Origin of the sequence: Bradyrhizobium sp. 2TAF24 (genome assembly GCF_052115025.1) — a bacterium.
Classification (GTDB): Bacteria; Pseudomonadota; Alphaproteobacteria; order Rhizobiales; family Xanthobacteraceae; genus Bradyrhizobium_A.
Genome location: NZ_JBFRFW010000014.1, coordinates 56,728 through 170,867, shown reverse-complemented (window position 1 = coordinate 170,867; position 114,140 = coordinate 56,728). Strand labels below are relative to the sequence as shown.

The following is a 114,140-nucleotide window of genomic DNA, read 5'->3' as shown; positions in this document are numbered from 1 at the left end:
GATGGCGTCGTGCTGGTTGGCCTCGGCGGCGCCGAGCAGGTCGGGCGACACCTTCATGCTGGCGCCGGCGGCGATCAGGGTGATCTCCGCGATGGTGTCGGGATGGCGCGAGGCGGCCTCCAGGGAAATCAGCGATCCCATGGAGTGGCCGACAAGCCGTGCACGTGTCGCCCCGGCCGCATGGATCAGCCGCACTGTCCAGTCGGCGAGCCCTTCGATGCTCGCGATCGGCTTGCCGGCGGAGCGGCCGTGGCCGGGCAGGTCCGGCGCCAGCACCGCATGGCCGTGATGCGCGAACCAGCGCGCGGGCAGGGCCCAGATCGAATGATCGAAGCCGGCGCCGTGCAGGAACACCACCAGCGGCAGCGACGGATCGAACGGCTTGCCGCCGGTGGCGGCGAAGATCTCTACGTCATCGACGGTCAATCGCATGGTCAGGCCTTCTGGGATGCGCGCAGCGCCTGCGCAAAGTCATCGATGATATCGCTGGCCGCTTCGAGGCCGATCGACAGGCGCACCAGCTCCTCGCCGACGCCGGCCTCGGCGAGCTGGGCCGCATCCATCTGCTGATGGGTGGTGCTGGCGGGGTGGATCACCAGGGTCTTGGCGTCGCCGACATTGGCGAGATGGCTGGCGAGCCGCAGCGCCTCGATGAACTTGCGGCCTGCGGCGCGGCCGCCCTTGATGCCGAAGCTGACGATCGAACCGGCGCCGCGCGGCAGCAGCGTCTTCGCCAGCGCATGGTCGGGATGGTTCTCCAGCGAGGGATGGATCACCCAGTCGACGGCCTTGTTGGTGGTCAGAAAGGCGAGCACCGCCGCGGTGTTCTCGACATGGCGCTGCATGCGCAGCGGCAGCGTCTCGACGCCCTGCAGCAGGTGGAAGGCGTTGGTCGGCGACAGGCAGGCGCCGAAGTCGCGCAGCCCTTCGGCGCGGGCGCGCATGATGAACGCGGCGGGGCCGAATTCCTCGCTGAAGACGATGCCGTGGTAGCCGGCATAGGGCGTCGTCAGGGTCGGAAACTTGCCGGACTTTTCCCAGTCGAAACGGCCGACGTCGATGATCGCGCCACCGATCGCAATGCCGTGGCCGCCGATCCACTTGGTGGTCGAGTGCATCACGATGTCGGCGCCGAGCGCGCCGGGCTGGCTGAGATAGGGCGTGGCGAAGGTGTTGTCGATCAGCAGCGGAATCTGTGCTGCATGCGCGATCTCGGCGACCGCGGGAATGTCCAGCACCTCGAGGCCGGGATTGCCGATGGTCTCGCCGATCACGAGCCGCGTGCGTGGCGTGATCGCTTTGCGCAGGCCGTCGAGGTCGCGCGGCTTCACGAAGGTGGTGGTGATGCCGAAGCGCGGCAGCGTATGCGTCAGCAGGTTGATGGTGCCGCCATAGAGCGAGGCCGAGGCGACGATGTGATCGCCGGCGCCGAGCAGGGTGGCGATCGCCAGATGCATCGCGGCCATGCCGCTCGCGGTGCAGACCGCGCCGACGCCGCCTTCCAATGCGGCGAGCCGCTCCTCCAGCACCGCGATGGTGGGGTTGGAGATGCGGGTGTAGATGTGGCCGGCGCGCTCCAGGTTGAACAGCGCGGCGGCATGGTCGGCGTCCTGAAAGACGAACGACGTGGTCTGGTGGATCGGCACGGCCCGCGATCCGGTCACCGGATCGGGGTGTTGGCCGGCATGAAGGCTGAGGGTCTCGAAGGCAGGCGGGCGGGGAGCGGGCATCGGCAATCTCTTGGACAGGTCTGGCCCATTGTTCATGAGCCGCCACCGATTGCAAATGCGTGGGAGGCGGTTCCGGTCAGCAACCGGCCGCGATCAGAAGCGGAAGCCGGCCTCGAGGGAGCCGAACCAGTCGCTCTTGGGCTGGGTCTTGTATTCCGGCGAGCGCAGCGTCACCGAGGCGCCGAGCTTGTAGCCGCTCTGGGTGAAGACCTCGGCGCCGGCGATCAGGTCGGTGACGAACGGCTTCTTGGTCACGCTCGGGCTCGACGCGAAGGTGCTGCCATCGAGGAAGATGTTGCGGGCGACACCGCGCACCGCTCCGCCGGCAAAGATATCCCAGCCCCACCACGGATCATCCGGACTGGTCGACATGAAGTATGCCCCGGACTGCGAGGGGCGGATTCGGGTCGGTCCCCAGGTGGTGCCGAGCGATTGGCCGATGCGCACCAGGCCACTGATCTCGCCATAGGTAAAGACGTTGCCGGCGGCGACGCCGACCGCGGGGATGACGTCCATGCCGAAGCCGTTGCCGAACTCGGTGCCGAATTTCCAGCGCCGATCCCAGGCCAGCAGGATGCCGGGCTCATTGGCGAGCTGATAGTTGCCGATCTGCGGTATCGACGAGCCGATGATGGTGTGAAAGCTGCTCTGCACCCAGGGCGCCAGCGAAGCCGAGCCACCGACGGCGCCGACCTCGATCTCGAAGGTGTCGAGCTGGCGGCGGCCGCTTTCGCGCGCCAAGGTCACGCCAGTGTAGAGCCAGCCGCCGAACGGACGGTCGCCGGGCTGGCGCACCGGGCTTTCGATGCGCTGCGGCGTGTAGATGCTCTGGCCGAAGATCCAGCTCAGCTCGGACTGGCGCTGCCCGGCCGGCGCGCCGAAGGTGATCATGCCGCCCTGCAACGCGTCATAGACCTTGCCCGCTGCCGGCACCGCCTTGAAGTCGTCGAACACGACCGCGGCGTAGAAACCCTGGGTGTAGTCGTAGTCGTGGACGGCGTCGAAGCCTTTGACCGGATCGTAGCTCTTGGCGATGACGTCGTTCTCTTCGACCACGATCACGCGCTGCGCCAGCGCTCCTGTCACGGACAGGGCGGTCAGCACGCATCCAAGCAGCAATGGCCGAAGTGGCGACATCAAATGGGAACCCGCTCGATGCGACTATATGGCGCGATTTCATGAACATGAACAAGCGTAAAGTTCCCGCAGGCGAGTCAAATAGTCCTTTTAAAACAATGGGCTCTTGGGAATTTCAGGGGCTGTTGCCGCAAATCCTCACCCAGAGGTTAATGGCCAATGGCGCTCGCCAACGGAAGCGAACCGTTGTGGGCGGCGCAACCAAGCGGAGAACCCGCAGTTTCAGCGAGATACCGTGCGATAGCGGTGTAACCGCCAAATATCCGCGTCTCTTCAATCGAGTAAGACTGGGCGAAACGGTGGGAGCCAAGGCCCCTTGCGGGCCGCGTCGATCAGCAGCCATCCAGGACGCCAAAATCCACGACCTGCAAGTTGCTAGACTGCCCGCATCAACCGGAGGGACTGGTGGAAGCTCCGGCGCTGGTCTTGTCGCTATTTTCGAGTCGCCGTTATCGCGAAGTGGCTGCGGCAGATTGGGGTGGAAGGCTATGGCCCCGGTCGGTCGCCAACTACGCGCCGCCACGGGCGGCCTGCCGCAGCTCATCTGCTGCCACGCGCAGCACTTCAAAGATCATGCCATGCAAATGGCCACTCGCGGATGGTTTGAAGCCAAAAGGCGAGGCGACAAAACCTAGTTCGCGGCGCCGCGCTCGCCGTTTCAAGTGCTGTCATTTATCGAAACGTGCAAGCGTCGGCCTGCAGCGCGAATATCAGAATACCGTGCATTGGCGCTTTCTCTCGCTGCTGTGTAAGCTGCACGCAGCCTTTCGCCAGTATCCTTTGCGACGTTGACAGACCGAGACACGAACTCGGAGTCATCTTCATAATATTCGCCGTGCTCGCCTTCGTAACTTATCGGACCGTCCTTCAACTCGCGTATAGGAAAAACGATTGTCTTGATAGTCCCGTGCAAGCGCTGACGAACGACCCGTTCGTGTCTGGTCAACGTCAGGCGGCCAACGAACTCTTCCCAACGCGGAGAATGCAGATTGTCGAGATAATCAAGGATGGTCTTTGTGCTGGCCTCAGCGACCGAGAATCGATCATCGTACGTCTCGTCATCGGTCAGTTTGTCGTACATGTGGTCGATGTTCCGCAATACTGCGAGAACGTCGCTCAAAAGCGCGAAGTCTCTCTGCGTGGCTTCATGCTCCTGCTCAATCACGGGCAGCATCTGCATCGCCGCCTGGGCGCCCTGAATTCGCACCTGTCGCCAAACTGGCCGCACCGCCAAATAGCCAACGCCGAAAGCCCCAAGAACCCCAATCAGGGTTTGCCATTTCTCGACGACGGCCAGCCATCCTTTGGCGTCTGTTTCCGATATCAGCGGGCCGGCGAAGCCCAGCCACACCACCAGCACAGCGGTGAGCATAATGAGCGAAATTGGAAGAAGCCCGGGAAGCGTCGGTTTCATGCTGCGAGCATGCCGGGCGTCTAGTCCAGTGTCGAGGCGGCGAAGCTGGGAAATCCCCAACGGCGCGGTCATGACGCGGCTCAGCGGAGGAGAGCCGATATCTTATAAGCACGAGACGGTACGGGGCACGCCACCGTACACGCCACAGCAGCTTGCCTCGTGTCTCTGATGGGGCCGCATCATGAACAGTGTCGCTTTCACACGCGTGATCGCTCGCCGGCACGACGGCAAGTAGCGGGTATCGGCACGTTGGCCGACGACGCGGACCTGTTACAAGACACTGTACGCAAGTGGCTGAATGCCGAGGAGGCGAAGAACACTTCGGCTTGCGCTTCTTCCCTCGGTACGCTGCCGCCAGCCTTTTTTCACTCCTCGTCAAGTTTTCCTTGCGGTGCGGAATAGCTCGGGACAATCTGTGTTCCGGATCGATTTATCGGAATCGATCAAGCCGTCCCGGTTTGGACCCGAGACGGCTCGCTCACCCGACGTCGCGACGGCAGATAGGAGGGCCTGAGCCCAACTCCTGCCAACTGGGGAGCGGGGCTGATCACCCGGGAAGGTTCGAATCAGCATCCGCGTCCAGTACGTTTCTTATGGACCGCTCCAGTTCCGCTTCCAACCAACGTTTTGGTTTTGGGGGAAAATGAAACGGTGGGATTCGGGGAGAAGCCGAGTTCAGTTGGTTTCGACTCTCCTCAACCGTGAATTTAGGCTCTGCACGGCAACGTGTTGGGCTTTCTGCGGTGACTTGCGGCGTGATCGGCGGTCCAGCGTGGTGACATTGAGCGCCGTTCGATCCGACCGGCGAGATCATTGAGCACGAGGGCCGCTGGCGCGTCTACGAGTTCGCGCGGCCGGTCGACGCCATGATGTTCCGGGACGCCTTCCTCGGCCGATGGCTACGGCGCGTGACGTTTTCTATCCGGACCGGCCGGCCGACATGCCGACCATGAAGTCGCTGCCGGTGAAGCATCCGTTCGAGAGGCCGAGGTCGGGGAGGTGAGGGCGCTTCACCGTCGCCACCGCTGCGCCAGCTGCCAACATGTGGAAATTGCCAACAGCATAGCGAACGCCATCAGTGACCACTCGTTTTGAACGGCGAGCAGCGCGGAAATCCAGAGCTTCTCGTATTTCATAACTGACCTCGCAATTGTCGAGGTCTTTCAGAAATCTCACACCGTTGTTGTCAGCAACGCACCCGACTTCGGCTGCAGGCGAACGGAGGATGAAGAAAAGTTACAACCTCACAGACAGGTTGCAACTTTTGGGGTTTTTGAAGGCCGCTAAGTCATTGATTTTATGGCGATCCCGACAGGATTCGAACCTGTGACCCACAGCTTAGAAGGCTGTTGCTCTATCCAGCTGAGCTACGGGACCGTTACTTCTTCATAGCAGCAAATTGCTGATGAAATCCGACACAATTTCAGCGCGCGTCCACCGAACCTGAAACGGGGGTGGGGCGACAACTGCAGGGGTACCCCAGTTCGGGGCGCCCGCGCAATCATGCGTGACGAAGCCGTCATGCCGATGGATCATGATCGCGGCACGAGAGGCGACTTTTTCGTCGCCCGATCGTGTAGCCATGACACCGTCACGATTCGCGCATCTCGTCGGGTTCAGGCGGCGTCCGTCCGCCACTTCAGGGAGTTCACCATGATCGGTCTGGTTCGCGCCGCCACGTTGGTCGCAACGCTGGCGTTCGGCCTGGTCTCGGCGCACGCCGCGGACAAGGCATTCAGACGCGACGACCTCGCGGACGCCGCGATCCGGCTCGAAGCCCAGATGAAGAAGGATGCCGGCCCGGTCGCCAAGCCTGCGGCCACGCTCAAGACCGATGCGGACGCGGCGCTGCGCCGCAACGACCTGCGGGCCGGCCTGCAAATTCTCGGCCAGGTCGCCGCGGTCGCGCCGGAGGACGCCGGTAACTGGCTGCGCATCGCCAAGACCATCCTGCAGGTCCGCCCGGTCGACAGCCGCGAGCAGACCTTCCTGCTCGAGCGCGCCTCGACCGCGTCCTACATCGCCTATCAGCGGCTCGGTAATCCGGCAGAGGAGGCCGATGCGCTCGCGGTGCTCGGCAAGTCGCTGGCAGACCGCAAGCTGTGGCGCCCCGCGCTCGACGCGCTGCGGCTGTCGCTGGAGCAGCGCGAGGTCGCCGATGTCCGCGGCGAGTACGAGAAGCTGCGCGACGACCATGGCTTCCGGCTGCTCGACTATACGGTGGACTCGGATTCGGCGTCGCCCCGGGTCTGCTTCCAGTTTTCGGAGAACCTCGCCAAGCGGGTCGACTTCACCCCGTTCGTGACGCTCGGTGGCACCGACCAGCCGGCGCTGACCACCGAGGACCAGCAGCTCTGCGTCGAGGGGCTCAAGCACGGCGAGCGCTACAACCTCAACCTGCGCGCCGGCCTGCCGTCGACGGTCAAGGAGACCCTGCCGAAGTCGGCCGAGTTCAACGTCTATGTCCGCGACCGCAAGCCGTTCGCGCGCTTCACCGGCCGCGCCTATGTGCTGCCGCGCACCGGCCAGCGCGGCATCCCGCTGGTCAGCGTCAACACGCCCGCGGTGACCATCCAGATCTTCCGCATCGGCGACCGCAACCTGATCAACACCGTGCTCGGCAGCGACTTCCAGCGCTCGCTGTCGAGCTATGATCTGTCGAACCTCGGCGAGGAGCGCGGCGTCAAGGTGTGGTCGGGCGAGATGGCGACCGCGACCAAGCTGAATGAGGACGTCACGACGGCGTTCCCGGTCGACCAGGCGGTCGGCGACCTGCAGCCCGGCGTCTATGTCATGACCGCAGCGGCCAAGGGGCCCGGCTCGGCCAATGACGACGATTCCGGCTCGCTCGCGACGCAGTGGTTCATCGTCTCCGATCTCGGCCTGACCGCATTCTCGGGCAATGACGGCATCCATGTCTTCGTCAACTCGCTGGCGTCGACCGCGCCGGTCGGCCGCGCCGAGGTCCGCCTGATCTCCCGCAGCAACGAGATCCTCGCCACCAAGACCACGGACGAGGCCGGGCATGTGCTGTTCGAATCCGGCCTCGCGCGCGGCGAGGGCGGCCTGTCGCCGGCGCTGCTGACAGCGTCCGGAGAGAAAGCCGACTACGCCTTCCTCAGCCTCAAATCCAATGCCTTCGACCTGACCGACCGCGGCGTCGCCGGCCGCGCAGTGCCGGCCGGGCTCGATGCCTTCGTCTATGCCGAACGCGGGGTGTACCGCTCCGGCGAGACCGTCTATCTCACCGCGCTGTTGCGCGACGGGCAGGGCAAGGCCGCGACCGGCAGCCCGCTGACGCTCGTGGTCGAGCGCCCCGATGGCGTCGAATTCCGCCGCGCCGTGCTGCCGGACCAGGGTGCCGGCGGCCGCAGCCTGACGCTGCCGCTCAACTCGGCGGTTCCGACCGGGACCTGGCGGGTGCGGGCGTTCACCGATCCGAAGGCGCCGTCGATCGGCGAGACCACCTTCATGGTCGAAGACTACGTGCCGGATCGGATCGAATTCGATCTGTCGTCCAAGGCGAAGCAGATTTCTGCTGATAATCCGGTCGAACTGCAGGTCGATGGCCGCTTCCTCTATGGCGCGCCCGCCGCAGGCCTGACGATCGAAGGCGACATGCTGGTCGTGCCCGCCGATGGCCGGCCAGGATACGCCGGCTATCAGTTCGGCGTCGCCGACACCGAGACCGCCAGCAACGAGCGCACGCCGCTCGAGGACCTCCCCGAGGCCGACGCCGACGGCAAGGCGACGTTCAAGGCCAGCCTGCCGAAGCCGCCGTCCTCGACCCGGCCGCAGGAGGCGCTGTTCTTCGTCCGCATGGTGGAAACCGGCGGCCGCGCGGTCGAGCGCAAGATGGCCCTGCCGGTCGCCCCCCAGGGCAACATGATCGGCGTCAAGCCGCTGTTCGCCGACAAGAGCGTCGCCGAGGGCGACCCGGCCAAATTCGACGTCGTGTTCGTCGCGCCCGACGGCAAGCCGCTGGCGCGCAGCGGCCTGCGCTACGAGCTGCTGCGGATCGAGTCCCGCTATCAATGGTACCGCCAGGGCTCGTCCTGGGATTACGAGCCGGTGAAGACGACCAAGCGCGTCGCCGACGGGGACCTGACGGTCGCCGCCGATACCCCGGCACACATCCAGCTGGCGCCGCAGCCCGGCCGTTACCGCCTCGACGTCAAGACCACCGACGCCGATGGCCCGCTGACCTCGGTGCAGTTCGACGTCGGCTGGTATTCGGATGGCAGCGCCGACACGCCCGACCTGCTGGAGACCTCGATCGACAAGCCGGAATACCAGTCCGGCGACACCATGACGGTGTCGGTCAACGCCCGCACCGCGGGCCGGCTGACCGTCAACGTGCTCGGCGACCGGCTGCTGACCACGCAGTCCGTCGACGTCAAGGAAGGCATGGCGCAGGTCAAGATTCCCGTCGGCAGCGACTGGGGCACCGGCGCCTATGTGGTGGCGACGCTGCGGCGTCCGCTTGATACCACCGCCCAGCGCATGCCCGGCCGCGCCATCGGCCTGAAGTGGCTCAGCCTCGACAAGAAGGCGCGCACGCTCAGCGTCAGCCTGACGCCGCCGGCACTGATCCGGCCGAGCTCGACACTGAAGCTGCCGGTCAAGATCGAGGGGCTCGCCCCCGGCGAGGATGCCAAGATCGTCGTCGCTGCGGTGGATGTCGGCATCCTCAACCTCACCAACTACAAGCCGCCGACGCCGGACGACTATTATCTCGGCCAGCGCCGCCTGACCGCGGAGATCCGTGATCTCTACGGCCAGCTGATCGACGGCATGCAGGGCACGCGCGGCCAGATCCGCTCGGGCGGCGACGCACCCGCGGCGGAGCTGCAGGGCAGCCCGCCCACCCAGAAGCCGCTGGCGCTGTATTCGGGCATCGTCACCGTCGGCCCGAACGGCACGGCGGAGATCTCCTTCGACATCCCGGAATTCGCCGGCACCGCGCGGGTGATGGCGGTGGCGTGGACCGCCACCAAGCTCGGCCGCGCCAACACCGACGTCACCATCCGTGATCCAGTGGTGCTGACGGCGACGCTGCCGCGCTTCCTGCTCAATGGCGACCACGGCTCGATGACCCTCGACATCGACAATGTCGAAGGCGCCGCCGGCGACTACACCATCGGCATCAACACCACGGGCCCGGTGAAGCTCACCGGCAATCCGTCGACGGTGATGCGGCTCGCCGCCAAGCAGCGCAACAGCGTTTCCGTCGCGCTCGACGCGGGCGGGGCAGGGACGGCCAAGCTCGACGTCGACATCCGCGGACCGAGCGGGCTGACGCTCGCACGGCACTACACGCTCGAGGTCAAGCCGGCGACGCAGATCCTGGCGCGCCGCACCGTGCGCACCCTCGCCAAGGGGGAGAGCCTGACGCTGTCACCCGACATGTTCGCCGACCTCGTGTCGGGGACCGGCGGCGTGTCGGTGTCCGTCAGCACGTCGACGGCGCTCGACGCCGCCACCATCCTGAAGGCACTTGACCGCTATCCGTTCGGCTGCTCCGAACAGATCACCAGCCGCGCCATGCCGTTGCTCTATGTCAACGACCTCGCGGTCGAGGCCCATCTGGCGATGGACACGGCGGTCGACCAGCGCATCAAGGATGCGATCGACCGGCTGCTGGCGCGGCAGGGCTCGAACGGCTCGTTCGGCCTGTGGTCGGCGGGCGGCGACGACGCCTGGCTCGACGCCTATGTCACCGACTTCCTGACCCGCGCGCGGGAGAAGGGATTTGTGGTGCCCGACACGCTGTTCAAGACGGCGCTCGACCGCATCCGCAACACGGTGGTCAACGCGCCGGAGCCGGAGAAGGACGGCGGCCGCAACCTGGCCTACGGCCTCTATGTGCTCGCCAAGAACGGCACCGCGCCGATCGGCGACCTGCGCTACCTCGCCGACACCAAGCTCAACAACCTCGCGACCCCGATCGCCAAGGCCCAGCTCGCTGCGGCGCTGGCCCTCGTCGGCGACCGCGCGCGGGCGGAGCGGGTGTATGCGGCGGCGCTCGACAGCCTCAATCCCAAGCCGGTGCTGGTGTTCGGCCGCACCGACTATGGTTCGTCGCTGCGTGACGCCGCGGCACTGGTGTCGCTTGCCAGCGAAGGCAACGCGACGCGGGCGACGCTGACCTCGGCGGTGCAGCGTGTCGAAGCCGCGCGCGGCCTCACTCCGTACACATCGACGCAGGAGAACGCTTGGCTGGTACTGGCCTCGCGGGCGCTGGCGAAGGAGGCGAACGCCCTGGCGATGGATGTCGACGGCAGCCCGGTGAAGACCGCACTGTACCGCAGCTATACGGCCGCCGACGTCGGCACCAAGCCGGTCAAGATCACCAACACCGGCGATGCGCCGCTACAGGCGGTGGTGGCCGTGACCGGTGCTCCGGTGACGCCGGAGCCAGCGGCCGCCAACGGCTTCAAGATCGAGCGCGCTTACTACACGCTCGATGGCCAGCCGGCCGACGTTGCCAAGGCGAAGCAGAACGACCGCTTCGCAGTGGTGCTGAAGATCACAGAAGCCAAGCCGGAGTACGGCAAGATCATGGTGGCGGATTATCTGCCGGCCGGACTCGAGATCGACAATCCGCATCTCGTGTCCTCCGGCGACACCGGAACGCTGGACTGGATCGAGGACGGCAAGGAGCCGGCGAACACCGAGTTCCGTGACGACCGCTTCAATGCCGCGATCGACCGGACCGGCAGCGACAAGCCGGTGTTCACCGTGGCCTACGTCGTCCGCGCCGTATCGCCGGGCAAGTACGTGCTGCCGCAGGCCTATGTCGAGGACATGTACAATCCCTCGCGCTACGGCCGCACGGCGACCGGCACGGCCGAGGTGCGGCCCGCCAAATGAGCGGCGAGGGGACGATCGCGGCCGGCACGGGCCGACGGAGGCGGCTCAGGGCCGCGGTGCTGACGGCGCTGGTCGCCGTCGGCATCGGTCTTGCCGGCTTCGCCGCCTGGGTCGTGTCGCTCGGTCCTGTACCGCTCGCCGAGGCACACAAGGTCTCGACCATCGTCCTCGACCGCAACGGCAAGCTGCTGCGCGCCTACGCCATGGCCGACGGTCGCTGGCGGCTGCCGGTGACAGGCGGCGTCGATCCCACCTATGTCAACCTGCTGCTCGCCTATGAAGACCAGCGCTTCCACACCCACGTCGGCGTCGATCCGCTGGCGCTCGGCCGCGCCGCGTTGCAGCTCGCGACACGGGGCCACATCGTGTCAGGCGGCTCGACCATCACCATGCAGCTCGCGCGGCTGCTGGAGCCGCGCCGCGAACGCTCGGTGCTGGCGAAGCTCAAGCAGATGGTGCGAGCGATCGACATCGAGCGGCAGCTCGACAAGGACGAGATTCTCGACCTCTACCTGACCATGGCGCCGTTCGGCGGCAACCTCGAAGGTGTCCGTGCCGCTGCGCTCGCCTATTTCGGCAAGGAGCCCAGGCGATTGTCGCTCGCGGAAGCGGCGCTGCTGGTGGCGTTGCCGCAGTCGCCGGAAACGCGACGGCTCGATCGTTATCCCGAAGCGGCGCGGGCCGCCCGCGATCGGGTGCTCGATCGCATGGTGCGTGAGGGCAGGGTGTCCCAGGAGGACGCCGCGACCGCACGCGCCGAGAACGTGCCGCGGCTGCGCAAGCCGATGCCGCTGTTGGCGCCCCATGCCACCGATCAGGTCGTCGGCGCCTTGCCCGACACCCGCGTGATCCGCACCACGCTCGATGCGACGCTGCAGAAAAATCTCGAGGCGCTGGCCCGCGATCGCGCGGCGGCGCAGGGCGCGGACGTCTCGATCGGCATCCTCGTCGTCGACAATGACAGCGGCGACGTGCTCGCCCATGTCGGCTCACCGGACTATTTCGACGTGCGCCGGGCCGGACAGGTCGACATGACCCGCGCGGTGCGCTCGCCCGGATCGACCCTGAAGCCATTCATCTACGGGCTCGCCTTCGAGGACGGCTTCGTGCATCCCGACAGCCTGATCGACGACCGCCCGATCCGCTTTGGCAATTACGCGCCAGAAAACTTCGACATGACCTTCCAGGGCACCGTACCGGTGCGGCGCGCGCTGCAGCTGTCATTGAACGTGCCTGCGATCGCGCTGCTCGATCGCGTCGGCGCAAGCCGGCTGTCGGCGCGGCTGAAGCAGGCCGGTGCGGCGTTGGTGCTGCCGAAGGACGAGGTCCCCGGCCTTGCCATGGGGCTTGGCGGCGTCGGCGTGACGCTGAACGACCTCGTGCGGCTCTATGCCGGGCTTGCCCGGCTCGGCCAGACCGTGGCCTTACGCGAAATCGTTGATGACGCAGATGGGGTGCGCGAGCCGCAGCGCCTGATGGATCAGGCGGCTGCTTGGCAGGTCGGCAACGTGCTGATCGGCACGCCGCCGCCCGAAAACGGCGTGCATGGCCGCATCGCGTTCAAGACCGGCACCAGCTACGGCTATCGCGACGCCTGGTCGGTCGGCTTCGACGGCCGCATGACCATCGGGGTCTGGGTCGGGCGCCCCGACGGGGCGCCGGTGCCGGGCCTGATCGGACGGAGCGCTGCGGCGCCGATCCTGTTCGACGCCTTCGCGCGCACCGGCAAGCTGCCGGCGGCACTGCCGAAGCCGCCGCGCGGGGTCCTGATCGCCAGCAATACCAGGTTGCCGCTTCCGCTGCGCCGCTTCCGTCCGGCAGGCGACCTCATCCGCACCGGCAGCGAGCAGGCGCTGCACATCCAGTTTCCGTTGAACGGCTCGCGGATCGACGCTGCCGCTGACGGCGCGAAATCGTTTGTGCCGCTGCCGGTCAGGGTTGCCGGCGGGGTGCTGCCGCTGACCATGTTGGTTAATGGAATTTCCGTTGGCGACATCGACGGCCGGCGGCAGACACTGGTCGAGCCGCCGGGACCCGGCTTCGTGCGGCTCACCGTGATGGACGCGACGGGCGCCGCGGACACAGTTGTGGTGAGAATTCAATAACAGGGGTTCAAACTGTTGTCGGGGTGGCGGTTTCATCGTATGCGAAACCGATGGCCGAGACCCTTTACCGCCCCCGTTTTGGCGCGCCGCGCGAACCCACCAACCGGGTCGATCCCGGGCGCGGACTTGCACGCGTCATCGACGTGGTGGCAACCAGCCACGCCCGTGCCTCGATCTTCCTGGTCCTGGTGGGTCTGCTGTTCTTCCTGCCTGGCTTCTTCAACATCCCGCCGATCGACCGTGACGAAGCGCGCTTCGCCCAGGCCACCAAGCAGATGGTCGAGACCGGCGATTTCGTCGACATCCGGTTCCAGGACGAGGTCCGCTACAAGAAGCCGGTCGGCATCTACTGGTTGCAGGCGGCGGCGGTGGAGACGGCCGCCAAGCTCGGCCTGCCACGGGCGCAGGTCCGCATCTGGCTGTTCCGCATTCCCTCGCTAATCGGCGCCATCGGCGCCGTGCTGCTGACCTACTGGACCGCGCTCGCCTTCGTCACCCGCCGCGGAGCGCTGCTGGCGGCCTTGATGCTGTGCGGCTGTGTGCTGGTCGGGGTCGAGGCGCGCTTGGCCAAGACCGATGCAGTGCTGCTGTGCGCCTCGGTAGCCGTGATGGGCGCGCTGGCGCGGATCTACGTGCCCTGGCAGCGCGGCGAGGACCGGCCTCATCCGTCCTGGACCTTGCCGGCGGTGTTCTGGACCGCGATCGCGGTCGGCCTGCTGGTCAAGGGCCCGCTGATCCTGATGTTCGCGGCGCTGACCATCGCGGCGCTCTTGATCCTCGACCGCACCGGCGCGTGGCTGTGGCAGTTGCGACCGCTGTGGGGCCTGATGTGGGTCCTGGTGCTGGTGCTGCCGTGGTTCGTGCTGATCGTGCTGAAGTCAGGCGGCAGCTTCTTCGCCGACTCGCTCGGCAGCGACATGTTCAACAAGCTGGCGAGCCCGCAGGAGTCGCATGGCGCACCGCCCGGGCTGTATTTCGTGCTGTTCTGGCTGACCTTCTGGCCGGGCTCGGCGCTGGCCGGGCTTGCCGCGCCGGCGGTGTGGCGGGCGCGGCGCGAGCCGGGTGCCCAGTTCCTGCTGGCATGGCTGGTGCCGTCCTGGATCGTGTTCGAGATCGTCATCACCAAGCTGCCGCACTATGTGCTGCCGCTGTATCCGGCGATCGCCATCCTGATCATCGGCGCCCTCGAGCGGCGTGTGCTGTCGCGCACCCCCTGGGTGGTGCGCGGCGCGTCTTGGTGGTTCGTGGTGCCGGTCTGCATCTCGGTCGCCATGATCGTGCTGTCGATCGCGCTGACGCTGCAGCCGGCGTTCCTGGCCTGGCCGTTTGCCGCCGGCGCCATGATCTTCGGGTTGTTCGCGTGGTGGCTCTACGATGACAACGAGGCGGACCGCTCGCTGCTCAACGCGGTGGCGGCGTCCTGGTTTCTCGGCGTCGTGGTCTATGGCGTGGTGCTGCCGTCGCTGTCGCCGCTGTTTCCGAGCGTCGAACTGGCGCGCGCGCTGCGCAATGTCGAATGCGTCGGCCCGAAGGCGGTCGCCGCCGGCTTCCATGAGCCGAGTCTCGTGTTCATGACCAGCACGTCGACGCTGCTGACCGATGGCTCCGGCGCCGCCGACTTCCTCGGCCAGGGCAGTTGCCGTTTCGCGCTGATCGAGTCACGGCAGGAGCGGGCGTTCGCCGCGCGCGCCGAGGCGATCGGGCTGCGCTACAACGTGGCGACGCGTATCGAGGGCTACAATTACTCACAGGGCCGCCAGGTCTCGATCGCGGTGTTCCGCTCGGAAGGAACGCAGTGAGATGGCCATGGCCGGTCGCGAAGCTTATCCGGTTGCGCTCGCAGGCTTCACGGCCCGCTCCCTGGGGCGGCTTGTCCGTGCGCCCGCACGGCCGCGCGCCAGTCTCGGACGCCGGCGGTTGGCGCGCCAGACCCTGGGAATGATCGCAGGCACGGCGGCGCTGGTCGTGATCCTGATGCTGACATTGGACGTACCGGTCATCAGCGCGATGCCTGTACGCGGCGCCCCGCAGCTGTGGCCGGCCCGCTTCATCACCGATTTCGGCAAATCGGAATACGTGCTGTGGGCCTGCGGCGCGCTGGCGCTGCTGACGGTCATCGTGGCACCGGCGTTGTCGGGCGTGCGACGGGCGCAGTGGGCCGCGCTCGGCGTACGGTTGTCGTTCATTTTCCTTGCCGTAGCGATCCCGAACCTCGTGGGCGAGGTGCTCAAGGGCCTTATCGGCCGCGGCCGTCCATTCGTCGGTGGCGCGGCCAACGCCTTCAACTTCTCACCGCTGACCTGGTCGCCGCAGTTCGCGAGTCTGCCGTCTGCCCATGCCATCACCGCGTTCTCGCTGGCGTTTGCCGTGGCGGCGGTATGGCCGAGGACGCGGTTCGTCATGATGACCTATGCCGTGCTGATCATTCTCAGCCGTATCGTGCTGCTCGCCCACCATCCGAGCGACGTGGTGGCAGGTGGCGTGGTCGGAGTGATTGGCGCCATGGCCGTGCGGCAGTGGTTCGCGGCCCGCCGGCTCGGCTTCGTGATTGCGGCCGATGGCCGGGTCGAGCCGTTGCCTGGACCGTCGATTGCCGCCCTGAGGGGGGTTGCCGTGGGGCCCGCGGCCTCATAAGAAGCGTCCGCGTCCGCGAGCGCTCTTGGCCCTGACGGGCCAAAAGCCTGCAAACTATTGGACGAAAAGAAGTTTCCAGTATACCGGCAGTCGCTTCGCGATCGGCCGCGCAACGGCTGTATCCGGCGGATTGATAGAACGATGAACACCATGTCTCCCGATGCCGTCCGTCCGGTTCCTGCGGTGTCGATTGTCGTGCCGGTCCGCAACGAGCAGGACAACATCGCTCCGCTGGTGACCGAGATCGTAGCCGCGCTGGACGGGCGCTGGGCCTACGAGATCATCTATGTGAACGACGGCTCGACCGATGCCACCGCCGCGCGTCTTGCGGAGCTGATGCGGAGCCGGCCGGAGCTGCGCCAGGTCCGCCACGCCCAATCGGCCGGGCAGTCGTCGGCCGTTCGCACCGGCGTGCGCTTCGCGCGGGGCGGCATCGTCGCGACCCTCGACGGCGACGGGCAGAACAATCCCCAGTTCCTGCGCGACCTCATCGGGCGGCTGGAGGAGGGCGGAGAGCGCCTCGGCCTCGTCGCCGGCCAGCGTGTCGGCCGCAAGGATACCGGCTTCAAGAAATTCCAGTCCCGTGTCGCCAACGCGGTCCGCAAGACCGTGCTGCGTGACGGCACCCGCGACACCGGCTGCGGCCTCAAGGCATTCCGCCGCGACGTATTCCTCTCGCTGCCGTATTTCGATGGCCTGCACCGTTTCCTGCCGGCGCTGGTGCGGCGCGAAGGATTCGAGATCGCCTATGTCGACGTGATCGATCGTCCGCGCCACGCTGGCGTTTCCAACTATGGCTTCTTCGACCGGCTCTGGGTCGGCATCATGGACCTCGCGGGGGTGTGGTGGCTGATCCGGCGCAAGAAATCCACGCCGGTCGCAACCGAGGTGACTTCCCATGTCGGCTGATATCCTGAGCAGGCTCGGCGCCTACCTGCATGATGTGTTCGTCATGAACTTCGACGGCTGGGTGGTGCTCGGCTTCGTCGCGCAGGCGCTGTTCACCATGCGCTTTGTGGTGCAGTGGATCGCTTCCGAGCGCGCGCGCAAGAGCGTGGTGCCGTCCGCGTTCTGGTTCTTCTCGGTCGGCGGCGGCGTCCTGCTGCTGGTCTACGCGCTCTATCGCCGCGACCCTGTGTTCATCGCGGGCCAGGCGCTCGGCCTCGTGGTCTACGCTCGCAATCTCTACTTCATCATGTTCTACGGCCGACAGACGGCGGCCGAGGAGACGACGCCCGCCGCCAAAGGCTAGTGTCCCGAAGCCGCAGCTTGCACGATTTCGCGGCTAGCTCTTTCGCGAACTTCGGATTCGATAAGGACACCAGCTAGATTTTAGTGTCCTGATCGGTTTGCAAGTTCGTACTAAGGTTGCTGCAAATGCAGCGAACTTGCGAACCGGGACACTAGATCGCCGCGTTGAAGGCGGCAAAGCCGCGCTCGAGGTCGGCCTTCAGGTCGTCGGTCTGCTCGAGGCCGATGTGGAAGCGCAGCGTCGGCCCACCCGGCGCCCAGCTGGTCGCGGTGCGGTAGGACGCGCAGTCGAACGGGATCACCAGGCTCTCGAACCCGCCCCACGAAAAGCCCATTCCGAACAGCTCGATCGTGTCGAGCAGGGCGTTGACGGCCGCCTGCGGCGCCGGCTTGAGCACGACGCTGAACAGGCCGCTCGCACCGGTGAAGTCCCGCTTCCAGATCGCGTGCCCCGGATCGCTCTCGAGCCCCGGATGCAGCACGCGCGCGACCTCGGGGCGCTCGGCAAGCCAGCGCGCCATCTCGAGGCCGGCCTGCTGATGATGAGCCAGACGCACCGCCAGCGTCCGCAGCCCGCGCAGCGCCAGGAACACGTCGTCCGGGCCGACGCAGACGCCGAGCAGGCGGATCGCCTCGGTGACCAGCGGCCACGCCGTGGCGTTGGCCGCGATGGTGCCGAACATGATGTCGGAGTGCCCGCCGATATATTTGGTCGCGGCCTGGACGCTGATGTCGACGCCCTGGTCGAGCGAACGATGAAACAGCGCCGTCGCCCAGGTGTTGTCGTCGATCACCAGTGCGCCGCGCGCGTGCGCCAGCGCGGCGATCGCCGGAATATCAGGCATCTCGAACGACTGCGAGCCGGGGGCTTCCACCATCACGGCGCGGGTGTTGGGCCGAAACAGCGTCTCGATCCGCTCGCCGATCAGCGGATCGAAATAGGTGGTCTCGATGCCGTAGCGTGTCAGCAGGCTGTCACAAAAACTGCGGGTCGGGCGATAGATACTGTCGGTGACCAGCAGATGATCACCGGCCTTGAGGACCGCCAGCAGCGCGGTGGAGATTGCCGCCAGTCCCGATGGCGCGAGGCCAACGCCCTTGCACTGTGGCCCCTCGAGCGTCACCAGCGCATCCTGCAGCGCCCGCGTGGTCGGATTGCCATGGCGGCCGTAGGAGAATTCGCTGCGATGATGCAGCAGGTCGTCGGCGGTTGGATAGAGCACGGTCGAACCGCGGACGACCGGCGGATTGACGAAGCCCTTCTGCGCCACGGTGTCACGGCCGGAGGTGATCAGCGCGGTCTCAGGGGCGAGGGGGTGGTCCTTGGAAACGGCCATGGCGACAGACGACTGTAAAATCCGGAGGAAATGAGCTTTCGGGCCCACGCGGCACGAGGCGTGCTGCGCGGCCGAAGCGTTCGCCGGCGATAAGAGGACGGGGGAAGGAGGTCGTCAACCCCTTGACCTGCCGGGGCCGCCGTTCTGTTATGCGCGGCAAAGGTTTATCCCGTCCCGCCGCGCAAATGGAGCATGAATTTGCGCCTGCGGGACGTCGAGTCATGCGCCGTCATTGTGAAAGGTCTTGTCATGAAACGCCTGTCCGTCGTCTCCGCTCTCGTCCTGCTGGCCGGCGCCTCGATCCAGGCTGCCGATGCGCAAACGCTCAAGACCGTGAAGGACCGCGGCGTGCTGTCCTGCGGCGTCAGCCAGGGCCTGCCGGGCTTCTCCGCACCCGACGACAAGGGCAACTGGACTGGCCTCGACGTCGATATCTGCCGCGCCATCGCCGCGGCGGTGTTCGACGATGCAACCAAGGTGAAATTCGTGCCGCTGTCGGCCAAGGACCGCTTCACTGCGTTGCAGTCGGGTGAGATCGACGTGCTGTCGCGCAACTCCACCTGGACGCTGTCGCGCGATACCTCGCTCGGCCTCAACTACACCGGCGTCACCTATTATGATGGACAGGGCTTCCTGGTCCGCAAGTCGCTCAAGGTGAATTCGGCGCTGGAACTCAACAGCGCGTCGCTGTGTGTGCAGACCGGCACCACCAACGAGCAGAACGTCGCCGATTACTTCAAGGCCAACAACATGAAGTACGAGATCATCGCGTTCGGCACCGCCGACGAGACGGTGAAGGCCTATGAGGCAGGGCGCTGCGACGTGTTCACCTCGGACGTCTCGCAGCTCTATGCCGAGCGCCTCAAGCTCGCCAATCCCAGCGACCATGTCGTGCTGCCGGAAGTGATCTCCAAGGAGCCGCTCGGCCCGGTGGTTCGTCATGGCGACGACCAGTGGTTCGACATCGTCAAGTGGACGCTGTTTGCGCTGCTCAACGCCGAAGAGCTCGGCGTCACCCAGAAGAACGTCGACGAGATGGCCAAGTCCGACAAGCCGGAGCTCAAGCGGGTGTTCGGCACCGACGGCAATCTTGGTGAGCAGCTCGGTCTGACCAAGGACTGGTTCTCGCGGATCGTTCGCGCGGTCGGCAACTACGGCGAGACGTTCGACCGCAATGTCGGCGCCGGCTCCAAGTTGCAGATCGCCCGCGGCCTGAACAAGCTGTGGAACCAGGGCGGCATCCAGTACGCGCCGCCGATCCGCTGATCCGGCGCGGGGCCGCGCCATGGCGATCGATGCCCGCCCGCCGCCGTCGCAGCTCCTGCAGAAGCTGCGACGCGCGCTTGGCGGCCGCGCCGGCTGGAGCGGCCTTGCGCTCCAGCTGCTGCTGGTCGCAGCGCTGGCGTGGATCGGCTACGAGATCGTCGCCAACGCCCGTGCCAACCTGCAGGCGCAGCACATCGCATCCGGCTTCGGCTTCCTGTCCAATACCGCAGGCTTCGCCGTCAGCCAGGCGCTGATCCCCTTCACCGAATCCAACACCTACGCCCGGGTGTTCGTGGTCGGCCTGCTGAACACCCTGGTGGTGTCGGTGATCGGGATTTTCTTCGCGACCCTGATCGGCTTCATGGTCGGCCTCGGGCGGCTGTCGCCGAACTGGCTGGTGTCGCGCCTTGCCGGCGGCTATGTCGAGCTAGTGCGCAACCTGCCGCTGCTGTTCCAGATCCTGTTCTGGTATCTCGCGGTACTGGCAGCGCTGCCAAGTCCGCGGCAGAGCCTGTCGTTGTTCGGCAGCATCTTCCTCAACAACCGCGGCTTCGTGGTGCCGCGGCCGGTCCCGCTGGACGGGTTCGGTCCCGTCATGGCCGCGGTCGGCGTTGCCATCATCATTGCCATCGCGTTGCGGGTCTATGCCCGGCGCGAGCTGTTCCAGCGCGGCCGTCGGCTCGTGGTGTGGCCCTATGCCGTCGGGACGCTGGTCGGGCTGCCGCTCGTCGCCGCCCTGGTGTTCGGCGTGCCTCTGAGCTTCGAGACGCCGGCGCTGCGCGGCTTCAACTTCGCCGGCGGCTCGCGCATCATTCCCGAGTTCGTCGCGCTCACCGTCGCGCTGTCGACCTATACCGCCGCCTTCATTGCCGAAATCGTCCGTGCTGGCGTGCTTTCGGTCAACAAGGGCCAGATGGAGGCGGGCGCCTCGCTCGGCCTGTCGCGGGGCGCGACGCTGCGGCTGATCGTGGTGCCGCAGGCGATGCGGGTGATCCTGCCGCCGCTGACCAACCAGTACCTCAATCTGACCAAGAACTCCTCGCTTGCGGTCGCCATCGGCTATCCCGACCTGTTCTCGGTGTTCGCGGGCACGACACTCAGCCAGACCGGCCAGGCCATCGAGATCATCGCCATCACCATGGGCGTCTACCTCTTGATCTCGCTGATCACCAGCGCGCTCATGAGCTTCTACGGCTGGCGCCTCAACCGCAGCCTCGGTGCCACATGACCGATCAGCTCGCGACCTCCTTCGTCCGTCGGGAACTGGTGCCGCAGCGGCCGGCGCCGGTGGTCACGACCGGGTTTGTCGGCTTCCTGCGGACACGGCTGTTCAACTCGCCGATGAACGCGGTGCTGACCATCGTCAGCGCGCTGCTGCTCGGCTTCATCCTGGTGCCGACCGTCCGCTTCATGCTGGTGGACGCCGTCTGGCAGGGCCAGGATCGCAATGCGTGCCTGCCTGAAAACGTCGGCCGCGCGGTCGGCGCCTGCTGGCCGTTCGTCCAGGCCAAACTAACCCAGCTGATCTACGGCTTCTATCCGGAGGCGGAGCGCTGGCGGGTCAACCTGATCTTCCTGCTCGCGGTCGTGCTGCTGATCCCGCTCCTGATCCCGCGCCTGCCGGCCAAGACGCTGAATGCCGGGCTGTTCTTCCTGGCCTTTCCGGTCGTCGCCTATTTCCTGCTGCACGGCGGCGGCATTCGCGGCTTCGGCTTCACCTGGTTCGCGGACGCGGCGCTCGCGGTCGCCAACAGCCTGGTCGACGCCGGACGCAAGCTCGCCGATCTCGGCGAGGGACGGGGTCTGTTCGGCCTGCTGTCGATCGGGATCGGCAAGGCGCTGGTGCTGTTCGGCAGCGCTCTGGCGATCCCGATTGCGCCGTTCACCTGGCTGCGCGACGCCATCCAGACCTCCGGCCAGCCGGTCTGGGCCGATCTTGTGCTGACCGCGATCATCGTCTCGCTGCTGCTGTTTCTGCTCAATGGCGGGTTTCGGACCGGCTGGCGGGCGCTGCTCCTCAGCGGCATCACGTTCATTGGCATCGGTCTCGTGGTCGCGGCCATGGGGCTCGACCACGGCGGGCTGCCGGTGGTCGACAGCCGGCTCTATGGCGGCCTGCTGGTGACGCTGGTGGTGTCGGTGACGGGGATCGTCGCCTCGATGCCGATCGGCATCGCGCTGGCGCTCGGCCGACGCGCCAGCATTCCGCTGATCCGGGTGTTCTCGATCGCCTTCATCGAGTTCTGGCGCGGCGTGCCGCTAATCACCGTGCTGTTCTTCGCCACCTACATGCTGCCGCTGTTCCTGCCGGGCAATTTCACCGTCGACGGGCTGTTGCGGGTGCTGATCGGCATCGCGCTGTTCTCGGGCGCCTACAACGCCGAGGTCATTCGCGGCGGCCTGCAGGCGATCCCGCGCGGGCAGGCGGAGGCGGCGAACGCGCTGGGCTTGTCGTACTGGAAGACGACGGGCCTCGTCGTGCTGCCGCAGGCGCTGCGCCATGTCATTCCCGGCCTCGTCAACAGCTTCATCGCGCTGTTCAAGGACACCACGCTGGTGCTGATCGTGGCGATCTTCGACCTCCTGGGATCGCTGCGCGCCGCGTTCGCCGATCCGGTCTGGGCGACGCCGACCACGCTGTTCACCGGCTTTGCGTTCACCGGCCTGATCTACTTCGTGTTCTGCTTTGGCATGTCGCGCTACTCGCTGTTCGTCGAGCGCCGCCTCAATGCCCATCGCCGCCACTGACGCCGCTGAGAAGGATCATCATGACCGCCGAACCGATCGTGACCGTCGCAGGGCTGAACAAGTGGTACGGCGAGTTTCATGTGCTGCGTGACATCAGCCTCGACGTCGGACGCGGCGAGCGCATCGTGATCTGCGGGCCGTCCGGCTCCGGCAAGTCGACCTTCATCCGCTGCATCAATGCACTGGAGGAATTTCAGGAAGGCCGCATCGTGGTCGACAACATCGAGCTCGGCCCGAACCTGCGCCGGATCGACGAGGTGCGGCGCGACGTCGGCATGGTGTTCCAGAGCTTCAACCTGTTTCCGCACCTGACGGTGCTGGACAACTGCACGCTGGCGCCGATCTGGGTCCGCAACATCCCCAAGAAGGATGCGGAAGCGACCGCGATGAAGTACCTCGAGCGGGTCCGCATCCCCGACAAGGCCGACAAGTATCCGGGCCAGCTGTCCGGCGGCCAGCAGCAGCGCGTGGCGATCGCCCGCGCTCTGACCATGAACCCCAAGGTGATGCTGTTCGACGAGCCGACCTCGGCGCTCGATCCGGAGATGGTCAAGGAGGTCCTCGACACCATGGTCGATCTTGCCCGGGAGGGCATGACCATGCTGGTGGTCACCCATGAGATGGGGTTTGCGCGGGAGGTGGCGAGCCGGGTCGTGTTCATGGACGCCGGCCAGATCATCGAGGCCAACACGCCGCAGGAGTTCTTTGCCAACCCGCAGCATGCGCGGACCCAGCTGTTCCTCAGCCAGATCCTGCGCTAGTGATCCGCTTCCAACATTCGCATCCGATATCGGCGGGCATCATTGCGAATGTTAGAATCATAAGGACCACTGGCAAACATATGTTGCTGGTGGAGCGCTATACCTTCTCGTAGGGCACGCTCAGCGTGCTGCGGCGCTCGAGCCACTCCGGCACCGGCAGGCTCTTGGCCCGCATGAACTCCGGATTGAACAGCTTCGACTGATAGCGCGTGCCATAATCGCACAGCACGGTCACGATGGTGTGGCCCGGGCCGAGCTCCTTGGCGAGGCGAATGGCGCCGGCGACATTGACGCCGGTCGAACCGCCGAGGCAGAGCCCTTCATGCAGTAGCAGGTCGAAAATCAGCGGCACCGCCTCGGTGTCCGGGATCTGATAGGCGGCATCCACCACCGCGCCGTCGAGATTGGCGGTCACTCGCCCCTGGCCAATGCCCTCGGTGATCGAGGATCCCTCGGCCTTCAGCGTGCCGGACGTGTAATAGGAGAACAGCGCCGATCCCAGCGGATCGGCGAGGGCGATGCGGATGTCCTTGTTCTTGGCTTTGAGGCCGATCGAGACGCCCGCGAGCGTGCCGCCCGAGCCGACCGAGGCGACGAAGCCGTCGACCTTGCCGCCGGTCTGCTGCCAGATCTCGGCGGCCGTGGTCTCGATATGGGCCTGGCGGTTGGCGACATTGTCGAACTGGTTGGCCCAGACCGCGCCATTCGGCTCGGTTTTCGCGAGTTGCCCGGCAAGGCGGCCGGACAGCTTCACATAATTGTTGGGGTTGGCGTAGGGGACCGCGGGGACCTCGACCAGCTCGGCGCCGCATAGCCGCAGCATGTCCTTCTTTTCCTGGCTCTGGGTCTCCGGGATCACGATCACGGTGCGGAAACCGAGCGCGTTGGCCACCAGCGCGAGACCGATGCCGGTATTGCCCGCGGTGCCCTCGACAATGACGCCGCCCGGCTTGAGCTGGCCGCTTCGGACCGCATCCTGGATGATGTAGAGCGCGGCGCGGTCCTTGACGGACTGGCCTGGATTCATGAACTCGGCCTTGCCCAGGATGGTGCAGCCGGTCGCTTCCGACGCGTGCTTGAGTTTGATGAGCGGCGTATTGCCGATCGCTTCGACGACACCGTTATGAATGGGCATGATGGAACGCGGGCCTAGCTTCGGGATCGATTCAATTTTCGAGCCTAAAGCATTTTGCGGCCGAGGGGAAACTCGCCGGCCACGGCCTCGGCAGGGACGAGACGCGCGCGGGTGGAGGCGGGTCCGGCGGGTCTTCAGGCCGTCTTGGCAAAGATGACCTGGCGAACGTCAATATTTCCCGACAGGAAGCCAGCCTCGCAATAGGCGAGGTAATACTCCCACAGCCGGCGGAAACGTTCGTCGAACCCCTGTGGGGTCAGGCTTGGCCATGCTGCGCGAAAGTTATCCCGCCAGGTCGCCAGCGTCCGAGCATAATCTTGCCCGAAAATCCGCTCCCGGATGATGGGTATGCCAAAATGCTCGCCGAGCGACTTCAGCACGTTGGGCGACGGCAGCATGCCGCCCGGGAAAACATAGCGCTGGATGAAGTCCACCTCGCGACGGTAGGCGTCGAAGAACCGGTCCTGGATGGTGATGGCCTGGATGCCGGCGAGGCCCCCCGGCAGCAGCCGGTCGCGAAGCTGGGAAAAATAGCGCGGCCAGAACTCCTCGCCGACCGCCTCGATCATCTCGATCGATGCGATACGGTCGTACTGGCTGCGCTCGTCGCGGTAGTCCTGCAGCCGGATCTCGACCTGTTCGTTGAGGCCGGCGTCATGGATGCGCTTACGCGCGAAGTCGAACTGTTCCTGGCTGATGGTCAGTCCGACCACGCGGGCGCCGAAGTTCTTGGCGACATATTCGGCGAACCCGCCCCAGCCGCAGCCAATTTCCAGCAGCCGCTGGCCGGGCTTGAGATCGATGCCTTCGGCGAGCCGCCGGTACTTGTTGTTCTGGGCGGTGGTCAGGTCGTTGGCGCCATCCTCGAACAGCGCCGACGAATAGGTCATGCTGGAATCCAGCCACGACGAATAGAACGCGTTGCCGATGTCGTAATGCGCATGGATGTTGCGCCGCGCCTGGGCGCGGGTGTTGCGATTGAACCAGTGGCGCACGGCCTGCACCACCCGCATCCACGGCTTGTTGCCGAGCATCGCCTGGATCAGGTCGTGGTTGACGCAGAAGATGTAGAGGAATTGCGTCAGATCCGGGGTGTCCCATTCGCGCCGCAGGTAGGCCTCCGCGATGCCGATGTCGCCGCCATTGAGCAGGCGCCATGCAAAGGCATGGTCATGAATGACCATGGCGGCCGCGGGGCCCGGCTCGACGCCCCCGAACCGGACGCATCGGCCGTCCGGCAGCGTCACATCCAGCGTGCCGCGCCGCAGGCGCGAAGCAAAACCGAACGCAAGCCGTGTCAGCCGGGGCAGGTCGGAAAGCGTATCGGCGACGTTGTCCGGGGTGAGAACGATCGGCTCGGGCATTCCAGCATCCAGCGCTTCAATAGGGCTCCGGGTCCGGACGCAGCCTGGTCATGTGCTGCAGGTCATGTGGCCCAGCGCCATCGTCAGCCGGCGTCCGTGGAACCAGCCTCGCCCCTTTGCCCCAAAGACGCAAGGCCTCCCAGTGAATGGCGGCAATGATTTTGATGGTGACCAATGGCAGCGCGATGAACGCCCGCAGCAATGTCCGTGTAACGAGCGGCCGGCGCCGCCCGCTGAAGGTCGCCGCGAGCAGTGGCCCGTCGCGGTCGGTTTCCAGGATCCGCAGCCTGATCGTGTCCGTCGGTGGCGCGACCCGAAAATGGTATCGCGCTGCCATGTCGATGAAGGGAGAGACCCGGAACAGCTTGTCCTGCTGCTGGCGCAAGCCTGCGGCACTCCGCTCTTCCGGCCGAACCGGACGTACATAGGAATGCGCCTCGCCGAAGGTGTTGCGGACCTCGTAGATGATCAGTGCGAGATCGCCGCCTGCATCGTGGCAGAAGTAGACCGAGAGCGGATTGAAGACGTAGCCGAGCAGGCGCGGATAGCACAGCAGCTCGATCCGTCCGCCACTGAGGTCGAGCCCCTGTTCGCGGGCGCGGCGACGGACATAGCGGGCGAGCGACGATCCGTCGCGATCGCCGTGATCTGCCTCGTGGAAGCTGTAGATTGCGGCGCGGTTGACACCGAACATCGCTGAGAGCCGATCGGCATCGTCAAGGCGGTCGAGATCGATCAGCAGGCTCATGACGCGATAACTGAAACGGTGCGCGACCGGCTTCAGCCGCGCGTGCATCACATCGCCGACGTAAAGACTGGCAGCTGCGCGGGGGGCTCGGGCATCGTCGTGATCGGTGCGATGCGCCATCGGACTACTCCGCGGCCTCGGCCAGGACCCTTTCCCGCCCGGGCGACGCCAGGCCAAGAGCCTGCGCAACGGCAAGACCGGAGTGCAGCCCATCCTCATGGAATCCGTAGCCGGTCCAGGCGCCGCAGAACCAGGTGCGCTGCAGGCCCTGAATTTCGTTGAGACGGGCCTGTGCGGCGAAGGCTCTGGCGTCGAACTGGGGATGCTCACAGAAATAATGGCCGAAGGTGAGTGCCGGATCCGGAGCGAATGGCGGGTTCAGGCTGACGAACAGCGGCTTGCCCGGATCGATGCCCTGCAAGCGGTTCATCCAGTAGGTGACGGCGACGTCGTTGAGCGGCGCGTCGTCGCGCGGCCAGCGCAGCAGGTTCCAGGATGCCCAGGCGCGCTTGCGGCGCGGCATCAGCCGTGGATCACGATGCAGATAGACGGTGTTGGGCGCATAACGAATATTGCCGAGGATGTCGCGCTCGGCGGGGGTGGGGGCCACAAGCATGCGAAGCGCCTGATCGCTATGAGCGGCGATCACCACATGATCATAGGCCGTGGAATGACCGCGGCTGTCGTGGACGACGACGCCATGGACATTGCGCTCGATCCCCACGACCGCACAGCCCAGCCGCAGACGGTCATGAAAGGCAGCCGTGAGCCGTTGTACATAGCGGATGCTGCCGCCTTTCACCGTTCGCCATGTCGGACGGTCATGGTGCAGCAGACGATGATTGTTGAAGAAAGCCACGAAGTTCTCGGCCGGAAACTCCAGCATCCGGTTCGCTGGCGCGGACCAGATCGCAGCCCCCATCGGCAGGAGATAGTCCGTCAGCAGGCGGCGCGAGAACCGCCGCCGGTGGCAATAGTCACCGAGCGACAGGCCCTTCAGGCGTCCGGCATGGTAGTCATCGATACTGGTCCGGTTGAAGGTCAAGATGTCACCCAACATCCGCAGGTAGGACGGTGAGAGCAGGTTGCCCGGCTGGGCGAACAGGCCCGTGGCCATCGCCGCGAAGGTGTTGCCGCCGCCTTTCCATTCGAAGCGGCCCATATCGGCCGACACCGAAAAGCTCATGCAGCTTTCGACGGTTTCGACGCCAAGCCGATTGAACAACGCGGTAAGCTCGGGATAGTTTAAGGTATTGTAGACGATGAAGCCGATGTCCACGGCGACCGGCGTGCCGTCATAGTCGATGGTCACGGTATGGCTGTGGCCGCCCGCGCGCCACTCACGTTCGTAGACGGTGACCTGGTTGCCGTGCGACAGCGCCCATGCCGCCGAACTGCCCGCGATTCCCGTTCCGACCACTGCTATTCGCATAGGGTACCCCCGACCTCGATTTGCGATGGAGGTACGGCGGTCCTTCGGTTCCGGTTTCACGGGCGGAAGTCACGTTCCGTGGTATTTGTTTCTGCTAGAAAAGATTTTGAACGCTGGACAAATCCGCCGGCGACTGGGCGAAGCCATGCAGGCGGGCTAGGGTGCGCCCCGCAACCGGGGCGATCTCGTTCAGGAAGCAGCGGGGCCATACCCCGACCCGAATCACCGGTTTCAGGTGTCCTTCAGCGCCCGAAATTCGCTCAGAAGTGGATGTCTGCTAGTTCATCGACCATGTCCGTTGTGTCCGACGATCATGCTTCTCGCCGCCTCCCGCTCTTGCCCCAGCCACGGCTCGATCCGCTGGCCGGACATGCGGGCGCTCTGGCCGTGGTGCGGAAGCAGGGCAGGGCAGGCTGGGGCGTGGTCCGCCGGCTTGGTCTGGTCGCCGCGCTCGCCGTGCCGGCGGCCGGCTGCATCCTCAAGGCCGACCTGCCTGACCCGGCCATCGACATGCCGCAGACCTACAAGTTTGCCGGCCGGGTGCCAGCCGCGGCGACACCGGCGCTCGACTGGTGGCGCGCGTTCCGCTCACCGGAGCTGACGGCGCTGATCGAAGAGGCTCAGACCGTCAATCTCGACATCGCCGCGGCGACCGCGCGGATCGTGCAGGCGGACGCGCAGGCGCGGCTCACGGGAGCTGCGCTGCTGCCGACACTGAGCGGCGCCGCCCAGGACACGCGTTCCAAGTCGTCGGGCGCGAGCTCGAGCGGCCTGACCAACGTCGGACGTCCGACCACCACCTATTCGACATCGCTGAGCGCCAGCTACGAGATCGACTTCTGGGGCAAGAACCGCGATGCCACACTGGCGGCGGAGGAAACCGCCAACGCCAACCGGTTCGATCGTGACGTCGTCGCCCTGACCACCTATGCCGCGGTGGCCAATGCATATTTCCAGGTACTGGCGTCGCAGGATCGCATCCGCATCGCCAGGCAGAACATCGCCAGCGCCCAGCGCATCTATGACGCGATCAAGCAGCGGCTCGACGCCGGCACCATGAGTGATCTCGATCTCGCCAGCAGGCGAGCGTGCTCGCGACCCAGCAGGCAGCGGTGCCGCCGCTGCGACAGACCCTCGAGCAGAACATCAACGCGCTGGCGACACTGGTGGCGCGGCCGCCCGAGAGCCTGCGCGTCAGCGGCGGCTCGATGAACCGCCTCACCGTGCCGCGTGTGACGCCGGGGCTGCCGTCCGAGCTCCTGACCCAGCGGCCCGACATCCGCCGTCAGGAAGCCGACCTCGCGTCCGCCACGGCCAATGTCGGCAATGCGCGCGCGCAATTTTTCCCCAGCATTCAGCTCACCGGCCAGGGCGGCTATCAGAGCGCGGCGCTGGCGGCGCTGTTCACGCCGAACGCGGTATTCTACAGCATGGCCGCCAGTGCGACCCAGCCGATCTTCGACGGCGGGCGCAATCTGGCGAATTTCGACTATCAGAAAGCCAAGCAGGACGAACTGCTGCAGACCTATCGCAAGACCGTGGTGTCCGCGTTTGCCGACGTCGACAACGCCCTGATTGCGATCAAGGAGACGTCCGAGCGGCTGCGCCTGCAGAAGGCGGCAGAGCTGGCGTCGCGCCGCGCGTTCGATCTTTCCGAGCAGCGGCTGCGAGCCGGCACCATCGACATCGTGACGCTCCTCAACACACAATCGACGCTATTCCAGGCCGAGGACACTTTGGCACAGGCTCAACTGGCACGTTTTCAGGCCATCATCAGCCTCTACCAGGCGTTGGGGGGCGGCTGGCTACCGAAAATGGAAGGGCCGGGTGATGCTATTTAAGCCCGACGAGAACAACGCAGCGAACGTCAGCGGGGAGGCCACGCCGAAGCGCCGACGAACGGTCTGGATCGCGGTCGGACTGTTGATCGCCGGCGGGCTCGGATACCTCGGCTGGACCTACCTGCAAGAGACCCGCATGGCTGCGTCACGCAGCCGTCCCGATCTTGCCGTTCCTGTTCTCGCGGCCACGCCGCGCATCCAGGACGTGCCGGTCTACCTGGATGGCGTCGGCACCGTGAAGGCGCTGAACACAGTGACCGTGCGGGCTCAGGTCGACGGCAAACTGCTGTCGGTCAACTTCCGGGAAGGCCAGGACGTCAGGGCTGGCGACGTGCTGGCCGAGATCGACCCGGCGATCTATCAGGCCCAGTACGATCAGGCGGTCGCGAAAAAGGCGCAAGACGAGGCAGTGCTCGCCAATGCCAGGACCGACCTCGTCCGTTACGAACAGCTTGCCGCCTCGAAAGCCGGTACCACCCAGCAGGCCGATACCCAACGCGCCCTGGTCGCCCAATACGAGGCCCAGGTGAAGGCCGATCAGGCCGCCATCGACAATGCCAAGGCGACGCTCGGCTATACCAAGGTGGTGGCGCCCCTCAGCGGCCGTGCCGGCCTGCGTCAGGTCGACCAGGGCAACATCGTGCACGCCTCCGACACCACGGGGCTCGTGGTGATCACCCAGCTGCAACCGATCACGGTCTGGTTCAGCCTGCCGCAGCAGCAGATCGTCCGGGTCAATGCCGCGGCCGCCCGGGGCCAGCTGGCGGTCGATGTGTTCGGCAACGATGGACGCACCGTGGTCGATACAGGAGTGCTGCGGGGCATTGACAACCAGGTCGACCCGACCACAGGCACCGTCAAGCTCAAGGCCGAATTTCCCAACAGTCGTTTCCAGCTCTGGCCGGGCCAGTTCGTCAATGTCCGCCTCCAGGTCGAGACGCTGTCCCAGGTTGTCGTGGTTCCGACGGCCGCGGTGCAGCGCGGTCCGGCCGGCACGTTCAGCTACGTCATTGGCGCGGACAACATCGTCTCCGCATGGCCGGTGACAGTGGTGCAGCAGAACGAAACCGATGCGGTAATCGGTAAGGGACTGACGGTCGACGATCGTGTGGTGACGACAGGCTTTGCCAACCTCGCCGACGGTGCCAAGGTCGAGATCGGTCGGGACGATCCGGCCGTGGCCCCGGATCTCGCGCCCCGGCGCCGCCAGGGCGGCAAGGCAACCGGCGGCGACCGGGCGAGCCCGAAGTCCGGTCAGCGGACGCGGACCGAACAGGGGAGCGGCGCACCGGAAGCGGCAGACAACAAGGGCCCGGAGCAGGCGGGCCAGCCTGGGGGAAGCCCGAAGGCGTCGCAGTAGCGGCAGGCTCGAAAGTGCAGCGCCATGAGCGTCTCTGAACCCTTCATCCGTCGGCCGATCGCCACCTCGCTGCTCGGCATCGCCCTGCTGATCGGCGGTGCGCTCGGCTATTGGGCGCTGCCGGTTTCGGCGCTGCCGCAGGTCGATTTCCCGACCGTCCAGGTCACCACCCAGCTGCCGGGCGCGAGCCCCGACGTTACGGCGTCTCTCATCACCGCACCGCTGGAACGGCAGCTCGGCCAGATTCCGTCGCTGGCATCGATGACATCGACGAGCTCGTTCGGCGTCAGCCAGATCTCCCTGCAGTTCGACCTGAACCGCGATATCGACGGCGCCACCCAGGACGTGCAGGCGGCGATCAACGCCGCCGCAGGCATCCTGCCCAAAAACCTGCCGTATCCGCCGACCTACGCGAAGGTCAATCCAGCCGACGCGCCGGTGGTGACGCTGGCGTTGACCTCGGACACCGTGTCGATCCGCGCCATGAGCGATATTGCCGACACCATGATGGCGCAGCGGCTTGCGCAGATCACCGGTGTCGGCCGGGTCGCGGTGCTCGGCGGGCTGAAGCCGGCGGTTCGCGTCCAGGCCGATCTCGCGCGTCTTGCCGCCTACGGCATCGGCCTCGAGGATCTGCGCACGGCGATCGCCGGCGCCAATGTCTCCGGACCGAAGGGCTCGCTCGACGGCGCCCAGCAGGCCTACACCATCGCCGCCAACGACCAGATCGCCGCGGCCGATGCCTATAAGCCCATCATCATCGCCTACCGCAACAATGCCCCGGTGACGATCGGAGACGTCGCCACCATCGTCGACGGCCTGGAGAACGATCGCACCGGCGGCTGGTATCAGGGCGTGCCCGCGGTCGTCATCAATATCCAGCGCCAGCCCGGCGCCAACGTCATCGATGTTGTCCAGCAGATCCGGGCAGAAATTCCACGGCTGCAGCGCGCGATCCCCGCCGGCGTCAAGCTCACGGTAGTCAGTGACCGCACCGTCACCATCCGCGCCTCGGTGCGCGACGTGCAGTTCACGCTGGTGCTCAGTGTCATCCTGGTGACGCTCGTCGTGCTGCTGTTCCTGCGGTCGCTGCGTGCGACCATCATTGCAGGCGTCGCGCTGCCGCTGTCGCTGGTGACCAGTTTCGGCATCATGTGGTTCGCCGGCTTCAGCCTCGACAACCTGTCCCTGATGGCTCTGACCATCGGCACCGGATTCGTGGTCGACGACGCCATCGTCATGATCGAGAACATCGTCCGCCATATGGAGGACGGTGAAAGCGCCATGGAGGCGTCGCTGCGCGGCGCCCGCGAGATCGGGTTCACGGTGATCTCGCTGACCGTGTCGCTGATCGCGGTGTTCATTCCGCTGCTGTTCATGTCGGGCCTCGTCGGCCGCATGTTCCGGGAATTCGCCCTGACGCTCACCATCGCCGTGGTGACCTCAGCGGTGGTCTCGCTGACGCTGACGCCGATGATGTGCTCGCGGATGCTGAAACGCCACGGCGAGGAGCTGGCGGTGCCTGGACTAGCCACCATCAGCGGCTGGATCGATCGCAGCGTCGCATTCTATCACCACACGCTGCTGTGGGTGCTGCGGCACCAGCGCGCCACGCTGGTTGCGACTTTTGCGACACTGGCGGCAACCCTCGGCCTCTATGCCCTCGCACCGAAAGGATTCCTGCCGCTGCAGGATACCTCGTCGATCACAGCGGTCACCGAAGCCGGACCGGACGTCTCGTTCGCGGAGATGCAGAAGCGGCAGGCCGAGGTCGCGCGCACCATTCAGTCCGATCCCGACGTCGTCGGCGTGGTCTCGGTGATCGGGGCGGGCTCGGTCAATCCGACGACCAACACGGGCAGCATCGTGGTCACGCTGAAGCAGCGCGACGAACGCAAGGCCGACATTGTCGAGGTGACGAGGCGCCTGAAGGAGCGGGTTGCATCGGTGCCCGGCATGATCGTCTACTTCCAACCGGTTCAGGACATCCAGATCAGTACCCGGACCAGCCGCTCCCAGTACCAGTATACGATCACAGCGAGCGACGCGAAGGAGGTCTCGACCTGGTCCGGCCGGCTGGTGCAGGAATTGCGACGCAATGTCATGTTCCGCGATGTCTCATCGGAAGTCCTGGAAGGCGGATTGCGGGCGGCGCTCGACATCGATCGCCAGCGTGCCGGCCAGCTCGGCGTCTCGCTGCAGTCGGTCAACGACACCCTCAACGACGCCTTCAGCCAGCGCCAGGTCTCGACCATCTACGGCCAGGCCAACCAGTACCGCGTGGTGCTCGAGGCGTTGCCGCAGGACCAGCGCGATCCCACGGTGCTCTCACGGCTGTACGTACCGGGAGCGGGCGGAGCGCAGGTCCCGATCTCGGCGATCGCGACGCTGCAGCGGACGACCGCGCCGCTCGCCATCGCCCACCAGGCCCAGTTCCCGGCGGCGACGCTGAGCTTCAACCTCGCGCCCGGCGTTGCGCTCGGTGACGCGGTGGCGGCGGTTGCCGCCACCGAAGCCAATATCGGCATGCCCGCCAACATCACCGGGATCTATTCTGGCGACGCCGCCGAGTTCGCCCGCTCGCTGGCGGGGCAGCCCTGGCTGATCCTTGCTGCGATCGTCACCATCTACATCGTGCTTGGCGTGCTCTATGAGAGCTACATCCATCCGATCACCATCCTGTCGACGCTGCCCTCTGCCGGCGTCGGCGCGATCCTCGCACTGATGCTGTTCGGGCAGGATCTCTCCGTGATCGGGCTGATCGGCATCATTCTCCTGATGGGGATCGTCAAGAAGAACGCGATCATGATGATCGACTTTGCCCTCGAGGCGGAGCGCCATCAGGGCATGTCGTCCTATGACGCCATCGTGCAGGCCTGCCTGCTGCGCTTCCGTCCCATCATGATGACGACGCTCGCCGCGCTGTTCGGCGCGCTGCCGCTGGCGATCGAGCGCGGGACGGGCGCGGAGCTGCGCTTTCCGCTCGGCATTTCCATCATCGGCGGCCTGATCCTGAGCCAGTTGCTGACGCTCTACACCACGCCGGTGATCTATCTCGCCCTCGACCGCATCAACCGCCGGATCGAGAAGGCGGTGCCGCCGGCCCCCGAACCGCCCGCGCCGCCGATCGCCGGAGCCACCGAAGGGGTGCAGTGATGTCGCTCTCCGAGCCGTTCATCCGCCGGCCGGTCGGGACGACGTTGCTGGCGATCGGCCTGTTCCTGGTCGGCCTCGTGGCTTACCAGAACCTGCCGGTCGCGAGCGTTCCCAATGTCGACTTTCCGATGATCCGGGTGTCGGCATCGCGTCCCGGGGCCGATCCGTCGGTCATGGCCGCGACCGTCGCAGCGCCGCTCGAGCGGCGGCTCGGCGAGATCGCAGGCATCGACCAGATCACATCGACGAGTTCGCTGGGCTCGACCAACATCCAGCTTCAGTTCGCGATCGGGCGCAATATCGACAAGGCTGCACGCGACGTCCAGGCGGCGATCAATGCTTCGCTCGCCGACTTGCCGACCGACCTGCCATCGCTGCCGAATTTCCGCAAGGCGAACTCCGCGGCCGCGCCGGTGTTCATCCTGGCGCTGACCTCCGAGACGCTGTCGTCGAGCGCGATCTACGACGTCGCCGACACCGTGATCGCGCAGCGCCTCGCGCAGGTGCCCGGCGTCGGCGAGGTGACGGTCAGCGGCGCCGACCAGCCGGCCGTCCGCATCCAGCTCAACCCGGTGCTGCTGGCCAATGCCGGCATCGCCACCGACGACGTCCGTAACGCCATCATCGGCGCCAACGCACTCGGCCCGGTGGGAACGTTCAATGGCGGCCGCCAGGCCGAAACCATCAGCATCAATCCGCAGATGCGAACCGCCGCCGAATTCAAGAACATCATCATCAAGGCTTCGAACGGCAACTTCGTACGGCTGTCGGACGTCGCCACCATTATCGACGCGACCCGCAGCAGCCGCTCGATCGCCTGGTTCAACAAGCACCCCGCGGTGCTGCTGCAGATCACCAAGCAGGGCGATGCCAACGTCATCGACACCGTCGATCGCATCAAGGCGCTGCTGCCGGAGCTGAAGCAGTGGATTCCCGCCGGCGTCGAGATTTCCGTGCTGACCGACCGCACCGGCACCATCCGCGCCAGTGTGCACGACATGGAATGGACGCTGGGGGCGACCGTCGTGCTGGTCATGGCCGTGGTATTCATCTTCCTGCGCCGCATGACCCCGACCATCGCCGCGGGCGTCTCGGTGCCGTTGGCGCTGGCGGGAACCTGCACCGGGATGTGGCTTGTCGGCTTCTCGATCGACAACCTGTCGCTGATGGCGCTGGCGATCTCGGTCGGCTTCGTGGTCGACGATGCCATCGTGATGATCGAGAACATGGACCGCAACCTGGAGCACGGCATGCGGCCGTATCAGGCCGCGCTCGCCGGTGCCAGGCAGATCGGCTTCACGGTCCTGTCGATCAGCCTGTCCCTGATCGCGGCGTTCACGCCGCTGATCTTCATGGACGGCATCGTCGGGCGGCTGCTCCGCGAATTCTCGCTGACGCTCACCTTCGCCATCATCGTCTCGACTCTGGTCTCGCTGACCATCACGCCGATGATTTGCGCCCATTACGTCAAGGCCACGGCGGTGAGCGACGCGACCTGGTTCGATCGCCTGGTCGAGGGGGCGCTGTCGCGGACGCTGCGCTTCTATGAGCGCACGTTGCATGTCGTGCTGCGCTTTCCGGTCGTCACCGTCCTGGTCTTCGTCTCCACCATCGCCCTGACCGTGATGCTCTATGCCAAGGTGCCGAAAGGGTATTTCCCGACCGACGACAGCGGCTTCATCTTCGGAGCCACCCGGGCGTCCGCCGATATCTCTTTCCAGTCGATGCTCAAGCTGCAGCAGCAGGTCGCCGACGTGGTGATGGCGGATCCCGCAGTCGAAGGCATTGGATCGACCCTGGGAGGCAGCGGGCCGGGGGGAGGCGGGTCGAACCGCGGCAACATGTTCATCAGCCTGAAGCCGATCGATGAGCGGGACGGGGTGTCGACCCAGTTGGTGATCGACCGGCTGCGCCGTGAACTCGGCAAAATTCCCGGCATCCGGCTGTTCATGATCGCCGCGCAGGATATCCGGGCCGGCGGCCGCCAGAGCGATTCCGACTATCAGTACACATTGATCAGCACCGATCTCGATCTGCTGCAGAAATGGGGGCCGATCATCGCCAAGCGGATGGAGACGGTCGAGGGCATCACCGACATCTCCTCCGACAGCGATCCCGGCGGCCTGCAGCTGAACCTCGCGATCGACCGCAGCACCGCGGCAAGTCTCGGCGTCAAGGTGCAGGATATCGACAACGCCCTGAACAACGCGTTTTCGCAGCGTCAGATCTCGATCGTCTACACCCAGCGTAACCAGTACCAGGTGGTGCTGGAGACCGATCCGAAGTTCCAGCAGGATCCCGGCGATCTCGATCACATCTATGTCGCAGGCGCCAACGACGCCCAGGTGCCGTTGTCGGCGCTGGTGCACCGGGAGCGCGGACTGGCACCGCTGTCGGTGCGGCATTCGGCTTCGTTTCCGTCGACGACGGTATCGTTCAACCTGTTGCCGGACGTGCCGTTGGAAACCGCCACTGCCAATATCCAGCGGGCGGTCGCGGAATTACATATGCCCGAGGGCATCCGCGGCAGTTTTGACGGCAACGCCGGCGACAGCCAGAAGACCGCCGGGCGCCAGCCGCTGCTGGTGCTCGGTGCATTGATCGCCGTCTACATCGTGCTCGGCGTGCTCTATGAGAGCCTCGCCCATCCGCTGACCATTATCTCGACATTGCCGCCGGCCGGGCTCGGGGCGCTGCTCGCACTGCAGCTGACCAACACCCAGCTCACGGTGATTGCTTTCATCGGCATCATCCTGCTGATCGGTATCGTCAAGAAGAACGGCATCATGATCGTGGACTTCGCCCTGGAAGGTGAGCGGCATCGTGGACTGTCGTCCCGCGATGCCATCTTCGAGGCGAGCCTCGCCCGGTTCCGCCCGATCATCATGACCACCATGGCGGCGCTGCTGGCGGCGGTGCCGCTGGTGGTGGCGATCGGACCGGGGACCGAGCTGCGCCGGCCGCTCGGCATCACCATCATCGGCGGCCTCGTGGTGTCGCAGATCCTGACCCTCTACACCACGCCGGTGATCTATCTGCTGATCGACCGATTGCGGCGGCGCGACCAGCCGCAGTCGCAGGTAGCTCCGGCGGAATGACGGGCAGGGCGAGCGGGCGCGGTTGCCGCGACAGCCGGCACGGCGTATAGCCGGCCGATGTCCGACACACCCGAACTCGCCCCCGCCGCCGATGCACCGCCCGACTGCCCACGTTGCGGCAAACCGCTGCCGCTGTGCGTCTGCGAGGATGTCACGCCGCTTGCCAGCCGGATCCAGCTACTCATCCTGCAGCATCCGCAGGAACAGGACCGGCTGCTCGGGACAGCGCGCCTCGCCGCGCTGCACTTTTCGGACGCCGTGCTCAAGATCGGCCTGTCTTGGCCAAGCCTGTCCAAGATTCTCGGCCGGTCGGTCGATCCGTCCCGCTGGGCGATTCTCTACCTCGGCTCGGCCAAGGTCGCCGACCTCGATGTCGGCGAGGATGAGGTCGTCGTGCTCGACCGCAAGGGCGAGCCGGACCCCGATCAGCGGGCCATCTTGCGCGACATCGAGGGCGTCATCCTGCTCGACGGCACCTGGAGCCAGGCCAAGGCGCTGTGGTGGCGCAATGCCTGGATGCTGAAATGCCGGCGGGTGATTCTCGGCCCGCCGCGGCCATCTCTCTATGGCAAGCTGCGTCGCGAACCGCGCCGCGATGGCCTGTCGACATTGGAGGCTGCGGCCATGCTGATCAGCCGGCTCGAACGCCGCCCGGAGATCGAGACGACCCTGCTGGAGAGCTTCGGCAAGCTGCTGGCCCGCTACCGCGCGGTGCAGGAAACCATGCCGAGTCTCGTTCCGCCGCCGAAACCGCGGCGAGACTGGCGGCGGCGGCGCGGCTGAGCGGCCGCTGCTCGACTTCAAATCAGCGAATCGACGATCCCGGAACGTTGAGGGAATCGGTCTTGCTTTGTTGAGTGCAGCAAACATCCCGCACGGCTCTCAAACGCCGTCTGCAAGGGACCCAGCAATTTCAGGAGAGTGCTGAACACGCCAACAAAACACATTCAAAGGCGTTTGCAACACCTTGAATACAATCGTGTTTTTCGGGGCAAGATGGAAATTGTGGCTCCTCGGGCCGGATTCGAACCAGCGACCAACCGGTTAACAGCCGGTTGCTCTACCACTGAGCTACCGAGGAACAATGCCGGACAGTGTCAGCAACGGGGCCGCGTATAACAAAGCCGTTGCAGATTGCCTAGCAGGAAATTTGCTGAAATGTGCTCAAACCCCAGCAAATTCATGGAGGCCACGACCAGAATTGAACTGGTGTAAACGGTTTTGCAGACCGCTGCGTAACCACTCCGCCACGTGGCCCCATGAGCGCGACTTGTTACAGGGGCTCAACGGCTTGTGCAATGGGCCCCGCTTCGTTTCGCGCCATTTTCTGATCACGCCCGACCAGCGCGATGGGCCGGTCGGCCAAGATCATTCTGGATCTGAAAAACTCCGCCGCCGACTGTGCGGTGTTCGACGGTTCGGCGGGCGGAGCCTTATCTCGACGTCGAAAACGCGGTCACGCCGACAAAACGATTCGGACTGCTCGATACCTGAACGCGGAAGAAGACAGGACGGTGCGGAGCGCTTGGCCGCCGTTTAAAGGCTGCCGCTACCTACCAGCGCCATTCGCCCGTGTCGGTCCAACGCGAGCGGAAGCCGACCAGCCGGTCCCAGGCCGTCACGATCTGGTCGAAGCCCGCGGCATAGTTGCAGGCGGTGTCGCGCCGCCAGCTCCCCAGCCGGGCCACTTCGCCGACGGAGCTTTCCGTGGCGTAGGGCAGCAATTGCAGGCTTTGTGCTGGATCCGATGCCGCGGCGCGGTTGGCGATCAGTTCGCGCTCGAGCCGTCCGTGAATCACACAGGACGTGCTGGCATAGGTTCTCCGCTCCGTATCGGCAATGACGCGCGCATCGTCCGGCGGCGGCTCGACATGGTACACGAACATCAAAGCGAGCACCGCAATACCGGCGAACAGCACGACAAGGGCCGTCGCAGTTCGTTCGTCGATCCCTTCGATGGTGCCGGCAGGCATGGCGTCGAGCCCTGAAATGGCGCACGTAAGCGAAAGAAGCGTCTAAAATTATCCAAACATATCAAGGCCGAGAGCTGAAGGCGAGGGGCTTTCGCCGACACGGCACGCCACTCGTCCACAGCCGTCGGGCATGTTGCGTTTTGCCGGCCATTGTCTCAAAGATGGCGCCCGATCGGGTGCCCTCGCGTTGTCCTCCATGCCGACACGAGCCTTGCGGCGCCTCCATCACGGAGCTCTTTGATGACGATTTTTGCCAATGCCCGACGCAAGATGGTTGATGGTCAGGTCCGCACCAACGACGTCACCGACCTGCGCATCATCGAGGCCATGCTGGACGTGCCGCGTGAGGCTTTCGTGCCGGATGAGCAGCGCGGGATGGCCTATCTCGATCTCGATCTCGCCGTCAGCGAAGGCGCCGGCGGCAAGCGCTACCTGATCAAGCCGGTGGTCATCGCCAAGATGCTGCAGGCGGCCGAGATCAAGCCGACGGACCGTGTGCTGGTGGTGGGATGTGCGACCGGCTATGCCGCCGCGCTCGCTGCACGCCTCGCCGCCGAGGTGGTTGCGACGGAAGCCGACCAGGCGCTGGCGACCAGGGCGACAGCCATTCTCGCGGGGCTGGGAGTTGGCAATGTCACTGTGATCGCCGCTGCGGCGGCCGCCGGAGCGCCCGCGCGCGCGCCCTATGACGTCGTCGTGCTCGATGGCGCGACCGAGATCGTCCCCGACGGCCTGTACACGCAACTGGCCATGGGGGGGAGGCTGGTAGGGGTTTTCGCCGCGGGACAACCGCCGCGGGTGGAGATCGTCACGCGGTCCCCCGGGGACTTTGGAAATCGTCCACTTTTCGATGCCTATGCCCCGATTCTGCCGGGCCTGGAGCGCCCTGCGGCCTTCGTTTTCTGACGCGAGCCCTTCGATTCCCCGTTGAAAAACAGAAGTGTGGCCCGGATGCCCCAGCGGCAAAGTTTCGGGTGACAGTCGTCGGCGGGGGGATTTCGCCCCCTCGCGCACGCGCCTATGTTGGGCGCCAAGGACTCGGGACAAAAAGACTCAAGACAGAACGAGTTGGGACACTCGGGTTGCCTCATTCCAGCGCGCCGCCGATCTGGCGAGAGGGATGAGTGGGCGTCGGTCATGGATGGAAAATCGCGAATGTTGCGTCTGAACGTTGTCACCGGAGCTGCAGTGACGGCTCTCCTGCTGAATTGCGCGACCACGGCGCCGGCGCTGGCCGACACCATGGAAGCGGCGCTGGTGCGCGCCTATCAGAACAATCCGCAACTCAACGCGCAGCGCGCGTCGGTTCGCTCCACTGACGAGAACGTTCCCCAGGCCCTCTCGGGTTACCGTCCCAAGGTCGCCGTCACGGCAAACGGCGGATACCAGTATACCGACGTGACCAGCAATCAGGGCCCCGGGACTCAAAGCGCGACATTGCGCGGCACGACAGTTCCGCATGGCGTCGGGGCCACGATCACGCAGACGCTCTACAATGGTCAGCAGACAGCGAACCGCACCCGCGCAGCGGAGAGCCAGGTCTCGGCAGCCCGCGAAGGGCTGCGGGTGCTGGAGCAGACCGTGCTGCTGTCGGCCGCGACCATCTACATGGATTATCTGCGCGACTCAGCCATCGTCGAGGTCCAGCGCAGCAACACCCGTGTGCTGGAGCAAACGCTGAAACAGACCCAGGACCGCTTCAACGTCGGCGAGGTCACCCGCACCGACGTCGCGCAGTCCGAAGCCCAGCTCGCGGCCGGCCGCACGGCCCAGCTTGCCGCCGAGGCGACGCTGGTGACGACCCGCGCCAACTTCCGCCAGATCATCGGCAACGATCCGGTGAACCTCGCGGCTGCAAGCCCGGTCGACCGTTTTCTGCCGTCCTCTCTGGTGCAGGCGTTCGAGATGGGCCTGATTGAAAACCCGAACGTCACGGCGGCGATGTATGGCATCGACGTCAGCTTCCTGAACGTCAAGGTCGCCGAAGGCGCGCTGTTCCCGACACTGACGGTCCAGGGCGCAGTGCAGCAGGCCTACGAATCGACTCTGGTGCAGCCGCATGCGTTCAGCGCCAGCGTCACCGGCCAGCTGACCGTGCCGGTCTATCAGGGCGGCTCGGAATATTCGCTGATCCGTCAGTCCAAGGAAACGCTGGCGCAGCAGCGCCTCAACCTCGATCAGGTGCGCAACCAGGCGCGCGCCACCATCGCCCAGGCGTGGGGCCAGCTGCAGGCGACCAAGTCGCAGGTGGTGTCGGCGCAGGCGCAGGTGACCGCATCGGAGACGGCGCTCAACGGCGTGCGCGAGGAAGCCCGCGTCGGCCAGCGCACCACGCTCGACGTGCTCAACGCGCAGCAGGCTCTGGTCAATGCACGGAACTCGCTGGTGACCGCCCAGCACGACCGTGTCGTTGCCTCCTACAGCGTGCTGAGCGCAATCGGTCGCTTGGCGCCACAGGTGCTCAAGCTCAACACCACGGTCTATGATCCGAGCGTGCATTATCAGCAGGTGCGCGACAGCTGGATCGGCGTGCGTACGCCCGACGGCCGCTGAGGCGGACAACAGTCCCACCTTCCGCTTGTGATGAAAGGGCCGCGACAGCGGCCCTTTGCTTGCAATCACTTGTTGGCCTGACATACCTTTTTGGAGGGATACGAAGCGATTCGAGCCGGAATAGGCGTGCGGCCGTCGCGATAGATAGTTGTTCCGCCGGAGTGAACGCCAGCTAGGGCGTGGTGATGTGGGGTCGGCGATGACGCAACCGGCAAAGGCGCAAGAGCCCTCGATGGAGGAAATTCTGGCGTCGATCAGGCGTATCATCGCTGACGACGAGTCGAAGCCGGCCGGCACAGCCGCACCCGAGCCGAGGGCCGAGCCGCCGCGCGCTGCCGCTCCGAAAGCGCCACCGCCGCGTCCGGCAGTCGTCGAGACGCCGCCGCCTCCCAAACCTGCGGCACCGGCGCCCGCAGCCAAGAACAGCCAGGAAGAGATCGATGCGATGCTTGCCGGTCTCGATGCCGAGACCTCGCAGGACGAGATTCGCACCGCGGAACCTGCGAACGATGTGTTCGAGCTGACCGAGCAGATGGCACTGCCGGATCCGACACCGCCTCCGGTGCCGCCAGCTGCGTCGTTCCAGAAGGTCGAGCCGCCGGACGACATCGAGTTCAGCGAGCCGCGACCGGTCGTGCGCGAGTATCAGACGCCGCCGCCGGCCCCGCCGTCGTTCACCGCGAGCGAGCCGGCACCGCGCCTGATGTCGCCCAACACCATGGCGTCGGTGGAGTCGGCCTTCAACGCACTCGCCAACACCGTGCTCAGCAACAACGCCCGCACCCTCGAGGATCTCGTCAAGGAGATGCTGCGGCCGCTGCTGAAATCCTGGCTCGACGACAACCTCCCGAGCCTGGTCGAACGGATCGTCAAGGCCGAGATCGAGCGGGTCTCGCGCGGCCGTTGACCGGCCGGACAGCCTTCGCGCCGCGATTTTGCCATCCCCCAGGCGATCTGCGGCGTTGACTTCCCCTCCACGGGCGGGTTTCTAGTGCACGCAAGACCATGGCTCCGCCGCAGCGGAGCCTCCTAACATTTTGTTTGGCATAGCCTTTCGCAGGCGAAGCCGAAACGATCCGATGGCCAGGCGGAGCGCCGGCCACGATCCACACACCGTGATTGTATGGCCATGATCGAGAAAACCTACCAGCCTGCCGACATCGAAAGCCGCATTGCCAAGGCCTGGGACGAGGAGGGCGCGTTCAAGGCCGGCCGCGCTGACCGTCAGGACGCCGATCCCTTTACCATCGTCATCCCGCCGCCGAACGTCACCGGCTCGCTCCACATGGGCCATGCGCTCAACAACACGCTGCAGGACGTGCTGTGCCGCTTCGAGCGCATGCGCGGCCGCGATGTGCTGTGGCAGCCGGGCACCGACCATGCCGGCATCGCCACCCAGATGGTGGTCGAGCGGCAGCTGATGGAGCGGCAGGAGCCCGGGCGCCGCGCCATGGGCCGGCAGAAGTTTCTTGAGCGGGTGTGGCAGTGGAAGGCCGAATCCGGCGGCACCATCATCAATCAGCTCAAGCGCCTCGGCGCCTCCTGCGACTGGTCGCGCGAGCGCTTCACCATGGACGAGGGGCTGTCGCGCGCCGTCGTCAAGGTGTTCGTCGAACTCTACAATCAGGGCCTGATCTACAAGGACAAGCGGCTGGTCAACTGGGACCCCAAGCTGCTGACGGCGATCTCCGACCTCGAGGTGCAGCAGGTCGAGATCAAGGGCCACCTGTGGTACCTGCGCTATCCGCTGGAGGGCCACGCCTTCAATCCTGAAGACGCCTCGACCTTCATCGTGGTCGCGACCACGCGCCCCGAGACCATGCTCGGCGATACGGCCGTCGCCGTGCATCCCGACGACGAGCGTTACCGTCACCTGATCGGCAAGCATGTCATCCTGCCGCTGGTCGGCCGGCGGATCCCGATCGTCGCCGACACCTACTCCGATCCGGAGAAGGGCAGCGGCGCGGTCAAGGTGACGCCGGCGCACGACTTCAACGACTTCGAGGTCGGCAAGCGGCACAACCTGCCGCAGATCAGCGTACTCGATCAGGAAGCCGCGCTGGCGCTGACCGACAATGAGGATTACCTGCGCGGGCTGCCGGAGGGCGCGGCTGATTTCGCCGCCGAGCTGCATGGCACCGAGCGCTTTGCCGCACGCAAGCTCATCGTCGCACGCCTCGAAGATTTCGGTTTCCTGGAACGGATCGAGCCCAACACCCACATGGTGCCGCACGGCGACCGCTCGGGCGTGGTGATCGAGCCGTTCCTGACCGACCAGTGGTACGTCGACGCCAAGACGCTGGCGCAGCCGGCGATCGCCGCGGTGCGCGACGGCGCCACCGCCTTTGTGCCGAAGAACTGGGAAAAGACCTATTTCGACTGGATGGAGAACATCCAGCCCTGGTGCATCTCGCGCCAGCTGTGGTGGGGACACCAGATCCCGGCCTGGTACGGCCCGGACGGCAAGGTGTTCGTGGCCGAAACCGAAGAAGAGGCCGTCGGCAAGGCGCTCGGCTACTATGCCGAGCAGGAGGTGATCACGCCGGAGCAGGGCCATGACATGGCACTCGATCCGGCGAAGCGCGAAGGCTTCATCACCCGCGACGAAGACGTGCTCGACACCTGGTTCTCCTCGGCGCTGTGGCCGTTCTCGACGCTCGGCTGGCCCGACGACGACACCGACGTCAGGCGCTACTACCCGACCAACGTGCTGGTCACCGGTTTCGACATCATCTTCTTCTGGGTCGCCCGGATGATGATGATGGGCCTGCACTTCATGAAGGACGTGCCGTTCCCGACGGTTTACATCCACGCCCTCGTCCGCGACGAGAAGGGCGCCAAGATGTCGAAGTCGAAGGGCAACGTCATCGATCCGCTCAACCTGATCGATCAATTCGGCGCCGATGCGCTGCGCTTCACGCTGGCGGCGATGGCGGCGCAGGGCCGCGACATCAAGCTCGCCACCCAGCGTGTCGAGGGCTATCGCAATTTCGCGACCAAGCTGTGGAACGCGTCGCGCTTCGCCGAGATGAACGGCTGCGCGCTGCCGCCGGGATTTGATCCGGCGCAGGCCCAGGAGACGCTCAACCGCTGGATTGCCCACGAGACCGCCGCCGCCGCGCGCGAGGTCACCGCGGCGATCGAGGCCTATCGCTTCAACGACGCCGCCGGCGCGATCTATCGCTTCGTCTGGAACGTGTTCTGTGACTGGTATCTCGAGCTTGCCAAGCCGGTGTTGACCGGCCCTGACGGTGCGGCCAAGGACGAGACGCGGGCGATGGTCGCCTGGGCCCGCGACGAGATTCTCAAGCTGCTGCACCCATTCATGCCCTTCATCACCGAAGAGCTGTGGGCGGTGACCGCCCCGCGCGATGTCCTGCTGGCGCTGACGGCCTGGCCGTTGACCCGCAACGAACCCGCGGTGATCGGAGCGGATCTCAGTGGCTTCCCGGATGCCGGCACCCCCGCGCTGGTCTCGACGGGCGATTCGATGGACCGCCTGCGCGACGATGCTGCCGAGGCCGAGATCGGCTGGGTGGTCGATCTCGTGACCGCGATCCGCTCGGTGCGTGCGGAGATGAACATCGCGCCGGCGACTTTGATGCCGTTGACAATGATCCGTTGCCAACCCCAGGCTCGCGAGCGCGCGGAGCGCTGGAGTGACGTGATTAAGCGAATGGCCCGCTTAGGGACAATCGATTTTGACAAACTTGCACCTGATGGGGCGATACAACTTGTTGTTCGCGATGACGTGGCCGCCCTTCCTTTGAAGGGGGTAGTTGACCCTGCAGCAGAAAAAGCTCGCCTCGAGAAGGAAATTGCAAAGGCAGATGCCGACATCAAGCGCGTCGATGCGAAGCTATCCAACGAAAAGTTTGTAGCCAATGCTCGTGAGGAGATCGTTGAAGAAGAGAGAGAGAAGCGGGCTGCTGCTGTGGCACGAAAGGAAAAAAACACTGCATCCTTAGAGTGGTTTATACGTATGGTGCAGTAAGTTCATGCCAACGCTTAATATCGTCCGTTGCCGCGACGACCGGCTGAGCGGCGTGGTGGTGCATGGCTCAAACCACCTCGAAGCGGCGTGCCATGTCGCGCCCAGAGACCTGCGTCAGACGGGCTTGAACGGCTTGCTAAGGTAGCGCGAACCCTTCAAGCCGTAACGCCAGGGGAGCTCAGCTGCCTTGGTGATCCCGATGCGGACGCCGGCGACGATCTCCGGGTTCATCGTACGGGCGTGCAGCGCGATCGGCGGCTGGTCGAGCGGCAGCCCGTTATGGCGGTCGGAAATCGCCAACGCCTCGCACAGTTTGCCGGGACCGGAACACAGAGCACGCTCATCCGGGAGGCCACGGCGACGGCGCATGGCGGCGAGCCCGTGGGTCGGCTCCAGAGCGCGGATCAGCACCGCACTCGCGGAACCCGCTGCTTCGCAAACGAAGTTTACGCACCAGTGGATGCCGTAGGACCGGTAGACGTAAGCAAAGCCGGGCGGGCCGAACATCACCGCATTCCGCGGGGTCGGGCCGTTGTAGGAATGTGCAGCCGGCTCGGTGTGATGATAGGCCTCGACCTCGACAATGGTTCCACCGACCCCGCCGACCAGGAGGGTGGCGCCGATCAACTCGGGCGCGACCTCGTGGACGCTGCGGTTGAAGAAAGCGCGCCTGAGCGGGCGTCCCAGCGCGGGACTGGTGGAGATTCGAGACATTTCAGGGGATTGGCAGGATTGGGGGCCACGGAGAGGGTATGCTAGGGTGGGTTGCAGGATAGCATGCCGCGGGCTGGTTGCAGCAGGTCGTCGCAGGGCCTAGGTAAAGCCCTCGCCAAGACAGGTCTTCCATGGTTGTTCTGATCGATACGGTTTCCGATACGCAGGTTCGCCCGCGCCACCCGGAAAAGGCTCACCGGCCTGATGCAGTGTCCCCGCCGAAACCGGACTGGATCCGGGTCCGCGCGCCGAACACGCGTGGCTATGCCGACACCCGCAAGATCGTCAGGGAAAATGGCCTGGTGACGGTGTGCGAGGAGGCCGGCTGCCCGAACATCGGCGAGTGCTGGGACAAGAAGCACGCCACCTTCATGATCATGGGCGACACCTGCACGCGCGCCTGTGCGTTCTGCAACGTCAAGACCGGTATGCCGGACGGCCTCGATCCGCAGGAACCGGACCATGTCGCGGAAGCGGTGCGCAAGCTCGGCCTAGCCCACGTGGTCATCACCTCGGTCGACCGCGACGATCTCGCCGATGGCGGCGCCGAGCATTTCGCCCGCACCATTCGCGCCATCCGCGCGCAGTGTCCGACCACGACCATCGAGATCCTGACCCCGGACTTCCTTCGCAAGGAGGGGGCGCTCGAGGTGGTCGTGGCCGCGAGGCCCGACGTGTTCAACCACAATCTCGAAACCGTTCCGTCGGGCTACCTCACGGTGCGCCCGGGCGCGCGCTATTTCCATTCCATCCGGCTGCTGCAGCGGGTGAAGGAACTCGATCCGGCCATCTTCACCAAGTCCGGCATCATGGTGGGGCTCGGCGAGGAGCGCCACGAGGTGCTGCAGGTGATGGATGACCTGCGCTCGGCCGATGTCGACTTCCTCACCATTGGCCAATACCTGCAGCCCACCCGCAAACATCATGCGGTGATGCGTTACGTCACCCCGGATGAATTCGCCGGCTACGAGAAGGTGGCCTATACCAAGGGCTTCCTGATGGTCTCGGCGAGCCCGTTGACCCGCTCGTCGCACCATGCCGGCGAAGATTTCGCCCGGCTGAAGGCCGCACGCGAGGCGCGCACGGCACGATAGGGGCTGCTTCGGACCACACATCATGCGACGGGTGCTGGTGCTGGGATCCTCGGGATCCGGAAAATCGACATTTGCCAGACAGCTGTCGCAGGCCACCGGCCTGCCGATGGTTTCGATCGATGCGCTGTACTGGCGGCCCGGCTGGCAGCCATCCGAAACGGCAGGCTTCACGCAGCAGATGATCGAAGCGGCGCAGCAGCCGGCGTGGATCATGGACGGCAACTATTTGAACCACGGGGCAGGCCAGTTGCGGCGGACGCTGGCGGATACGATCTTCTGGTTCGATCTGCCGCGATGGGTCTGCGTGGCCGGCATCCTGTCGCGGATCATCCGCAGCCACGGGCAGGTGCGGCCGGAAATGGCCGAGGGCTGCCCGGAACGGATCGACCTCGCATTCTTCCGCTATGTCTGGACGTATCGCGCGCAGCAGCGCCCAAAACTGCTCGCATTCTTCGAGGGGCTGCGGCCTGACCAGACCTTCGTGCGTTTCGCCAGTCGTGGCGAGGCAAACCATTATCTCGCCGGCCGGTCGCCCGCTGCCGTGACGATCGGAGCCTGACCGTGCCGAAATTCTCCAGCCGACGCCGCGTCCAGCACAACGCCGAGCAGATGTTCGATCTGGTGGCCGACGTCGAGCGCTATCCGGAATTCGTGCCGCTGTGCGAGGCGCTGAAGGTGCGCAGCCGCACGGCCAGGCCGGATGGCAGCGAGGTCGTGGTGGCCGACATGACCGTGTCGTTCAAGCTGGTACGCGAGCGATTCACCAGCCGCGTGACGCTGGAGCGTGCCAACCGCAAGATCCTGGTCGAGTATCTGCAGGGCCCGTTCAGCCATCTGGAGAACCGCTGGACCTTCGAGCCGACGGGCGACACGACCTGCAATGTCAGCTTTTTCATCGCCTACGAATTCAAGAGCCGGATGCTCGCCATGCTCATGGGCGCGATGTTCGACGCCGCGTTCCAGCGCTTTGCCGCGGCTTTCGAGAAGCGTGCCGACGTGATCTATGGGCGGCAGCGCGCGGGCGCTTGACCGTGCTCGACGGACCGCGCGCCAGTTCGGCCAGCAGCTTCAACGCCTCGATCACCGACGACTGGCGCACGACGCTGCGCCCGACGGCGCCGAAACGCTTCTCGCGCGACACGATGCGGCCGTCACGTGCGGCGACCGCAAAATGCACGAGGCCAACCGGCTTGCCCGGCGTCGCGCCGCCAGGGCCGGCGATGCCGGTGATCGACACCGCGAGGTCGACGTCCGCCGTCTCCAGCGCACCCACCGCCATCGAAATCGCGGTCTCCTTGCTGACCGCGCCGAAGGTCTCCAGCGTCGACGCCGACACGCCGAGCATTTCGCGCTTGGCCTCGTTGGAATAGGTCACGAAGCCGCGGTCGATCACGTCAGAGGAGCCGGGAATCTCGGTCAGCGCGCCGGCGACGAGGCCACCGGTGCAGGATTCGGCGGTCGCGATCGTCAGCTTGCGCATCCGGCACAGGTCGAGCAGGGAGCGGGCGAGGGCGCGAGGATCGCGGCTGGTCATGTCAGGCGCTCCGGCTCCATGCGGTCATCCGTCCTCAGTCGGTCCAGGGCAGGCGCACGGTCGCACTCGCCGTGGCGGCAATGCCTTCCTGGCGACCGGTGAAGCCGAGCTTCTCGCTGGTGGTGGCCTTGACCGCGACCCGCGTCACCGGCAGCCCGGTGATCTCTGCGATACGTGCGCGCATGGCGTCGCGCAGCGGACCGATCTTCGGCGTCTCGCAGATCATGGTGACTTCAAGATGCGCGACACGGCCGCCGCGGGCGGCGACCCGCTCCATGGCGTAGGCCAGGAACTTGTCGGACGCGGCGCCCTTCCACTGCGGATCGCTCGGCGGGAAGTGCGAGCCGATATCCCCGTCGGCGAGCGCGCCGAGAATGGCGTCGACGATGGCATGCAGGCCGACGTCGCCGTCGGAATGCGCCAGGAAGCCGCGGCTGTAGGGCACGCGCACGCCACACAGCATCAGGTGATCGCCATCGCCGAAAGCATGCACGTCGTAGCCGGTGCCGACACGGATATCGCCGAGCGCGGCACCGAGGCGGGCCTCCTCGCGGGCGAAGTCTTCGGGAGTGGTCAGCTTCATGTTCGCAACATCGCCTTCAAAGGTCGCAACCGTCAATCCCGCCCACTCGGCGAGCGCGGCATCGTCGGTGAAATCGTCACGGCCCTCGCGCGCGGCACGACGATGCGCCTCGAGAATCACGTCGAAACGAAACGCCTGCGGCGTCTGCGCGATGCGCAGCGTCGCGCGGTCCGGCGTCGCGGCGACCGCGCCCGCGGCGTCGACCTGCTTGATGGTGTCGGTCACGGCCACCACCGGAATCGCTGCACCGGTCTGGCCCGCCGCAGCGATCGCGCGCGTGATCACCGCCTCGGTGACGAAGGCGCGGGCGGCGTCATGGATCAGCACGATGTCCGGCGCGTCGGCCGCGAGCGCCTCGAGACCGGCGCGGACCGAGGCCTGGCGCGTAGCGCCGCCGGCGACGGCCGGACGACAGGTCAGTCCCTGGATCGCTTCGTCGAAAATCGCGGCATCGTCGGCATGGCGCACCGGCTGGACCGCGATGATGCCGGAATGAGCACAGAATGGCGCCATCGCCCGGGCCACCACGGTGCGGCCGGCAATGGAGCGAAATTGCTTCGGCCCGCCAGGGCCGGCACGCAGGCCGCGCCCCGCGGCGACGATGATGGCGGCGGCTTTCGGTCGATTCGTCATGAAATATCTGTCTTTGAAGCGTGTTATGGGAGAGGGAGGCAGCGTGTCGGCCAATTTCGGACCTGCCCATAGCATGCCGGCGAGGAAAACAGCACGATTCCTCCTTTGGTATACCGGCCCCTGCGCGACGGCAGGCCGAATGGACCTTGGGCAGCCCCCGAGGCGCCGACCAAACTCTATGATTTATCGACGGATTCCGACATCGCCCTGCAGCGACAATAGGCAGCTGCGGCAAGCTGCGCGAATTCGGTGCATTTTGTTGCGCTGCACTTGCATACCGATCCGTTTTGGCTAAACTATAGGCAAGTTGTATCAATGCCCAGAAATTGCGCGATACGACAGCCGCAATGTCGCGGCCAGTGGTGAAACGAGAAGAGCTTTGTCAGAGCCATCGCTTCAGGGTCTTGCCCCCTCCGAGCCGGCGCCGCTCGCGATCGGCGACATCGCGATCGCCAATCGCGTTCTGCTGGCACCCATGTCCGGAATTACCGATGCACCATTCCGCCGCCTGGTGGCGGAGCTCGGTGTCGGTCTTGTCGTATCGGAAATGACCGCCAGTGAAGACCTGGCGCAGGGGCTGCCGCGCTCGCAGCTGCGCTGTGAGGCCGCCGGAATCGGCCCGCATGTGGTGCAGCTTGCAGGCTGTGAGGGGCGCTGGATGGCGGAGGGCGCCAAGATCGCCGCTGCGGCCGGCGCCGACGTCATCGATATCAACATGGGTTGTCCGGCGCGGCATGTCACCGGCGGGCAGTCGGGTTCAGCCTTGATGCGCGATCTCGATCACGCCCTGACCCTGATCGAGGCGACCGTCGACGCCGTCGAAGTGCCCGTCACCCTCAAGATGCGGCTCGGCTGGGACGAGCGCTCGCTCAACGCGCCCGAGCTGGCGCGACGCGCAGCAGATGCCGGCGTGCGGATGATCACGGTGCATGGCCGCACCCGCTGCCAGTTCTACAAGGGCCAGGCCGACTGGCGCGCGGTGCGCGCCGTGCGTGAGGCGACGGACCTGCCGCTCGTGGTCAACGGTGACATCACCTCATTCGACCAGGCCATCACCGCGCTCGAGCTCTCTGGGGCCGACGCCGTGATGATAGGGCGGGGAGCGCAGGGACAGCCTTGGCTGCCAGGGCAGATCGGTCGCCGCATCCAGTCGGGCGTCACCGAACAGGCGCCCGAGCTTGCGATCCAGCTCGGCTATATCAGCCGGCTCTATGATGAGGTGCTCGCGCATTATGGCGTGCGGGTCGGGCTGCGCCATGCGCGCAAGCATCTCGGCTGGGCGCTCGATGCCGCCGCCGAGAGCAGCGCCGCGCCGGTCGAGAGCCTGAAGCGCTGGCGCGGCGAGATTCTGACCGCTGAAGAGCCGGCTGCGGTGCAGCGCTCGCTGCGCGCGGCCTTCGATGATTTCGCCTGGAGGTCCGCCGCATGACCATGGCCGCCGAGCATCGCCCCCCACTGCGGCCCGAGAGCGAGGCGATCCTCAACGCCTTGCCGAACCCGGTGATGCTGATCGCACCGGACGGCAAGATCGTCGACGCCAACATGGCCGCCGAGGCGTTCTTCGAAACCTCGATCCAGCTGCTGCAGCGCCAGTCGCTCAAGGACCTCGTGCCGTTCGGCAGCCCGTTGCTGGCGCTGATCGACCAGGTGCGGCAGGGCAATTCGCCAGTCAACGAGTACAAGGTCGATCTGGGAACACCGCGCATGGGCGGCGTCCGTCAGGTCGACCTGCATGTCGCGCCGCTCAACGAGAAGCCGGGCCACATCGTGGTGATGCTGCAGGAGCGCAGCATCGCCGACAAGATGGATCGCCAGCTCACCCATCGCAGTGCCGCGCGCTCGGTGATCGCGCTGGCCGCGATGCTGGCACACGAGATCAAGAACCCGCTGTCGGGCATTCGCGGCGCCGCGCAGCTACTGGAGCAGGCCGCGTCGCCCGAAGACCGCACGCTGACCCGCCTGATCTGCGACGAGGCCGACCGCATCGTCACCCTGGTCGACCGCATGGAGGTGTTCGGCGACGAGCGGCCAGTGACGCGCGGCCCCGTCAACATCCATTCGGTGCTCGACCACGTCAAACGGCTGGCGCAGTCGGGTTTTGCGCGCGACATCCGCTTCGTCGAGGACTACGACCCGTCGTTGCCGCCGGTGCTCGCCAACCAGGACCAGTTGATCCAGGTGTTTCTCAATCTGGTGAAAAACGCCGCCGAAGCGGTGATGGACATGGGCAGCGACGCCGAGATCCAGCTCACCACCGCGTTCCGCCCGGGGGTGCGGCTGTCGATTCCCGGCAAGAAGTCACGCGTGTCATTGCCGCTCGAATTCTGCGTCAAGGACAACGGGCCGGGGGTGCCCGACGACCTGATGCCCAACCTGTTCGATCCCTTCGTCACCACCAAGCCGACCGGCAGTGGCCTCGGTCTTGCATTGGTGGCGAAGATCGTCGGCGATCATGGCGGCATCATCGAATGTGAATCGGTGCCGCGGAAGACCACCTTCCGCGTGCTGCTGCCGATGTTCAACGAAGCCAAGAACGATTCCAGCACCGGCGGCGACGGACCGGGACCGTCGGCGTCCGCCTCACATCGCACAAGATGAGGACTTTCGAAAATGCCCGCAGGTAGCATACTGGTCGCCGACGACGATACCGCGATCCGCACGGTATTAAATCAGGCGCTGTCCCGCGCCGGATACGAGGTGCGGCTGACGGGCAATGCTGCCACGCTGTGGCGCTGGGTCAGCCAGGGCGAGGGCGACCTCGTCATCACCGACGTCGTGATGCCCGACGAGAACGCGTTCGACCTGCTGCCGCGGATCAAGAAGATCCGGCCCAATCTGCCGGTCATCGTGATGAGCGCGCAGAACACCTTCATGACAGCGATCCGCGCGTCGGAGCGCGGTGCTTATGAATACCTGCCGAAACCGTTCGACCTGAAGGAATTGATCGCCATCGTCGGCCGCGCGCTCGCCGAACCGAAGGAGCGGGCGGCTCACCATCCCGAAGACAACGAATTCGACTCGATCCCGCTGGTCGGGCGCTCGCCGGCCATGCAGGAAATCTACCGCGTCCTGGCGCGGCTGATGCAGACCGACCTGACGGTGATGATCTCCGGCGAATCCGGCACCGGCAAGGAGCTGGTGGCGCGCGCGCTGCACGACTACGGCAAACGCCGCAACGGTCCGTTCGTCGCGGTCAACATGGCGGCGATCCCGCGCGACCTCATCGAATCCGAACTGTTCGGCCATGAGCGCGGCGCTTTCACCGGCGCCAACAGCCGTGCCACCGGTCGCTTCGAGCAGGCCGAGGGGGGCACCTTGTTTCTCGACGAGATCGGCGACATGCCGATGGAGGCGCAGACCCGCCTGCTGCGCGTGCTGCAGCAGGGCGAATACACCACGGTCGGCGGCCGCACACCGATCAAGACCGACGTGCGCATCGTCGCCGCCAGCAACAAGGACCTGCGCATCCTGATCCAGCAGGGCCTGTTCCGCGAGGATCTGTTCTTCCGTCTCAACGTCGTGCCGTTGCGGCTGCCGCCGCTGCGCGAGCGCATCGAGGACCTGCCGGATCTGGTGCGCCATTTCTTCGCGCTCGCCGAGAAGGACGGCCTGCCGTCCAAGAAGCTCGATGCCCAGGCGCTGGAGCGGATGAAGCAGCACCGCTGGCCCGGCAACGTCCGCGAGCTGGAGAACCTGGCGCGCCGGCTGGCCGCGCTCTATCCCCAGGACGTCATCACGGCCTCGGTCATCGAGGGCGAACTGGCGCCACCGGCGGTGACTTCGGGCAATGGGGCGCCGCAAAGCGTCGACAACCTCGGCGGGGCCGTCGAGATGTACCTGGCGTCACATTTCGCCGGCTTCCCGAACGGCATGCCGCCGCCGGGCCTCTACCACCGCATCCTGCGGGAGATCGAGGTGCCGCTGCTGACGGCGGCCCTGGCCGTCACCCGCGGCAACCAGATCCGGGCCGCCGACCTGCTCGGTTTGAACCGCAACACCCTGCGGAAGAAGATTCGGGATCTCGACATTCAGGTGTTCCGGACCGGAGGCTGACCGACAGCTCCTTTTGCACAGGTTTGGCGCCCGCAGGACGAGCCGCAAGGCACATCTCGCCGGTTTTCGGGGGATGAGACGCCGCGGAAATGTCGCAATTGAGCAACAATGTTGTATAGTTGCATCAGTTAAGTGCGGCCCGTATCCGCCCAGAGGGGTGGTGGATGTCCTTCCACCATCTGTTAGCTGACCTTGGCAAATCGTATCTTCGGAATGACCAGCGCAGAAACGCCGGCCCAGACGTTTGACCCGTCGTTTGCAGAACCGCGCGCCTGGCCGCTGCAGCGGTGGGTCGTGCCGTTCGCCGTCGGCGTGTCGTTGCTGTCGGCTTTCCTCACCTTCGTGGTGCTGACCGAGCTGACGCCGATCCGGGCGACGGACAAGGTCGTCACCACGTTCCTGGCGATCAACACCGGCACCATCCTGATGCTGGTGGCGATCATCGTCCGCGAGATCTGGAAGGTGGTCCAGGCCCGTCGGCGCGGCCGCGCGGCAGCCCGCCTGCATGTCCAGATCGTGGCGCTGTTCTCGTTCATCGCGGTGTTGCCGGCAGTTCTGGTGTCGATCGTCGCCAACGTCACCATCGATCGCGGCCTCGACCGCCTGTTCTCGGTTCGGACGCGGGGGGTGATCGAAAACTCGCTGATCGTGGCCAAGGCCTACCTGAACGAGCATGCCCAGCTGATCGGCGGCGACGTCATGGGGATGGCCAATGACCTTGCCCGGGCCCGGCCGCTGTACGACCAGGATCGCGTGTCCTTCCGCAACCTGCTGACATCGGACGCAACGACCCGCAACCTTCCCGGCGCGATGCTGATCGACAAGGAAGGGCACGTCCTGGAAAGCGCCCAGACCGGAATCCTGCAGAATTTCATGGCGCCGCGAGCGGACTTCCTCAGCAATGTCGGGGAGGAGCAACCGGAAATCGCCGTCATCACGGAGGGAAATTACGTCGCGGCCGTCATCCGGCTGCGCGCCTTCAGCGACACCTTCCTGTATGTGGCGCGGCTGCTCGATCCGCGCGTGGTCACGCTGGTGCATGAGACCCAGGAAGGGGCTGCGCTCTATGCCGCGCTGGAAACCCGCCGGCTCGGCATTCAGGTCGCGTTCGCGCTGATGTTCACCGTCATCGCGCTGACCGTGCTGATGTCGGCGGTGCTGATCGGCCTCAACTTCGCCAACTGGCTGGTGGCCCCGATCCGGCGACTGATGAGCGCCGCCAACATGGTCTCGACCGGTGACCTGCATGTCCAGGTGCCGGTGGTCAAATCCGAGGGCGACCTCGCCCATCTCGGTGAGACCTTCAACAAGATGACGCAGGAACTGCGCACCCAGCGTGACGAACTGGTGAGCGCCAGCGACCTGATCGACAGCCGCCGGCGCTTCATCGAGGCCGTGCTGTCGTCGGCGAGCGCCGGCATCATCGGTGTCGACGCCTCCGGCAATGTCGGCGTGCTGAACCGTTCCGCGGAAAAGCTGATCGGCCATTCGGAATCCGAGACGCTCGGCCATCCGCTCGCCGAGGTGCTTCCCGAGCTGAACGAGATGATGGCCAATGTCCGCGAAGGCACTCAGCGGCTGGTGCAGGGCCAGGTCACGGTCAGCCGCGACAATCTCGAACGCAACCTGTCGGTGCGCATCAGCGCCGAACAGAACAACCCGGCGCGTGACAGCTACATCATCACTCTCGACGACATCACCGAGCTGGTGACAGCCCAGCGCACCTCGGCCTGGGGCGATGTCGCCCGCCGTATCGCCCATGAGATCAAGAATCCGCTGACCCCGATCCAGTTGTCCGCCGAGCGCATCCGCCGCAAGTTCGGCAAGGTGATCGTCGAGGACAAGCCGATCTTCGAGCAGTGCACCGACACCATCGTGCGCCAGGTCGACGACATTCGCCGCATGGTCGACGAATTCTCGCGCTTCGCCCGAATGCCGAAGCCGGTGATAGAGCTGGAGGATGTCGCCGACACGGTGCGGCAGGTCGTGTTCCTGATGCGGGTCGGGCATCCGGATATCGAGATCGCGGCGGAGATCAAGGAAGACCCGATGCAGGCGCGCTTCGATCGCCGGCTGATCTCCCAGGCGCTGCAGAACATCATCAAGAACGCGGCGGAAGCAATCGGCGCAGTGCCGCCGGACGAGCTCGATCGCGGCCGGATCGATGTCGTCGCCGGCCGCGATGGCGACGATATCGTCATCGATGTCATCGACAACGGCATCGGGCTGCCGAAGGAAAGCCGCTCGCGGCTGCTCGAGCCCTATGTGACCACCCGCGAGAAGGGTACTGGACTTGGTCTTGCCATCGTCGGGCGCGTGCTGGAAGACCACGGCGGACGCATCGAGCTCAATGATGCGTCGAACATACGTCCCGGCGCGCGTGGCGCCTGGATGCGACTGCGGTTTGCGGCTTCGGGACATGCTGTTGGTACCGCGACAACGGAAACAAAAGCCGAAACGGCTCCGAAACAGGCAGGCGTGACTCATGGCTAACGAGATTCTGATCGTCGACGACGAAGCCGATATTCGCGATCTGGTCGCGGGCATCCTGGAGGACGAGGGCTTCAAGACGCGCACCGCACGCGACAGCGACCAGGCGCTGTCGGAAATCTCCAACCGCCGGCCGAGCATGGTGTTTCTCGACATCTGGCTGCAGGGCAGCAAGCTCGATGGCCTGCAACTCCTCGAACAGATCAAGCGCGACCATACCGAGATGCCTGTGGTGATGATCTCCGGCCACGGCAACATCGAGACCGCGGTCGCGGCGATCAAGCGCGGCGCCTATGACTTCATCGAAAAGCCGTTCAAGGCCGATCGCCTGGTGCTGGTGGCGACGCGGGCGCTCGAAAATTCGCGCCTCAAGCGCGAGGTCCGCGAACTGAAGCAGATGGCGCCGGTATCGAGCACGCTGGTCGGGCACTCGCCATGCATGAACCAGCTGCGCCAGACCACCGAGCGCGCGGCAAAGGCCAACAGCCGCATCATGATCGTCGGCCCCTCGGGCAGCGGCAAGGAACTGACGGCGCGGACGCTGCACGCCATGTCGAGCCGGGCGGAAGGGCCGTTCGTGGTGATCAACGCCGCCGCCATCACCCCCGAGCGCATGGAGATCGAGCTGTTCGGCGTGGAGAATCCGGAGGAGGGTGGCCGCAAGACGGGCGCCCTCGAGGAAGCCCACGGTGGCACGCTGTTCATCGACGAAGTCGCCGACATGCCGCGCGAGACGCAGAACAAGATCCTGCGCGTGCTGGTCGACCAGACCTTCCAGCGCGTCGGCGGCACCGCCAGGGTCAATGTCGACGTCCGCATCGTGTCGTCGACCGCGCGCAACCTCGAGAGCGAGATTGCCGAGGGGCGCTTCCGTGAAGATCTCTATCATCGCCTGTCGGTCGTGCCGATCCGTGTCCCACCGCTGTCGGAGCGTCGCGAGGACATTCCCGAGCTGATCACGTATTTCATGGACCATATCTCGACCACGACCGGCCTGCCGAAACGCAAGATCGGCGAGGACGCGATGGCCGTGCTGCAATCCCATGTCTGGCCCGGCAACGTGCGGCAGCTTCGCAACAACGTCGAACGGGTGATGATCTTGGCCGGCGGCGACCCCGACGCAGTGATCTCCGCTGACATGCTGCCGCAGGATGTCGGGTCGATGGTGCCGACCATGCCGACCAGCAACAACGGCGAGCACATCATGGGGCTGCCGCTGCGCGAAGCGCGCGAAGTGTTCGAGCGTGACTATCTGATCGCCCAGATCAGCCGGTTTTCGGGCAATATCTCGCGGACCGCGGAATTTGTCGGCATGGAGCGATCGGCACTGCACCGCAAGCTCAAGGCCCTTGGCGTCGGCTGAAGATCGCGAAGCTTTCTGCCGACGGCGAATCCATTTGTTGCTGAATATCTCAAGCGACAAGATTCATCGCTGTGATCACAGACGTCGTGCCACACGCTGACGTGCCCAGATCAAACCGCCCGCAACTGCCGCGACATATTTCGAGGGTTTTTCGCAGTTTTCTTCGACAATGTGGCTGCTTCGGCACAACTCTTGCGCGAACTGGACTTGCTTAAGCAGGGCGCGTGTTCTCTAATCAGGCAGGCTGTTTCCGGAGGGGGATCTCAGGGAGCAGCCGACGGGTCGTGAGCTCCAGAGGGGGACAGCCGCGGCCGGTCCAACAAGCAAAACCGGTAAACAAAAACCAAACAAAAGCCTGCGAGACAAGAAAATGGCGGCAGACCGCGCACAAAACCTTCAAGACACTTTTCTCAATCACGTCCGCAAGACCAAAACACCGCTGACCATCTTCCTGGTCAATGGCGTCAAGCTGCAGGGAATCGTCACCTGGTTCGACAATTTCTGCCTGCTGCTGCGGCGCGATGGCCACTCGCAGCTTGTCTACAAGCACGCGATCTCGACCATCATGCCGGGAGCGCCGATCCAGCTGTTCGAAGGTGGCGAGGACACCCCAGCGTGAGATCGTTCTGATTGGAACCACGACGCATCGACGCCATCACGGATCGCCCGACTTCGGGCACCAGCCACCCCACTGGACGGGTCATCGTCGTCGGCCCGTATCTGAGGACGCGGCCGGGTGACCCCGACGCCCAGACCGATCGCCACAGCCGTCATGTCGAGGCTCGCCTCGACGAGGCGGCTGGGCTGGCGCGCGCCATCGACCTGGCGGTCGTCGAGGCGATTATCGCCCCGATCGGTCAGATTCGCCCCGCCACCTATCTCGGCAAGGGCAAGGTCGAGGAGATTGTCGGCCTGGTCCGGGCGCATCACGCCGACCTCGTTGTGATGGATTGCGCGCTGTCGCCGATCCAGCAGCGCAATCTCGAGAAGGAATGGAATGCCAAGGTGCTGGACCGCACCGGCCTGATCCTCGAGATCTTCGGCCGCCGCGCCAAGACCAAGGAAGGCGCGCTGCAGGTCGAGCTCGCCCATCTCAACTACCAGCGCAGCCGCCTGGTGCGCTCTTGGACCCACCTCGAACGCCAGCGCGGCGGCTTCGGCTTCCTGGGTGGCCCCGGCGAAACCCAGATCGAAGCCGACCGCCGCATGATCGGCGAGCGCATCACGCGCCTAGAAACCGAACTGAAGAAGGTGCAGGCGACCCGTCGCCTGCACCGCGCCGGGCGGCGGCGCGTGCCGTACCGCGTGGTAGCCCTGGTCGGCTACACCAACGCCGGCAAGTCGACGCTGTTCAACCGCCTGACGCGCGCCGACGTGCAGGCCGCGGACATGCTGTTCGCGACCCTCGATCCGACGCTGCGTGCGCTGCATCTGCCCCATGGCGGCAAGGCGATGCTGTCGGACACGGTTGGCTTCATCTCCGACCTGCCCACCATGCTGGTTGCCGCCTTCCGCGCCACCCTCGAGGAAGTCGTGGAAGCCGATGTCATCCTGCATGTCCGCGACATTTCCCATGAGGATGCCGAGGCCCAGCAGCGCGACGTCGACGCCATCCTGGAGCAGCTCGGCATCGATCCGGACAGCGGCGAGCGCATCATCGAGGTCTGGAACAAGATTGATCGCTTCAGCGACGAGGAGCGCGCCAATCTCGCCAATGTCGCGGCCCGCAGGCCGGCCTCACGGCCGTGCCTGATGGTGTCCGCGGTCACGGGCGAGGGAATCGACACGCTGCTGGGAGCGATCGAGGACCGGCTGGCCGCCACGCGGACCACGCTCGAACTCTCGATTGATGCTGCCGACGGCGCTGGCGTGAGCTGGCTGCATCGCAATGCCGAAGTGCTGGACAAGCAGCTCCATGACGGCCGCTACGACATGACGGTGCGGGTGGACGAAACCCGCCGCGACACCGTGATCCGGCGGTTCGGCGCGGCAGTGCGAACCGACTGACATCTGCCCGGCGGCGCATCGCGGCTGGACAGCGTCCACATGCCCCACGGGCATGTCAGGCGGAAGCAATTTTCGCCGCCCGGAGGCTTGACCGCGGTTCACCGTGGGCTATCTGATGCGCGGCACCAAACCCCAAGGAGAGCGCCGTGACCTATCCCAATGTTCTGCTGCATATCGACGGTAAATGGCGTGGCAGCTCTTCGGGCAACACCATTGCCGTGCTCGATCCCGCGACTGAAGAAACCATTGGCACTGTGGCGCACGCCGACAAGACCGATCTCGACGAGGCGCTGGCTGCCGCCGATCGCGGCTTCAAGCAGTGGCGCGCCGTTTCGTCGTTTGACCGCGCCAAGATCATGCACAAGGCCGCCGGCCTGATGCGCGAGCGCGCCGACACCATCGCTGTGCTGATGGTGCGGGAGCAGGGCAAGACCCTCGCCGAAGCCAAGGCCGAGACACTGTCCGCCGCCGACATCATCGAATGGTTCGCCGAGGAAGGGCGCCGCACCTATGGCCGCGTCATCCCGGCCCGGGCGCCCGGCGTCTACCAGCTCGCCGTGCGGGAGCCGGTCGGTCCGGTCGCAGCGTTCACGCCTTGGAATTTCCCGATCAACCAGGTGGTGCGCAAGCTGTCGGCGGCGCTGGCTGCCGGCTGCTCGATCATCGTCAAGGCGCCGGAAGAAACCCCGGCTTCGCCGGCCGAACTGATCCGCGCCTTCGTCGACGCCGGCGTTCCGGCCGGCGTGGTCAATCTCGTGTACGGCATTCCGTCGGAAATCTCGCAGTACCTGATCCCGCATCCGGTGATCCGCAAGATCTCCTTCACCGGCTCGACCAATGTCGGCAAGCAGCTCGCCGCGCTCGCCGGCCTGCACATGAAGCGCGTCACCATGGAGCTCGGCGGCCACGCGCCGGCGATCGTGTTCGATGACGCCGACGTCGATGCCGCGGCCAAGATCCTGAGCGCCGCGAAATACCGCAACGCGGGCCAGGTCTGCATCTCGCCGACCCGTTTCCTGGTGCAAAAGGGCGTCTACAACAACTTCATCGAGAAGTTCGTCGCCGGCGCCAAGAGCATCAAGGTCGGCAACGGCCTCGACAAGGACAGCCGCATGGGCGCGCTCGCCAATCCGCGCCGCGTCACCGCCATCGAGGAGATGGTGCAGGATGCGGCCGGCAAGGGCGCCAAGATCGCGGCCGGCGGCCATCGCATCGGCAACAAGGGTTACTTCTTCGAGCCGACCGTCGTCACCGACGTGCCGACCGACGCGCGGGCGATGAACGAGGAGCCGTTCGGGCCGCTGGCGCTGATCTCACCGTTCTCGACCTTCGACGAGGTCGCGGGCGAGGCCAACCGCCTGCCGTTCGGCCTGGCATCCTACGCCTTCACCAGCTCGACCAAGACCGCGACCGCGATCGGCGCCGCGATCGAAAGCGGCATGGTGTCGATCAACAGCTTCGGCCTCGCCCTGCCGGAGGTTCCGTTCGGCGGCGTCAAGGATTCCGGCTACGGCTCGGAAGGCGGCACCGAGGCGATGGAAGGCTATCTCAACACCAAATTCATCACCCAGACCGGCGTCTGACGCAGCCGCGACGACGTCCGGAAGCAATCGAGAGGCGGCGGATTATTCCGCCGCCTCTTGTCGTTTGGCCTCGTTCCACAGCGCGTCCATCTCGTCGAGCGACGCGTCGGCAGCCGCAACGCCGCGTGCGGCGAGCGCCTGCTCGATATAGGCGAAGCGCCGCTCGAACTTGGTGTTGGCGCCACGCAGGGCGCTGTCAGGATCGGCGCCGACATGGCGCGCGAGGTTGACCAGCACGAACATCAGATCGCCGACTTCGGCGGCGACCTCGTCGCTCTGGCCGGCGTCGAGCGCCTCCTCGATCTCATCGGTCTCCTCGCGGATCTTGGCCAGCACCGCGCGGGCATCGTTCCAGTCGAAGCCGACGGTGGAGGCCTTGCGCTGCAATTCGAGCGCACGGGCCAGCGTCGGCTGCCCGGCCTTGACGCTGGCGAGCAACGAGGAGGGGGCTGGCTCGTGGGGGTGACGGGCCGCCCGCTCGGCCTTCTCCTCGGCCTTGATGCGGCCCCATGCTTCCTTGACGTCGGCCGGGCTGAGCTTGCCGGCGCGCTCGCCGAACACGTGGGGATGGCGCCGGATCATCTTGCGGGTGATGGCCTCGACCACGTCGCCGAAGGCGAAAGCGTTCTGTTCCTCGGCCATCCGGGCGTGGAACACGACCTGCAGCAGCAGGTCACCAAGCTCGTCCTTGAGGTCTTCCAGATCTTGACGCGTAATGGCGTCGGCGACCTCATAGGCTTCCTCGATGGTATAGGGCGCAATCGTCGCGAAATTCTGCTCCAGGTCCCAGGGGCAGCCCGTCACGGGCGTGCGCAGCTGAGCCATGATCTCGATAAGGCGGTTGATATCGCGGGACGGGGACATGGATACCTCGCGGAAGGACCGGATCTCCTTATGCCGCAATCCGGTGGGCGCAACCACCTCGGGCCGAGGGTTGCCCACCGCTGGCCGGTGGCCAGGCCGGGGACCTGACGATCCCATCCTTGGTGGGGCGGGCTCGAGGTGCTATTGGCACCACCATGACGATCCCCGTTCACGATGCCGCACTGGTGCTGTTTTCCGGCGGTCAGGATTCCGCGACCTGCCTCGCCTGGGCACTGGCGCGCTTTGCCCGCGTCGAGACCGTCGGCTTTTCCTACGGCCAGCGGCATCTGGTGGAGCTCGACTGTCGTGATGCCCTGAGCGCCGGCCTGCGAACCCTGCGTCCGGAGTGGAACGAGCGGCTCGGCGACACCCACACCCTCGACATCCCGACGCTCGCCGCCGTCTCGGAAACCGCGCTGACCCGCGACATGGCGATCGAGATGGGGGCCGACGGCCTGCCGAACACCTTCGTGCCCGGCCGCAACCTGATCTTCCTGACCTTTGCGGCGGCGCTGGCCTACCGCCGCGGCATCCGCCACATCGTCGGCGGCATGTGCGAAACCGACTACTCCGGCTACCCCGACTGCCGCGACGACACCATCAAGGCCCTCAACAAGGCCCTGGATCTCGGTATGGGCCGCCAGGTCGAGCTGCACACCCCGCTGATGTGGCTGGACAAGGCGCAGACGTGGGGGCTCGCCCATGAGCTCGGCGGCGACGACCTGGTCGAGCTGATCCGCGACAGCTCCCACACCTGCTATCTCGGCGAGCGGGGCGCGCACCATGACTGGGGCTATGGCTGCGGCGAATGTCCCGCCTGCCAGCTCCGCGCGAAGGGCTGGGCCGGTTATGTCAATACCCGGTCGCAGGCCGAGGAAACCGACTGATGACCCCTGACCAGCGGCAGCGTGTGGAAGGCGCGATCTTCCTGCTTGCCTATATCGCCTGCATCCCCACGGCCAACTGGCTGATCCAGCATGTCGGCACGGTATGTCCACCCGGCGAACCCTGTCTCATCCCGGTCGCCCCTGGAGGTATCATGGCGCCAAGTGGCGTGCTGATGGTCGGTCTTGCGCTGGTGCTGCGCGACCTGGTGCAGCGGCGCCTCGGTGTCGGCTGGGGCCTCAGCGCCATCGTGATCGGCGCCGCGGTATCGGCCGCGCTGGCACCACCGGCGCTGGTGCTGGCCTCAACGGTTGCCTTCGCGCTGTCCGAGCTCGCCGATTTCGCCGTCTACACACCGCTGCAACGCCGCGGCCTGGTGCTGGCGGTGCTGGCGAGCAGCGCGGTCGGCCTGGTCGCGGATTCCGTGCTGTTCCTGTGGCTCGCGTTCCACAGCCTCGACTTCCTCGCCGGGCAGGTCATCGGGAAGGCGCTGATGGTGCTGCTGACCATCCCGGCGATCCACTGGCTGCGCCGGCGCGATGCACGCCTGAAGCTCGCCTGATCCTTCATCAACGGGATTTTATCCGGCCAACCGGGCAGCGGCGCATTGGCAGCGCCACCGGCTTGTGGTCAAGTGCGGGCTTCAGCGGCTTGCATACGAAATACCATGAGCAACATCAATCCGAACCCGTTCACCACCCGCCCCGAGATCGAGGGCACTTTCGGTGTCGTGACCTCGACCCACTGGATCGCCACTGCGGTCGGCATGGCGACGCTCGAGAAGGGCGGTAATGCCTTCGATGCCGGCGTTGCCACCGCTTTCACGCTGCAGGTCGTGGAGCCGCATCTCAACGGTCCGGGCGGCGACGTGCCCATCATCGTCCACGACGTGCGGCGTGGACGCACGGAGGTGATCTGCGGACAGGGGCCGGCGCCGGCAGGCGCCACCATCGCGCACTACCGCGCCGAGGGCCTCGACATGGTGCCGGGCACCGGCCTGCTGGCCGCCTGCGTGCCCGGCACGTTCGAAGCCTGGATGCTGCTGTTGCGGGATTACGGCACGCTGAGGTTGCGCGACGTGCTCGCTCCGGCGATCGCCTATGCGCGCAGCGGCTATCCGCTGGTCGAGCGGGCGTCGGCGACCATCGCGACCGTCGAGGAGCTGTTCCGCAAGCACTGGCCGACCTCAGCCGCCGTTTACCTGCCGCATGGCCGCGTGCCCGAGCCCGGCACGCTGTTCACCAATGCCACGCTGGCCGACACCTATGCACGCATCCTGCGCGAGGCCGAAAGTGCCGGTGGCGGTCGCGACGCCGAGATCGAACGCGCCCGCAAAGCCTGGTCGCAGGGTTTCGCGGCGGAGGCGATCGACCACTTCTGCCGCACTCAGGAGATCATGGACGTCAGCGGCGCACCGCACCGCGGCGTGCTACGCGCCGACGACATGGCGCGCTGGCAGCCCCATATCGAGGCGCCACTGACCTACGACTACGGGCGCTACACGGTGTGCAAGGCCGGCGTCTGGAGCCAGGGCCCGGTGATGCTGCAGCAACTGGCGCTGCTCAAGGGCTTTGCACTCGATGGGCTCGATCCCGCGGGGCCGGACTTCATCCATCTGCAGATCGAATGCGCGAAACTCGCCTATGCCGACCGCGACACGTTCTATGGCGATCCTGATTTCACCGACGTGCCGATCGGCGTGCTGCTCTCCGATGCCTACAACGACGCACGCCGCCAGCTGATTTCCAAGGAGACGGCGTCGCTCGATTATCGCCCGGGCTCGGTCGAAGGCGCGGGGGCAGTGGTGCAGGTGCGCCGCGCCGAAGAGCAGCGCACCGCTGTCGGCGCCATGGGCGCAGGCGAGCCGACGGTCGGCCGGCTCGGCGAAGTGCGCGGCGACACCGTGCATTTCGACATCATCGACCAGGCCGGCAACATGATCTCGGCGACACCGTCCGGTGGCTGGCTGCAGTCGTCGCCGGTCATTCCGGAGATCGGTTTCTGCCTCGGCAGCCGCGCCCAGATGTTCTGGCTGGAGGAGGGCCATCCGGCCGCGCTCGCCCCCGGACGGCGGCCGCGCACCACGCTCAGCCCGACCATGGCGCTGCGGGACGGCGAGCCCTATCTCGCCTGGGGCTCGCCCGGCGGCGACCAGCAGGACCAGTGGATCACGCAGTTCTTTCTGCGCCATGTCCATGCCGGCTTCAACCTGCAGGAGGCGATCGACGCTCCGGCCTGGCACTCCGAGCATTTCCCGATCTCGTTCTGGCCACGCACCGCGCGCCCGGGCGTCATGGTCGTCGAGAACCGCGTGCCGAAGGCCACGATCGAGGAGCTGAGGCGCCGCGGTCACATCGTCGAAGTCGGACCGGACTGGTCCGAGGGGCGCCTGACGGCGGCATCGCGGGTCGGACCGCGACGACGCGCCGCGGCCAACCCGCGCGGCATGCAGGGCTACGCCGCCGGACGCTGAGGGGAGCACGCCGATGACATGGTCGATCATCGCCAGGGACCATGCCACCGGACAGCTCGCCATCGCGGTGGCAACGCGTTTCTTCGCTGTCGGCGGCCGCGTTCCATTCATCGCCGCCGGCGTCGGTGCCATCGCTACCCAGGCACTGCTCAACCCGTTCTACGGCGTCGATGGCCTCGACCTGCTGCGGCAGGGCATCGCGCCGGCTGACGTCGTCGCGCGCTTGACCGGTGCCGACAACGGCCGCGACCATCGCCAGCTTCACGTCATGGACGCGTCCGGCCGCGTCGCGATCCACACGGGCGCAGCCTGTGTCGGCTGGTGCGGCCATCTTGCCGGGGATGACTTTTCCGTCGCGGGCAACATGCTCGCTGGCGCCGCGGTGCTCGACGCAACGGCGACGGCCTACGCCGCCGGAGCAGCGCTGCCACTGGCACGCCGATTGATCAGGGCGATGCACGCCGGAGAGGCAGCAGGTGGCGACAAGCGCGGCCGACAATCGGCGGCGCTGCTGATCTATGGCGAGGAGCAATGGTCCGACCTCGACCTGCGGGTTGACGATCATCTCGATCCGCTTGGTGAGCTCGATCGGCTCGAACGGGTTAGCCGCGAGCGCTGGGTGCACTTCCGACGCTTTCTTCCCCGCCGCGCCGATTCCGTCGGCGAGACCGACCGTGCTGTCATTGAAGCCGGCATCGCCCGATCCCGGGCCAAGGAGCCGTGATGCGCGTGGCATGGCTCCTGCAAGACCCGCGCGCCGGTACGAACCGGACAGGATAGGAGATCTGCCGTGATCAAGCTGCGTCCCGTCGCCGTCGCCCTTGTCGTGCTCGTGCTCGCCGTGCTGCGGGCAGAAGCGCAGACCACGTTGCGGATCGGGCTGGCGGAAGATCCGGATATCCTCGATCCGACATTGGCCCGCACCTATGTCGGTCGCATCGTGTTCGCCTCGCTCTGCGACAAGCTGTTCGACATCGATGCCAAGCTCAACATCGTGCCCCAGCTCGCGCTGTCGCACGAGACGTCGACGGACGGCAGGGAGGTGGTGATCAGGCTGCGGCCCGGCGTCAAATTTCACGATGGCGAGGTGCTCGACGCCACGGCGGCGAAATTCTCGCTCGATCGTCACCTCACGCTGCCGTTGTCATTCCGCAAACCCGAGCTGGCAGCCGTCGATCATATCGATGTCGTCGATCCACTGACCATCAAGCTGGTGCTCAAGACCCCTTACGCGCCGTTGATCGCCCAGCTCGCGGACAGGGCGGGGATGATGGTGTCGCCGAAAGCCGCAACAGCGTCCGGCGACAGGTTCGGCCTGCACCCGGTGTGCGCCGGCCCCTACAAATTCGTCGAGCGCGTGCCGCAGGACCGCATCGTGTTCGAGAAATTCGGAGATTACTGGAACAAGGACCAGGTCTTCATCGACCGGATCGTCTACCTGCCGATCGTCGACGCGACAGTGCGGCTCGCCAACCTCAAGTCCGGCGGGCTCGATATCATCGAGCGCGTGCTCGCGACCGACGTCAAGGACATTCGCAGCGATCCCAAGCTCAAGCTGACGACCGCGATCGAGCTCGGCTATCGCGGCATCACCCTCAACGTCGGCAATGACAAGGCCAAGGGGCCGCTCAGCCAGTCCGACAAGGTCCGCCAGGCGTTCGATCTGTCGCTCGATCGCGACGCCATCAACCAGGTGGCATTCAACGGCGAATTCATACCCGGCAACCAGTGGATCGGCCCTGAGCATCCATACTACCAGAAAGCCTTTCCCGTCCGCGGCCGCGACATCGCCAAGGCCAAGGCGCTGATCAGGGAGGCTGGAATTACCGGACGTATCGCCATCGATTTCATGGTCCCAAAAGGCGCGGAGAACGAAGCCGTCGCCCAGATGGTGCAGGCCATGGCCGGCGAGGCCGGCTTCGACATGAAGATCCGCGTCACCGAGTTCGCCACATCGCTGAAGCAGGCGGAGGCCGGCGAATACCAGGCCTACTATCTGCAGTGGAGCGGCCGGGTCGATCCCGATGGCAACAGCTACATCTTCCTCAAGAGCAACGCGCCGCAGAACTACAGCTTCTATTCCAGCGCCGAGGCCGACAGGCTGCTGGAAGATGCCCGCGCCGTCGACGATCCCGCGCTGCGCAAGGCGATCTATGAAAAGCTGACAGCACGCATCCTGAACGACGAGCCGATCGTCTACATCTACCACCAGCGCATCCTGATCGCTCATACCGTGAAGCTCGATGGCTACGTGCCGATGCCGGACGGATTGATCCGGGTGGTCGGGCTGAGGCTGAAGTGATCCGGAGGAACGCATGATCGCCCTCGCTCCGCTGTTTTCCGCACAAGGGCGCTGAACATGACCTTCCTCGGTCGACGGCTGCTGCAACTGGTGCCGACGCTGTTCTTTGTCTCGGTGCTGATCTTCTCGCTGCAACAGTTGCTGCCCGGCGATCCGGCACTGGTGATGGCCGGGGAGGAGCGCGATCCCGCGGTGATCGCGGAGATCCGCCAGCAGTACCATCTCGATCAGCCGTTGCCGGTGCAGTACGTCTACTGGGTCAAGGGCGTGCTGAGCGGCGATCTCGGCGAATCGCTGCGCATCAAGGTGCCGGTCCGCACGCTGGTGGTGCAGAAGCTCCCCGTGACGCTGCAGCTCGCAGGCATGGCGATCCTGATCGCGTTCTTCATCGGGATTCCGGCCGGGGTGATCTCCGCGGTCAAGAAGGGCACGGGGTGGGACACCGCCGCCAATCTGGTGGCATTGTGGGGAATCTCGACGCCGAATTTCTGGCTCGGCATGCTGCTGATCTTCCTGTTCTCGATCGAGCTCAACTGGCTGCCCGCCTCTGGCTACGTGCCATTGTTGGAAGACTGGCGGGCGAGTCTCGCCTCGACGATCCTGCCGGCCTTCGTGCTCGGCAACGCCATCGCCGCCGTCCTGATGCGCCACACCCGCAGCGCCATGCTGGAGGTGCTGGAGAGCGACTATATCCGCACCGCGCGCGCCAAGGGCCTCAGCGAGCCGGCGGTCGTCCTGCGCCATGCGTTGCGCAACGCGCTGACGCCAGTCATCACGCTGGGCGCGCTGGAGTTGGGCACGCTGCTGTCAGGCGCGGTGCTGACCGAGCAGATCTTTTCGGTGCCCGGCTTCGGCAAGCTGATCGTCGATGCGGTGTTCAACCGTGACTACGCGGTGGTGCAGGGCGTCGTGCTGGTGACGGCCTCGACGTACATGGTGCTCAATCTGATCGCGGATCTCGCCTACATGCTGGTCAATCCGCGCCTGAGGGACGGCCGATGACCGGGATGGCCAAACCGCTCGATGGCGCCGCCTTCGTCCAGGCGGTCGACAGCCCGGGCAGGGCTGTGGTGCGGCGGCTGGCGCAACGCCCCGGCGCGCTGGTCGGCCTCGCCGTCATCGCCGTCTTCATCCTGCTCGCGGTGCTGGCGCCGCTGATCAGTCCTTATGACCCCACGGCGACCAACTGGGCGACCGTGCGCAAGCCACCCTCGACGCTGCACTGGTTCGGCACCGACGAACTTGGTCGCGACATTCTCAGCCGCGTCATCACCGGCGCGCAGGCTTCGCTGCTCGCGGGTTTGATCTCGGTCACGATCGCGCTCGGCGTTGGCGTGCCGCTCGGACTGCTGGCGGGATATCGCGGCGGATTCGTCGACGCGCTGATCAGCCGTATCACCGACGCCATGCTGGCCTGTCCGTTCCTGATCCTCGCCATCGCGCTGGCGGCGTTTCTCGGACCCAGTCTCGGTAACGTCATGATCGCCATCGGCGTCACCACGACGCCGATCTTCATCCGCCTGACGCGAGGGCAGGTGCTCAACGTCAAGGCCGAGGACTATATCGAAGCGGCGCGGGCGCTCGGCAACTCGCCGCTGCGGATCGCCTGCGTCCATATCCTGCCGAACATCCTGCCGGCGCTGCTGGTGCAGGCGACGCTGTCGATCGCGGCGGCCATCATCGCCGAGGCGGCGCTGTCGTTCCTCGGCCTCGGGCAGCAGCCGCCGGCACCGTCCTGGGGCAGCATGCTGAACGCTGCCCAGCGTTTCCTGGCGAATGCCCCCTGGATGGCGCTCTGGCCCGGGCTTGCCATCTTCCTGATCGTGCTGTCACTCAACCTGGTCGGCGACGGCCTGCGCGACGCACTCGACCCCAACGAGCGTTAGCCACGGTGTCACAGCCAGCCGAAAAAACGCCGTGATTGTTACTCTGTAACGTCGACAGTCCCGGCGTCGCATGCTAGCCGTGCCATCAGCAATCGAGATGGTGCGATGGTCGCCCGATGGTTTCACACAGCATGGATTCGCCGCCCGGCACTGCGCCGGGTGATGGCGGGCTTTTGCGTGCTGGTCTACCTGGTGGCCGGAGCGTTGCATGGCGCCTGTGATCTCGATGTCACAACGCCCGCAGCCGACGGCACGCTGGTGATGTCGGCGACGCCAGACATCGGCGCCGACCTCTCTGACAGGGCGATGGCGGCAGACCATCATTGCCATGGCTGTTTCTCGGTCTCGGTTCCCGCGCCGTCGCAGGCCGGCCTCGTGCAGCGCGATACGGCACGGCCGGTGCGGTTCGCCGCGGAACCGGCGCGCCTTGGCGCAGCGCCGCGGCTCGATACGCCGCCCCCCAAACACCTGACCTGATTTCCGTCACCTGCGGGCGCTCGCGCCCGGCGTTGTCGTTATCGAGGTCGTCATCATGCTCTCTCATCGTGCCGCGGCACGCCTCCTCGGCGCGTCGCTGATTCTCGCCGGCTGCGCTCTGGCCGCGCCGTCGCACGCCCAGTCGCTCACGCTGCAGACCGCGCTGCAGCGGGCGCTCGCGGCCAATCCGCGCCTGACATCCGCGGAACGCGACGTCGGCATCGCCACCGGCCAACGTATCCAGGCCGGCGCGCTGATCAATCCGGAGGTGTCCTACGAGCAGGACAATTCGCTGGGCTCGGGCCCTTATCGCGGCACCCGGTCGGCGGAAAGCACATTGCAGATCAGCCAGCTGTTCGAACTGTTCGGCAAACGCGAGGCGAGGGTGACCGCCGGCGCCGCCGGCGTCGAAGCCGCCGTGTGGCAGCGCCGCGCCGCGCGCCTCGAGGTTCTCTCCGAAACCGCGATCGCCTTTGTCACCGTGCTCGGAACGCAGCGGCGAATCCAGATTCTCGACGAGCAGATCGCGGCGATCGATCGCCTGGCGCCGCTGCTGCAGCGCCGGGTCGAGGCCGGCGCGTCGTCGCCGGCGGAAACCGGCCGGGCCCAGGTCGCCTCTGATCTCGTCAAGGCGGATCGCGAGCGCGCCCGCACCGCGCTCGCCAGCACGCGGCGTGACCTTGCCGTGCTGATGGGCGATACTTCGCTGAAGGCAACCGTCGTGGCCGGACGCTTCGAGGCCATCGGCCGGCCACCCGCCTTCCAGTCGGTCCTGGCAGCGATCGACGCCAACCCGCAACTGATGCGCTGGACCGCCGTATTCGCGCAGCGCAATGCCGAGTTGCTGCTCGCCCGCCTGAAGCCGTACCCTGACGTGCGGCTGAGCGCCGGCTGGCGGCATTTCAACGACACCGGCGACGACGCGGTGCGGCTCGGCGTGTCGGTGCCGATCCCGGTATTCGACCAGAACCAGGGCAACATCCTGTCGGCCCAGGAGAGTCTCGCCAAGGCCAATGCCGAGCGCGCCACCAACAAGGCAACGCTGATCGTGCTGGCGGGCCGGGCCTATGACGCGGCGCAGGGCGCGCTGCGCGAGCTGACGATCCTGCGCGACTCCGCGATCCCGAAGGCGCGGCAGGCCGCCGATGCCATCGAGAACGGTTATGGCCAGGGCCGCTTCACGCTGCTCGAGCTGCTGGATGCCCAGGCGACGCTGGCGCAGGCGCGCCTGCGTGAGCAGGAAGCCTTGCAGAATTTCCATATCGCGGTTGCCACCATCGAAGGACTGGTGGGCAATCCGTTCGTGCTGGCGCGGGAGGGCGCACGATGACAATGTGGTTCAAGCGGCTGCTGGCCGTCGTGGCGGTCGCGGTGATCGCGGGCCTTGCGGTCAAGGCCTACATGCCAGCCTCACCGCCCGAGCCGGCGGCCAAAGCCCCTGAACGCAAGGACAAGGGGCGGGACAACCACGCCGAGCAGGACGAGCACGGCGCCGACCGTGTCGTGATCACCGATGTCAAGCTCGCCGCGGCCGGCGTCGTGCTGCGCGAGGCCGCCAGCGCCGTTCTCAACGATACGCTGCAGCTCAACGGCGTGCTGCGCGCCAACCAGGAAGCGGTGGTGCAGGTGACGCCGCGCTTTCCCGGCATCGTGCGCGACATCCGCCGCCGCATCGGCGACAGCGTCGCCAAGGGCGACCAGCTCGCGGCGGTCGAGAGCAACCAGAGCCTGACCGCCTATGACCTCAAGGCGCCGATCAGCGGCACGGTGATCGACCGCCAGATCTCGCTCGGTGAATACGCGTCCGAGCAGAAGCCGGCCTTCGTGGTCGCTGATCTCTCGACCATCTGGGTCGACCTCTCGGTCTATCGACAGGATCTCAAGCGGGTGCGGATCGGCGACGAGGTGCTGATCGATCCGGACGACGGCAGCGGCGATCTCAAGGGCACCGTCTCCTACATCTCGCCGGTCGGTGCCAGCGACACCCAGACCGCGCTCGCCCGCGTGGTGCTGTCCAATCCGGACGGGCGGCTGCGCCCGGGCCTGTTCGTGACCGCACGCCTGGTGCTGGCCAAGCGCAGCGTGCCGGTCGCCGTGCGCGTCGGTGCGATCCAGACACTGGAGAACAAGACCGTCATCTTCGTGCGCGAGGGCGACAAGATCGAGGCGCGCCCGGTCGAGGTCGGCGAGCAGGATGCGGTGCACGCCGAGATCAAGGCCGGCCTCGACGTCGGCGAGCGCTACGCCGCCGAGAACAGCTTCGTGGTCAAGGCCGAGATGGGCAAGGGGGAGGCCGACCATGATTGAGCGGCCGTCCGACGATACGCGGGGAACGCGCCGATGATCGACGCCATCCTGCACTTCTCCATCCGCCAGCGCTGGCTGGTGCTGCTGGCGGCGCTCGGCATTGCCGCGCTCGGCGCGTGGAATTTCACCCGCCTGCCGATCGACGCGGTGCCCGACATCACCAACGTCCAGGTCCAGATCAACACCCGCGCCCCCGGCTATTCGCCGCTGGAAACCGAGCAGCGCATCACCTTTCCGGTCGAGACCGCGATGGGCGGCCTGCCCAGGCAGCAATACACCCGCTCGGTGTCGCGCTACGGCCTGAGCCAGGTCACCGTGGTGTTCAATGACGGCACCGACATCTATTTCGCCCGTCAGCTCGTCAACGAGCGCATCCAGCAGGTCAAGGACCAGCTGCCACCCGGCGTCGAGACCGCGATGGGGCCGATCTCGACCGGCCTTGGCGAAATCTACATGTACACCGTCGAGGCCAAGCCCGGCGCCCGTGCGCCCGGCGGCGGCGAGTATACGCCGACTGACCTGCGCACGATCCAGGACTGGATCATCAAGCCGCAGCTGCGCAACGTGCCGGGCGTGATCGAGGTCAATTCGATCGGCGGCTTCGAGCGCCAGTTCCACGTGCTGCCCGATCCCGGGCGGCTGATGGCCTACCGGCTCGGCTTCCGCGATGTCATGACCGCGCTCGCCGCCAACAACGCCAATATCGGCGCCGGCTATATCGAGCGTAACGGCGAGCAGTACCTCGTCCGGGCGCCGGGGCAGGTGGCCAATCTCGACGAGATCCGCGACATCGTCATCGGCTCGCGCGGCGGCATTCCGGTGCGTATCCGCGATGTCGCCGAGGTCAGGGAAGGAAGTGACCTGCGCACCGGCGCCGCCACCCTCGACGGCGAAGAGACCGTGCTCGGCACCGCCATGCTGCTGATCGGCGAGAACAGCCGCACCGTTGCCCAGCGCGTCGCTGCCAGGCTCGACGACATCGCCCGCTCGCTGCCGGACGGCGTGATCGCGCGCACGGTCTACGACCGCACGCATCTGGTCGAAGCCACCATCGCCACCGTGCAGAAGAATCTCATCGAAGGCGCGCTGCTGGTGATCGCGGTGCTGTTTCTCATTCTCGGCAACATCCGCGCCGCGCTGGTCACGGCCTGTGTCATTCCACTGGCGATGCTGTTCACCATCACCGGCATGGTCGAAACCCGTGTCAGCGCCAACCTGATGAGCCTCGGCGCCATCGATTTCGGCATCATCATCGACGGTGCGGTGATCATCGTGGAGAATTGCCTGCGGCTCCTGGCCGAGGAGCAGGCGAAGCGCCGGCGGCTGCTGTCGCTGTCCGAGCGGATGGCGACCATCTTCAGCGGCGCGCGCGACGTGGTCAAACCGAGCCTGTTCGGCACCGTCATCATCGCCGTGGTCTACCTGCCGGTGCTGACCCTGACCGGGGTCGAGGGCAAGATGTTCACCCCGATGGCCCTGACCGTGCTGATGGCGCTTGCCGGCGCGGCGTTGTTCTCGGTCACCTTCGTGCCCGCGGCCGTCGCGCTGGTGGTGACGGGCAAGGTCTCCGAGCACGACAACATCGTGATGCGTGCTGCGCGTCAGGCCTATCTGCCGCTGCTGGACGCGGCGATCCGCTACCGCCGCTCGGTGGCGCTCAGTGCCGGCCTGATCGTGGTCGCAAGCTGTGTGGCGGCGACACGGATGGGCGGCGAGTTCATCCCCAGCCTCGACGAGGGCGACGTCGCGGTGGCCGCGATCCGCATCCCCGGCACCAGCCTGACGCAATCGCTCGACATGCAGAAGGCATTGGAGCGGCGGGTCAAGCAGATCCCCGAAGTGAAGGACTTCTTTGCCCGGACCGGCACGGCCGAGGTTGCCACCGACCCGATGCCGCCATCGATGTCCGATGGCTATGTGATGCTGAAGCCGCGAGCCGAATGGCCCGACCCGTCAAAGCCGAAGGCCGACCTGGTCGAGGAAATCGAGCAAGCGGCGCGCGACATTCCCGGCAGCAACTACGAGATCTCGCAGCCGATCCAGCTGCGGGTCAACGAGCTGATTTCCGGCGTGCGCAGCGACGTCGGCATCAAGATCTTCGGCGACGACCTCGACATCCTGCAGCAGGCGGCGCGCCAGGTGCAAACCGCGATCCAGGGGCTGCGCGGCGCGACCGACGTCAAGACCGAGCAGGTGGCCGGCCTGCCGATCCTGACGGTGAAGTTCGACCGCCAGGCGCTGTCCCGCTACGGGCTGAGCGTCGGCGACGTGCAGAACGTCGTCGAGATCGCGATCGGCGGCAAGAGCGTCGGCAAGCTGTTCGAGGGCGATCGCCGGTTCGATATCCAGGTCCGTCTGCCGGAGACCCTGCGCGGCAATCCTGAGACGATCCGAGCGATCCCGATCCCGCTGCCGCCGGCGGAAGAGGCGGGGCAGACCCCGGTCCGGACCGCCTTGACCGGGCCGCCGGCGCCGCAGATGCGCTACGTGCCGCTGTCCGCGATCGCATCCATCGACGTCGCCCCGGGCCCCAACCAGATCAGCCGGGAGAACGGCAAGCGCCGCATCGTGGTCACGGCCAACGTCAGGGAACGCGATCTCGGTTCCTTCGTCACCGAGGCGCAGCAGATGGTCGCCGAGAAGGTCAAGCTGCCGGCCGGCTACTGGCTCGGCTGGGGCGGCCAGTTCGAGCAACTGGTCTCCGCCACCAAGCGGCTGACCATCGTCGTTCCGGTGGCGCTGCTCTTGGTGTTCCTGCTGCTCTATATGAGCCTCGGCTCGGTGGCGGACGCGCTGTTGGTGTTCAGCGGCGTGCCGCTGGCGCTGACCGGCGGCATCGCGGCGCTGCTGCTGCGCGGCATTCCCCTGTCGATCAGTGCCGGCGTCGGCTTTATCGCGTTGTCGGGCGTCGCCGTGCTCAATGGCCTCGTCATCATCGCCTTCATCGAACGGCTGCGCGGCGAGGGCAGGCTATTGCAGGATGCGGTGCGCGAGGGCGCCCTGACGCGGTTGCGTCCGGTGCTGATGACGGCACTCGTCGCCTCGCTCGGCTTCGTGCCGATGGCGATCGCGACCGGCGCCGGCGCCGAGGTGCAGCGGCCGCTGGCCACCGTCGTGATCGGCGGCATTGTCTCCTCGACCATTCTCACCCTGCTCGTTCTGCCGGCGCTGTACGTGCTGTTCCGCCGCGAGGCGCCGCCATCCCACGTCGCGGAGCAGGGAGGCGTTGCCTGATGAGCGCGTGGACGAGACGATCGATCACACCCAGCCTGCTGCTGGCGCTATTGCTGCTGCCGGCCACGCAGCGCGCGGTCGCCCGCGGCGGGCTCGCCGGCGAAAATCCCTGGAGCCCGGAGCACATCGCGCAACTGCCCGTGGAAGTTCGCATCCAGGTCGAGCAGCAGGCACGGGCCTGCGGCGTTTCACCCGCGGCAACGCACTATTTCGCGGTGTCGCTGGGCACCCCGCAGGCGCGCTTCATCGCGCTGCATTTCGAGGACTTCGCCTGTGCCGAACGCGCCGCGATCTGTAACGCGGCGGGATGCCGGCACGATATCTATGTCTCGGCCGGCGGCCCCTACCGCCGGGTGCTGCGTCTGCAGGCGCGGGATGTCACGCTGACCAGCCGTGACGGAAAGGTAGGGCTCGACATCAGCCCGGCGACGGCCGAACCGCCGTCCACACTGGTGTGGGACGGCCACCACTTCGTCGCCCGGTCAGAGCGGTGATCGCTATCCGTCAGCCCAACAGCAGCGGCAGCTGGCGCGGGCCGCGCACCGTCCCTTCGGACCATGTCACCGCGCCGGCAGGATCGAGGCTGAATTCCGGAATCCGCTTCAGCCATTCCTGAAGCGCTACCGTCATCTCCATGCGTGCCAGATTGGAGCCGACACAGCGGTGAATGCCGAGGCCGAAAGCCGCGTGGCGGTTCTCCTTGCGGTCGAGGATCACCTTGTCGGCGTCGGGGAACATGGCCGGGTCGCGGTTGGCAGCTGGAAATGACAGCAGCACCATGTTGCCCGGCTTGATCGGGCAACCGCTGACCACGGTCTCTTTCATCACTTCGCGCGCCATCGTCACCGGCGCATAGGCGCGCAGGAATTCCTCGATCGCGAACGGCATCAATTCGGGCTCGGCCACGAGACGCCGCCGGTCGGCCGGGGTCTTCGCCAGATGCCAGAACGAGGAGCCGATCGCGCTCCAGGTGGTGTCGATGCCGGCGATCAGCAGCAGCCGCAGCGACCCCAGCACATGGGCATCCGAGAACGGCGTGCCGTCCGGCATCCGCGCCCGCATCAGGTCCATGATGAGATCATCCCGCGGCCGCGACTTGCGTTCCTCGATGTGATCGACGAAGTAGGCGCTCATCTCCTTCACCGCCTTCATCAGCACGGTGTCGTCGTGCACGCCAAGCTCCAGGATCTCGTGGATCCAGGTGATGAAGCGCGGGCTGTCGCCCTCGGGAATGCCGAGCATATGGGCGATGGTGCGCACCGGAATGTGCTTGGCATATTGCGCCGCGGCATCGCAGCGGCCATCCCCGATCAGTTGGTCGATCAGCTCGTTGCAGATCGCGCGCACGCGCGGCTCGATCTTCTTCACCGCGTCCGGCGTGAACGGCGGCAGCAGCACTTGCTTGGCGCTCTTGTGGAATGGCGGATCCGAGGTGATCGGCGGCGAGGGGATGACGGGCTCCGGACGCACATGGCGCACCACCACGCGGCGCGACGAGAAGTGCTCGGTGTCGTAGGCGATCTCCTTGACCGCCTCGTAGGTGGTGGGCAGGTAGACGCCGAGGAAACGCTCGCTATGGGCGACCGGGCATTTGGACCGCAGCTCATCCCAGATCGGGAAGGGATCGTTCGTCCAGACGGGATTGGTGTGGTCGAAATCGTTCAGCCAGTCGGTCACAGGCGTAGAGCTCATGGGCGTCATCCCTCGGCGGTTGATGCAAGATCAGGCTCAGACGTGAATCGTAGACGGCCTCCGTTCGCGAACGCGCGCGCAGCAGGCCAGCTGCAGCACGCGGGGGCGCGTCAGTCTTCAATGATTTCGATGGCGAGTTCCGGACAGTTGGACTTGGCGAGGTAGGCCTTGTCGACCAGTTCCTCCGGCACCGAGCCGTCGCCGATTTCATGAGCGTTGCCGTATTCGTCGAGCTCGAACAGCTCGGGCGCCAGCGATTTGCAGCGGCTGTGGCCCTGGCACTTGTCGGGATCGACGCGCAGTCTGATCTTGGCTTGCATCCAAAATCCTCCCTTGAGCATCCGATGGCCGGCGCAAGCTGCGGCGGCGATCGGGAGAGGGGTCTCGTCCGCATCATGCGCGCGGACCGCCCCTTCTGTTGTGCAAGAATATAGTCTCGACTATAATATAGCTGTCAATATGATTTTGGCGAGGCGTGCGTGAGTGAGGCCATCGAGATCACCGGCTGGCCGCTGGTGCAGGATCTGCCCGGTATTCGTCCGACCCGTCAGCGGCGCAGCCAGGAGACCACCGTGGCGCTGCTGGAGACCGGCGCCGCCATGCTGCGCGACTGCTCGTTCGACGCGCTCTCGATCGACGAGCTGTGCGGGCGCCTCGGCGTCACCATCGGGGCGTTCTACGGCCGGTTCGAGAGCAAGGACGCGTTCTTCGCCGCGCTGATGTCACTGGTGACCAGGCGGTGCCTTGTGGCCATCGACGCAGCGCTGACCGACGACGACCGCACCGAGGCCAGTCTCGCGGCGGTCTGCCATGACGTCGTCGCGGTGGTCACTGCCGCAATCCGCGACAACGCCGGCGTGCTGCGGGCGGCGATGCAATACAAGGCGGTGCAGCCGGGACGCTGGCTCACGGTCAGCGAGACCGGCAGCGCCATCGTCGCCCTGGCCATGCCACGGCTGCTGGCCCGGATGGGCCGGGGACGGCGGGCCGCCAAGGAGCGGACGATCGCCTTCGCGTTCCAGATGGTGTTCGGCACTTTGATCAATGCCATCCAGAACAAGCCCAGGACGGTCGGAATCGAAGCCGAGGAAATGATCGACCGTCTGGCACTCGCCATGTTCCTGCAGCTCGACCATGAGGCTCGGCAAGCCGCTGGCGGACGCAAGGCGGGCCGCTGACGGTAGGCCCGTTGGCAGGCCCGAGAGCCTATCGAGGCAATCCGGCACGAAGGGTCGAGGGCTACCGGCACCCTGGCTTCGCCACAGCCTCATTCGCATAAGGTATATTATGGAATATATTTGGATGGAGTTTTCTGCAGACGGCAGAAGCCTTTAGCCGAATGCCCCGGCGTCGGCACGCGCGAACGCTTCGGTCCAGCAATTCGGTCCAACAACGCGGCCGTCACGCGAAAGGAAGCCAGAAAACGGTCGCGTGGGCTGCACCTTCATCCACGCACCCTCACAGCGAAGCAATTGGCTGGCGATCGATGCCAGGCAGCGCTTTCGGCATTGTCGATCACGCAAATTCAATGCGCTTGCATCATTGACCGGCACACGCAGGCTCAGTATAGAAATTTTAGAATCGTTCTAATTTGTGACGCCGGTGATCCGTCATGGCGACCCCAGCTCTTCCATTTTCATCCACCAGCACCGTGCACTGCGGTGCCGCGGCCGGGCTGCTGTGGATCGCCCTGGCCAGTCCAGCTGCGGCCACGGACGAGATCCAGGTCTATAACGCCGGCATTGCGGCAGTCGGCCAGTTTACCGTGCAGCAGCATCTGAATTACGTCGGCCTCGGCCTGAAGCAGCCGCCGTTTCCCGGCGGGATCGTCTCGAACGGCAGCCTCAACGGCACACCCGAATTCGCCTACGGCCTGACCGAATGGTGGGAGATCGGCCTGTACCTGCCGTTCGCCATCCAGGACCGCCAGTTCCTGTCCGACGCATTCAAGCTCCGCACCCTGTTCGTGTCGCCGCAGGCCGAGCAGCGCAACTTCTTCTACGGCGTCAATTTTGAGTTCAGCTACACCACGCCGCGTTTCTCGCAGTCGCGCTACGGCCTCGAGATCCGCCCGATCATCGGCGTGCGCAACGCCGACTACGAATTCATCGTCAACCCGATCGTCGACGTCAGCTTCGGCCGCTATGGCGAGGTCGACTTCGCGCCCGCGGCGCGGCTGGCGCGCAAGCTCGACCAGGACCTGTTCGTCGGCCTCGAATACTACGCCGACTTCGGCGAGTTCGGGCATTTTGGCAAGTTTTCCGAGCAGCAGCACACGCTGTTCGCCGTGACCGATTTCAAGGTCGGAGAGATCGATGTCAATTTCGGCGTCGGTTACGGCATGACGGCCGCATCCGACCGCCTCGTGGTCAAGACCATCCTGGGTTACGCATTCCCGGTACCCGGGAGCCAGTCGCAGGCGACGCGACCGACCTCCGCGAGCCTCGTCAATCCGATGTCGCACGCGGGGCTGCGCACCTCACTGCCATTTCCGCAATAGCTGTCAGGGATAGGCCGGCAGCAGTCCCGCCGCCGTGAAGCCGCCGTCCACCGCCAGCACCTGTCCGGTGACGAAGCTGGATTTGCCGTCGTCCAGCAGAAATGCCGCCGCCCCCGCGATTTCCTCGGGCGCGGCATAGCGGCGCTGCGGCACCACCTTGAGCCAGCCGGCCCGCACCTCGTCGTTGTGCATCGCCTTGACCATCGGCGTCTCGATCGGCCCCGGCGCGATCGCATTGACGCGGATGCCGTCGGGCGCAAGCTCGCTGGCCATGACCTGGGTCAGCGTCACCACGCCGCCCTTGGAGGCGCCATAGGCGGCGCGCCCGATATTGCCACGCAGGCCCGACACCGACGCGATATTGACGATGGCGCCGCCGCCATGGGCTTTCATCAGGCGACCGACCTCGCGGGCGACCACGAAGGTGCCGACCAGATTGACGTCGAGGATCTTGCGAAACAGCTGCACGCTGGTGTCGAAGAACGGCACGTCACGGCCGATGCCGGCGGAGTTGACCAGGCCCCGCACCGGCCCGAAACCGGTCTCGCAGCCCTGAAGCCCGGCGATCACGCTGGCCTCATCGGCAACATCCATCTGCACATATCGGACGCGGTCGGCGCCATGCGGTGCGAGGCGCTCCTGCGCCCCCCGCAGTGCGTCCGACGACAGGTCCGCGACCAGCAGTTTCCAGCCCTCGCCCGCGAGCGCATCCGCGATGGCGAGCCCAATTCCCGATCCACCGCCGGTCACGACCGCAACGCCGCGCTCCGCCGAATGTCGTTCCGTCATGTCTCATCCCCTTCATTATTCTCGGCGATCCCGCCGGTCACGGAGCCCTGCCCCCCGGGAGAACCGCGACCATGCCGATGGCGCGTGACAGCACACGATGGCCGGTTGTCCACCCTCGATCCGGCTTCCGTCAACCTTGTCGCTGGCGAACGACTGTCTTTCCCCCGTCCACGCGCGTATGCTCATGCACGGCTTGCTCGACACCCTGCGATCGCTGCCCCGCAAAGGTGCCATCATGTCCTGTCGTCAGGCGCATGCCCGCCCGCTCTCCGCCCGCCCCGTCGCGGCTTGTCTCGTCGCGGTGATGCAGGCCTGCATGTTCACCGGCTCTGTATCCGCGCAACCCGCCCCACGTGATTTCGACGTGCGGACCGACCCGGCCTTTGCCGCCATGGCGACACCCGTGGCGCGCTATGTCCGCACCAGCGGCCGCGCGCAGCGACACAACAGGATCTGCATTCTCGGAGAGCAGGCGGCAGACGGCAGCCGCAGCGCATGGGTGATCTGGCGCCGCGCCCACCGCATTGTGCTCTGGGAGCCAGGCACCAACGATCTGGCCAGCTCACGTCGCATCCTCGATCTGCGCAAGGACGTCGTCGCTTCCGACCGGGACCTGCGCGGCAGCACCTACCGGGTGACCCGGCCCTGGGTCGAACAGCTGGTGGCGCGCTGCGCACACAGCGGCGCGCATCTCGACATCAGGCTTTCTTCTATCCGGTGATCACGCGTTTCCCGACAACATTGCCGACCAGGACATTGACGATGACCATCACCTTACCGGACCGCAATACGGACGAGGGGGCAGAAACCCGGCTGCTGATGTCGGAGGCCCGCGGACCGTCGTTCGCCAGTTTCAATCTCAGTGATACCACCCGCGCCATGGCGCTGATGGACCTCGTCCTTGTCAATCGCCTCACCAACCGCCCGGGGCGGTTCGGGGCGCCCGGCGCCTCGACGCTGCGCGACATCATCAAGGCCAAAGGGCAATTCGCGGGGTTCGAGACCTACCCCAACTACGACTCACGGATCGTCGGCCGATTGCAGAACATGCTGAGCATCGCCAACAACACCTCGGACCGCCGCTCAGGCGATTTTACGAGCTTCATCCAGGCCGCGATCGATCGCGCCAACGCCCCGAACGCCATCGTCGATCCATCACCCGGACTGCTTTGCGCCTGGCGGACCGCAGGCGCCTCCTCGCCGGGCTCCGCCTTCACACTTCATGTCTCCGTCGCCGGAAACGATTTCTATTACATCTGACTGAATGCCGCCTTGCGAGAAGATAGTTTGCCGGCGGGTGCGACCTGCAGCCGGCTTGCATTGGGCCCGCGCCCATGCCAATGGCCCGCACGGCGGCGATTTCCACCCACAGATGGATTATCACCGCCAACAAGGCTGGTGACCTGCTGAAAGCGGGTCAGTATGATGCCGACCCGTGTCCAACAAGAAACGTCTCGTGGGAGAACGTCTGATGAACTTTTCGCGCCGCACCCTGTTGAAGGCATCCGCCGCCATGACCTTCGTCGGCGGCGTGGCCGCGCCGCATGTGGCGCGCGCGCAGCAGGCGGAATTCACCTTCAAGTTCGCCAACAACCTGCCCGACGTGCACCCGCTCAACGTGCGGGCCAAGGAGATGGCGGCGGCGATCAAGACCGAGACCAACGGCCGCTTCGACCTGCAGATCTTCCCCAACAACCAGCTCGGCTCCGACACCGACATGCTGAGCCAGATCCGCTCGGGCGGCGTCGAGTTCTTCACCCTCTCCGGCCTGATCCTGGCGACGCTGGTGCCGGCGGCCTCGATCAACGGAATCGGCTTCGCCTTCCCGAACTACGAGTCGGTCTGGAAGGCCATGGACGGCGAGCTCGGCGCCTATGTCCGCGGCGAGATCGCCAAGGCCAACCTCGCGGTCATGGACAAGATCTGGGACAACGGCTTCCGCCAGACCACGTCCTCGACCAAGCCGATCAACGGCCCCGATGACTTCAAGGGCTTCAAGATCCGCGTACCGGTGTCCCCGCTGTGGACCTCGATGTTCAAGGCGTTCGACGCCGCGCCAGCCTCGATCAACTTCAGCGAGGTCTATTCGGCGCTGCAGACCAAGGTGGTGGAAGGTCAGGAGAACCCGCTGGCGCTGATCGCGACCGCCAAGCTCTACGAGGTCCAGAAATACTGCTCGCTGACCAACCACATGTGGGACGGCTTCTGGTTCCTGGCCAACCGCCGTGCCTGGGAAAAGCTGCCGGAGGACGTGCGCACCATCGTGGCGAAGAACGTCAACGCCGCAGCGCTCAAGCAGCGCACCGACACCGAGAAGCTCAACGCCACCACCCGTGACGATCTCGCCGCCAAGGGGCTGATCATCAACCAGCCGGAGACCGGCCCGTTCCGCGACAAGCTGCGCCAGGCCGGCTTCTACGCCGAGTGGAAGGGCAAGTACGGCGATCATGCCTGGGACCTGCTCGAGAAGTCCGTCGGCAAGCTGGCCTGACGCCGTGCAGATCGCCGAGACGAGCCCGGCAGGCGCGGGCGAGGAGGCCGTTCCCCTCGCCGCCGGACGGAGCCGGCTCGCGGCGCTGGACCGGCTGTTCGGCGCCCTGGTCGAAATCCCGGCCGCGCTGCTGGTGGCAGCCGAGATCGTCATCCTGTTCGTCGGCGTTGTGGCGCGCTACGGCTTCCACAGACCGCTGATCTGGTCGGACGAGCTCGCCTCCATCCTGTTCCTGTGGCTCGCGATGCTGGGCGCGGCGATCGCGTTCCGGCGCGCCGAACACATGCGGATGACCGCGCTGGTCGCCCGCGCGACGCCCGAGCGGCGCGCCTTTCTCGACCTGATCGGCACCAGCGCCGCGCTCGCCTTCCTGCTGCTGATCGCCTGGCCCGCCTACGACTACGCCTACGAGGAAAGCTTCATCACCACCCCGGCGCTGCAGATCGCCAACAGTTTTCGCGCCGCCGCGCTTCCCGTCGGCATCGCCCTGATGGCCGTGTTCGCGCTGCTGCGGCTCGCCCGGGTCGGACGGCCGCGCGCCGTGCTGGCGGCGATGGCGACGGTCGCGGTGATCATGGCCGTATTCTGGTTCGCCCAGCCCTGGCTGCGTCAGCTCGGCAACCTCAATCTGATCATCTTCTTCGTCGGCGTCGTCGGCGTCTGCGTGTTCGCCGGAATCCCCATCGCCTTCGCCTTCGGCCTGGCGATCTTCGGCTACCTGGTCCTGACCACCCGCACCCCGGTGCTGGTGCTGGTCGGCCGCATGGACGAGGGCATGAGCCATCTCATCCTGCTGTCGGTGCCGCTGTTCGTCTTTCTCGGCTTGCTGATCGAGATGACCGGCATGGCGCGCGCCATGGTCACCTTCCTGGCGAGCCTGCTCGGCCATGTCCGCGGTGGCCTGCATTATGTGCTGCTCGGCGCGATGTACCTGGTATCAGGCATTTCCGGCTCCAAGGCCGCCGACATGGCCGCCGTGGCACCGGTGCTGTTTCCGGAGATGAAGGCCCGCGGCGCCAAGCCCGGCGACCTCGTCGCGCTGCTGTCAGCCACCGGCGCCCAGACCGAAACCATTCCGCCCAGCCTCGTGCTGATCACCATCGGCTCGGTGACCGGCGTCTCGATCGCAGCGCTGTTCACCGGCGGCCTGCTGCCCGGCGTGGTGCTCGCGATCATGCTGTCAGCCCTCGTGTGGTGGCGTTATCGCCACGAGGATCTGCGGCATGTCAAACGGGCGACCTCCGGCGAGATCGGCCGCAGCTTCGTCATTGCCCTGCCCGCGATCGCGCTGCCGTTCGTGATCCGTGCCGCGGTGGTCGAGGGGGTCGCGACCGCGACCGAGGTCTCGACCATCGGCATCGTCTACGCCATGCTGGCAGGCCTCCTGATCTACCGCCGCTTCGACTGGACTCGCCTCAAGCCGATGCTGATCGATACCGCCAGCCTTTCGGGGGCGATCCTGTTGATCATCGGCACGGCGACCGGCATGGCCTGGGGCCTGACCCAGTCCGGCTTCTCGCGTTCGCTGGCCGCCACCATGGCGGCCTTGCCGGGGGGCTCCGTCAGCTTCATCGCGGTCTCGATCGTCGCCTTCATCATCCTCGGCAGCGTGCTCGAGGGCATCCCGGCGATCGTGCTGTTTGGCCCGCTGCTGTTCCCGATCGCGCGGACGGTCGGCGTGCACGAGGTGCACTACGCCATGATCGTGATCCTGGCGATGGGCATCGGCCTGTTCGCGCCGCCCTTCGGGGTCGGCTATTATGCCGCCTGCGCCATCGGCCGGGTCGATCCGGCGGAAGGCATCCGCCCGATCTGGGGCTACATGCTGGCGCTGTTCCTGGGTCTCGTCGTGGTTGCGGCGATCCCGTGGATATCAATTGGATTTCTGTAAGAAAAATCAAAGTATATTCATATAAATAGAAAAGATTTCCAATTTTTATCGGCAAGATTTGATCCAACTCATTGATAGTTGATCAAATTTAAACAACCTGATGAAAACAAAGGAAACTTTGCGGCCACTGAAGTGAGGAGGCGAGCGATGAGCGGTTCCCAGGGACAGTACAGCATTGGGCTCGACAAGACGCCGGCCAACTACGTGCCATTGTCGCCGCTGAGCTTCCTGGCGCGCTCGGCTGCGGTCTATCCCCACCTCACCAGCGCCGTCTATGAGGATCGCCGCTTCACCTGGGCCGAGACCTACGAGCGCTGCCGCCGCGTAGCGTCATTCCTGGCTCGGCGCGGGATCGTCCGCGGCGACACGGTGGCGACCATGCTGCCGAACATCCCGGCGATGAACGAGCTGCACTTCGCGGTTCCCATGGCCGACGCCGTGCTCAACACCCTCAACACCCGCCTCGACGCCGCCGCACTGGCTTTCATGCTCGACCATGGCGGCGCCAAGATCGTGTTCGTCGACCCCGAATTCAGTGGCGTGATCGCCGAGGCGCTGGGCCTGATGAAAGGGCCCAAGCCGCTGGTGGTGGATGTCGACGATGCCGCCTTCGCCGGCGGCCGGCGCATCGGCGAGATCGAGTACGAGGCGGCGGTCGCGTCCGGCGACCCGGACCACGTCTGGGCCCACCCCCAGGACGAATGGGACGCCATCGCGCTCAGCTATACGTCGGGCACCACCGGCGACCCCAAAGGCGTGGTCACCCATCACCGCGGCGCCTACCTGAATGCGGTCAGCAACGTGCTGGCGGCCAATCTCGGCCAGCATCCGGTCTATCTCTGGACGCTGCCGATGTTCCACTGCAACGGCTGGTGCTTCCCCTGGACCATCGCGGCCACCGCGGGCGTCAATGTATGCCTGCGAAGGGTCGATCCGACCAAGATCTTCCAACTGATCCACTGCCACGCCGTCACCCACATGAGCGGCGCCCCGATCGTCTACAACACCCTGATCAACGCCCCCGACGCCCCCAAGGGGACGGCGGCTCATCCAGTGGTCGGCCTGATCGCCGGCGCCGCGCCGCCGGTCGCGGTGCTGGCCGGCGCGGAAAGCATCGGCATCCGCCTGACCCATGTGTACGGCCTCACCGAGGTCTATGGCCCAGCCTCCGTCTGCGCTGAGCAGGCCGGCTGGGACGACCTGTCGATCGAGCAGCGCGCCCAGCTCAAGCGCCGGCAGGGGGTGCCCTACCCGCTGCAGGAGGCGGTCACCGTGCTCGATCCGGAGACTATGCAGGTGGTGCCGCGCGACGGCGAGACCATCGGCGAGGTCATGTTCCGCGGCAACATCGTGATGAAGGGCTACCTCAAGAACGAGAAAGCGACCACAGCCGCATTTGCCGGCGGCTGGTTCCACACCGGCGACCTTGGTGTGCTCGATCAGGACGGCTATGTCATCATCAAGGACCGTTCCAAGGACATCATCATCTCCGGTGGTGAGAACATTTCGTCGGTCGAGGTCGAGGACGTGCTCTACAAGCACCCGGCGGTGCTGTTCGCCGCCGTCGTCGCCAAGCCGGACGGCAAATGGGGCGAAGTGCCCTGCGCCTTTGTCGAGCTGAAGGCCGGCGCGTCGGCGACCGAAGCCGACATCATCGCCTATTGCCGCGAGCACCTGCCCGGCTTCAAGACGCCGAAGGCAGTGGTGTTCGGCGAGCTGCCGAAGACCTCGACCGGCAAGATCCAGAAATTCGTGCTGCGCAACCAGGTGGGATCGGCGGCGGCAATCACGGCGTAGGCTCCGAGCCCACTTCAACATTCTCAGTCATTCCGGGGCGTCGCGCAGCGACGGACCCGGAATCTCACCCATGAACGTTGACATCGAGATTCCGGATCGCCGCGGAGCCTGTCATCGGGCCGCGCTTCGCGCGGACCCGTCGGCGGCGTCCGGAATGACGCGGAGGGTCTATTCCGCGCGATCGAGCGTCAGCTGCATGCCGTCATAGCCCGCGATCACACCATCGGGCAGTTCGCCGCTGACCACGTCGTAGTCGAGATCCGAGTGCATGTTGGTGATCACGGCGCGGCGCGGCTTGAAACGCGCGATCCAGTCGAGCGCATCGTCAAGACTGAAGTGGCTGGGGTGCGGCGCGTAGCGCAGGCCGTCGACGATCCACAGATCGAGGTTTTCCAGCGCGCTCCAGCTCTCGCGCGGGATATCGTTGAGATCCGGCGAATAGGCCGCATTGCCGATGCGGTAGCCCAGCGCCGGGATATTGCCATGCTGGACCAGGAATGCGGTCAGCGCAAGATCGCCGCCCTTCCCTGAAATGATCCGGGTCTCGCCCGCCTCGATCGCATGGTTGGTCAATATCGGCGGGTAATCGCTGCCGGGCGGCGCCACGAAGCAGTAGGAGAACCGCAGCAGGATGTGCTCTGCGGTCGCTTGGTTGAGGTACACCGGAATGCGCGCGCGCTGGTGCAGCACCACGGAGCGAAGATCGTCGATGCCGTGGGTCTGGTCGGCATGCTCATGGGTGAGAAACACGGCATCGAGATGATCGACGCGCGATGCGATGAGCTGCTCGCGCAGGTCGGGCGAGGTGTCGATCAGAACCCGCGTGATGCCGTCACTGCCCTTGCGCTCCGCAAGCAGCGAGCAACGCAGGCGGCGGTTCTTCGGGTTGTCGGGGTTGCAGGCGCCCCAGCCGAGCGCCGGGCGTGGCACCCCGGCCGACGAGCCGCAGCCGAGAATGGTCAGGGTCGTGGTCATGCGGGCCGCGGCACCTTGCTGAACAGGGTGAAGAAGTTATCCGTGGTCTGCCGGGCGATCTCGTCCAGCGTCACGCCACGCGTGTCCGCCAGCACCTTCGCGGTCTCGACCACGAACGATGGCTCGTTGCGCTTGCCGCGGAACTTGCCGGGGGCAAGATACGGCGCGTCGGTCTCGACCATGATGCGATCGGCCGGCAGCTCGGCAGCGAGGTCGCGCAGCGCCTGCGAGTTCCTGAAGGTCAGGATGCCGGTGAAGGAGATCGACAGCCCGAGAGCGATCGCCTTCATGGCGAGCTCGCGGCCGCCGGTGTAGCAGTGCAGCACCGCACGGAACGGCCCCTTGGCCATTTCCTCGTCGAGGATGCGGCCGCAATCATCGTCGGCCTCGCGGGTATGGATCACCAGCGGCAGGCCGGTGGCACGCGCCGCCGCGATATGAGCGCGGAAACCGCGCTCCTGCGCGGCGCGCGAGCCGTGCTCGTAGAAATAGTCGAGCCCGGCCTCGCCCAGCGCCACCACCTTCGGATGCGCGGTCAGCGCGATCAGCTCCTCGGCGGTGATGCCGTCTTCCTCATCGGCCTGGTGGGGATGGGTGCCGACCGAGCAGTAGACGTTAGGAAAACGTGCGGTGATATCGAGCAGCGCCTGCAGGCGCCGCACCCGCGTCGAAATGGTGACGATACGGCCGACACCGGCCGCTTCCGCGCGGCCGACGATGCCGTCGAGATCCTCGGCAAAGTCCGGGAAATCGAGATGGCAGTGACTGTCGACCAGCATCACGCCTTGCCCGCCTCGGTCGGCTCGACATAGCGCGGGAACACCGGCGCGGGCGGCGGCAGCGTCGCCCCCGGCGCGATGCGGCCGCCCGCGCCCAAGGTTGCGAACGCCCGCTTCTCCGGCGCGAGGCCGAGAATGTCGAGCAGCTTCGCGGCAGACGCCGGGATGAACGGCTGTGCCAGGATCGCCACCTGCCGGATCACCTCGGCGGTGACATAGAGCACGGTCGCCTGCCGCGCCGGATCGGTCTTGGCCAGCGCCCACGGCGCCTCGCCCGCGAAATAGCGGTTGGCTTCCGCGACCACGGCCCAGATCGCGTTGAGCGCCTGGTGGATCTGCTGGGTCGCCATCGCGGTGCGCGTGAGCTCGGCCATGCCGTCAGCCTGCGCCAGGATCGCCTTGTCGGTGTCGGTGTAGGCGCCCGGCGCCGGCAGCACGCCACCATATTGCTTGCCCAGCATCGACAGCGAGCGTTGCGCCAGATTGCCGAGATCGTTGGCGAGGTCGGCGTTGGTGCGCGCGACGATCGCCTCGTGGCTGTAGCTGCCGTCCTGGCCGAACGACACCTCGCGCAGCAGGAAGTAGCGCAGCTGATCGACGCCGTAGCGTTCGGCGAGCTCGAACGGATCGACGACGTTGCCGGTCGACTTCGACATCTTCTCGCCGCGGTTCAGCACGAAGCCGTGGGCATAGACGCGCTTCTGCACGGGAATGCCCGCCGACATCAGGAACGCCGGCCAGTACACCGCATGGAAGCGGATGATGTCCTTGCCGATGATATGGACGTCCGCCGGCCAGAACCGCCAGTTCTTGTCACTCTCGTCGGGGAAGCCGACGCCGGTGATGTAGTTGGTCAGCGCGTCGACCCAGACATACATCACGTGCTCGGGATCACCGGGCACCGGCACGCCCCAGTCGAAGGTGGTGCGCGAGACCGACAGGTCCTTGAGGCCGCTCTTGACGAAACTCAGCACCTCGTTGCGGCGCGAGTCCGGGCCGATGAAATCGGGCTGGCTGTCATAGAGCGCCAGCAGCTTGTCCTGGTAGGCGGACAGGCGGAAGAAATAGCTCTTCTCCTCGACCCATTCGACCGGCGTGCCCTGCGGGCCGCGGCGCACATTGTCCTCGCCGACGACGGTTTCGTCCTCGGCGTAATAGGCCTCGTCGCGCACCGAGTACCAGCCTGCATAGCTGTCGAGGTAGATGTCGCCGGCCTTGACCATGCGCTCCCAGATCGCCTGGACGGAGCGGTGATGATCCGGCTCTGAGGTCCGGATGAAGCGATCGTAGGAGATGTTCAGAACCTGATCGAGGTCCCTGAGGCGGCCCGCGTTGCGGGTGGCCAGCTCGAGCGGCGTGATGCCTTCCCGCTGCGCGGTCTGGATCATCTTCAGGCCGTGCTCGTCGGTCCCGGTCAGGAAGAACACCTCCTTGCCGTCGAGCCGCTGGAAGCGCGCCAGCGCATCGGTCGCGATCGCCTCATAGGCATGGCCCATGTGCGGCGCGCCGTTCGGGTACACGATGGCCGTCGTGATGTAGAAGGTGGAACGGGACGAGTGAGCTGCATTCGCCATCGGTCGCGAAAGCCTTTCCTGGGAGGTCTTTAAAGTCGCCTGAATGTTGCGGCCACGGGGCCGGGACCCGTCAGCGCGTCACGTCGGCAAGAAGTCCGAACACCGAAAAAACCAGCGGTTTCCGTTCAAGATTGAAGGATTCGGTTTCACGCGCGGCGCGATTGATCTTTTCCCATACCTCCGCCAGCCGTGCAAGCCGCGGCAAATGCGCGTTGGCGTCCGCAACCCTGAGCCGCTCGCTCATCCAGCGATCGATGGTATCGACGAAGGTCGCGATTGCGGTGCGATCACTGCTGCCCAGCGCATCACCGAGCGCGTGCAATGCGCGGGGATCGACATGCGGCAGCGTCTGAAGCAGCGCCGCCGTGCGCTGGTGCAACCCGAGGGCGTCACCTGCAATCAGCGTCAGCGCGCGCGCCGCGCTGCCTTCGGCGGCCTCCGCCGCTGTCATCAGCGCATGGTCGTCGCGGTCGAGGCCGGTGCTGGCCGCAACCGCATCGGCGACCTGTTCGGCCGACAGCGGCCGCAGCGGCAGGCGGCGGCAGCGCGACTGGATGGTCGGCAGCACCCGCGCCGCCGCATGGCTGAGCAGCAGGAACAGCGCCCGCTCCGGCGGTTCCTCCAGCACCTTGAGCAGCGCGTTGGCGGCATTGGCGTTGAGCTCGTCGACGGTGTCGACGACGCAGACCCGCCAGCCCTCCGCCGCCGCAGTCGAGCCGAAGAAGCCGATGGTCTCTCGCGTCTCGTCCACCGTGATGACCGTGCGCATCACGCCTTTGTCGTTCGCCGAGCGATCGAGCGTCAGCAGCCCGCCATGGCTGCCCCCGGCGATCTGACGCGCCACCGGATGCTCCGCATCGACACGCAGGCTGTCCGCCATCTGCACCACCGCCGCGGACGGATCGGGATTGGCCAGCACGAAGCGCGCCATGCGGTAGGCCAGCGTCGCCTTGCCGATGCCCTGCGCGCCGCCGATCAGCCAGGCATGCGGGATGCGGCCGCTGCGATAGGCCGTGAGCAGCGTGCTCTCGGCCGCGGCGTGACCGAACAATGCGGTGGTTTCCCGCGGCAGTCGGACCTGCAATTGATCGTCGGTTGCCTTTGCGCTCATGACCTGCTCATGCCGAAGCGACCGTTCTCACCAGCGGCTTCAGTTCAGGAAAGCGCTGCTCGACCACCTCGCCGATCCGCGCGGCGACGGTGTCGGCATCCGCGTTGGCATCGATCAGCACGCAGCGCCGCGGATCATCGCCGGCGATCTGACGGTAGGCGTCCCGCAGCTTGTGATGAAAGGCCACACTCTCGCCCTCGAAACGATCGGGTGTGGCGTCGCCACGGCGTGCCGCGGCGCGCTGCAGCCCGATCTCGACGGGCAGGTCGAGCACCAGTGTCAGGTCGGGATGCAGCCCGCCGATGGTGACCCGTTCCAGCGCCTCGATCAGCGCCGGATCGACCTTGCCGAGGCTGCCCTGATAGGCGCGCGTCGAATCCGAGAAGCGGTCGCACAGCACCCAGACACCACGGGCGAGCGAAGGCTCGATCACGAGATGGACATGGTCGTCGCGCGCCGCCGCGAACAGCAGCGTCTCGGCCTCGGGGCCCAGCACCTTGCCGATGCCCGACAGCACGAGATGGCGCATGATCTCCGCGCCCGGCGACCCGCCCGGCTCGCGCGTCACCACCGCACGGACGTTGGCCGCGGCCAGCCGGTCGGCGAGCAGCTTGATCTGGGTCGACTTGCCGGCGCCCTCGCCGCCCTCGAAGGTGATGAAGCGCCCCCGCCCGGTTCCCGTCATTACGTTTGCCGCGGACATGGTCACAGCTTCCTGGTGCCGGAACGTATTAGGCCGATGACGAGCTCGCTGAGCCCGTCGAAGGCGCGCCGCATGGTCGAGCCGACGCCCACCGCCTCGGTGGTATAGAGCGGGGTCTCGACCGCGATGTTGCTGCCACGCCAGACCCGCACCACGCCGACCGGCTGGCCCGGCTCGACCGGTGCCTGCACCGGGCCCTGATAGACGATGCGTGCGATCAGCTTGTCGCCGCCGCTCTTCTGCACCATCAGGCTGACGGGTTCGCGGCTGGCAAGCCCGACACTGCCGCTGGCGCCGCCGAACACCTTGGCGTAGCCGACAAGATTTTGCGGCTCGAACAGCGTGCGCAGCTCGAAGGAGCGAAAGCCCCAGTCGAGCAGTTTCTTCGCTTCCGTCACCCGATCGTCCGGGTCATCGAGCCCATTGACCACGACGATCAGCCGCACGCCATCCTGAACGGCGGAGGTCACGGCACCATAGCCGCCGTCCTTGGTCGATCCGGCGATCAAACCGTCCGACCCCGCCATGGCGTTGAGCAGCGGATTGCGGTTCTGCTGGCGGATCTTGTTCCAGGTGAATTCGCGCTCGCCGTAGAGCTTGTAGTAATCCGGATAGGTCTGGATCACGTGGCGCGCGAGCTTGGCGATGTCGCGCACGCTCATCTTGTTGCCGGGGTCGGCCATCCCGGTGGCGTTGACAAAGCTCGACTGGGTCAGGCCGAGGTCCCGCGCCCGCTTGGTCAGCATAACGCCGAACTCACGCTCGTTGCCGGCGAGCCCTTCGGCCAGCACCATGGCGGAATCGTTGCCATTGTCGACGATCATGCCGCGCAGCAGGTCGTCGATGGCGATGCGGCTGTGGATCGCCGCGAACATGGTCGGCCCGCCCGCCGGCGCGCCGCCGCGGCGCCAGGCATTCTCGCTGACCACGTACTGGTCGGCGGCCTTGATATCTCCCTGGCGCAGTGCGTTGAACACGAACTCCGCCGTCATCAGCTTGAGCATGCTGGAAGGGGCCGTCGGCTGGTCGGCATTCTTCTCGAACAGCACGCTGCCGCTCCTGGCCTCGATCAGGATCGCAGTCGGCGCATCGATATCGAGGGCGAGGTCTTCCTTCTTCGGCGCGCCCTGCACGCTGTTGTTGGCGGCATGGGACAGCCCGGTGGCGGCGACACCGAGCAGCAGCACGACCGCGACCAGGGCCGCAGGCCAAGCCTTGGCAACGGCCACAGGCCAAGTCTTTGAAATGACGTTGAGAAAGCGACGTTGCAAGGTCGACCCGGGCAGCAATGTGATCACTCGCCTTCTATCAGTTGCCCCGCGCCCAAACAACGCCGCCCTGTTCCAATCACACACCTGAACAACAGCCGCGGCCTTGCCTCTCGACAACCAGCCTGATTGAACTTTCAACCGCAACAGAGTGCGCTCGTCAAAGAGGCAGAAAAGCGATGTCCTCATCCCGAACCCTCGCCGTCAACGGCCTCGAGATGTTCATCCGCGAAAACGGCAGCGGGCCGCTGGTGCTGCTCTGCCATGGCTGGCCGGAGCTGTCCTATTCCTGGCGGCATCAGCTGACGGCATTGGCTGACGCCGGCTTCCGTGCGGTGGCGCCGGACATGCGCGGTTTCGGCCGCACGTCGGCACCGGTCGAGATCGAGGCCTACACGATCTTCCACCTGGTCGGTGACATGGTGGCCCTGGTCGCCGCCCTGGGCGAGCGGCAGGCCACCATCATTGGCCATGATTGGGGGGCTCCGGTCGCCTGGCATGCCGCCCTGTTCCGGCCCGACATTTTCACCGCGGTCGGCGGCCTGTCCGTTCCGCCGCCCTGGCGCGGCCGCGGCCGGCCGCTCGAGACGCTGCGGAACGAAGGCATCGAGAATTTCTACTGGCAGTACTTCCAGCCGCCCGGCGTCGCCGAGCGCGAGTTCGAGCGCGACGTGAACTTCACCATGCACGCGGTGTTTTCGAAGGGCTTCTCCAGTGCCACGATGTCCCAGTTCCTGCAGCCCGGCTTCGGCTTCCTGGGGGATCCGGCGCTGCCCCGGCCGCTGCCACCCTGGCTCAGCGAAGCCGACCTCGTTCATTTCGTCGACAGCTACCGTCTCTCGGGCTTCCGGGGCGGCCTGAACTGGTATCGCAACATCGACCGCAACTGGGACCTGACCGCCCCCTGGCAGGGCGCCCAGATCCGTCAGCCGTCCCTGTTCATCGCCGGCGGCAACGACGAGGTGGTCACGGGCCTCATCGGCAGCAAGCGCGTCAAGGACTTGGAGAAGGTGCTGCCCGGCCTGCGCGGCAAGCTGATCATCGACGGTGCCGGACACTGGATCCAGCAGGAGCGCCCTGACGAGGTCAACGCAGCCTTGATCACGTTTCTCAAGGAAACGCGCTAACGCACTCGATCAAATCAATAAAGTCCGCGCCCTGACAGCAGGGTCGCAATGCCGTCCTGGCTGCCATTGGCCGGCGCGTAGGCCGCCACCGGACGGGTCGCCGGGGCCGAAGCGGCCGGCGCAGATGCGGGCTCGTAGGCGACCTCGCGTGGATTGTCGAGCGCGCGCCCCGCCGACCGACGGCTGCGTGACGCTGACATCTCCGAGGTCGCACTGACCGAAGCGACATCCTGGGTGGTGTTGCCGAGCGAATACGGCCGCTCGGCCGGCAGCGGCACCTCACCACGCACCGGCGCCGCCTGCCCCGCGGGCGGCAGTTCCGGCACAAACGGCTTGGCCGAGGCGATACGGACCGTGGACGGCGCAGGCGCCGGCTCGCCGGTCCGCAACGTCGCCTCGAGAATGCGATCGTCCGAGCCCTCCAGCGGGGCGCGGCCGACATACTCGACGCGCACCCGCGCAATGCCGGTTGAACGGAAGTCCAGCAGCCGGGCAGCATTGTGGGAGACGTCGATCACGCGGTTGCCGTGATAGGGGCCGCGGTCATTGACGCGGACCACCAGCGACTTGCCGTTACCAAGATTGGTGACACGCACATAACATGGCATCGGCAGAGTCGGATGAGCGGCCGTGAGCGAAGTCATATCAAACACTTCGCCATTGGCGGTCAGACGGCCGTGGAAGTCGTCGCCGTACCAGGAGGCCATGCCTTCGGCACGATAATTGGTATTTTCCTCGGGAACGTACTGTCGCCCGGCGACCGTGTAAGGCTTGCCGACCCGGTAAGCCCCGCCCCCCTTGGGCACAGCATCCCCGAATTCGACCACGCGCGGACTCGACGACACCCCGTATTTGGGATCGACCCGGCTCGACAGCTTGTTGGAGGCGGCGCAATTGGCCAGGACCACACAGGCGCCCGCTGCGGCTGCGAGCCGCGCGGCCTGACCAATCCGGTCTGCCTTCAGAATCCCCATCTTACCCCAACTACCTGACGTCCCGGCGGCAGGCCGAATCAGCCCGCAACCTTCCTGACCTGAATTCTACCCACGAACTCAAACCAGGACGTTACCCCCGCAAGGCCCGCGTGCACCCTTAAGTCCACACCGGGCTGTGACTATAACGCAGCGAGAACAAGGCAAAAATGGGGATACCCCCCGACTGGTAAACCGCTGGTTGCTTTCGGCCACCCGCGTGGCACGGCGTGTCAGGGCGGGAACGGCGGGCCTTTGACCTCGATCAGGTCGACCGGACCACCAGGACGATCCTCGTCGAACACCCCGACCACCAGGCGGCCGGTCGCCCAAGCCATGGTGTCGAGATTGGTCCGGCCGCCAAACAGCTTGGGACCATCGCGGCGCCGGTCATGGCCATGTACCACATGGCGCTCGCCATGGCCTCCGACCTCCCGATCCGGATACCGCTTCCACAGCAGCGTCTGCTCGGCGTGCCGCTCGAGGGGCCGTCCCGCCTCCACTCCGGCATGGACGAAAATCCGATGCCGATCGACATGCATGAGCTGCAAGCTCTCCAGCCAGCGGATGTGGGCTTCCGGGATCCGGCCATCGCCACCTGGCGGGTCGTACGACGCCAGCGCCATCTCGCCGCCCTTGGCAAGCCAGGCATCGCGCGTTTCCGGTCGGCGCAGCGCGTCGCGCATCAACGCGTCATGATTGCCCCTGAGGCACACCACGTCCCAGCCCGGCGGCGGTGCCACCTGCAGCGCCATCAGCGCCTCGATGACCTGCCGGCTGTCCGGCCCCTTGTCGACGTAATCGCCGAGGGTGATCAGCGTCAGCGGTGCCGCGCCGGCATGTGCCGTGACGGCCGCGATCGCAGCGACCAGGAGATCGTGCCGGCCGTGCAGGTCCGGAATGGCAAAGCTCAGGGGCATACGACTAGGCCTTGGATACAGCCGCGTCAGCGGAGCGATAGCTATCTTTCATGCCTTTGCTCCGCTGGGCGCCTATGACGACAAAGACCCGGTCGATCTGACTGAAACTTCATCAAGCAAAGCACGGCCTAAACGCCCCTGCTGCGATCATTGCAGCAAGACGCTTGCGACACATCACAAATGTTAGAATTCGCCCATCAGCCCGACGCGACCAACATGAGCCGACCCCGCGCCGTTGCCGTACGAGCCGGTGATGGCGATGGGGACATTGAAGTTCAGCCTGTGAGCGAAGCTAAAACCTCCGCCGACATCGCCGGCGAATGTTGCCGCATTGACGGCCCATGCGGTCTTGCCAGGCGCCGACGGCATCCAGATGTTTGCCATCGCCGCGGTAGCAGTGACGCCGTGTTGGGCCTGCAATGCGGTCCGCTGCAACGATTGATAGGCTGGAGATCCCATGAAGAAGTCAGCGCTTCGCACCCAGCCATCGGTCACGACGGTGCCGCCCCCGGACGGCAGAACATTGAGCTGCTGCAACCGCAGATAGGAATTGGAATAGTCGACCGGACCCTGGCTCGACGTCCCGTTATAATAATAGGGCCGCGGATACAGGGGGCCCGGCTCTACGTAGTCAGCAGCCCCCGCACTTCCAACCACACACGCCGCAATCAAGATCGAACCAACGAACCGGAACATAACGCATCCCCGCTTTGTTTAAGGCAGCCGAACTCGGCTGCGTGACGCGATGATTGAGCACCCATGGGCCACGCGCAACCATAAATTGCAAACAAGCCGTCTTCTCGCGTCACCGCAAACTCATCACTCGTCATAAAACATTCGACGCCGAGATGACGGCCGACTGCATCGGTTGCTGCAGTGGCCGGCAAGACGCCCGCCCGCGCCAATGGATCGACCGGCCAGAAGACCGGTGTCCCGTACCTGGCCGCGAGGTAGCGCAGGATCGCGCCGGTTTCCCACAGCGTAAGCAAGCGCAAGCTCGCCAACGCACCACATCAGGCCTGGACGTTGGATGAGGTCTTTCGTCCCCAGTTCGTCAACATATTCCATCTCTCCGATCGCACGCAGTGCTCGCGGCAGATCGCACGCGCTCCCGTGCTGATCAGCGGATGTTAAACCCGACAGCCCTTTACCGGACGGCTCCATCGTCTACGTTATGGAGGATGGAACGTCTTGTCCTTAGCGGCGATATACCGGCCACCTTCCCGCCTGAAGGCAAATGGAACTACTGGCGTCCGCCGACGGAAGGCATTGTCGAGCTCGGCACCCTGCACGGCCGCAACGTCGGGCTGCCGACACACTTCCACGACGAGAACCAGATCACATTCGTCCTGTCCGGCAGGCGCAGATTCCTCATCGAAGGCCGTGTCATCGATCTTGCCGCGGGCCAGGGCACGCTCATTCCTGCCGGCATTCCCCACAGCTCCGTTGTCGAACCCGCGGGCGTCGTCTGCCTGAACGCCTACGTCCCCGCGGGTCGCTATGCCGTGACCGCGATGATGATGGAGATCGCGCGCCTGTGGCGCAAAGCCGGCCAGGTTCACTGGAACGACCTCATGACGGTGATCCGTGAACACCGGCAAGACAAGCTTCCGGCGAACCTCGGAATGCCCGTTCGTTTCGATGGCCGCGAGCCCGTCAGCGAAATGGCGGCGCGCATGGGGATGAGCCGTGAGGGTTTCTCTCGCATGTTCGCCAGGCGCTGGGGCATGCCTCCTCATGCTTTCCGGCTCACCAGCAGGCTCAATCACGCGCGCAAGCTGCTACGTACCGGAGAGACCATCGCCGCCGTCGCCGCGGAGACCGGGTTCGCCGACCAGAGCCATTTCGGCCGCGGGTTCCGGCGGGCATTCGGTGTCACGCCCGGCCAATACCGCCTCGGCTGATCGGTCACAAACCTTCCAGACCGCTCGTTTCGCGCGCGCTACGGTCGGCACGAGACGGCAGTGATGATCGATCGCGGCAGCGCCTCATATCATTTGAACGAGGTGATGCCATGCCGGGAGCCTATGCCAACGTCGTGTTCTATCTGTTGGTCGTGGGCGCAGGCGTCAGCGTCGCGCTTCAGCAGGTTCTCAACACCAACCTGCGGATGGAATTGGGCTCGCCCTGGTGGGCGGGATTTGTCAGCTATTTCATCGGGACGATCGTCATGCTGGCGGCCGTGATGGCGTCCGGCCAGCCCTGGCTATCGGCTGCCATGGTTACACGGACATCCTGGATCTCCTGGGCCGGCGGCCTTTTCGGCGCGATCTTCATCGGCACCGCGATTTTGATGGTGCCACGCCTTGGTGCGGCGACAGTGCTTGCCCTGGTCGTCGTCGGCCAGATGATCGGATCGCTGGTTTTCGACCACTACGGCCTCCTCGGCATTCCGCAGCATTCTGCCAGCCCGTTGCGCTTCGCCGGCGCGGTCCTCCTCGTGCTCGGTGTGATGTTGATCCGTCGCTGATCCAGAAAGCTCCCCTCATTCGATTGAGTTCAACCTTCCGACATGAGTTAGCTTCTTGTGCTGTTCGCTGCCGGTCTTGTCGCGGGCGCGATGAATGCCTTGGCCGATGGCGAGTCGAGGGAACCTGCTCATAGCAGCGATTGCCGTCTTCCCGGTCTGGCGGCAAGTACGTCTGCAAGGAATGCAGACCGACATTCTCAAGAGTGAAGCATTTCGTCGGCGCGTTTCGACGCTGGGCAGAATGCGAGAGGATCTTGTGAACCAGACTAACCTCGTGCGGGAGCAGCTACAGTGGTACCCAGATCACATCAAGAATCTGAATTTCTGGGCGCATGAAGCAGCAGCACAAGTCGATAGTTTCATGGATTTTATATCCGGCCAGAAGGAGTTTCGCCTCGACGCGTTACGCGTTGCGGCGGCAAGAGCTGATCTGATCGAAAAGTTGACTAAGCTTTCTCGTGCGCTTTGGATTGTGAACTGGGATGCCTATCTGGATGGTGAGGACGCCCCAGACGAGGAGCAAGAAGTGAAGCTGCAGGCCGAGGCAAAGGCGGCAGAAGCGAACTCGGAGACTACCATCGACGCTGCGCTCCGAAGCGCAGGCGCTCTAAAGTCAGCAATCCTTGACGACATCAACCACACGCGATCGAAGCTACACGCTCTCAGCGAAAACCTCGTTTCACATGGTGAGTAGCTCTGAACTCCCCCGCTCCGTCATCTCAATGCATCGTGCGCCCTGACGGCTCGGTCTTCGCTCACGCTCAAGCTATCGGGCGAGCTGATGAACTGGAGGAAGGCTCGACCGAGCGTCGTAGACTTCTGGCTCATGATCGAGCCGCCGGACATCATGACCTTCGACGACTTCTCGATCAGTCGCTCGGCCTCGAGTTCCGCAACGATGACTTCGAGTAGGTCCTCGCGCTGACCGAACTCTGGCAAGCCAACCAGGAGCCCCGGCCAGAATGCGCCCATCGTCATACCCTTGGCCTGGGCCACCATGGCGGGCGATGCACCCGGGTTGTCCATAGCCTTCAGGACGTGAACGTGGGCCGTGGAGAACCTCCCGACGTAGCCCATGAACCGACCGCGCAAGACATCGTCGATAGCGATGCCAGCAGCAGTGTTCAGGACCACGTTTCGGAGAGCCTCAAGGCGCTCTTCCTCTTGTGCGCGCATCGCCTGATCCGTTGCCTCGTACACAATGCCTACGAATGCGGGGTTATCGCCGAGCGATCTAGGATCGAACCCTTCAAGGCGCTCGTGAAGCTCCTGAAGACCCTTACCAATCTTCCTGAACCACTCCTCTTGACGTCTCTTCAGCGGCTCTCCGATGGCACGTTCAAGTATTTCCTGCAGGGCGTCTCCGACGAAGGGGATGCCAGCGAGGGTGACCTTGGCCACCGAGTAGCCAAACCTGCCGCTCGCTTCTTCAGGGAAGTCGGGTAGTCGTTCGGGTGGCTCGGTCATGATCTGTCCTCGGCTCGCTTTGCCGCGCCATTCGACGGTACGGTCTGCGAGGACCAGCCATCGGACCGAGGCGCCCGACAGCCGTGTTCGGCGACAGGGTTTGAGGACAATTCGGCACCTGCGCCGACGCGAGAGCCCGCCAGGAGACCGAGGCGAATAGCGTGGCGCGCAAGAGCTGTTTCATAGCCATTATGAGCCTTCGGTCGGCTCACACCAGCAACGCACCAAAAGCCCGCCTCTTGCGTTCGGAGACGGGCTGAGAAACAATCGACCTATATTTCAGACGATGTTCGCTTAAGGATTATTGGATGTTCGCATCTGATCTAAGAAAACTTCTCAAATGGGTGACGATCATTGCATTCTTCTTGGTGGCGCCTGCGGCGGCTCTGCTATTGGCTGATTGGATTGTTCAGTCCATTGGAGGCGACAACCAAAACAACGATATGGTTCGTGACTTCCACACCCAATTGCCATCAATCCTGCTGGCATTCTATTGGGGCGGAATCGGCGCGATCGTCGCTTACATCTACGCCCGCACGCACAACAACGCAGCGTCTGAACCTCTTATCAATCAGATGGCCAAGTTGCTATTCGGCGGCCTTATGGGTGTCGCTGGTTCTTTCTTTTTTGAAATCGGCCGCGCTTATCAAGATCTTTTATCCCGGCATTCCGACCGACACGATCACCACAAAAGATATTTCATCTGGCTCGCTTATGATCATCGCGTTTCTGGGCGGGCTATTGGCCCCATATATTGTTCGCGGTGTAGAGAACCGGATTTCACGTGAAGCTGATAGTGAGGAGCGCACAGTGGGCAACAGCTCACCGCCCCTGCTGCCCCCCGGAGACAGTAAGGAAACCTAGTCGCGCGGGCCATGCCAGCGAGTGCAGGGCACGCTAGATTCTGGCGGCCACACCGGAGGCACCTGATAAGGCAGCCACGAACTGGGGCATCTCGGAGTAAAGCAGCGCGGGGTGATGCTGCACAACGCGCTTGGGCCGTCCGGGGAGCTTTTAACGGGGCTGTTTCGTGAGTTCGGCGGGGTTGCGGAAGCCGGCGCGACGATCAAGCAGATCATGTCGATCCTCGGCCACCTGACAGAGGATAAGGCTCCGCATCTATGTCAGGCAGGCGAAGCGCAAAGTGATGGCCGCCGGCATGGCGCTTTGGGAGAACGGCGCACTCCACGCGCGCCGCCGGTGAGCCGAACGAAAGTGGCAAACCGAATCGGCGAGACAGTGACTAACCGATTGATTTTTATGATGTCTGGCGGAAGGGGTGGGATTCGAACCCACGGTACCCTTGCGGGCACGCCGGTTTTCAAGACCGGTGCCTTAAACCACTCGGCCACCCTTCCTCGACGGTTGCTCATGAGGGAACGGCCGCCGAATTGCAAGTCATTTAAGGGCCGGGACGCGGCGCTTCGTCCTTGCCGTCCGGCGCCTTGCCGCGCCCGCCCCAATGTCATTCCCTCGGCGTTTCAGTTCTTCGGCAGCGGGTCGAGATGCGGACATCCGCCATCGGCGATGGGACGCATGATATCCTCCGCCTTGATTCTCGCCTTGACCGTCAGGAGGTCCCAGCCGGTCTTGACCTCCTTCGGCGCCTTGGCCTGCACCAGGAACATGTCGTTCATCAGCCGGCCATCGGCGCGGAGGCGGGCACCGGGCGCGAAGAAGTCGTCGACCGGCATCTCCTTCATCTTGCGCATCACCGTGAGACCATCGCTGTCGTTGGCGGCCTCGGCTGCGCGCAGATAGTGACGCACCGCGCTGTAGACGCCGGCTTGCGCCTGTGTCGGCATCTTGCCGCCATGCTTGGCCGCAAACCGCGTACCGAACGCGCGGCTGGCATCGTCGCGATCCCAGTAGTAGCCGGTGAGATATTGCACGCCCTGCATCGCCTCCGGTCCCAGCGCGTGCACCGAGGTCAGGTAGAAGATCAGGACGGCGAGCTTCTGGTCGTCCTCACCGATCTGGAATTCCCGCGCCTGCTTGATGCTGGTCACGGTGTCGCCGGACGCGTTGGCGAGCGCGATGATCTTTGCCCCGGACGATTTGGCCTGCAGCAGGAACGACGAGAAATCCATGGTACCGACAGGATGGCGCACGGCACCGACCACCTTGCCGCCCGATGCGGTCACGATCTTGGCGACCTCCGCCTGCATGGCATGGCCGAACGCGTAGTCGGCGGTGATGAAGAACCACGTGTCGCCGCCCTGCCGGACGATGGACTTGGCCATGCCTTGCGCCAGCGAATAGGTGTCGTAGAGCCACATCGCGCCGGTCGGCGCACAGGCCTTGCCGAAGACATCGGCGGTGGCCGAACCGACGTGAACGACGATCTTGCCGCGCTCGCGCGCCAGTTCCTGCACGCCAAGTGAAATTGCGGAATTGCCGATATCGAAGATCGCGGACACGCCCTGCTGATCGTAGAGGTTGCGAGCCAACGACACGCCGATATCGGTCTTGTTCTGATGATCCGGTGCCAGCAGCACGACAGGCTGGCCCCTCACCTTGCCGCCGGCATCGTCAATCGCGAGCTGGGCGGCGGCGACGCTGCCGACACCGCCGGCATCCGAGAACACCGAACTCTTGTCGTTGAGAACCGCAATGGTCAGGGGTTTGGTGATCGGCTCGGCCGATGTGCTCGCCACCCACCCGCCAAAGACGCACGCAATGGCCATTGCAACACGATTGAGCATTATTCCTCCCGCTCTTTTGTTCTGGCGGCGAGGCTAGCGGCCTGGCGATGGTCCTTGTCTTGCGTTTTCCGATTGCGCCCTGCGGTCGAGGCCGCGGGCCACCCGGCCCCCTGTGAAATTCTCCTTTTGTTCGGCCCTGTTCAGTCTCCCGAGACCGTCCTCGTGCCGCGTCGGCGACGCTCTCCGAAAACGCGACGCTTGCCGCACCGGAGCGGATATCAGGGCTGGCTTTTAGAGCTGGATCTCGCCCCGGCGCAGCGATTCGGCGACCGCCTGGGTCTTGGTATAGGCCTTCAGCTTGCGCATCGCGGAAGCCATGTGCTTGTTCACGGTGTCTGTGGAGATCGACAGGATGCAGCCAGTATCCCAGGCCGTCTTGCCGATCGCGGCCCAGGTCAGCACCTCGCGCTCGCGCGCCGACAAAACCGCCTGCGCGGCCTTTTCCTCGCTGCGCAGCCGCATCAGCTGGTTCATCGCATAGAGCGCAAGCAGCTCCATGGCGGCATTGGCGGACGGCGCGCCATCGACTTCGCGTCCCGCGAACGACACCGCCCCCTCATAACCATAGATGCCGTAGATCGGCACACAGTACCCCTGCCGCATGCCGTAGTCGCGCGATGCGATCTCCATCAGCCGCGTGGTCTGCAGAGTGTCGGACGACCACGAGACATCACGCCAGGCAAAAGCTCCGTACTGCTCACGCGTCTGAGCCGCGATCGGGTCATGCGGCAGCAGCCGTTCGTGCACGTACCGGCGAAACCAGTCCTCGGGCCAATGGCGCAGCAGCACCAACTGATCGAATTCCGACCGCGCCGCACTCGGCGCCGCCGCAATGACGAACATCTCGTAGCCATAAACCGCCGCCGCGGCTCTGATGCAGTCGACGAGCGTCGACGGCGTCCGAGTCAGCTCGAAACGCTCGATGGCAGCCAGGACATGATCGAAATGCGCAAAATGATGGCGAAGCATTCTCTTGTCCCCCCGAACAACAAGAATGACGACGCACAATTATGGCATGCCAGACCAGCCTTTGACAATTACGGTGACGCGCACCACCGACACGATCACGCTCCGGCGGCTGTGTCGCCTACCTGACGCAGTCGCCATGGCCGTCGATCAACGCCAGCAGCTTTTCACCCGTCGATGTCAGGATGCACATCTGCACTTCCTTCCCGGCCGGAACGGTTTTGGTGCAGGTGATCTGCGGTCGGACATCATATTTTGCCGTCGAGAACTGGCAGGTCGCGAGGCAGGAAGCGTCGTGGCCGAGCGAATTGGTCAGCATCACGCTCGCCGACACGCCGTCGGGCAGAACGGTACAGGAGAACGGCACCGGCTCCGCGTGCGCGGCGACCGCCGCCGTCATGCCCCCGGTCGCCATCAGAATCGCACGCACCCTGACTCCGGCCGCGACGTGAGCGAACGTCCGGTTTCGGACGAAGTTTGACAGGTTGAACCTAGCCCGCAGCTTCGCCGCGATATTCCGCATCCGTGACATGCTCCATCCAGGTCACATGGCTGCCGTCGAGCGATTCCTGCATCGCCAGGTGAACCATGCCGTTGGTTGGACTGGCGCCGTGCCAGTGCTTTTCATGGGGCGGAATCCAGACCGTGTCGCCGGGACGGATTTCCCGGATCGGGCCGCCCTTGGATTGCACAAGGCCAACGCCGGAGATCACATAGAGCGTCTGCCCGAGCGGGTGGGTGTGCCAGGCAGTGCGGGCGCCCGGTTCGAACGAGACGCGGGCCGCCACCAGATGTGCCGGCGCCGGTGTCGCGATCACCGGATCCTGCCACACGGTGCCGGTGAAGTAGTCCTTGGGCGGCCGTACCGAGGGGCGCGAGCCTGCGGGATGAATGTCCATGGTCGTCTTACCTGTTTGCGATGTCGTTGGATGCTGCCAAGTCAGTCTGGCCAAGTCAGTCTGGCCAAGTCAGTCCGGCAAAGTCAGTTCGGCAGGTCAGCCCGGCTTCTTGCTCGCGGCATAACGCGCCTTGGTCTCGGCATTCATCGGATAGAGACCGGGCAACACCGCGCCATTGTTCACCTCGTTGACGATCCACGCCTCCATGCGCTCCTGCTCGGGCCCTTCCGCCAGGACGTGATCAAGCAGCGCCTGCGGAATCAGCACCGCACCGTCCTGATCGACAACGATGATGTCGTCCGGAAACACCGCCACGCCGCCACAGGCGATCGGCTCGCCCCAGTTGACGAAGGTGAGGCCGGCCACCGAGGGCGGCGCCGCGGCGCCGTTGCACCACACCGGCAGGCCGGTGCCGAGAACGCCCGCGAGGTCGCGCATCACCCCATCGGTCACCAGTGCCGCAACATTCCGCTTCACCATGCGTGCGCACAGAATGTCCCCGAAGATGCCGGCATCGGTCACGCCCATCGCGTCGACAACCGCGATGCAGCCTTCCGGCATGGCTTCGATGGCGGTGCGGGTCGAGATCGGCGCCGACCACGACTCCGGGGTGGCGAGGTCCTCCCGGGCCGGTACGAACCGCAGGGTGAAAGCCGGGCCCACCAGCCGGGGCTGGTTCGGCCGCAGCGGTTTCGTGCCGCGCAGCCACACATTCCGCAGGCCCTTCTTCAGAAGGACGGTTGTGATGGTGGCGGTGGAGATGGTCTTCAAAATCTCGACGGACTGCGGCGTGAGCGGCATAAAGCGATAGGCTCCCTGACGAATGGCCTGATATCATTGCGCCGGAGGGCGGCCGGGCGTCAACCGGTTCTGCCCCTGAATTTCGGCGGGAGCACCCGCGCCACGGGCACCGACCCCGCCCTCACCCCGACATGAGCCTGACATGAGCATCGACCTGAATTGTGATCTCGGCGAGGGCTTCGGCGCCTGGTCCATGGGCAACGACGAGGCGATGCTCGGCCTTGCCACCAGCGCCAATGTCGCCTGCGGCTTCCATGGCGGCGACTCCGACATCATGCTGAAGACGGCACGGCTCGCGAAGGCCAGGGGCGTGAGCATCGGTGCCCATCCCGGCTATCGCGACCTGCATGGTTTCGGCCGTCGCCCGGTGCCCGGCCTCACGACCTCCGAGATCGAGACGCTGGTCGCCTACCAGGTCGGCGCCCTGCAGGCGGTAGCCGCGCTGGCCGGTCATGTGGTCAGCCATGTCAAGGCCCACGGCGCCCTGTCGAACGTCGGCTGCGTCGACGACACGACCGCCCGCGCGATCGCCTCAGCCATCAAGGCTGTGGACCGCCACCTGATCTTCGTGGTGCTGCCGAGCTCGGCGCTGGCGCGTGCGGGCGAGGCCGCCGGCCTGCGCACGGTCAGCGAGGTGTTCGCCGACCGCGCCTATGAAGATGATGCGACGCTGATGGTACGCAGCAAGCCGGGCGCCGTGCTGCATGACCCGGAGGTCATCGCGGCGCGCGTCGTGCGCATGGTCCAGGACCGCGCCATTGTCGCGGCATCAGGGAAGACCATTAAGGTGGACGTCGACACGGTCTGCATCCATGGCGACACGCCCGGCGCCGTCACGATCGCCCAACGCATTCGTCAGGCGCTGGATGCGGCAGGTATCGCGGTCGCTCCGTTCAGCCATCGTTTCGGCTGAGTCGCACCCGTTCGCGCGCGAAGAACAGCCCCTAGAAGGGATGATAGGACAGCGTGCCGAACACGATGAACGCGATCACCGTCAACGCGCCATAGAATGCCATGGTATGCACGCGATCGCCGGCCTTCGGCGACACCGAACGGGCGTAGGAATGCAGACGGGCCTCGGACAACAATGCGCGCATGGAACCTGATCTCCGGCGGATGATCATGTGCCATATTCAGTGCTTCGCCCGCGACGGCGCAAGGCGGCGCCGGAAAAAACGAAAATCTTGCCCTCTAGACCAGTGATCTAGACGAAGATTCTGCCCGACGGCCACCTCACGTCCGCTCCATTTCATCACTCCGGTTCCAGAACCCGCACTTTTCAGCAAATTGTTGCAACCCCTCCCCGTCCGGCTCACGGCGACGGCCCCAACAATCGACGCGCGCCGAACTGAGCGGGGATGTCGATCACGCCGCCTCCACGAAGCGATGCCGCTCGTAGAGGAACTCAAGCACCCGCTGACGGCATTTCAGGTAGATCGGGTTGGAGGCGAGTTCGAGCCGCTTGCGCGGATGCGGCAGCGGCACGTCCAGCACCTCGCCGATGCGGGCGCTGGGACCGTTGGTCATCATCACGATCCGGTCGGACAGCAACACGGCCTCGTCGACGTCATGGGTGATCATCATCACCGTGTTGTTGAGCTTCTGGTGCAGCGCCATCACCGAATCCTGCAGATGCGCACGCGTCAGCGCGTCGAGTGCGCCGAACGGCTCGTCCAGCAGCAGAACCTTCGGCTCCATGGCGAGCGCGCGGGCAATACCGACACGCTGCTTCATGCCGCCGGAGATTTCACCGGGCCGCTTGTCCTTCGCGTGGGCCATCTGCACGAGGTTGAGATTGTGCATGGTCCAGGCGTCGCGTTCGCTGCGGCTCTTGCTCCGCCTGAACACCTTGTCGACGCCGAGACGGACGTTGTCGTAGACCGTGAGCCAGGGCAGCAGGCTGTGGTTCTGGAACACGACCGCACGATCGGGCCCCGGCGCGTTGACTTCGCGGTTCTCCAGCAGCACCCCGCCGTGGGTTGCCGGCGTCAGCCCCGCAACAATGTTGAGCAACGTCGACTTGCCGCAGCCGGAGTGACCGATGATGGAGACATACTCCCCCTCGTTGATGGTCAGGTTGATATCCCTGAGCACCTCGGTCGTGGTCTGGCCACGGCTGAAGATCTTGTCGATGTGATCGAGCTTGAGATAGGCGTGCATGACAAAGCCCTCAGTTGGTGGCGGTGCCGTGGGTCACGGCAGTTCCGATCAGCGCGATGATGCGGTCAAGCACGAAGCCGATGATGCCGACATAGAACAGCGCGAGGATGATCTCGCTGATGTGCGATGAATTCCACGCATCCCAGATGAAGAAGCCGATGCCAACCCCGCCGATCAGCATCTCGGCCGCTACGATCGCGAGCCACGACAGACCGATGCCGATCCGCAGCCCGGTGAAGATGTAGGGCGCCGCCGACGGGATCATGATCTTGGTGAAGAACTCGATCGGGTTGAGCTGCACCACCGCAGCGACATTGCGGTAGTCCTGCGGGATGTTGCGAATGCCGACCGCGGTATTGATGATGATCGGCCAGATCGAGGTGATGAAGATCACGAAGATCGCCGACGGCTGGCCGTCACGGAACGCGGCCAGCGACAGCGGCAACCAGGCCAGCGGCGGGATGGTGCGCAGCACCTGGAAGATCGGATCGAGGCCGCGCATCGCCCATACCGACTGGCCGACCAGGGCGCCGAGCGCGACACCGACGACCGCCGCGAGCGAATAACCGAGCGCGACACGCTGCAGGCTGGCGGAGAGATGCCAGAACAGCCCCTTGTCGATGCCGCCATTGTCGAAGAACGGATGGAGGATCAGTTCGCTGGTGTCGCGCAGCACCCGTGACGGCGGCGGCAGTGTGGCACCGGCCTTGCGGCAGAGCAGCTCCCACACCACCAGGAACAGCGCGATCACGATCAGCGGCGGGATCACCCGCACCGATACGGCACGGGCGAGCTTCGCGGCGCGCTCGCGCAGCGGCGGCCGTTTCGGCGACAGGGTCAAAATCGGCGCCGCCGTTGCCGGAATCTCCGCGGCGGGCTCGGTCTTGAGCGCAGGCATGGTCATTCCAGAATCTCCAGGTGCAAAGAGAAACCGGGCCGCCGTGCGGGCGGCCCGCACGGGATCAGACGTCGACGCGCTTGATGGCGAGCGACTTCAGGTAGGCGGACGGATCGGCCGGATCGAACACCTTGCCGTCGAACAGCGTCTCCTTGCCGCGCGAGGTCGATGCCGGAATGTCGCCAGCGGCGACGCCGAGATCCTTGGCCGCCTCGCGCCACAGGTCCTCGCGGTTGACCTTGGCGATCAGCGCCCTGGTGTCGTAGGTCGCCTCGTACTTGCCCCAGCGGATATCCTCGGTGAGGAACCAGAGATCATGGCTCTGGTAGGGATAGGAGGCGTTGTCGGCCCAGAACCGCATGACATGCGGGCTGTCCTCGACAACACGCCCGGTACCGTAGTCGAACCTGCCCTTGACGCGATCGGTGACATCCTCGACCGGGCAGTTGATCCACTGGCGCTTGGCGCAGATCGCCGCCACTTCGCCGCGGTTCTCCGGCTTCTCGCACCACTGCTGCGCCTCCATCACCGCCATCAGCAGTGCCTTCGCGGCCTTCGGATATTTGTCGACGAACGAGGCCCGCAACGCGAAGGACTTTTCGGGATGCTTGTTCCAGAGCTCGCCGGTGGTCAGCGCGGTGTAGCCGATGTCCTGATGAACGAGCTGCAAATTCCAAGGCTCGCACACACAGAAGCAATCCATGGTGCCGACCTTCATGTTCGCCACCATCTGCGGCGGCGGCACCACGATGGTCTCGATGTCCTTGTCGGGATCGATGCCACCGGCGGCGAGCCAGTAGCGGATCCACAGGTCGTGGGTGCCGCCGGGGAATGTCATCGCCGCCTTGACCGACTTGCCGGAGGCTTTCTTCTTCTCCAAGGCGGCCTTGAAGGGGGCGGCATCGACGCCAACCTTGAGGTCGGCGTACTCCTTGGCGACCGAGATGCACTGACCGTTGAGGTTGAGACGGGCGAGGATGTACATGGGCGTCGGCACGTTGTTCTGCGTCACCTTGCCCGACGAGATCAGATACGGCATCGGCGTCAGGATGTGGGCGCCATCGATGCCGTTGCCCTCCGATCCCAGCACGAGGTTGTCGCGCGTGGTGCCCCACGACGCCTGCTTCAACACCTCGACGTCAGGCATGCCGTATTTGGCGAAGATGCCCTTCTCCTTGGCGACGAACAGCGGCGACGCGTCGGTCAGCGCGATGAAGCCGAGCTTGGCGCCCTTCACCTCGGGGCCGGCGCCTTGTGCGAAGGCGCCGCCGGGAAAGTTCAGCCGCAGCGAGGCCAGCAGCGCCGCCGAGCCTGCTCCGGCTTTCAGCAGCCTGCGCCGGCTGATCCGGCCGCCGGTCGATCCCTGTTTGATTGATGTCGTCATCGTGTCCGTCATCCCTTGTCCGGTGTGGCATTCCCGGCCGGTCGATCCGCCCAAACGACAAATGCCGCCCCCTGGCTGAAATCGCGGCGCGCGACCTCTTCCAGACAGCGGCATTGCTGCATGGTCCTTCCACGGACCGTCGGCCTTCGTCTCAGCCAGACAACGGATATTCAAACTCCGTGCCAGCCGGACGGAGTTCCTAAGCCATTGAAAAATTTCGATTTAACGAAACAAAGTCACGCCTGCCGAGCAAGCGGCCGGCGTTCGGGGTTGCAGAACGACGACTTTTTGTGCAGCGCGCAACAAATGGGCAGGCGCCGGAGTGGCACCTGCTTCAGGAGTACGGATGACGGCGGATTGCAAACGAGGCGAGATGCCCGGCGATATCGGCCGGGTCAAACGCCGGACCGGCAAAGGCGCCGATACCGTCAACCACCGGCAATGGCGGGGATCCCTCAAAGCCGGTCGCCGCATCGTAGAGATCGGGCCTAAACACCGCCTCGGCGGTGCGCAGCGCCTCCGCTGACATCGCGGTTTGCCCCCAGCGCACCATCTGGGCATAGAGCCAGGCGGCCTGCACCGGATCGGGCCGCGCCGCGGCCTCCCGTCCGACCAGCAGATAGCGGCTGCTCTGCCGTATCACGCCATCGGGCGACACCTTCAGGCGCCCATCGAGGGTGCGCTGGATCACCTCGGCCGCGACGCCGATCCGCTCGGGCTCGGCGAGGATCGCTGCCACCTCGGCGCGGTTTTCCTCCGCCTCGATGAAGGCGGCCGCCCGCTCGCAGGCGCGCACCAGCGCCGCCAGCGTCTGCGGGTTGTCGTCGGCCCAGCGCTGGCGCACCGCCAGCACCTTTTCCGCCCCCCGCACCAGGATGTCCGAGACGAAATGCAGGATGTGGCCGATCCCCATGTCCACCGCCACGGAATTCCACGGGGCCCCGACGCAGAAAGCGTCGACGTGGCCGCTTGCCAGGCTCTCGACCATGTAGGGCGGCGGCAGCACCACCAGGCGGACGTCCTCATCCGGATCGACACCGCCGGCGGCCATCCAGAACCGCAATTGGTAGTTGTGGGTCGAGAACGGGAAGGTCATGCCGAACGTCAGCGGATCCCGCCCCTGCTCCCGCCGCGCCGCGACGACGCGGGCGAGCGCCTGCGCTGTCGCCATCGGGTCCACGGGATCGCCCTCAAGACGATCCATGATCGCGGCATGCAACGCCGGTGACACGGTGATCGCATTGCCATTCACGCCGAGGGTGAACGGCGCTGCGATCGGCACCTTGACGTGGCCGATGCCGAGGCTGGAGGCGATGGCCACCGGCGCCAGCAGATGCGCCGCATCGAACAGGCCGATGTTGAGCTTGTCGCGCACGTTGGACCAGGACACCTCCCGAACCAGCGTGACATCGAGCCCCTGCCCGGCGGCAAATCCCTTGTCGACGGCGACGATCAGCGCGGCAGCGTCGACCAACGGAATGAATCCTACGCGCAGCGGCTTGCCGGTCATTTCAACATCTCCGCGGCGGTGATGATCGACTGCGCGATGTCGGCGATCTTCTTCTTCTCGCGCATCGCGGTGGAGCGCATCAGGACGTAGGCTTCGTCCTCGGTCAGGCCCTTGATCTTCATCAGAAGCCCTTTGGCGCGGTCGATCACCTTGCGCTCCTCGAGCGCCGACTTGGTGCGTTCGAGCTCGGCCTGCAGGCGGGCGAAGGCATTGAACCGCGAGACGCAGAGATCCAGCACCGGCTTGATCCGCTCCTTCTTCAGCCCGTCAACGATGTACGCCGACACCCCGGCGTCGACCGAGGCCTCGATCGAGGCGGAATCGCTCTGGTCGACGAACATCGCAATGGGACGGCGCACGGCACGGCTGACCTGGAACATCTGCTCCAGCACGTCACGGCTCGGGTTCTCGAGGTCGATCAGGATGACGTCCGGATCGAGCGCATAGATCCGTGCCAGCAGGTTGTGCATCTCGCTGATATGCTCGACCGCGGTAAAACCGGCCTCGCGCAGCCCCTCCAGCAGGATGGCGGCCCGGATCGGGCTCTCGTCCACGATGACGATCTTGAGGGAGGTTTCCGCCGGCATCCAACGCTCACTTCACCGCCAAAACCAGATCACGGTCCAAACCGGGCCATCCCGGTGATCTGCCTCGCAAAACAGGCGCAACGCTGGGCCTGGGCTGGTTCCGGCCGCGCCGGCACGCGATCGGGCCCGCCGGCCTTGAAATTGGCGGGGATCAAGGCTAGCTCCTGTCGCTTCTAACTGGATGGAGAAGCATGGACAAGGGCGTCGCGCCGAAAGTCAGTTTCGTGTCCCTCGGCTGCCCCAAGGCGCTGGTGGACTCCGAGCGCATCATCACGCGGCTGCGCGCCGAGGGCTACGAGCTCGCGCGCAAGCATGACGGCGCCGACCTTGTCATCGTCAACACCTGCGGCTTCCTCGACAGCGCCAAGCAGGAGTCGCTCGGCGCCATCGGCGAGGCCATGGCCGAGAACGGCAAGGTCATTGTCACCGGCTGCATGGGCGCCGAGCCCGAGCAGATCGAGCAGGCCTATCCGGGCGTGCTGTCGATCACCGGGCCACAGCAGTACGAGAGCGTGCTGGACGCCGTGCATCGGGCGATCCCGCCGCTGCACAACCCGCATCTCGACCTCGTGCCGCCGCAGGGCATCAAGCTGACGCCGCGGCACTACGCCTATCTGAAGATTTCCGAAGGCTGCAACAACCGCTGCACCTTCTGCATCATACCCAAGCTGCGCGGCGACCTCGTCTCGCGCACCGCCGACGACGTGCTGCGCGAGGCCGAGCGGCTGGTCAACGCCGGCGTCAAGGAGCTGCTGGTGGTGTCGCAGGATACCTCGGCCTACGGCGTCGACCTGAAATACGCCGCCGCGCCGTGGAAGGACCGCGAGGTCCGCGCGCGCTTCTACGACCTCGCCCGCGAACTCGGCGAGCTCGGCGCCTGGGTACGGCTGCAATATGTCTACCCCTACCCGCATGTCGACGAGGTCATCGGCCTGATGACCGAGGGCAAGGTGCTGCCCTATCTCGACATCCCCTTCCAGCACGCGAGCCCAGACGTGCTGAAGCAGATGCGGCGGCCGGCGGCCCAGGACAAGACGCTGGGGCGCATCAAGGCGTGGCGCGAGCAGTGCCCCGACCTGACGCTGCGCTCGACCTTCATCGTCGGCTTCCCCGGCGAGACCGATGCCGACTTCGCCTACCTGCTGGACTGGCTGGACGAGGCGGAGATCGACCGCGTCGGCTGCTTCAAGTACGAGCCTGTGGCGGGCGCGACCTCGAACGCGCTCGACAATCCCGTCCCCGACGAGATCAAGGCCAAGCGATGGAACGCGCTGATGGCGCGTCAGCAGAAGATCTCGGCGCGGCGCCTCAAG

General features: G+C 65.6%; 95 protein-coding genes, 4 tRNA genes and 1 pseudogene (2 of these 100 only partly in view). 56 read left to right on the top strand and 44 right to left on the bottom strand.

Features of this window, described 5'->3' with window-relative positions; translation table 11 throughout:
• The 6 genes from AB4Z37_RS22460 to AB4Z37_RS22435 all read right to left on the bottom strand — a co-directional run.
• Positions 1–432, bottom strand: the 5' portion of a protein-coding gene (locus AB4Z37_RS22460) for an alpha/beta fold hydrolase (RefSeq protein ID WP_441518959.1). The gene continues 351 nt to the left of window position 1, outside the view; only the first 432 of its 783 coding nucleotides appear in the window; the start codon lies at positions 430–432; its stop codon lies off the left edge, out of view.
• Between the two features lie 2 nt (positions 433–434).
• On the bottom strand, positions 435–1,730 hold the full coding sequence (locus tag AB4Z37_RS22455; protein WP_441518958.1) for an O-acetylhomoserine aminocarboxypropyltransferase: 1,296 nt from the start codon (positions 1,728–1,730) through the stop codon (positions 435–437).
• Between the two features lie 93 nt (positions 1,731–1,823).
• Positions 1,824–2,867, bottom strand: a complete 1,044-nt coding sequence (locus tag AB4Z37_RS22450) for a lipid A deacylase LpxR family protein (RefSeq protein WP_441518957.1) — start codon at positions 2,865–2,867, stop codon at positions 1,824–1,826.
• Positions 2,868–3,525: 658 nt separating this feature from the next.
• The gene (locus tag AB4Z37_RS22445; RefSeq protein ID WP_441518956.1) at positions 3,526–4,353 is read right to left on the bottom strand and encodes a hypothetical protein; all 828 of its coding nucleotides are present in this window, start codon (positions 4,351–4,353) and stop codon (positions 3,526–3,528) included.
• 846 nt (positions 4,354–5,199) lie between these two features.
• Complete coding sequence (locus AB4Z37_RS22440) at positions 5,200–5,457, bottom strand: hypothetical protein (protein ID WP_441518955.1); 258 nt, start codon at positions 5,455–5,457, stop codon at positions 5,200–5,202.
• A gap of 124 nt (positions 5,458–5,581) precedes the next feature.
• Positions 5,582–5,658 (bottom strand) — tRNA-Arg (locus AB4Z37_RS22435).
• Positions 5,659–5,934: 276 nt separating this feature from the next.
• Here AB4Z37_RS22435 and AB4Z37_RS22430 point away from each other — a divergent pair.
• From AB4Z37_RS22430 to AB4Z37_RS22405, 6 genes are all read left to right on the top strand, one after another.
• Positions 5,935–11,154 carry an alpha-2-macroglobulin family protein gene (locus tag AB4Z37_RS22430; RefSeq protein WP_441518954.1) on the top strand — a complete coding sequence of 1,740 codons (5,220 nt, stop codon included), beginning with the start codon at positions 5,935–5,937 and terminating at the stop codon, positions 11,152–11,154.
• On the top strand, positions 11,151–13,259 hold the full coding sequence (pbpC, locus tag AB4Z37_RS22425; RefSeq protein ID WP_441518953.1) for a penicillin-binding protein 1C: 2,109 nt from the start codon (positions 11,151–11,153) through the stop codon (positions 13,257–13,259). The genes AB4Z37_RS22430 and pbpC overlap by 4 nt, the downstream gene beginning before the upstream one ends.
• Before the next feature lie 50 nt (positions 13,260–13,309).
• On the top strand, positions 13,310–15,058 hold the full coding sequence (locus tag AB4Z37_RS22420) for an ArnT family glycosyltransferase (protein ID WP_441518952.1): 1,749 nt from the start codon (positions 13,310–13,312) through the stop codon (positions 15,056–15,058).
• Between the two features lie 7 nt (positions 15,059–15,065).
• Complete coding sequence (locus tag AB4Z37_RS22415) at positions 15,066–15,893, top strand: phosphatase PAP2 family protein (protein ID WP_441518951.1); 828 nt, start codon at positions 15,066–15,068, stop codon at positions 15,891–15,893.
• 141 nt (positions 15,894–16,034) lie between these two features.
• The gene (locus AB4Z37_RS22410; protein ID WP_441518950.1) at positions 16,035–16,802 is read left to right on the top strand and encodes a glycosyltransferase family 2 protein; all 768 of its coding nucleotides are present in this window, start codon (positions 16,035–16,037) and stop codon (positions 16,800–16,802) included.
• Positions 16,792–17,145, top strand: coding sequence for a lipid-A-disaccharide synthase N-terminal domain-containing protein (locus AB4Z37_RS22405; protein ID WP_441518949.1), 354 nt, complete (start codon positions 16,792–16,794; stop codon positions 17,143–17,145). Before AB4Z37_RS22410 ends, AB4Z37_RS22405 begins: the two co-directional genes overlap by 11 nt.
• 151 nt (positions 17,146–17,296) lie before the next feature.
• Here AB4Z37_RS22405 and metC read toward each other — a convergent pair whose 3' ends face one another.
• Positions 17,297–18,481, bottom strand: coding sequence for a cystathionine beta-lyase (gene metC / locus AB4Z37_RS22400; protein WP_441518948.1), 1,185 nt, complete (start codon positions 18,479–18,481; stop codon positions 17,297–17,299).
• Positions 18,482–18,730: 249 nt separating this feature from the next.
• Between metC and AB4Z37_RS22395 the strand changes: the two genes are divergently transcribed.
• The 4 genes from AB4Z37_RS22395 to AB4Z37_RS22380 are packed head-to-tail and all read left to right on the top strand — an operon-like array spanning position 18,731 to position 23,256.
• Complete coding sequence (locus AB4Z37_RS22395; protein WP_441518947.1) at positions 18,731–19,747, top strand: amino acid ABC transporter substrate-binding protein; 1,017 nt, start codon at positions 18,731–18,733, stop codon at positions 19,745–19,747.
• Positions 19,748–19,766: 19 nt separating this feature from the next.
• On the top strand, positions 19,767–20,975 hold the full coding sequence (locus AB4Z37_RS22390) for an amino acid ABC transporter permease (RefSeq protein ID WP_441518946.1): 1,209 nt from the start codon (positions 19,767–19,769) through the stop codon (positions 20,973–20,975).
• Positions 20,972–22,495, top strand: a complete 1,524-nt coding sequence (locus AB4Z37_RS22385) for an amino acid ABC transporter permease (protein WP_441518945.1) — start codon at positions 20,972–20,974, stop codon at positions 22,493–22,495. Before AB4Z37_RS22390 ends, AB4Z37_RS22385 begins: the two co-directional genes overlap by 4 nt.
• A 20-nt stretch (positions 22,496–22,515) precedes the next feature.
• Entirely contained in the window at positions 22,516–23,256 is a 741-nt protein-coding gene (locus AB4Z37_RS22380; RefSeq protein ID WP_441518944.1) for an amino acid ABC transporter ATP-binding protein, read from the top strand.
• A gap of 97 nt (positions 23,257–23,353) precedes the next feature.
• Here the strand turns inward: AB4Z37_RS22380 and AB4Z37_RS22375 are convergent, their stop codons facing one another.
• The 4 genes from AB4Z37_RS22375 to AB4Z37_RS22360 form a co-directional block, all read right to left on the bottom strand.
• Positions 23,354–24,391, bottom strand: coding sequence for a cysteine synthase A (locus tag AB4Z37_RS22375; RefSeq protein WP_441518943.1), 1,038 nt, complete (start codon positions 24,389–24,391; stop codon positions 23,354–23,356).
• A 134-nt stretch (positions 24,392–24,525) separates the two neighbouring features.
• On the bottom strand, positions 24,526–25,755 hold the full coding sequence (locus tag AB4Z37_RS22370; protein ID WP_441518942.1) for a class I SAM-dependent methyltransferase: 1,230 nt from the start codon (positions 25,753–25,755) through the stop codon (positions 24,526–24,528).
• A 16-nt stretch (positions 25,756–25,771) separates the two neighbouring features.
• Positions 25,772–26,623 (bottom strand): DUF1365 domain-containing protein, encoded by an 852-nt coding sequence (locus tag AB4Z37_RS22365; protein WP_441518941.1) that lies wholly within the window; start codon positions 26,621–26,623, stop codon positions 25,772–25,774.
• Between the two features lie 4 nt (positions 26,624–26,627).
• Positions 26,628–27,935, bottom strand: a complete 1,308-nt coding sequence (locus tag AB4Z37_RS22360; RefSeq protein ID WP_441518989.1) for an NAD(P)/FAD-dependent oxidoreductase — start codon at positions 27,933–27,935, stop codon at positions 26,628–26,630.
• Between the two features lie 390 nt (positions 27,936–28,325).
• Here AB4Z37_RS22360 and AB4Z37_RS22355 point away from each other — a divergent pair.
• The 5 genes and pseudogenes from AB4Z37_RS22355 (at position 28,326) to AB4Z37_RS22335 (ending at position 38,173) form a co-directional block, all read left to right on the top strand.
• A pseudogene (locus AB4Z37_RS22355) lies at positions 28,326–29,776 on the top strand (efflux transporter outer membrane subunit).
• Positions 29,766–31,136, top strand: a complete 1,371-nt coding sequence (locus AB4Z37_RS22350; RefSeq protein ID WP_441518940.1) for an efflux RND transporter periplasmic adaptor subunit — start codon at positions 29,766–29,768, stop codon at positions 31,134–31,136. The pseudogene AB4Z37_RS22355 and the gene AB4Z37_RS22350 overlap by 11 nt, the downstream one beginning before the upstream one ends.
• Positions 31,137–31,160: 24 nt before the next feature.
• The gene (locus tag AB4Z37_RS22345) at positions 31,161–34,292 is read left to right on the top strand and encodes an efflux RND transporter permease subunit (RefSeq protein WP_441518939.1); all 3,132 of its coding nucleotides are present in this window, start codon (positions 31,161–31,163) and stop codon (positions 34,290–34,292) included.
• The gene (locus AB4Z37_RS22340) at positions 34,289–37,390 is read left to right on the top strand and encodes an efflux RND transporter permease subunit (protein ID WP_441518938.1); all 3,102 of its coding nucleotides are present in this window, start codon (positions 34,289–34,291) and stop codon (positions 37,388–37,390) included. The genes AB4Z37_RS22345 and AB4Z37_RS22340 overlap by 4 nt, the downstream gene beginning before the upstream one ends.
• 57 nt (positions 37,391–37,447) lie before the next feature.
• Positions 37,448–38,173: a tRNA-uridine aminocarboxypropyltransferase gene (locus AB4Z37_RS22335; RefSeq protein ID WP_441518937.1), complete on the top strand. Its 726-nt coding sequence runs from the start codon at positions 37,448–37,450 to the stop codon at positions 38,171–38,173.
• 223 nt (positions 38,174–38,396) lie between these two features.
• Here AB4Z37_RS22335 and AB4Z37_RS22330 read toward each other — a convergent pair.
• The 3 genes from AB4Z37_RS22330 to AB4Z37_RS22320 all read right to left on the bottom strand — a co-directional run bounded on the left by AB4Z37_RS22330 (position 38,397) and on the right by AB4Z37_RS22320 (position 39,363).
• A tRNA-Asn gene (locus AB4Z37_RS22330) sits at positions 38,397–38,471 on the bottom strand.
• A 102-nt stretch (positions 38,472–38,573) separates the two neighbouring features.
• Positions 38,574–38,647 (bottom strand) — tRNA-Cys (locus AB4Z37_RS22325).
• Positions 38,648–38,943: 296 nt separating this feature from the next.
• Positions 38,944–39,363, bottom strand: a complete 420-nt coding sequence (locus AB4Z37_RS22320; protein WP_441518936.1) for a hypothetical protein — start codon at positions 39,361–39,363, stop codon at positions 38,944–38,946.
• A 240-nt stretch (positions 39,364–39,603) separates the two neighbouring features.
• Here AB4Z37_RS22320 and AB4Z37_RS22315 point away from each other — a divergent pair, with 240 nt between their 5' ends.
• From AB4Z37_RS22315 to AB4Z37_RS22300, 4 genes are all read left to right on the top strand, one after another.
• The gene (locus tag AB4Z37_RS22315) at positions 39,604–40,269 is read left to right on the top strand and encodes a protein-L-isoaspartate O-methyltransferase family protein (protein WP_441518935.1); all 666 of its coding nucleotides are present in this window, start codon (positions 39,604–39,606) and stop codon (positions 40,267–40,269) included.
• Between the two features lie 249 nt (positions 40,270–40,518).
• A complete protein-coding gene (locus AB4Z37_RS22310) occupies positions 40,519–41,916 on the top strand; it encodes a TolC family outer membrane protein (RefSeq protein WP_441518934.1) in 1,398 nt (465 codons plus the stop codon).
• A gap of 199 nt (positions 41,917–42,115) precedes the next feature.
• Positions 42,116–42,823 carry a PopZ family protein gene (locus AB4Z37_RS22305; protein WP_441518933.1) on the top strand — a complete coding sequence of 236 codons (708 nt, stop codon included), beginning with the start codon at positions 42,116–42,118 and terminating at the stop codon, positions 42,821–42,823.
• A gap of 216 nt (positions 42,824–43,039) precedes the next feature.
• Complete coding sequence (locus AB4Z37_RS22300) at positions 43,040–45,910, top strand: valine--tRNA ligase (RefSeq protein ID WP_441518932.1); 2,871 nt, start codon at positions 43,040–43,042, stop codon at positions 45,908–45,910.
• A gap of 114 nt (positions 45,911–46,024) precedes the next feature.
• Here the strand turns inward: AB4Z37_RS22300 and AB4Z37_RS22295 are convergent, their stop codons facing one another.
• Entirely contained in the window at positions 46,025–46,624 is a 600-nt protein-coding gene (locus tag AB4Z37_RS22295) for a DNA-3-methyladenine glycosylase (protein WP_441518931.1), read from the bottom strand.
• A 131-nt stretch (positions 46,625–46,755) separates the two neighbouring features.
• Here AB4Z37_RS22295 and lipA point away from each other — a divergent pair, with 131 nt between their 5' ends.
• The 3 genes from lipA to AB4Z37_RS22280 are packed head-to-tail and all read left to right on the top strand — an operon-like array spanning position 46,756 to position 48,747.
• On the top strand, positions 46,756–47,718 hold the full coding sequence (gene lipA, locus AB4Z37_RS22290; RefSeq protein WP_441518930.1) for a lipoyl synthase: 963 nt from the start codon (positions 46,756–46,758) through the stop codon (positions 47,716–47,718).
• 22 nt (positions 47,719–47,740) lie between these two features.
• Complete coding sequence (locus AB4Z37_RS22285; protein WP_441518929.1) at positions 47,741–48,277, top strand: AAA family ATPase; 537 nt, start codon at positions 47,741–47,743, stop codon at positions 48,275–48,277.
• A 2-nt stretch (positions 48,278–48,279) separates the two neighbouring features.
• Positions 48,280–48,747, top strand: a complete 468-nt coding sequence (locus tag AB4Z37_RS22280; protein ID WP_441518928.1) for a type II toxin-antitoxin system RatA family toxin — start codon at positions 48,280–48,282, stop codon at positions 48,745–48,747.
• Here the strand turns inward: AB4Z37_RS22280 and AB4Z37_RS22275 are convergent.
• A complete protein-coding gene (locus tag AB4Z37_RS22275) occupies positions 48,650–49,252 on the bottom strand; it encodes a CinA family protein (RefSeq protein WP_441518927.1) in 603 nt (200 codons plus the stop codon). The genes AB4Z37_RS22280 and AB4Z37_RS22275 overlap by 98 nt on opposite strands.
• Before the next feature lie 34 nt (positions 49,253–49,286).
• Positions 49,287–50,468, bottom strand: coding sequence for a bifunctional 2-C-methyl-D-erythritol 4-phosphate cytidylyltransferase/2-C-methyl-D-erythritol 2,4-cyclodiphosphate synthase (locus AB4Z37_RS22270; RefSeq protein ID WP_441518926.1), 1,182 nt, complete (start codon positions 50,466–50,468; stop codon positions 49,287–49,289).
• Positions 50,469–50,847: 379 nt separating this feature from the next.
• Between AB4Z37_RS22270 and dusB the strand changes: the two genes are divergently transcribed.
• The 8 genes from dusB to AB4Z37_RS22230 all read left to right on the top strand — a co-directional run bounded on the left by dusB (position 50,848) and on the right by AB4Z37_RS22230 (position 61,964).
• Positions 50,848–51,897, top strand: a complete 1,050-nt coding sequence (gene dusB, locus AB4Z37_RS22265) for a tRNA dihydrouridine synthase DusB (RefSeq protein WP_441518925.1) — start codon at positions 50,848–50,850, stop codon at positions 51,895–51,897.
• A complete protein-coding gene (locus AB4Z37_RS22260) occupies positions 51,894–53,066 on the top strand; it encodes a two-component system sensor histidine kinase NtrB (protein WP_441518924.1) in 1,173 nt (390 codons plus the stop codon). Before dusB ends, AB4Z37_RS22260 begins: the two co-directional genes overlap by 4 nt.
• Positions 53,067–53,078: 12 nt before the next feature.
• Positions 53,079–54,521 (top strand): nitrogen regulation protein NR(I), encoded by a 1,443-nt coding sequence (gene ntrC / locus AB4Z37_RS22255; RefSeq protein WP_441518923.1) that lies wholly within the window; start codon positions 53,079–53,081, stop codon positions 54,519–54,521.
• A gap of 213 nt (positions 54,522–54,734) precedes the next feature.
• Positions 54,735–57,014, top strand: a complete 2,280-nt coding sequence (locus tag AB4Z37_RS22250; protein WP_441518922.1) for an ATP-binding protein — start codon at positions 54,735–54,737, stop codon at positions 57,012–57,014.
• Positions 57,007–58,374, top strand: a complete 1,368-nt coding sequence (gene ntrX, locus AB4Z37_RS22245; protein WP_441518921.1) for a nitrogen assimilation response regulator NtrX — start codon at positions 57,007–57,009, stop codon at positions 58,372–58,374. The genes AB4Z37_RS22250 and ntrX overlap by 8 nt, the downstream gene beginning before the upstream one ends.
• 370 nt (positions 58,375–58,744) lie before the next feature.
• Positions 58,745–58,993, top strand: coding sequence for an RNA chaperone Hfq (hfq, locus tag AB4Z37_RS22240; RefSeq protein WP_100381757.1), 249 nt, complete (start codon positions 58,745–58,747; stop codon positions 58,991–58,993).
• 11 nt (positions 58,994–59,004) lie between these two features.
• A complete protein-coding gene (gene hflX, locus AB4Z37_RS22235; RefSeq protein ID WP_441518920.1) occupies positions 59,005–60,381 on the top strand; it encodes a GTPase HflX in 1,377 nt (458 codons plus the stop codon).
• A 146-nt stretch (positions 60,382–60,527) separates the two neighbouring features.
• Positions 60,528–61,964, top strand: a complete 1,437-nt coding sequence (locus tag AB4Z37_RS22230; RefSeq protein ID WP_441518919.1) for an NAD-dependent succinate-semialdehyde dehydrogenase — start codon at positions 60,528–60,530, stop codon at positions 61,962–61,964.
• 42 nt (positions 61,965–62,006) lie between these two features.
• Here AB4Z37_RS22230 and mazG read toward each other — a convergent pair whose 3' ends face one another.
• On the bottom strand, positions 62,007–62,828 hold the full coding sequence (mazG, locus tag AB4Z37_RS22225; protein WP_441518918.1) for a nucleoside triphosphate pyrophosphohydrolase: 822 nt from the start codon (positions 62,826–62,828) through the stop codon (positions 62,007–62,009).
• A gap of 155 nt (positions 62,829–62,983) precedes the next feature.
• Between mazG and queC the strand changes: the two genes are divergently transcribed.
• The 12 genes from queC to AB4Z37_RS22165 all read left to right on the top strand — a co-directional run bounded on the left by queC (position 62,984) and on the right by AB4Z37_RS22165 (position 76,886).
• On the top strand, positions 62,984–63,715 hold the full coding sequence (queC, locus tag AB4Z37_RS22220) for a 7-cyano-7-deazaguanine synthase QueC (RefSeq protein ID WP_441518917.1): 732 nt from the start codon (positions 62,984–62,986) through the stop codon (positions 63,713–63,715).
• Complete coding sequence (locus AB4Z37_RS22215) at positions 63,715–64,275, top strand: VUT family protein (protein WP_441518916.1); 561 nt, start codon at positions 63,715–63,717, stop codon at positions 64,273–64,275. The genes queC and AB4Z37_RS22215 overlap by 1 nt, the downstream gene beginning before the upstream one ends.
• 105 nt (positions 64,276–64,380) lie before the next feature.
• Complete coding sequence (locus tag AB4Z37_RS22210) at positions 64,381–66,186, top strand: gamma-glutamyltransferase family protein (RefSeq protein ID WP_441518915.1); 1,806 nt, start codon at positions 64,381–64,383, stop codon at positions 66,184–66,186.
• Positions 66,187–66,199: 13 nt separating this feature from the next.
• Positions 66,200–66,910 (top strand): DUF1028 domain-containing protein, encoded by a 711-nt coding sequence (locus tag AB4Z37_RS22205; RefSeq protein WP_441518914.1) that lies wholly within the window; start codon positions 66,200–66,202, stop codon positions 66,908–66,910.
• A 66-nt stretch (positions 66,911–66,976) separates the two neighbouring features.
• The gene (locus AB4Z37_RS22200; RefSeq protein ID WP_441518913.1) at positions 66,977–68,488 is read left to right on the top strand and encodes an ABC transporter substrate-binding protein; all 1,512 of its coding nucleotides are present in this window, start codon (positions 66,977–66,979) and stop codon (positions 68,486–68,488) included.
• Between the two features lie 57 nt (positions 68,489–68,545).
• Positions 68,546–69,490 carry an ABC transporter permease gene (locus AB4Z37_RS22195; protein ID WP_441518912.1) on the top strand — a complete coding sequence of 315 codons (945 nt, stop codon included), beginning with the start codon at positions 68,546–68,548 and terminating at the stop codon, positions 69,488–69,490.
• A gap of 5 nt (positions 69,491–69,495) precedes the next feature.
• Positions 69,496–70,374, top strand: a complete 879-nt coding sequence (locus AB4Z37_RS22190; RefSeq protein WP_441518911.1) for an ABC transporter permease — start codon at positions 69,496–69,498, stop codon at positions 70,372–70,374.
• A 105-nt stretch (positions 70,375–70,479) separates the two neighbouring features.
• Positions 70,480–70,851 (top strand): hypothetical protein, encoded by a 372-nt coding sequence (locus AB4Z37_RS22185; RefSeq protein ID WP_441518910.1) that lies wholly within the window; start codon positions 70,480–70,482, stop codon positions 70,849–70,851.
• A gap of 55 nt (positions 70,852–70,906) precedes the next feature.
• Positions 70,907–72,181 (top strand): divalent metal ion exporter subunit IhpA, encoded by a 1,275-nt coding sequence (gene ihpA, locus AB4Z37_RS22180; RefSeq protein ID WP_441518909.1) that lies wholly within the window; start codon positions 70,907–70,909, stop codon positions 72,179–72,181.
• Complete coding sequence (gene ihpB, locus AB4Z37_RS22175) at positions 72,178–73,158, top strand: divalent metal ion exporter adaptor subunit IhpB (protein WP_441518908.1); 981 nt, start codon at positions 72,178–72,180, stop codon at positions 73,156–73,158. The genes ihpA and ihpB overlap by 4 nt, the downstream gene beginning before the upstream one ends.
• A 33-nt stretch (positions 73,159–73,191) precedes the next feature.
• On the top strand, positions 73,192–76,392 hold the full coding sequence (locus AB4Z37_RS22170) for an efflux RND transporter permease subunit (RefSeq protein WP_441518907.1): 3,201 nt from the start codon (positions 73,192–73,194) through the stop codon (positions 76,390–76,392).
• Positions 76,392–76,886, top strand: coding sequence for a hypothetical protein (locus AB4Z37_RS22165; protein WP_441518906.1), 495 nt, complete (start codon positions 76,392–76,394; stop codon positions 76,884–76,886). The genes AB4Z37_RS22170 and AB4Z37_RS22165 overlap by 1 nt, the downstream gene beginning before the upstream one ends.
• Before the next feature lie 10 nt (positions 76,887–76,896).
• Here the strand turns inward: AB4Z37_RS22165 and AB4Z37_RS22160 are convergent, their stop codons facing one another.
• Positions 76,897–78,093, bottom strand: coding sequence for a cytochrome P450 (locus AB4Z37_RS22160; RefSeq protein ID WP_441518905.1), 1,197 nt, complete (start codon positions 78,091–78,093; stop codon positions 76,897–76,899).
• A gap of 101 nt (positions 78,094–78,194) precedes the next feature.
• Positions 78,195–78,404, bottom strand: a complete 210-nt coding sequence (locus AB4Z37_RS22155) for a ferredoxin (RefSeq protein WP_441518904.1) — start codon at positions 78,402–78,404, stop codon at positions 78,195–78,197.
• Positions 78,405–78,563: 159 nt separating this feature from the next.
• On the opposite strand from AB4Z37_RS22155, the gene AB4Z37_RS22150 reads away from it, so the two are divergent.
• Together AB4Z37_RS22150 and AB4Z37_RS22145 are read left to right on the top strand one after the other, a co-directional pair.
• Entirely contained in the window at positions 78,564–79,262 is a 699-nt protein-coding gene (locus AB4Z37_RS22150) for a TetR/AcrR family transcriptional regulator (protein WP_441518903.1), read from the top strand.
• Positions 79,263–79,696: 434 nt separating this feature from the next.
• Positions 79,697–80,584, top strand: a complete 888-nt coding sequence (locus AB4Z37_RS22145; protein WP_441518902.1) for a hypothetical protein — start codon at positions 79,697–79,699, stop codon at positions 80,582–80,584.
• Between the two features lie 3 nt (positions 80,585–80,587).
• Here AB4Z37_RS22145 and AB4Z37_RS22140 read toward each other — a convergent pair whose 3' ends face one another.
• A complete protein-coding gene (locus tag AB4Z37_RS22140; protein WP_441518901.1) occupies positions 80,588–81,373 on the bottom strand; it encodes an SDR family NAD(P)-dependent oxidoreductase in 786 nt (261 codons plus the stop codon).
• Between the two features lie 184 nt (positions 81,374–81,557).
• Between AB4Z37_RS22140 and AB4Z37_RS22135 the strand changes: the two genes are divergently transcribed.
• The 5 genes from AB4Z37_RS22135 (at position 81,558) to AB4Z37_RS22115 (ending at position 87,552) form a co-directional block, all read left to right on the top strand.
• Entirely contained in the window at positions 81,558–82,094 is a 537-nt protein-coding gene (locus tag AB4Z37_RS22135) for a hypothetical protein (protein WP_441518900.1), read from the top strand.
• 41 nt (positions 82,095–82,135) lie between these two features.
• Positions 82,136–82,633 carry a hypothetical protein gene (locus AB4Z37_RS22130; RefSeq protein ID WP_441518899.1) on the top strand — a complete coding sequence of 166 codons (498 nt, stop codon included), beginning with the start codon at positions 82,136–82,138 and terminating at the stop codon, positions 82,631–82,633.
• A 211-nt stretch (positions 82,634–82,844) separates the two neighbouring features.
• Complete coding sequence (locus AB4Z37_RS22125; protein WP_441518898.1) at positions 82,845–83,864, top strand: TRAP transporter substrate-binding protein; 1,020 nt, start codon at positions 82,845–82,847, stop codon at positions 83,862–83,864.
• Positions 83,865–83,949: 85 nt separating this feature from the next.
• Positions 83,950–85,755 (top strand): TRAP transporter large permease, encoded by a 1,806-nt coding sequence (locus AB4Z37_RS22120; RefSeq protein WP_441518988.1) that lies wholly within the window; start codon positions 83,950–83,952, stop codon positions 85,753–85,755.
• Between the two features lie 147 nt (positions 85,756–85,902).
• Positions 85,903–87,552 carry an acyl-CoA synthetase gene (locus tag AB4Z37_RS22115; protein ID WP_441518897.1) on the top strand — a complete coding sequence of 550 codons (1,650 nt, stop codon included), beginning with the start codon at positions 85,903–85,905 and terminating at the stop codon, positions 87,550–87,552.
• Positions 87,553–87,720: 168 nt separating this feature from the next.
• Here AB4Z37_RS22115 and AB4Z37_RS22110 read toward each other — a convergent pair whose 3' ends face one another.
• The 6 genes from AB4Z37_RS22110 to AB4Z37_RS22085 all read right to left on the bottom strand — a co-directional run bounded on the left by AB4Z37_RS22110 (position 87,721) and on the right by AB4Z37_RS22085 (position 93,851).
• Positions 87,721–88,527 carry an MBL fold metallo-hydrolase gene (locus tag AB4Z37_RS22110; protein ID WP_441518896.1) on the bottom strand — a complete coding sequence of 269 codons (807 nt, stop codon included), beginning with the start codon at positions 88,525–88,527 and terminating at the stop codon, positions 87,721–87,723.
• Positions 88,524–89,306 (bottom strand): TatD family hydrolase, encoded by a 783-nt coding sequence (locus AB4Z37_RS22105; protein WP_441518895.1) that lies wholly within the window; start codon positions 89,304–89,306, stop codon positions 88,524–88,526. The genes AB4Z37_RS22110 and AB4Z37_RS22105 overlap by 4 nt, the downstream gene beginning before the upstream one ends.
• Entirely contained in the window at positions 89,306–90,880 is a 1,575-nt protein-coding gene (metG, locus tag AB4Z37_RS22100) for a methionine--tRNA ligase (RefSeq protein ID WP_441518894.1), read from the bottom strand. Before metG ends, AB4Z37_RS22105 begins: the two co-directional genes overlap by 1 nt.
• 70 nt (positions 90,881–90,950) lie before the next feature.
• Positions 90,951–91,991 carry a DNA polymerase III subunit delta' gene (locus AB4Z37_RS22095; protein ID WP_441518893.1) on the bottom strand — a complete coding sequence of 347 codons (1,041 nt, stop codon included), beginning with the start codon at positions 91,989–91,991 and terminating at the stop codon, positions 90,951–90,953.
• A gap of 7 nt (positions 91,992–91,998) precedes the next feature.
• On the bottom strand, positions 91,999–92,694 hold the full coding sequence (gene tmk, locus AB4Z37_RS22090; RefSeq protein WP_441518892.1) for a dTMP kinase: 696 nt from the start codon (positions 92,692–92,694) through the stop codon (positions 91,999–92,001).
• Between the two features lie 2 nt (positions 92,695–92,696).
• Complete coding sequence (locus tag AB4Z37_RS22085; protein WP_441518987.1) at positions 92,697–93,851, bottom strand: D-alanyl-D-alanine carboxypeptidase family protein; 1,155 nt, start codon at positions 93,849–93,851, stop codon at positions 92,697–92,699.
• 290 nt (positions 93,852–94,141) lie between these two features.
• Between AB4Z37_RS22085 and AB4Z37_RS22080 the strand changes: the two genes are divergently transcribed.
• Positions 94,142–95,089 (top strand): alpha/beta fold hydrolase, encoded by a 948-nt coding sequence (locus AB4Z37_RS22080; RefSeq protein WP_441518891.1) that lies wholly within the window; start codon positions 94,142–94,144, stop codon positions 95,087–95,089.
• Positions 95,090–95,103: 14 nt separating this feature from the next.
• On the opposite strand, the gene AB4Z37_RS22075 is transcribed toward AB4Z37_RS22080, so the two are convergent.
• The 4 genes from AB4Z37_RS22075 to AB4Z37_RS22060 form a co-directional block, all read right to left on the bottom strand.
• Positions 95,104–96,063, bottom strand: coding sequence for a septal ring lytic transglycosylase RlpA family protein (locus AB4Z37_RS22075; protein WP_441518890.1), 960 nt, complete (start codon positions 96,061–96,063; stop codon positions 95,104–95,106).
• A gap of 230 nt (positions 96,064–96,293) precedes the next feature.
• Positions 96,294–96,980 carry a metallophosphoesterase gene (locus AB4Z37_RS22070; protein ID WP_441518889.1) on the bottom strand — a complete coding sequence of 229 codons (687 nt, stop codon included), beginning with the start codon at positions 96,978–96,980 and terminating at the stop codon, positions 96,294–96,296.
• 183 nt (positions 96,981–97,163) lie between these two features.
• A complete protein-coding gene (locus tag AB4Z37_RS22065) occupies positions 97,164–97,676 on the bottom strand; it encodes a hypothetical protein (RefSeq protein ID WP_441518888.1) in 513 nt (170 codons plus the stop codon).
• Positions 97,649–97,969, bottom strand: coding sequence for a hypothetical protein (locus AB4Z37_RS22060; RefSeq protein ID WP_441518887.1), 321 nt, complete (start codon positions 97,967–97,969; stop codon positions 97,649–97,651). Before AB4Z37_RS22060 ends, AB4Z37_RS22065 begins: the two co-directional genes overlap by 28 nt.
• 192 nt (positions 97,970–98,161) lie before the next feature.
• Here AB4Z37_RS22060 and AB4Z37_RS22055 point away from each other — a divergent pair, with 192 nt between their 5' ends.
• From AB4Z37_RS22055 to AB4Z37_RS22045, 3 genes are all read left to right on the top strand, one after another.
• A complete protein-coding gene (locus tag AB4Z37_RS22055) occupies positions 98,162–98,884 on the top strand; it encodes a helix-turn-helix domain-containing protein (protein WP_441518886.1) in 723 nt (240 codons plus the stop codon).
• A gap of 110 nt (positions 98,885–98,994) precedes the next feature.
• Positions 98,995–99,450, top strand: coding sequence for a DMT family transporter (locus tag AB4Z37_RS22050; RefSeq protein WP_441518885.1), 456 nt, complete (start codon positions 98,995–98,997; stop codon positions 99,448–99,450).
• A 181-nt stretch (positions 99,451–99,631) separates the two neighbouring features.
• Positions 99,632–100,144 (top strand): hypothetical protein, encoded by a 513-nt coding sequence (locus tag AB4Z37_RS22045; protein ID WP_441518884.1) that lies wholly within the window; start codon positions 99,632–99,634, stop codon positions 100,142–100,144.
• A gap of 20 nt (positions 100,145–100,164) precedes the next feature.
• Here the strand turns inward: AB4Z37_RS22045 and AB4Z37_RS22040 are convergent, their stop codons facing one another.
• The gene (locus tag AB4Z37_RS22040) at positions 100,165–100,917 is read right to left on the bottom strand and encodes a hypothetical protein (protein WP_441518883.1); all 753 of its coding nucleotides are present in this window, start codon (positions 100,915–100,917) and stop codon (positions 100,165–100,167) included.
• 308 nt (positions 100,918–101,225) lie between these two features.
• On the opposite strand from AB4Z37_RS22040, the gene AB4Z37_RS22035 reads away from it, so the two are divergent.
• The gene (locus AB4Z37_RS22035; RefSeq protein ID WP_441518882.1) at positions 101,226–101,705 is read left to right on the top strand and encodes a hypothetical protein; all 480 of its coding nucleotides are present in this window, start codon (positions 101,226–101,228) and stop codon (positions 101,703–101,705) included.
• A 480-nt stretch (positions 101,706–102,185) separates the two neighbouring features.
• Here AB4Z37_RS22035 and AB4Z37_RS22030 read toward each other — a convergent pair.
• The 6 genes from AB4Z37_RS22030 to AB4Z37_RS22005 form a co-directional block, all read right to left on the bottom strand.
• Positions 102,186–102,275 (bottom strand) — tRNA-Ser (locus tag AB4Z37_RS22030).
• Positions 102,276–102,398: 123 nt separating this feature from the next.
• On the bottom strand, positions 102,399–103,574 hold the full coding sequence (locus AB4Z37_RS22025) for an ABC transporter substrate-binding protein (protein WP_441518881.1): 1,176 nt from the start codon (positions 103,572–103,574) through the stop codon (positions 102,399–102,401).
• A 279-nt stretch (positions 103,575–103,853) separates the two neighbouring features.
• Positions 103,854–104,591, bottom strand: a complete 738-nt coding sequence (locus AB4Z37_RS22020; protein ID WP_441518880.1) for a helix-turn-helix transcriptional regulator — start codon at positions 104,589–104,591, stop codon at positions 103,854–103,856.
• Positions 104,592–104,709: 118 nt separating this feature from the next.
• Complete coding sequence (locus tag AB4Z37_RS22015; RefSeq protein ID WP_441518879.1) at positions 104,710–105,111, bottom strand: hypothetical protein; 402 nt, start codon at positions 105,109–105,111, stop codon at positions 104,710–104,712.
• Complete coding sequence (locus AB4Z37_RS22010; RefSeq protein ID WP_441518878.1) at positions 105,080–105,487, bottom strand: (R)-mandelonitrile lyase; 408 nt, start codon at positions 105,485–105,487, stop codon at positions 105,080–105,082. The genes AB4Z37_RS22015 and AB4Z37_RS22010 overlap by 32 nt, the downstream gene beginning before the upstream one ends.
• 96 nt (positions 105,488–105,583) lie before the next feature.
• Positions 105,584–106,288, bottom strand: a complete 705-nt coding sequence (locus AB4Z37_RS22005) for a ribonuclease activity regulator RraA (protein ID WP_441518877.1) — start codon at positions 106,286–106,288, stop codon at positions 105,584–105,586.
• Between the two features lie 142 nt (positions 106,289–106,430).
• Here AB4Z37_RS22005 and AB4Z37_RS22000 point away from each other — a divergent pair, with 142 nt between their 5' ends.
• The gene (locus AB4Z37_RS22000; RefSeq protein WP_441518876.1) at positions 106,431–107,201 is read left to right on the top strand and encodes a LamB/YcsF family protein; all 771 of its coding nucleotides are present in this window, start codon (positions 106,431–106,433) and stop codon (positions 107,199–107,201) included.
• Positions 107,202–107,232: 31 nt separating this feature from the next.
• Here AB4Z37_RS22000 and AB4Z37_RS21995 read toward each other — a convergent pair whose 3' ends face one another.
• The 6 genes from AB4Z37_RS21995 to AB4Z37_RS21970 all read right to left on the bottom strand — a co-directional run bounded on the left by AB4Z37_RS21995 (position 107,233) and on the right by AB4Z37_RS21970 (position 112,827).
• Positions 107,233–107,385, bottom strand: a complete 153-nt coding sequence (locus AB4Z37_RS21995) for a hypothetical protein (RefSeq protein WP_441518875.1) — start codon at positions 107,383–107,385, stop codon at positions 107,233–107,235.
• 268 nt (positions 107,386–107,653) lie between these two features.
• Positions 107,654–108,448 carry an ABC transporter ATP-binding protein gene (locus tag AB4Z37_RS21990; protein ID WP_441518874.1) on the bottom strand — a complete coding sequence of 265 codons (795 nt, stop codon included), beginning with the start codon at positions 108,446–108,448 and terminating at the stop codon, positions 107,654–107,656.
• A gap of 10 nt (positions 108,449–108,458) precedes the next feature.
• On the bottom strand, positions 108,459–109,352 hold the full coding sequence (gene ntrB, locus AB4Z37_RS21985) for a nitrate ABC transporter permease (RefSeq protein WP_441518873.1): 894 nt from the start codon (positions 109,350–109,352) through the stop codon (positions 108,459–108,461).
• A gap of 58 nt (positions 109,353–109,410) precedes the next feature.
• Complete coding sequence (locus AB4Z37_RS21980; RefSeq protein ID WP_441518872.1) at positions 109,411–110,730, bottom strand: CmpA/NrtA family ABC transporter substrate-binding protein; 1,320 nt, start codon at positions 110,728–110,730, stop codon at positions 109,411–109,413.
• 334 nt (positions 110,731–111,064) lie between these two features.
• Positions 111,065–112,240, bottom strand: a complete 1,176-nt coding sequence (locus AB4Z37_RS21975) for a CmpA/NrtA family ABC transporter substrate-binding protein (RefSeq protein WP_441518871.1) — start codon at positions 112,238–112,240, stop codon at positions 111,065–111,067.
• On the bottom strand, positions 112,237–112,827 hold the full coding sequence (locus tag AB4Z37_RS21970) for an ANTAR domain-containing response regulator (protein WP_441518870.1): 591 nt from the start codon (positions 112,825–112,827) through the stop codon (positions 112,237–112,239). Before AB4Z37_RS21970 ends, AB4Z37_RS21975 begins: the two co-directional genes overlap by 4 nt.
• A 191-nt stretch (positions 112,828–113,018) precedes the next feature.
• On the opposite strand from AB4Z37_RS21970, the gene rimO reads away from it, so the two are divergent.
• A protein-coding gene (gene rimO / locus AB4Z37_RS21965) for a 30S ribosomal protein S12 methylthiotransferase RimO (RefSeq protein WP_441518869.1) crosses the window boundary here: on the top strand, positions 113,019–114,140 show its 5' portion. Its footprint extends 204 nt past the window's final position; only the first 1,122 of its 1,326 coding nucleotides appear in the window; it begins with the start codon at positions 113,019–113,021; the stop codon falls past the right edge of the window.

What these genes read in the sequence shown, in the direction of transcription:
- AB4Z37_RS22455 (WP_441518958.1), bottom strand. Translation starts at nt 1,730, where the DNA reads ATGCCCGCTCCCCGCCCGCCTGCCTTCGAGACCCTCAGCCTTCATGCC.
- AB4Z37_RS22450 (WP_441518957.1), bottom strand. Translation starts at nt 2,867, where the DNA reads ATGTCGCCACTTCGGCCATTGCTGCTTGGATGCGTGCTGACCGCCCTG.
- AB4Z37_RS22445 (WP_441518956.1), bottom strand. Translation starts at nt 4,353, where the DNA reads ATGACCGCGCCGTTGGGGATTTCCCAGCTTCGCCGCCTCGACACTGGA.
- AB4Z37_RS22430 (WP_441518954.1), top strand. Translation starts at nt 5,935, where the DNA reads ATGATCGGTCTGGTTCGCGCCGCCACGTTGGTCGCAACGCTGGCGTTC.
- pbpC (WP_441518953.1), top strand. Translation starts at nt 11,151, where the DNA reads ATGAGCGGCGAGGGGACGATCGCGGCCGGCACGGGCCGACGGAGGCGG.
- AB4Z37_RS22420 (WP_441518952.1), top strand. Translation starts at nt 13,310, where the DNA reads ATGGCCGAGACCCTTTACCGCCCCCGTTTTGGCGCGCCGCGCGAACCC.
- AB4Z37_RS22415 (WP_441518951.1), top strand. Translation starts at nt 15,066, where the DNA reads ATGGCCGGTCGCGAAGCTTATCCGGTTGCGCTCGCAGGCTTCACGGCC.
- AB4Z37_RS22410 (WP_441518950.1), top strand. Translation starts at nt 16,035, where the DNA reads ATGAACACCATGTCTCCCGATGCCGTCCGTCCGGTTCCTGCGGTGTCG.
- AB4Z37_RS22405 (WP_441518949.1), top strand. Translation starts at nt 16,792, where the DNA reads ATGTCGGCTGATATCCTGAGCAGGCTCGGCGCCTACCTGCATGATGTG.
- metC (WP_441518948.1), bottom strand. Translation starts at nt 18,481, where the DNA reads ATGGCCGTTTCCAAGGACCACCCCCTCGCCCCTGAGACCGCGCTGATC.
- AB4Z37_RS22395 (WP_441518947.1), top strand. Translation starts at nt 18,731, where the DNA reads ATGAAACGCCTGTCCGTCGTCTCCGCTCTCGTCCTGCTGGCCGGCGCC.
- AB4Z37_RS22390 (WP_441518946.1), top strand. Translation starts at nt 19,767, where the DNA reads ATGGCGATCGATGCCCGCCCGCCGCCGTCGCAGCTCCTGCAGAAGCTG.
- AB4Z37_RS22385 (WP_441518945.1), top strand. Translation starts at nt 20,972, where the DNA reads ATGACCGATCAGCTCGCGACCTCCTTCGTCCGTCGGGAACTGGTGCCG.
- AB4Z37_RS22380 (WP_441518944.1), top strand. Translation starts at nt 22,516, where the DNA reads ATGACCGCCGAACCGATCGTGACCGTCGCAGGGCTGAACAAGTGGTAC.
- AB4Z37_RS22375 (WP_441518943.1), bottom strand. Translation starts at nt 24,391, where the DNA reads ATGCCCATTCATAACGGTGTCGTCGAAGCGATCGGCAATACGCCGCTC.
- AB4Z37_RS22370 (WP_441518942.1), bottom strand. Translation starts at nt 25,755, where the DNA reads ATGCCCGAGCCGATCGTTCTCACCCCGGACAACGTCGCCGATACGCTT.
- AB4Z37_RS22365 (WP_441518941.1), bottom strand. Translation starts at nt 26,623, where the DNA reads ATGGCGCATCGCACCGATCACGACGATGCCCGAGCCCCCCGCGCAGCT.
- AB4Z37_RS22360 (WP_441518989.1), bottom strand. Translation starts at nt 27,935, where the DNA reads ATGCGAATAGCAGTGGTCGGAACGGGAATCGCGGGCAGTTCGGCGGCA.
- AB4Z37_RS22350 (WP_441518940.1), top strand. Translation starts at nt 29,766, where the DNA reads ATGCTATTTAAGCCCGACGAGAACAACGCAGCGAACGTCAGCGGGGAG.
- AB4Z37_RS22345 (WP_441518939.1), top strand. Translation starts at nt 31,161, where the DNA reads ATGAGCGTCTCTGAACCCTTCATCCGTCGGCCGATCGCCACCTCGCTG.
- AB4Z37_RS22335 (WP_441518937.1), top strand. Translation starts at nt 37,448, where the DNA reads ATGTCCGACACACCCGAACTCGCCCCCGCCGCCGATGCACCGCCCGAC.
- AB4Z37_RS22320 (WP_441518936.1), bottom strand. Translation starts at nt 39,363, where the DNA reads ATGCCTGCCGGCACCATCGAAGGGATCGACGAACGAACTGCGACGGCC.
- AB4Z37_RS22315 (WP_441518935.1), top strand. Translation starts at nt 39,604, where the DNA reads ATGACGATTTTTGCCAATGCCCGACGCAAGATGGTTGATGGTCAGGTC.
- AB4Z37_RS22310 (WP_441518934.1), top strand. Translation starts at nt 40,519, where the DNA reads ATGTTGCGTCTGAACGTTGTCACCGGAGCTGCAGTGACGGCTCTCCTG.
- AB4Z37_RS22305 (WP_441518933.1), top strand. Translation starts at nt 42,116, where the DNA reads ATGACGCAACCGGCAAAGGCGCAAGAGCCCTCGATGGAGGAAATTCTG.
- AB4Z37_RS22300 (WP_441518932.1), top strand. Translation starts at nt 43,040, where the DNA reads ATGGCCATGATCGAGAAAACCTACCAGCCTGCCGACATCGAAAGCCGC.
- AB4Z37_RS22295 (WP_441518931.1), bottom strand. Translation starts at nt 46,624, where the DNA reads ATGTCTCGAATCTCCACCAGTCCCGCGCTGGGACGCCCGCTCAGGCGC.
- lipA (WP_441518930.1), top strand. Translation starts at nt 46,756, where the DNA reads ATGGTTGTTCTGATCGATACGGTTTCCGATACGCAGGTTCGCCCGCGC.
- AB4Z37_RS22285 (WP_441518929.1), top strand. Translation starts at nt 47,741, where the DNA reads ATGCGACGGGTGCTGGTGCTGGGATCCTCGGGATCCGGAAAATCGACA.
- AB4Z37_RS22275 (WP_441518927.1), bottom strand. Translation starts at nt 49,252, where the DNA reads ATGACCAGCCGCGATCCTCGCGCCCTCGCCCGCTCCCTGCTCGACCTG.
- AB4Z37_RS22270 (WP_441518926.1), bottom strand. Translation starts at nt 50,468, where the DNA reads ATGACGAATCGACCGAAAGCCGCCGCCATCATCGTCGCCGCGGGGCGC.
- AB4Z37_RS22260 (WP_441518924.1), top strand. Translation starts at nt 51,894, where the DNA reads ATGACCATGGCCGCCGAGCATCGCCCCCCACTGCGGCCCGAGAGCGAG.
- ntrC (WP_441518923.1), top strand. Translation starts at nt 53,079, where the DNA reads ATGCCCGCAGGTAGCATACTGGTCGCCGACGACGATACCGCGATCCGC.
- AB4Z37_RS22250 (WP_441518922.1), top strand. Translation starts at nt 54,735, where the DNA reads ATGACCAGCGCAGAAACGCCGGCCCAGACGTTTGACCCGTCGTTTGCA.
- ntrX (WP_441518921.1), top strand. Translation starts at nt 57,007, where the DNA reads ATGGCTAACGAGATTCTGATCGTCGACGACGAAGCCGATATTCGCGAT.
- hfq (WP_100381757.1), top strand. Translation starts at nt 58,745, where the DNA reads ATGGCGGCAGACCGCGCACAAAACCTTCAAGACACTTTTCTCAATCAC.
- mazG (WP_441518918.1), bottom strand. Translation starts at nt 62,828, where the DNA reads ATGTCCCCGTCCCGCGATATCAACCGCCTTATCGAGATCATGGCTCAG.
- queC (WP_441518917.1), top strand. Translation starts at nt 62,984, where the DNA reads ATGACGATCCCCGTTCACGATGCCGCACTGGTGCTGTTTTCCGGCGGT.
- AB4Z37_RS22215 (WP_441518916.1), top strand. Translation starts at nt 63,715, where the DNA reads ATGACCCCTGACCAGCGGCAGCGTGTGGAAGGCGCGATCTTCCTGCTT.
- AB4Z37_RS22210 (WP_441518915.1), top strand. Translation starts at nt 64,381, where the DNA reads ATGAGCAACATCAATCCGAACCCGTTCACCACCCGCCCCGAGATCGAG.
- AB4Z37_RS22205 (WP_441518914.1), top strand. Translation starts at nt 66,200, where the DNA reads ATGACATGGTCGATCATCGCCAGGGACCATGCCACCGGACAGCTCGCC.
- AB4Z37_RS22195 (WP_441518912.1), top strand. Translation starts at nt 68,546, where the DNA reads ATGACCTTCCTCGGTCGACGGCTGCTGCAACTGGTGCCGACGCTGTTC.
- AB4Z37_RS22190 (WP_441518911.1), top strand. Translation starts at nt 69,496, where the DNA reads ATGGCCAAACCGCTCGATGGCGCCGCCTTCGTCCAGGCGGTCGACAGC.
- AB4Z37_RS22185 (WP_441518910.1), top strand. Translation starts at nt 70,480, where the DNA reads ATGGTCGCCCGATGGTTTCACACAGCATGGATTCGCCGCCCGGCACTG.
- ihpA (WP_441518909.1), top strand. Translation starts at nt 70,907, where the DNA reads ATGCTCTCTCATCGTGCCGCGGCACGCCTCCTCGGCGCGTCGCTGATT.
- ihpB (WP_441518908.1), top strand. Translation starts at nt 72,178, where the DNA reads ATGACAATGTGGTTCAAGCGGCTGCTGGCCGTCGTGGCGGTCGCGGTG.
- AB4Z37_RS22170 (WP_441518907.1), top strand. Translation starts at nt 73,192, where the DNA reads ATGATCGACGCCATCCTGCACTTCTCCATCCGCCAGCGCTGGCTGGTG.
- AB4Z37_RS22165 (WP_441518906.1), top strand. Translation starts at nt 76,392, where the DNA reads ATGAGCGCGTGGACGAGACGATCGATCACACCCAGCCTGCTGCTGGCG.
- AB4Z37_RS22160 (WP_441518905.1), bottom strand. Translation starts at nt 78,093, where the DNA reads ATGACGCCCATGAGCTCTACGCCTGTGACCGACTGGCTGAACGATTTC.
- AB4Z37_RS22155 (WP_441518904.1), bottom strand. Translation starts at nt 78,404, where the DNA reads ATGCAAGCCAAGATCAGACTGCGCGTCGATCCCGACAAGTGCCAGGGC.
- AB4Z37_RS22145 (WP_441518902.1), top strand. Translation starts at nt 79,697, where the DNA reads ATGGCGACCCCAGCTCTTCCATTTTCATCCACCAGCACCGTGCACTGC.
- AB4Z37_RS22140 (WP_441518901.1), bottom strand. Translation starts at nt 81,373, where the DNA reads ATGACGGAACGACATTCGGCGGAGCGCGGCGTTGCGGTCGTGACCGGC.
- AB4Z37_RS22135 (WP_441518900.1), top strand. Translation starts at nt 81,558, where the DNA reads ATGCACGGCTTGCTCGACACCCTGCGATCGCTGCCCCGCAAAGGTGCC.
- AB4Z37_RS22130 (WP_441518899.1), top strand. Translation starts at nt 82,136, where the DNA reads ATGACCATCACCTTACCGGACCGCAATACGGACGAGGGGGCAGAAACC.
- AB4Z37_RS22125 (WP_441518898.1), top strand. Translation starts at nt 82,845, where the DNA reads ATGAACTTTTCGCGCCGCACCCTGTTGAAGGCATCCGCCGCCATGACC.
- AB4Z37_RS22115 (WP_441518897.1), top strand. Translation starts at nt 85,903, where the DNA reads ATGAGCGGTTCCCAGGGACAGTACAGCATTGGGCTCGACAAGACGCCG.
- AB4Z37_RS22110 (WP_441518896.1), bottom strand. Translation starts at nt 88,527, where the DNA reads ATGACCACGACCCTGACCATTCTCGGCTGCGGCTCGTCGGCCGGGGTG.
- AB4Z37_RS22105 (WP_441518895.1), bottom strand. Translation starts at nt 89,306, where the DNA reads ATGCTGGTCGACAGTCACTGCCATCTCGATTTCCCGGACTTTGCCGAG.
- metG (WP_441518894.1), bottom strand. Translation starts at nt 90,880, where the DNA reads ATGGCGAATGCAGCTCACTCGTCCCGTTCCACCTTCTACATCACGACG.
- AB4Z37_RS22095 (WP_441518893.1), bottom strand. Translation starts at nt 91,991, where the DNA reads ATGAGCGCAAAGGCAACCGACGATCAATTGCAGGTCCGACTGCCGCGG.
- tmk (WP_441518892.1), bottom strand. Translation starts at nt 92,694, where the DNA reads ATGTCCGCGGCAAACGTAATGACGGGAACCGGGCGGGGGCGCTTCATC.
- AB4Z37_RS22080 (WP_441518891.1), top strand. Translation starts at nt 94,142, where the DNA reads ATGTCCTCATCCCGAACCCTCGCCGTCAACGGCCTCGAGATGTTCATC.
- AB4Z37_RS22075 (WP_441518890.1), bottom strand. Translation starts at nt 96,063, where the DNA reads ATGGGGATTCTGAAGGCAGACCGGATTGGTCAGGCCGCGCGGCTCGCA.
- AB4Z37_RS22070 (WP_441518889.1), bottom strand. Translation starts at nt 96,980, where the DNA reads ATGCCCCTGAGCTTTGCCATTCCGGACCTGCACGGCCGGCACGATCTC.
- AB4Z37_RS22065 (WP_441518888.1), bottom strand. Translation starts at nt 97,676, where the DNA reads ATGTTCCGGTTCGTTGGTTCGATCTTGATTGCGGCGTGTGTGGTTGGA.
- AB4Z37_RS22055 (WP_441518886.1), top strand. Translation starts at nt 98,162, where the DNA reads ATGGAACGTCTTGTCCTTAGCGGCGATATACCGGCCACCTTCCCGCCT.
- AB4Z37_RS22050 (WP_441518885.1), top strand. Translation starts at nt 98,995, where the DNA reads ATGCCGGGAGCCTATGCCAACGTCGTGTTCTATCTGTTGGTCGTGGGC.
- AB4Z37_RS22045 (WP_441518884.1), top strand. Translation starts at nt 99,632, where the DNA reads ATGCAGACCGACATTCTCAAGAGTGAAGCATTTCGTCGGCGCGTTTCG.
- AB4Z37_RS22040 (WP_441518883.1), bottom strand. Translation starts at nt 100,917, where the DNA reads ATGACCGAGCCACCCGAACGACTACCCGACTTCCCTGAAGAAGCGAGC.
- AB4Z37_RS22035 (WP_441518882.1), top strand. Translation starts at nt 101,226, where the DNA reads ATGTTCGCATCTGATCTAAGAAAACTTCTCAAATGGGTGACGATCATT.
- AB4Z37_RS22020 (WP_441518880.1), bottom strand. Translation starts at nt 104,591, where the DNA reads ATGCTTCGCCATCATTTTGCGCATTTCGATCATGTCCTGGCTGCCATC.
- AB4Z37_RS22015 (WP_441518879.1), bottom strand. Translation starts at nt 105,111, where the DNA reads ATGCGGAATATCGCGGCGAAGCTGCGGGCTAGGTTCAACCTGTCAAAC.
- AB4Z37_RS22010 (WP_441518878.1), bottom strand. Translation starts at nt 105,487, where the DNA reads ATGGACATTCATCCCGCAGGCTCGCGCCCCTCGGTACGGCCGCCCAAG.
- AB4Z37_RS22005 (WP_441518877.1), bottom strand. Translation starts at nt 106,288, where the DNA reads ATGCCGCTCACGCCGCAGTCCGTCGAGATTTTGAAGACCATCTCCACC.
- AB4Z37_RS22000 (WP_441518876.1), top strand. Translation starts at nt 106,431, where the DNA reads ATGAGCATCGACCTGAATTGTGATCTCGGCGAGGGCTTCGGCGCCTGG.
- AB4Z37_RS21995 (WP_441518875.1), bottom strand. Translation starts at nt 107,385, where the DNA reads ATGCGCGCATTGTTGTCCGAGGCCCGTCTGCATTCCTACGCCCGTTCG.
- AB4Z37_RS21990 (WP_441518874.1), bottom strand. Translation starts at nt 108,448, where the DNA reads ATGCACGCCTATCTCAAGCTCGATCACATCGACAAGATCTTCAGCCGT.
- ntrB (WP_441518873.1), bottom strand. Translation starts at nt 109,352, where the DNA reads ATGACCATGCCTGCGCTCAAGACCGAGCCCGCCGCGGAGATTCCGGCA.
- AB4Z37_RS21980 (WP_441518872.1), bottom strand. Translation starts at nt 110,730, where the DNA reads ATGACGACATCAATCAAACAGGGATCGACCGGCGGCCGGATCAGCCGG.
- AB4Z37_RS21975 (WP_441518871.1), bottom strand. Translation starts at nt 112,240, where the DNA reads ATGACCGGCAAGCCGCTGCGCGTAGGATTCATTCCGTTGGTCGACGCT.
- AB4Z37_RS21970 (WP_441518870.1), bottom strand. Translation starts at nt 112,827, where the DNA reads ATGCCGGCGGAAACCTCCCTCAAGATCGTCATCGTGGACGAGAGCCCG.